Below are 110,440 nucleotides of genomic sequence, written 5' to 3'. Positions count from 1 at the left end.
CCGTCAACACTTGAACAGATCAAGAAAACGGCAAGAAACGCGGACGAATACCGCCCAGCTACACATCACCAAGATGATCAAACAACCCCGGCTGGCGACCCACCTCCCGCTCCCGGGATGCCCCCCCCCCCCCCCCCCCCCCCCCCCACCGCTCCATCAGCGTGCGGCCGCCGCGGCCTTGCGCCGCTTGCGGCGACGCCAAAATGCCACGACCACGGCACCGACCGCCCAGACCACCACGCCGACCGGCACCAAGGCGGCGATCGCGCGGATCACGAAGGCGATGCTGGTGGTGAAGATCGATCCGAACTCACTGAACGCCTTGCCGATTTCACTGCGGCTGCGCTGCCCGGCCGGACCTTCGAAGTGCATCGTCACCAGCTGGGTATCGATCCGCCGGCGCTGCTGCGCAGCCTCCTTGTTGGCCTGCTCCAGCCCCGCCTCGATCTCCGCCATGCGCTGCGAGACCGCCAGCAGATCGGCGACTTTCATGTCGCTGCGCTGCTGATAGGCCTGCAGTTGTGCGTGCTCTTTCTGCAACCGTGTCTGGGTCAGCGCGGTGTCGGCCACCTGCTGGGCCAGATCTTCGGCATGGGTATTGCGTGAGGCCACATCGCCGCCTTCACCGGCCAGCGCGATGATCGGTTCCACGCCTTTGGGGGCGATGCGCACGCGGATCGAACCGGAGCGGCTCTCACCGCCTTCCTCGCCCACCTGCAGCACGGCACAATCCCCGAACCGGTTGTTCTGGCAGGCCTCGGACACGGCCTTGACCCGCTCGCTGATGCGCTTGGCATCGAGCTGGATGCGCAGGTCATGCTCATAGGCCAGGAACGCACCTTCCGGTGAGGCCACGGCCCCGGCGGCCGTATCGGCCGCGTAGTCCTCGCCGCTGCGGCCACAGGCCACCAGGCCCAACAACAGCATCCCTGCCAGCCCGGCGCGGGCCCGTCCTTTCCACTCGGTCACAGTGCAGCTCCATCAAAAGCGGTGATCTTCACGCCGCCCAGGTCCACCCCGGGCAGGCATCGTACGTTGACCGCCACCATGCGCTGGCCGCTGCGCGGGTCGTCGCCCTCGCTGAACGGGGCAATGCCGCAGTCGCGACAATAGTGGTGGTCCAGGTGGTGCTTGTTGAACTGGTAGGTAGCCAGCGCCGCCGGATCGGTGGTGAGGCTCAGCGCTGCGCGCGGGCCGAACCACAACAGGCCACCGCGGCGGCGGCACAGCGAGCAGTTGCAATCGACCACATCGTCGATCGGCGCATCGGTCTCGACCCTGAATGCGATGTTTCCGCAATGACAGCTGCCTTCGTACTGCATGACACCCCTCCTGCTGGAAAGGGGCCCATGGTAATCCAATGGCACGGGGACAAAGGCGGCCATCGGCCCTATGCTCGGGGATTGTCCCCAGTACAGGAACACCGATGCGCCAGCATCTGCTTGCCCTCGCCCTGATCGCCGCCCTTGGTGGCTGCCAGCAGGCCGACTCCCCCACGCCCACCACCGGCACCGAAGCGGCCACCCCGGCCGGTGACGCTGCGGTCGATACGGCCTTCGCCGACCTGTCCAAGCGCGCCCTGGACACCTGGATGCAGCTGTCCCCGATCAGCGCCACCCAGATCGGCGATCACCGATACGACAGCGAGATCGACGACCTGAGCGCGGCCGGCCAGCAGAAAGTGCTGACCGCGTACAAGGCACTGCTGGGCGATCTGGACAAGATCGACGTCAGCAAGCTCTCGCGCGAGAACCAGGTGGACGCGGCGATCCTGCGCAACCAGCTGCAGTCCGAAGTCTGGACCGCGGAAGTGCTGCAGTCGCCCAAGTGGGACCCGCAGATGTACAACGGCATGGCCGGCAGCGCGCTCTACGGCCTGATGGCGCGTGAATTCGCGCCGCTGCCCGACCGCCTGAAGTCGGCGACCGCGCGCATGGAGAAGCTGCCGCAGATCTTCGCCCAGGCCCGCGAGAACCTGGACCCGGCCCGCGTGCCGAAGATCCACGCCGAAACCGTGGCCAAGCAGAACCGCGGCATCCTGAGCATCGTCGATACCTTCATCACCCCGCACATCGGTGAGTTGCCGGCCGAAGACCAGAAGCGCCTGCAGGCTGCGATCGAGGGCCTGAAGAAGGCCGTCGACGAACAGCAGACCTGGCTGGACAAGACCCTGGTGCCGAACGCCAAGGGTGACTTCCGCATCGGTGCGGAGCTGTACGACCAGAAGCTGAAGTTCGCGCTGAACGCCTCGCTCTCGCGCGCCGAGATCGGCGAGCGCGCGCGTGCCGAACTCAAGCGCGTGCGCCAGGACATGTATGGCATCGCGCAGACCGTGCTCAAGGACAAGCCCGGCGCCCCGGCGCTGCCGGCCAACCCGAGCGACGAGCAGCAGCAGGCCGCGATCGAAGCCGCGCTGGAGCTGGCCTATGCCGACAAGCCGGCACGCGACAAGGTCGTTGAAGACGCCAAGGCCGCGCTGGAGCAGTCCACCGAATTCGTGCGCAAGCATGACCTGATGACCCTGCCCGATTCGCCGGTCGACATCATCCTGATGCCGGAATTCCAGCGTGGCGTGGCCGTGGCCTACTGCGATTCGCCGGGCCCGCTCGACAAGAACCTGAAGACCTTCTATGCGGTCTCGCCGATCCCGGACGACTGGACCGACAAGCAGGTCGATTCGTTCCTGCGCGAATACAACAGCCGCATGATCCACCTGCTGAGCATTCACGAAGGCACCCCGGGCCACTACCTGGAAGGCTGGCACTCGGGCAAGTTCCCCTCCACGCTGCGCGCGGTGCTGCGTTCGGGCCTGTTCGCCGAAGGCTGGGCGGTCTACACCGAGCGGATGATGCAGGAGCAGGGTTACCTGGACAACGATCCACTCTTCCACCTGGTGCAGCTGAAGTTCTACCTGCGCACCATCTCCAACGCGATCCTGGATCAGGGCGTGCACGTGGACAACTGGACGCGTGAGCAGGCGATGCACCTGATGACCCACGACGCCTTCCAACAGGAAAGCGAAGCCTCGGGCAAGTGGGTGCGTGCGCAGCTGACCTCCGCGCAGCTGCCGACTTACTTCGTCGGCGCGCAGGAACACTTCGATACCCGCAAGGCCGTGCAGGACAAGCAGGGCGCGAAGTTCAACCTGAAGGCGTACCACGATCAGATGCTGTCCTACGGCGCCCCGCCGGTGCGCTTCGCGCGCCAGCTGATGCTGGATCAGCCGATCGAGTAAGCACTGCCTCGTTCCTCGTCAGACAGGCAAACGGCCCGGGGTGACCCGGGCCGTTCTCTCTTCTGCGTGGCTGCCGACGCGCCTTACGCGTCGGCAGCCACAAAGCCCCCGGTCTGCCGCGCCCACAGCCGCGCATACAATCCGCCGGCCGTGATCAGCTCGGCGTGCGTGCCGGTTTCCACGATGCGGCCCTGATCCATCACTACCAGCCGGTCCATGCGCGCGATGGTGGACAGGCGGTGCGCGATCGCGATCACCGTCTTGCCGGTCATCAATTCATCCAGGTTGTCCTGGATCGCCGCTTCCACTTCCGAATCCAGTGCCGATGTTGCCTCGTCCAGCACCAGGATCGGGGCGTCCTTGAGCAGCACCCGCGCGATCGCGATGCGCTGGCGCTGGCCACCGGACAGCTTCACCCCGCGCTCGCCGACATGCGCGTCGTAACCACGACGCCCTTCCCCATCGACCAGCGTATCGATGAAGGCCGAGGCGCGCGCCTTGGCCACCGCGGCGTGCAGCTGCGCTTCGGTTGCATCCGGACGCCCGTACAGCAGGTTGTCGCGGATCGAGCGGTGCAGCAGCGAGGTGTCCTGGGTGACCACGCCGATCTGCCGGCGCAGGCTTTCCTGGGTGACCCCGGCGATGTCCTGGCCGTCGATGCGGATGTGCCCGCTTTCCAGGTCGTACAGCCGCAGCAGCACATTGACCAGGGTCGACTTGCCGGCACCCGAGGGACCCACCAGACCGATCTTCTCACCGGGCTTCACCTGCAGGTCCAACCCGGCGATCACGCCACCGCGTTTGCCGTAATGGAAATGGATGTGATCGAAATGCACGCTGCCCTGGCTCACGACCAAGGGCACGGCATCGGCACGGTCCTGCACGGTCAGCGGCTGGGAGATGGTGGTGATGCCGTCCTGCACCGTGCCGATATCTTCGAAGATGCCGTTGATCGTCCACATGATCCAGCCGGACATGTTGTGGATGCGGATGACCAGACCGGTGGCCAGCGTGATCGCACCGACGGTGATGTGCCCGCCGTTCCACAGCCACAGCGCCAGGCCGCAGGTGCCCACGATCAGGAAGCCGTTGACGATGGCGATGGTGACTTCCAACCCGGTGGTGACCCGGGTCTGGCCGCGGTGTTTGGTGGCCAGTTCGTCGATCGCCTCGGCCACGTAGGCCTGCTCGCGCCCGCCATGGGCGAACAGCTTCAGCGTGGGCACGTTGGTGTACCCATCCACGATGCGGCCCATCGCTTTGGATCGCGCTTCGGAGGCGATCCACGCACGCTCTTTCGCCCGCGGCACGAAGTACCACATGATCACCGCATAGCCGGCCATCCACAGCCCCAGCGGGATCATCAGCCGCCAGTCCGCCTGCGCGAACAGGTACAGCGCGGTGCCGGTGTAGACGATGATGTACCAGAGCGAATCGACCATCTGCACGGCCGATTCGCGCAGCGAGGTGCCGGTCTGCATGACCCGGTTGGCCATGCTGCCGGCGAAATCGTTCTGGAAGAAGCTCAGGCTCTGCCGCACCACATAGTTGTGCATCAACCAGCGCGAGCGGTTGCTCAGCCCCGGCACGATCGCCTGGTTGACCAGCAGGCTGTGCAGCGAGACCAGCAGCGGCCGCGCGATCAGGGTGATGCCGGCCATCCACATCAATGCATTCGCATGCCGGGCGAAGAAATCGCTGCCGGGCTGCTCGGCGACCATGTCCACGATGCGGCCAAGGAAATCGAACATCGCCACTTCGACCAGCGCCAACAGCAGGCCGGCGATCAGCGTGGCCAGCAGCACCGGCCATACCGGGCGCAGATAGTGGATATAGAACGGCACCACCTTGCGCGGTGGCATGCGCGCATCGATCGGCGGGAAAACCGGAATCAGCGATTCGAACCAGCGGAACATCGCAGTGCACCGAAAACAAAACAGGCCGCGATTATCCCACTGCGGCCTGCTGTTTTACTCTCACCTCCATCACACGCCGGCGACGGGGTTCAGCCCTTGGCCTCCGGCGCGATCGGTGTCAGCAGCAGGTCCTGGAAATCGAAACTGAAATCGGTCAGCGAGGACACCGCCTGCATGCGGACCTCGCGGACCTTGCCGTCCGGATCGAGACTGAAATTCACGAAGGCATCGGCGTTGAGCGAGCGGTCGTCCCAGCGCACCAGGAAGGTATCGTGCTGCCAATGCTCCAGCGTGCCGATCAACTGCGCGGTCTTGCCGAAGCGCAGGCGCAGCTTGCCGCCCTGCTGCTCAACGAATACATCGCCGTACCATGCGTCGCGGTAGCCTCCTGCGTAGCGCGCCAGCGGCAGCGACGGCTTGGACCTCACATCACGTGCGGCCTGGTGCTTGGCCCAGCCCTCGTCCGCCTTTTCCTGCGATTTGGCCACGGCGGCCGCATAGGCGGCGACCCAGTCGGTGGCCGGTGCCTGCAGATAGGCATCCAGCGCTTCCATCGTGATCGCGTTGAAGGCCGCGCCCACTTCCTGGTTGGTCAACACCACGATGCCCAGCTTCTGCGCCGGCACCAGGGTCACGCGCGAGACCATGCCCGGCCAGCCGCCGGTATGCCAGACCAGTTTCTGGCCCCGGTAATCGCTCAGGCTCCAGCCCTCGCCATAGCCGGCGAAGTTCGGCCGTGCCGCCGCCAGCTGCGGCACGCTCGGCTCGGGCACCACCTGCGGCGTGATCATCTGCCACATCGCCTGCTGGGTCTTGGCGGTGAACAGCGGCTGCCCGTTCTCCAGCGTGCCCTGGGCCAGCTGCACGTTCATCCAGCGCGCCATGTCGTGCACGCTGGAATAAATGCCGCCGGCGCCGGCGTTGTTGGACCAGGTCAGCGGCGCGACAGTGCGCAGCTGGCTGAAATCATACTTGGCGTGCCCCACTGCAGCGTTGTCGCCGGGCTGCAGATGATCGGCGTTGTAGCGGGTGCCTTGCATGCCCACCGGGGTGAAGATGTGCTGCTGCAGGAAGTCCGCATAGGTCTGTCCCGACACCTGTTCGATCACCTGCTGGGCGACCGCGTAGAGAATGTTGTCGTAGGCATAGCGATCACGGAAGCCGGCCTTCAACGGCACCTTGCCCAGCCGCTGCACCACCTCTTTGTTGCTGTAGGAGGTGGTCGGCCAGAACAGCAGGTCGCCCGCGCCCAGGCTCAGGCCACTGCGGTGCGACAGCAGGTCGCGGATGCGCATTTCCCCGGTCACGTACGGATCGGACATGCGGAAGCCAGGTAGATGATCGATCACGCGATCGTCCATCTTCAGCTTGCCCTGCTCGGCCAGCAGATTCAGCGAAGTGGCGGTGAACGCCTTGGTATTGGAGGCGATCGCAAACAGCGTATCGGCCTGCACCGGATCCGGCTTGCCCAGCTCGCGCACCCCGTAGCCGCGCTCCATCACTACCTTGCCATCCTTGACCACCGCCACGGCGATGCCGGGGATGTCGAACGCGCTGCGGGCGCGTTCGATGGTGGCGTCCAGCCGCTGCAGTTCGGCCGGCACGGCGGCCGATGCCAAGGGTGCGCATGCCAGCAGCACGGCGCCTCCGATCCAGGATGTGTTCAAGCAGTGTCTCCGGTTGCGTGTGGCGGGGGCGTCGAGGGTGCCGATGCCCCGGTTTCGCACGATGGTAACGCGGCCCGGATCAGGCTCGCCTGTGCCAGAAGGAGGCCCGCCATGACCGCGCCCGCCGAGACCGTCGCCACCCTCATTCCCTGCCTGCGCTACCGCGATGCGCACGCCGCCATTGCCTGGCTGCAGCGCGCGTTCGGCTTCCAGAAACACGCGGTCTACGCCGATGGCGATACCGTTCACCACGCCCAGCTTGTCTACGGCCACGGCATGATCATGCTGGGCTCGGTCGACAACGACAGTGAGTGGAGCCGCTACAGCGTCCACCCGGACGAGGTCGGCGGTCGCCAGACCCAGAGCGCCTGCGTGATCGTCGCCGATCCGGATGCGCATCATGCGCGCGCCGTTGCCGCCGGCGCGCAGATCGTCATGGACATCGCCGACCAGCCCTATGGCGGCCGCGGCTATGCCTGCCGCGATCTGGAAGGCTACCTGTGGTGGTTCGGCAGCTACGACCCATGGGTCGACCACGCGGACGGCGCATGAGCGCTGCGGCCGGCTCCATCCGCACGGGTATCGGTGGCTGGGTATTCCCGGCGTGGCGGGGCGGCACGTTCTATCCGGCTGGATTGCCGCAGCGCGAAGAGCTGGCCCACGCCAGCCAACACTTGGGCTGCATCGAGATCAACAGCACGTTCTACCGTGCGCAGAAGCCAGCCATCTATGCGCAGTGGCGCGCGCAGACCCCCGAGGGCTTCCGCTTCTCGGCCAAGGCACCGCGAACCATCACCCAGACCCATGACCTGACCACCGTCGGCGAACGTGCCGAACGTTTCATCACCGGCATCAGCGCGCTGGAGGACCGGCTGGGTCCATTGATCTGGCAGTTCGGCGACAGCCATCCCGCCGGTGCGGCCGAATTCGATCGGTTCCTGGGCATGCTGCCGCGCAAGGTCGACGGCCACCGCCTGCAGCACGCACTGGAGGTTCGCAACCCCGCGGCATGGACGCCGGCGCTGCTGACCGCTGCCCGTGCGCACGGTGCCGCGCTGGTGTTCAGTGGCTCGGATGAGTACCCCAGTTTCGCCGACCCCACCGCCGACTTCATCTACGCGCGATTGATGCACTCACGCGCGAACCTGCGTGCCGGCTACCCGGCACGGGCGCTGGAACAGTGGTGCCTGCGTGCGATGCGCTGGGCCCGCGGCGAAGACAACCCGGACCTGCCCCACCTCGCTGCCGAGGCGCCCGCAGCGACACCGCGGCAGGTCTACGTGCTGTTCATCGGCGCGGCCAAACAGCGCAATCCCGGCGCGGCGATGGCCCTGCGTGACCAGCTGCTGCAGCTCGGCAACGGGTGAGTCCTCAGCCGCGCCGGCGGCGGGCGGCCAGCGCGCCGTCCAGCCACCACAACAGCGCACCGCTCACCACGAACAATACGGCCACGCCCAGCACGTTGCGCAGGACCAGCGCCGTACCCAGCGCGCTCGGATCCAGAAACGGGTACGGGTACTGACCGCTGAGGCGGCCGACCAGTAGCGCCCAGCCCAGGTAGACCGTCGGGAACGCCAGGGCGGCGAGCAGCCCACGCCGGTGCAGGCCGCCACGCGGTCCGGCCAGCCAGCCGACCAGGTACATCACCGGCACGGCGTAATGCAGGCCGGTATCGGCCCACCACTGTGCGCCCTGCGGGTCCCACAACGGCGCCAGGAGGGTCACGTAGATCAGCCCGGTGATGCCGATGAACAACGCCACCGCCGCGCGCGGTACCGGACCGGCCAGCCCTGTACGGCGGCCGCAGGCCAGCGCCACGCAGACCGTGGCCACCCCGATGTTGCTGAGGATGGTGAAGTAGCCCAGATAGCGCAGCGTCGCGTCCGCCACCGCCAGGCCCGGCGTGCGCAGCAGCAGGGCGTACTGCAGCAGCAGGGACACTACCGCGACCGCGGCGGTCAGACCGGCCCACACGCGCAACGCCGGTGACAGGACGGGGGCAAGCGTATCGATGTGATGGCGTGTCATCAGCGCAGAATGCCACGGCCCTGCAGAGGATCGCGTGGAGGGCATCGCTACGGGCGCGGCTTGCCGCACAATATGCAGATGCCGATGACCGATACCCGCAGAGCCCTGCTGCAAATCCATTTCTGTGTGCTGCTGTGGGGCGTCACTGCCATCCTCGGCAAGCTGATCACCCTGCCCGCCCTGCCGCTGGTGTGGTGGCGCATGCTGCTGGTGGTGGCAATGCTGGCGCTGGTCCCGCGCGTGTGGCGTGGATTGCGCCAGCTGTCGCCGCGCCTGGTCGCCGGCTACTGCGGTGTGGGCGCCCTGGTCGCGCTGCACTGGCTGACCTTCTATGGCGCAGTGAAACTCGCCAATGCCTCGGTGGCCGCCACCTGCATCGCGCTGGCGCCGGTGTTCACCGCCGTGATCGAACCGTGGGTGGCCAAACGCCCGTTCCAGTTCCGCGAACTGGCCTTCGGCATTCTGGTCTTGCCGGGCGTGGCGCTGGTCGTGGGTGGCGTGCCCGATGGCATGCGCCTGGGCGTGCTGATCGGCGCGCTGTCGGCGCTGCTGGTGGCGATCTTCGGCTCACTCAACAAGCGCCTGGTCAGCCACGCCGACCCGCTCACCGTGACCGCGCTGGAACTCGGCGCGGGCACGCTCACCCTGACCCTACTGGCGCCGGTACTGCCCTTCCTGCTGCCCGCCCTGGCCAGCGACCTGTGGGTGATCCCGGACCTGCACGACGGCCTGCTGCTGTTGGCCTTGGCGGGGCTGTGCACCCTCCTGCCGTTCGCGCTGGCGCTGGTGGCGCTGCGCCACATCAGCGCCTACACCTCGCAGCTGGTCACCAACCTGGAGCCGGTCTACGCGATCCTGCTGGCGATGGTGCTGCTCAGCGAGCAGCGCGAACTGACCCCGTTGTTCTATGCGGGTGTGGCGATCATCGTTGGCGCGGTATTCCTGCACCCGCTGCTCAACCGCCGCAGGAAGGTCCAGCATCCGGAACTGATGGCGACCTCCGAAGCGCGCAACATCGCCGATTGAGCGGGCGTACCCGCCAACAGTCGGCGCAGACGTGCGACTCGTTACTCACCGTTGTGGCCAGTGCCAGGGCGGCACATCGAGCAGGCCCTGCCCGGCCACGGCGGTGCGGCTCAGCTGCTTCTCCAGGCGGATCGGATGGCAGGCCGGCGATTCCTGCAGCGCAGCGATCAGCCGGCCGGCATGCGAGACCACCCACAACTGGCTGCGGGCGGAAGCGGCGACGATCAGCCGTGCCAGCGCTGGCAGCAGATCCGGGTGCAGACTGGTTTCCGGTTCGTTGAGCACCATCAGCGGCGGCGGGCGCGGCGTGTGCAGCGCCGCGAGCATCAGCAGATACCGCAGCGTGCCGTCGGAGAGCTCGGCCACCGACAACGGCCGCAGCAGACCAGGCTGATGGAACTTCAGGTGCAGGCGGCCATCATGCGGCTCGATGCTTACCTGTGCACCGGCAAACGCATCGTCGAGCGAGCACGCCAGGGCCTGTGGATCGCCGATCTCCACGATGGTCCGCCAGGCCGCCGCCAGGTCATGGCCATCGTGGCTGAGCACCGGCGTGCGTGTTGCCAGCGGTGCCTGGCGTGCCGGCGCATCCTGATCGGTACGGAAGGAATCGTAGAAGCGCCAGTTGCGGATCGATTCACGCAGGGACAGCACCTCGGGCATGCGCTGCGGATCGGCCACCTGGGTGAACAGGCTGTCGAACACCGACAGGTGCTCGTCGATGACCTCCCACTGCCGGCCCTGCCGGCGCCGCACCAAGGTGTTGCGTCGCTCGACCAGCACGCTGGTGCTGCGCAGGAACGGGCCGGCCCAGAGGCTCTCGCATTTGATCTGCGGATCCAGGTCGAACATCGAGTTGCCCGGCAGCGGCAGGCCGAGGTCGATGGCGTAACCGAAGGTATCGGCCGCGAAGCCCAGACGCAGCGCGATCGAGGACGACCGTATCTGGCCCTGCACCGGCACCTCGCCGCGCAGCATCCGCGCATCGACCTGGCCCGGACCGGCCCAGAGCGCCGAACCCAGCCCGCCTTCCCGTGCCAGCGCCGCGGCGACACCGCCCTGAGCGGTTTCAGCGAGCAGCCGCAGCGCGCGGTAGAGGCTGGACTTGCCGCTGCCATTATCGCCCGTCACCAGGTTCAGGCGCCCCATCGGCACGACCAGATCGTGCAGGGAACGGTAGTTGGCGATGGCCAGGGTCTGCAGCATGGGAATGGCGGGCGGCGGCGGGAAACCAGTCTGCCGCACCCGCGTCGCACCGCCTGCGAAGGTGAGCTCAGTCGGCGCGGATGACCCGATTGCGGCCCTCGCCCTTGGCCCGGTACAGCGCCGCATCGGCGCGGGCCAGGGTCTGCTCGATCGCATCGCCATGGCGGTGCGCGGCCACCCCGATGCTGATCGTCAGCGGCAGGCCCAAGGGCAGATCAGTCACCGCCATGCGCAGGAAATCGCACTGCAGCTCGGCCGTGGCCAGCGGGGTGTCGGGCATCAGCACCACGAACTCCTCGCCGCCATGCCGCGCGGCCAGGCCGTGCCCGGCGAAATGGGCGCGCAGCAGCCGGGCCAGTTCGGACAGCACATGGTCACCGGTGGCATGCCCGTACAGATCGTTGACAGTCTTGAAGTGATCGATGTCCAGCAACGCCACGGCGGTCGCGCGCGGTTGTCCATCGGCATCGCGTACCGCCGCTTCCAGCGCCGCACTCATTGCGCGGCGGTTGGGCAGGCCGGTCAGCGGATCGGTCCGGCTCTGTTCGGCCAGGTCCGCGTTCTGCTGCTCCAGCAGTTCGTTGTATTCGGCCAGCCGCTGTTCGTACCAGGCACGGTCGGTCATGTGCTGCTGGATTTCATGCGCATAGCGACGCAGTTCCATTACCAGCGAAACCTGCCGGGACAGCGCGGTGAGCGCCAGCAGCTGGCTGCTGTCCAGATGCCCCGGGACCGCATCGAACACGCACAGTGTGCCCAGCGGCAAGCCTTCGACACTGAGCAGCGGCGCGCCGGCGTAGAAGCGCACGTGCGGGTCGTCCACCACCACCGGGTTGTCCGAGAAACGTGGATCGCTGCGCGCGTCCTCGACCACCATCACCTGGTCCGGGGTCAGGATGGCGTGGGCACAGAAGGAGATGTCGCGATGGGTCTCACAGGCGTCCAGGTGCTGGCGCGCCTTGAACCACTGGCGGTCCTGGTCGACCAGGGTCACTGCCCCCATCCGGGTGCCACACAGGGCGGTGGCGATCGTCACCAGATCGTCGAACGAGCGTTCCTGGGGGGTATCGAGAATCTGGTAGCGCTGCAGCGCCAACAGGCGCTGCGCTTCATTGTCCGGCTTGGAAGGCTTGATCATCGCGGCGGGCATCGACAGTACCCGCGCAGTCTATCCCGAGCGCGGCGTTACCAGTCCAGCTGCTTGGGCAGCAGGCCCTTCAGCTCGGCGTCGGTCAGGTTGCGCCATTGACCGGGCTTGAGCGCGCCCAGCTTGATGTTGTCGATGCGCACCCGGCGCAGCTGGGTGACGCGGAAACCGAACGCGGCGGCCATCAGGCGGATCTGCCGGTTCAGACCCTGCTGCAGGGTGATCCGGAAGCCGAACTTGGCCAGCTTGCTGGTCCGGCACGGCAGCGTGACTTCGTCGCGGATGCGCACGCCGCGCGCCATGCCCCGCAGGAACTCATCGGTGACCGCCTTGTTCACCGCCACCATGTACTCCTTCTGGTGGCCATTCTCGGCACGCAGGATCTGGTTGACGATGTTGCCGTTGCTGGTCAGCAGGATCAGGCCTTCGGAATCCTTGTCCAGGCGCCCGATCGGGAAAATGCGCTGTTCGTGGCCGACGAACTCCACGATGTTGCCCTTGACCGAGCTTTCGGTGGTGCAGGTGATGCCCACCGGCTTGTTCAGCGCGATATAGACGTGTTTGCGGCCGCCGGCCTTCTTCGCCTCGCGGGCGCGCAGCGGCTGGCCATCGACCAGTACCACGTCCTGCTCGCCAACCACCGCGCCGGTACCGGCGGGATGCCCATTGACGGTGACGCGGCGCTCGCCGATCAGGCGGTCGGCTTCGCGCCGGGAACAGAAGCCGGTATCGGCGATGTGCTTGTTGAGTCGGATTGTCATGCGCCCATTATCGGGCAAAAGCCGCGTCCCGCTGCGGATTTCACACGCGCCGCCGTTTCAGGCCGGCAACGGATCGCCGGCCGTGGTGGTGCGTTCCCCATCATGGATCTGGTTGCGACCGTTGCGTTTGGCGCAGTACATGGCGTGGTCGGCCCGGCGCAGCAGGCCGGCCAGGTCATCACTGCCGGGTTTGAGCACGGCCAGGCCGATGCTGGCTGACACCCGCAGCCCGTGAATGCCCAGGCCCTGCGCGACGGTGGCGACCTGTTGGCGGACGGCCTCCAGCCGGGCGACCGCGGCGGCGTGGCCAGCCCCCGGCAGCAGCACCAGAAACTCCTCCCCGCCCATCCGGATCACGTTGTCCTGGTTGCGTACGGCCCCCCGCAGGGCGCGGGCCACGGCCACCAGCACCTGATCCCCCCGCTCATGCCCGAACTGGTCGTTGATGTCCTTGAACAGATCGATGTCCAGAAAGCCGATCGACAACGGCATCGGCTCACGGCGCGCCTGCTCCAGATACTCGGCGAGCAGGCGCAGGCCTGCGCGACGATTGGGCAGGCCGGTCAGCATGTCGGTGTCGGCCAACTGGCGCATTTCATCGCGCTGACGGCGCAGGCGGCCCAGGCGCAGATTGAGCGCGTAGGCGGCCATCATCAGGAACCAGGTCGTGGACAGCTGCAGCGCTTCGATCCGATACGCCACCAGCCACTGCGCGTTGAACGCGTCGGCCACGATCATGATCCACCACGGTGCCAGCGCCAGCAGGCCCCGCAGTGCATACGCGTCGCGCCGCGACAGTCCCCACAGGCCCGCGCCGAGGCACAGTACGCAGCCGGCCATGAAGAACCACTCGAGCAGCTCGGAGACCACGGCCAGACCGTCCGGCCCCCACAACGGCACGGTCAGCCCCATGGCCATCAGGCCCCACAGCACGGCGTACTGGGCCGGGCGGAAACGCGGCCAGCGACGATCGCCGCCGTTGAGGCGCCACAGGATCGGCAGCAGCAGCGCTTCGCTGCAGGCACTCAGCGCCACCAGCCACCACGAGGCGTGCTCATGCACGGGCAGCCACGGCTCGGGATAGCCGCTCAAGCCCCCCAGCACCGCCTGCCACAGCACGAACACCACGCACGCGCCGACATACACGAGGAACGAGCGGTCGCGGGTGGTGACCCACCCCATCAATGCCGACAGTGCCAGCGCGATCGCCACCGCGATGCAGGCCGCGCGCATCAGCAGCCGTGCCGTGTCGTTCTGCTGCACCGGACTCGGTGCCCCCAACTGGATGGTCGGCACCCAGCGCGGCTTGAGCGGGCGCGTCCAGGAGACCACGATCGGCTCGTGGTTGCCGGCCTCGGGCACCACCACCAGCCCGACCCCGGCACGGAACCGGGAATCGCGCGTGCGGGCGTCGTGCATGCTGCCGCAGATTTCGCGGTCGCCATGACTGATGCGGACCTCGCCGGTGAGCACGCCGAACACATCCACGGCCTGCGGTTTCCCCGACCAGCCCTGCTGCGGAGACGGAATCGACAGGACCTCCTGGTGGCGGGCCAGGACATCCGGCGCACAGGCACGCTGGGGCGTCACCTCATCGGTGGCCCCGCCGAGCAACAGAAAATCCTGCCCCATCGTCGGCGATGCGGCCTGCGCGCTCCATGGCAACAGCCACAGCAGCAGCATCAGCACCACAACCCCGCTTGAAAACCCGCCCCCGTTGCTCACACCTGTGCCCCGCCCGCCCATGGTCGTCAGTGGACACCCCGCCCGCTGCCGTCTTCCACGATTATCGCATCATGGCGTGCCACGCCATGCATCCGATGGCACACCGGCACGGGCCGCCCGCAGGGCTGGCTGGGTCATGCGTTCCAACGGAATCGGCCGCTCGATCGCGTACCCCTGCAGACCTTCCACCCCCATCTGCGCCAGTTGATCGGCCACCACCGCCGATTCCACCCACTCGGCGACCACCAGCATGTGCAGTTCGCGCCCGACTTCAGTGATCGCGCGCACCGCGGCGCGGTTGACCGGATCCAGTTTCATGTCGCGCACGAATACGCCATCGATCTTGAGCATGTCCGCCGGCAACTGACGGAGGTAGCCGAACGAGGACAGCCCCGAACCGAAATCGTCCAGCGCCATCCGGCAGCCGCGGGCCTTCACCGCATCGATGAAGGTGCGCGCCTGGTCGATGTTGCTGACCGCTGCGGTTTCGGTGATCTCAAAGCACAGCTTGCGCGCCAGGCCACGGTTGCGCTCCAGCAGATCGGTGACGAAGGCCAGGAAACTGGGCTCGGCGATCGACTGCGCGGACACGTTGACGTTGCACAGGCCAAGCTGCTGCACGTGCGCAGGGCACACCTGCAGGTGTCTGAACAACAGCGACAGCACGTGCCGATCCAGCGCCATGCCCATGCCGTAGCGCTCGACCGCCCCCATGAATTCCCCCGGCCCCTGCAGTACGCCTTCCGGGCTGCGCATGCGCACCAGCACTTCGTAATGCAGGAAGTCCGGATCGCCGACCCGCTCGATGCGCTGGGCGTACAGCAGCATGCGGTTTTCGGCGATCGCGCTGGAGACAGTGGCCAACCGCTCCGCTTCGCGCCGACGCTCGTCCAGCGCCATGCGGCTTTCGTTGTAGCAATGCACGCGGTTGCGACCGGCCTCCTTGGCCGCGTAGCACGCACTGTCGGCCGCACTCATGAGCCAGTTCACATCCGGCGCTTCCGCGGTGACCTCGACCACGCCGATGCTGCAGCTCACCTTGGGTGCGCCTTCGCCATGCTGGAAGCTCACCTGCCCCAACGTGCGGATTACCCGCTGCAGCACCTGCTTGGCCTCGTCCTGGCTGGCGTTGGCCAGGAACAAAGCAAACTCGTCACCGCCCAGGCGGCCCACCCAGTCGCCATCGCGCACGGCACCCACCAGGTAGTCGGCGAAGCTGCGCAGCAACTGGTCGCCCGCCGCGTGGCCGAGACCATCATTGACCAGCTTGAAGTAATCCAGGTCGATGTAGCACAGCGCGTGAGTACCGCCCTCGGCGCGCACCGTCGTCAGCGCCTGATCGAGCAGCCGCTCGATTTCACGGCGGTTGATCAGACCGGTCAGCGGATCGTGGCTGGCGTGGTGTTCCACCTCCCGCGCCAGCGCATGGTTCTGCGAAACATCCTCGACCAGCGCGAACACCGTCGGCGCCCGTGCCCGGGTGCGCACCACGGTGCCGCTCCAGCGGCCCCACATCAGGCTGCCGTCGGCACGCAGGAAGCGCAGCTCACCGGGGCGCAGCTGCCGCGGCCAGTCGATCCGGCCATGCTCGTCCAGTACCAGCTCGCCTTCCACCAGAACATCGGCCAGCGACAGGCTCAGCAAGGCCTCACGCCGGTGGTCGAGGATGTCGGCCATCGCCTGGTTGGCCTCGACGATCCCGCCTTCCTCGTCCAGTTTGAGCATGCCCACCGTGGCCTGGTAGAACGCCGCCCGGAATCGGCTTTCCTGTTCGGTCAGGTCGTTGCGCACGCGCCGCGCCAGTAGCACGGCGATCAACGTGATCGCCAGCACGGACAACCCGCCCACGATGAAGGTGGTCATCCGTACCATCGCTGCGGTGTGCAACAACGCACCCGAGAATGCGCGGGCCTGGTTCTGCATGCCGACATCCAATGTCTGCACCTGGCGCAGCAGTCCCTGCTGGACGTCGGGCGTCAGGCCGCCGGTGGCATGCCCGGCCTGCACGCGATCGGTGATGGCCACCAACTGCAGCAGATCGTCATCGGTATCGCGCCACAGGCGGACCGCATCGCGGAAATACGGCTGATCGCGCAGGTAGCGGTACGACAGGATCAGGCGGTTGATATCGCCGCGTGCGTTGCCGCCTTCGATGAAGCCCTGGCGCGCCGCGGCGATGTCCGGGTCGGCCTGCTCAAGGGCGCGGCGCGCGGAAAGATCGCCCAACGGCACCCGCAGCGCCTGCCGTGTCGCCGTCAGATCGTGCGACTCGCCGGAGGTGATGTAACGCGAGAGCGCGTGCGTGGCCTGTTGTTGGCCGCGTGACCAGTGACTCTGGCCCATGATCCAGGCCGTGGACGCGGCCTGCAATTCCTGGATCAACGCGGAAATGCCGACGAGGCCAATGGCCATGCCGGTCAACAGTGCGAACCGCAGGGTCAGCCCCCGCGTGGAATACGGTACTGCGGTAACGCCACCATCCTTGCGACTTCCAACCATCGCCGATCCCCCCTGGGGCTGCGTGTGTGGAAACTCATTCCATTCGGACCTTGTCCAAACCGCAGGCTAGAGCCCCGGATGTTGAAACGGTGCGAAACCGGACCCCTTGGCAGGATGCCCTGTCGGAAACGACAACGCCAGCCCGGAGGCTGGCGTTGAGGCAATCACCCGGGGGTGATCAGAAGCTGCGCGGGCCGCGCGGCTTGAAGCCGTCGCGACGCGGCGGGCGGTCGTTGCCGCCCGGGCCGCTGCGCGGGCCACCCGGACCACGCGGCTTGCCCTGGCCGAACTTCGGCTTGAACGGCGGACGCGCCGACGGGGTCAGGTCTTCACCCGGCTCGACCTTGCGCATCTGAAGCTGCTGGCCGGAGACCCACACCTTCTTCAGGTGGGTCAGCAGGTCCTGCGGCATTTCGGCCGGCAGGTCCAGCACCGAGAAGTCGTCATGGATGTCGATGCGGCCGATGAAACGGCTTTCCAGGCCGGCTTCGTTGGCGATGGCGCCGACGATGTTGCCCGGCTTCACGCCGTGGACATGGCCCACTTCGATGCGGAAGGTTTCCATGCCCGGCTCGGCGGCACCGCGCGGGGCGATGTCACGGCGCGGCGCGCGCTCGGCGCCGCCTTCGCTGTTGCCGAAGTCGCCTTCCGGACGCGGCGGACGCGGGCCACGGTCGTCTTCACGGCGCGGACCACGCTCGAAGCGCGGCTCGAAACGGGCCGGGCGCTCGCCACGGTCGTTGCTGCGCTCGTTGCGCTGATGCGGGGCACGCTCTTCACGGGCACCACGGACCGGCGGGGTCAGCAGGAACGGCGAATCGCCCTGCAGCAGCTTGGCCAGCGCGGCGGCGATCTCGATCGCCGGCACGTTCTTCTCGCCTTCCAGGCGCTGCAGCAGGTCGCGGTAGAACTCGGTGCCACCGGCATCGAGCACATCGCTGATGCGGCTCATGAACTTGGTGATGCGGGTGTCGTTGACCGCGTCCACGCTCGGCAGCTGCATCTCTTCGATGGGCTGGCGGGTGGCGCGCTCGATCGCACGCAGCATGCCCTTTTCGCGCGGGGTGGCGAACAGGATCGCATCACCAGTGCGGCCAGCACGGCCGGTACGGCCGATGCGGTGCACATAGCTTTCGGTGTCGTACGGGATGTCGTAGTTCAGCACGTGGCTGATGCGCTCCACGTCCAGACCACGGGCGGCCACGTCGGTGGCGACCAGGATGTCCAGCTTGCCTTCCTTCAGCATGCCGATGGTGCGCTCGCGCTGGGCCTGCTGCATGTCGCCGTTGATGGCGGCGGCGGCCAGGCCGCGCGCCTGCAGCTTCTCGGCCAGCTCTTCAGTGGCAGCCTTGGTACGCGAGAAGATGATCATCGCGTCGAACGGTTCCACTTCCAGGATGCGGGTCAGCGCGTCCAGCTTGTGCATGCCGCTTACCCACCAGTAACGCTGGCGGATGTTGGCCGAGGTCGTCGTCTTGCTGACGATGGTGACTTCGGCCGGGTTCTTCAGGTAGGTCTGCGCGATGCGGCGGATCTGCGACGGCATGGTGGCCGAGAACAGGGCGACCTGACGGGTCTCCGGCAGCTTCTTCAGCACCGCTTCGACGTCGTCGATGAAGCCCATGCGCAGCATTTCATCGGCTTCGTCGAGCACCAGCGTCTTCAGCTCGGACAGGTCCAGGGTGCCGCGCTCGAGGTGATCGATCACGCGGCCCGGGGTGCCGACGATGACGTGCACGCCACGGCGCAGGGCCTGCAGCTGCTGGCCGTAAGGCTGGCCGCCGTAGACCGGCAGCACGCGGAAGCCGGGAATGCCGGAGGAATAGGTCTGGAACGCCTCGGCGACCTGGATGGCCAGTTCGCGGGTCGGCGCCAGCACCAGCACCTGCGGCTTGGTCTGGTTGAAATCGAGGTTGGACAGCACCGGCAGCGCGAAGGCGGCGGTCTTGCCGGTACCGGTCTGGGCCTGGCCCAGCACGTCACGGCCTTCCAGCATGGCCGGAATGGTCGCTGCCTGGATCGGCGACGGGGTTTCGTAACCGACAGTGGCGACGGCCTGCATCACAGCGTCGGACAGGCCAAGATCTGCGAACAGCAGCGGCGCGGGGGATTCTTGGGACATGGGAAACTCCGAAACACCGCCGTTTTGGATGGCAGTGAGATAAAAAAGGGGGATGGTCCGCGCTTTGGGCGCCCTTTCTTATCGCGTGCCCTGGCGCTGCTCGGTCGGAGGAGAATTCACTCACTCAGGGGGCGATGATACCGCATCGTTCCTGAACAACGTATACAGATTGCAGGATGGATGCCGTTGCGCCGCCGGCTGGCGCACAATACGCGCCCTTTCCCGGCCCGGCCCCACGTCCGCGCCTCTTCCCAGGATACCCGCTCCATGCAGACCCTCGAATTTGAACTGGACCGCGACTACGTCGAGCTCAAGCAGCTGCTCAAGCTGGCCGACCTGGTCACCAGCGGCGGCGAGGCCAAGACCGTGATCGGCGACGGCCAGGTCCTGGTCGACGGCGAGGTCGAGCTGCGCAAGGCCTGCAAGATCCGCGCGGGCCAGCAGGTGCAGTTCGCCGATACGGTCATCCACGTGATCGCCGACAGCGACGCGCCCTGACCGTTCCGGCCGGACTCAGCGCAGTGTATCGCGCTGGGTCAGATGGGCGGTGATCAGCTGGCGGAACGGGGCCACCCCGTGTGCCAGCCGCAGCCCGGCCCGGCGCAGCAGCCGCGCCGGCAGACGGTCATCGGTATACAGCGAAGCGATCGCATTGGTCGCCTCATAAAGCGGGCGCGAGGCCAGCCGATGGCCACGCTCGTAAGCGGCCAGCCCTGAGCGCGCGGCGATATCACGCCCCTGCCCGGCCGCCTTGCGCAGAATCCCGGCCAATCGATGCTGGCTCTGCAACCCCAGATTGAAGCCATGCGCGGTGACCGGATGCATGCCGACGGCGGCATCGCCGATCAACGCACAGCGATCGCCTGCGAACGCGTTGGCATACACCCCCACCAGGGGATACGCCACCGGGGTGGCCACCGGCCGCATCGCGCCCAGTCGATGTTCGAAAAAGCCACTGATGCTGCGGCCGAAGTCGGCCTCGTCCTGGGCCATCAAGGCCGCGATCTGACGCGGCGGCAGCGTGATGACGGCCGAGGCCTGGTCGCCATTGAGCGGCAGCAGGGCCATCGTGCGGCCATAGCCGAACCACTCCCAGGCCGTGTGCCGGTGCGGCACCTCGATCTGCATGCGGCAGACCAGCATCGATTTGCCGAAGTCACGCAGCTGCGCGCCGATCCCCAGCAGGCGGCGGGTGGAGGAGAAGCGACTGTCGGCTGCGACCACCAGCCGCGCGGCAAGCTGGCGACCATCGGCCAGGGTCACCACGCTGTGAGCCGGGCCCGGGCTCACCGCCGCGACGCTGGCCTGGTCCAGGATCTCCAGACCGGCCTGACCCTGCACGCTCTGCCAGGCGGCGCGGCGGATCAGATGGTTGGGCACCAGCCAGCCCAGGTCGTCACCGGTACGCTGGTGAGCGGCGAACGTCAGCGCGAACGGCGAGCCGCCGTCCATCACCTTGGCATCGCGCAGCGGGGAAATCTCGGCCGGATCCAGCTGCGCCCACAGGCCCAGCGATTCGAGGATCTGGCGGGAGGCATGGGTCAGCGCGATCTCGCGGCCGTCGAACGCCGCCTCGGCCAGTGCCGCGCGCGGCTGCTGTTCGATCAGGGTGACGCTCAGGCCGGTATCGGCCAGCGCGCGTGCGAAGCACAGCCCGGTCGGGCCGGCACCCACCACCACCACATCCACTGACTGCATGATTCCATCCTGCCGTTGCGTGTCCGCTGCAGCTTAACGCCGCAGCGCCGGCACCGTCCTTGATCTGGATCAGGCGCGCCAGCGCAGGTTCACAGCAACGCCCACAGCAGCATGACGATGCCGAGCAGCGAGACCAGCCACACCAGGCTGCGCACGTAAGGCACGCCGGCCGCGTACAGCGGCAGATAGACCAGCCGCGCCCAGAAGTACAGCTGCACGGCCACGGCGGTCATCCCGTCCTGGCGCTGGGTCAGCACCACCGCCAGCACCGCGGCGGCGAAGAAGGGGAAGGTCTCCATGAAGTTGCTCTGCGCCCGCTGCAGGCGCCCGGCAAGTGGACTCGGCGCCGGCATCGGCTGGTCACGTGCGGACGCATTCCAGCCAAGCCCTCGCTCACGGGTGATCAGCGTGGACGGCGCGAACACATGCACGATGCCCAGCAGCATCGACCACACCAGCATCTGGATCTCGATACTCATCTGTGCAGGCTCCGGCAATCAGGGGGTAGCGGCGCGCACGCTGTAACCGGCCAGACGCCAGATGCGGTCTTCATCGAACCGGAAGGAGACCAGTTCACGTACCGGCTGGGCACTGTTGGCAAAGCGCGTGGGGAAGCTGACGTTGATGTACAGGCCTTCCGGGACGGTCGCCCCGGCGGCGTACTTGACCCGGGTCACCACCGGCTGGCCGCGTGAGGCCAACGCACCGAGGCGCTGGCGATCGGCGGTGAGCTGGCTGACGAAGGCCTGCTCGGTCACCGATTTCTTCGCCACTGCCGAGGCGCCTTTCCAGGCCTCACCCGCGCGGTTGGCGTCGATCAAGTGGGCAATCTGCAGCGCTGCGGCGCTGATCTCCGCGTCCTGTTTCTGCACCTGGGCCTGCTGTGCCGGGCTCAGTGCCGGGCGTGCCGAAGGAGCGGCGGCCGGCGCGGCAGCGGGCGCGGGGCGCGCCGGGGCCGGTGCAGGCGTGGTCGGCGGCGGAGGCGTCTGGGCCAGCGCGGCGAAAGGCAGCAGAGCGGACAACAGCAGCAGCGGAACACGCATCAGGACACCGTTGGCTGGGAGGAACTGCCTGCCAGTCTACGGGATGGACGTGAGTCCTCCGTCAGTTGCGCTCGGCCGCCTCGGCCGGTGCCGGGCGCGCATCGCCCAGCGTCTGCTCCACGGCGTCCGGCTGACCCGGCGCTGTCGTATCCGGCAGCAGCGTGGAGACATCGATCTCCGACAGCGGGCTCTCGTCCGGACAGGTTTCATCCGGGAAGCCGAAGCGCTGCTTCAGTGCCTGGCCACAGCTGTTGACGGCCTCCAGTTCACTGCCTTCGCGCTTGCACTCCTGATCGAAAGCGACCAGGAACGCGTCCTTGCGACGGACGAACGCATCGCCACACTTGCGCATCTGCTTGATCCGCTCCAGGTCGTCCTGCACCGCATTGGTGCCATCCAGCCCGAACTGACGCAGCTCCTCGGCGGTGAGCAGGCGCAGGCTGCGGTTGGGCACGGTCATCATCAGGTCGGCCACGCCCACCGCCACGCCGTTGCGCTGCAGGTAATCCTTGACGTTGTCGTACACCTCATGGAGTTCGCGGTTGAGCTCGGCGCGCGAGGTGGCCTTGGAGCTGATCCGCATCATGCGGTGGATGCCGACCTTGCCCGATACCAACCGGTTGTCGCCGGCAGCCAGCACGAACACGCAGGCGCTGTGGCAGACCGAGCCTTCGCGCACCCAGATGGTCCAGTTGGATTCGCCGATGCGATCCCCCGCCACGATGGCGGCTTCGACCTGGCCACCACTGGAATCCAGATCGAGGATGCGCCGGGAAATACGCTGCGCATCGGCGACCACGGCCAGCCGCGCGACCAGCTCTGAGAAACCGGGATTGATCTTGCCCACGTAGCGCACACGCAGCAGGCCACGTTCGGCACAGGGCTGCAGGGCGGCATCGATACTGGCCCTGTCCAATGCCTCCAGCGCCGCACCATCGCCCGCGTCGCCGGCATAGTCGGTATCGCAGCTGATCCACGCCTTGCCGTTTTCCAGGGCCGCTTCGGGCCAGTTCATATCACCGCGCTTGGGCGCGGGCGGCGGCGGTGGCGGCGCATCGGCGGCGTTGATCGAGACCATGTGGTCGCCATCGGCGGTCTGTGCCCGCACGGCCTTGTCGGCGGCAGTGACATTGCCCGGGTTTTCCAGCTGGCTGCAACCGGCCAGACCCAGGCACAACAACGGCAACCACCGCGACTTGAGCAACATGGACAACCCGGAATCCTTGCGAGGGGGAATGCGCGGCGAAACCAGCGCAGATGCACAGTCTAGTGCGCGACCGGCGCGGCGCGGCAACCTGTCCTGAACCGGGCGACCCTGGGCGGGCATTGGCGTCCGAAAATGGCGAGCCAGGCCCGCTCACCGGGCATAGACTGGCCCCCATGGAGACCGCCCTGCCCCTGGACCACGCCGCCTGCGAAAGCGCCCGCCTTGCCCGCGACGCGCGCTTTGACGGGGTGTTCTTCACTGCCGTGCGCAGTACCGGCATCTACTGCCGACCGGTCTGCCCGGCACCGGCGCCGAAGCCGTCCAACGTGACCTACTACCCCACCGCCGCCGCCGCCGCGGCCGCGGGTTTTCGTCCCTGCCTGCGCTGCCGCCCCGAGTTGGCGCCCGAGGCGCAGGACGCACTCAACAATGAAACGCTGCAGCGCGCGCTCGCCCTGATCCACGATGGCTATCTGCAGGACCAGCCGGTGGCCGATCTGGCCACGTACGTCGGCTTGAGCGCCCGCCAGCTGCAGCGCCTGTTCGTGGCCCGGCTCGGTGCGGCGCCGGCGCAGATCCACGCCACCCGCCGGCTGTTGTTGGCCAAGCAACTGCTCACCGAAACCGCATTGCCGGTCACCGCTGTCGCGATGGCCTCGGGCTACAACAGCCTGCGCCGTTTCAACGCGGCCTTTCTGGACGGCTGCGGCATGCCGCCGACCGCGATCCGCCGCCAGCGTGGCGCGCTGACCGAGGGCGCGCTGACCCTGCGCCTGGGCTACCGGCCACCACTGGATTTCACCGCGATGCTCAGCTTCCTGCGTCGCCGCGCGATTCCCGGCATCGAGCAGATCGACACGAGCAGCTACCAGCGCGTGATCGGGCCGCCCGAGCACCCCTCACTGCTGCGCGTGACCGCCGACCCGAGGCGCCCGGAGCTGCTGCTGCACCTGGGCCAGGTCGATCCGCGTGCAATTCCGGGGATCGTGCGCCGGGTGCGCCGCATCTTCGATCTCGATGCCGACCTGCGCATGGTCCATGCGACGCTGGCGCAGGAACCACTGCTGGCGACGGGTATCGCACAACGCCCCGGGCTGCGCGTACCCGGCGGCTGGGATGGCTTTGAAGTGGCCGTGCGCGCCGTGCTCGGCCAACAGGTCAGCGTGGCGGCCGCCGCCACACTGGCGCGCCGGGTGGTGGATCGCTTCGGCGCCACCCTCGAAGGCATGCCGGCAGGACTGGACCGCCAGTTCCCCTCGCCGGAAGTGCTGGCACAGGCACCGCTGGAAACGATCGGCCTGCCGCGCACCCGTGCCGCCACCGTGCGTGCCATCGCGCAGGCGGTGGTCGATGGCCGGCTCGATTTCCGTGCCGGCCAGTCGCTGGCCGGCTTCGTGGAGCGCTGCGTCACCTTGCCCGGGATCGGCCCGTGGACCGCGCATTACATGGCGCTGCGCGCATTGGCCCTGCCCGACGCCTTTCCGGCCGGCGACCTGGTCCTGCAGCAGGTCCTCGGTGGTGGTACGCGACTGAGCGAACGCGCCACCGAGGCCCGCTCGCAGCCGTGGCGACCGTGGCGTGCCTACGCCGTTCTGCATCTGTGGCATCTGGCCACACCGTCTTCGGGAGTTACCTCATGACCCTGCTCTACGACACCTTCGACAGTCCGATCGGCGCGCTCACCGTGGCCGGTGACAGCCAGGGCATCCACCACATCCTGTTCGAGAACAACCGTTACGACGCGAAGGGGCGCGAGCACTGGCAACGCGACGCCCATGCGTTACGCGGTGCACGCGGGCAGCTGCTGGAGTACCTGCGCGGGGACCGGGTGCGCTTCGATCTTCCGCTCGCGCCACACGGCACGCCGTTCCAGCTGCGGGTGTGGAAGGCGCTGGCCGACATTCCGTTCGGCCAGACCTGGAGCTATGTCGAACTGGCGCGGCATATCGACCATCCGACGGCCAGCCGCGCGGTCGGTGCCGCCAATGGCCGCAATCCGTTGCCGATCGTGCTGCCCTGCCACCGCGTGATCGGCAGCAGTGGTGCGCTCACTGGCTTCGGCGGCGGCCTGGAGACCAAGGCCGCCCTGCTGCAGCTGGAAGCACGGCTCGATTCGCTGTTCGCGTAGTACGTCACGCCTCGTGGATGGCGTGTGCCATCGGTTGTCTTCGACGCGTCACCGCCACGCACTATCATGTCGCGATGATTTCCGTCCGCCTTCCGCTGGCGCTTGCCGCCGCTCTCTCGCTGGCCGCCTGCGCCACCGCACCGCCTTCCCCGCCTGTCACGTCTGCTGAGACCGTCGCCCGGAGCGTCCCGGCGCAGCAGCAGAAGCTGCTGCTGATCTCCATCGACGGCCTGCGGGCGGACATGCTCGACCGTGGCATCACCCCGAACATCCGCCGGCTCGTTGACGAGGGGGTGCGCGCGCAATGGATGACGCCCTCCTATCCCTCGCTGACATTTCCCAACCACTACACGATCGTGACCGGCCTGCGCCCGGACCACCACGGCATCATCCATAACAGCATGCACGAGGACGCTCTGGGCAGATTCCAGTTGCATGTGCGCGAATCGGTGGCCGATTCACGCTGGTGGGGTGGTGAACCGATCTGGGTCGGGGCGGAAAAGGCCGGCGTGCGCACGGCCGTGTGGTCGTGGCCGGGCAGTGAAGCGGCAATCCAGGGCATCCGCCCCAGCCAGATGCATGGCTACGATGAGACGGTGTCCCTGCCTGATCGCGTGGACCAGGTACTGGGCTGGCTGGACCAGCACGGCCCGCAGGCGCCGCGACTGGTGACGCTGTACATGGAGCAGGTGGACAAGGCCGGCCACAATCACGGTCCGGAATCGCAGGACTACGCCGCCGCGGTGGCACTGGCCGACGGTGCCGTCGGTCGTCTGCTGGACGGTCTGCAGGCACGTGGCCTGGCCGAGGCCACCAACGTGATCCTGGTGTCCGATCACGGGATGGCCAGCGTGCCGGAAGGCCAGGTGGTGGCGACCGAAGACATGATCGACCCGGCCATTGCCGAGGACATCTCGGTCGGCCAGTCGATCGGGTTCGCCCCGTTGCCGGGCAAGCAGGCGCAGGCCGAGCAGATCCTGCTGGGCGCGCATGCCCAGTACGACTGCTGGACGCGCCAGACCCTGCCGGCACGCTGGAAGTACGGCAGCAACCCGCGCATTCCGCCGATCGTCTGCCAGATGCACGAAGGCTGGGATGCCCTGACCCGCGAGCGCATCGCCAAACGCGGGCCGGGCGATCGCGGGTCGCACGGGTATGACAATGCGCTGCCGTCGATGCGCGCGGTGTTCGTCGCGCGCGGCCCTGCGTTCAACCACGGGCAGACGCTTCCCGCTATCGACAATGTGGATGTGTATCCGTTGTTGAGCCGTCTGCTGGGGATTCCAGCGGCGCCCAACGATGGCGACGCCGAGCGACTTCTGCCTGCGCTGCGCTGAGCGCGCAGCGGTTTCGGCCGGAACGCGGGCAAAAAAAAACGCGGCGCAAGCGCCGCGTTTTTCATGACCCGCCTGGCTGGATCAGCCGGCCTTGGCCACCGCTTTCTTGGCAACGGCCTTCTTGGCCGGCGCCTTCGTCACGGTCTTCTTGGCAACCGGCGCAGCTGCGCCCACGGCCGCCTTGCTCACGACGTGCGAACGCGAATTGCCGTAGCTGGCATTGAAGCGCTTGCCCTTGGCGGTCTTGCGGTCACCCTTACCCATGTCGTAACTCCTTAGTCTGAATGCTGCGAAATCTGATTACCCCGTACTGACACGGGTTCGGCGGGGCCGCCCTCTCAGGCGCCCCCGCGCACGATCGGAAAGCCTACCATGCGCGCTCTCAATGAGCACAGCTGGCGTCATGGACGTGGCCGTGGTTCAGCCGCAGATTCACCAGATGGGCCACGCCCACCAGCACGCCGCCCAGGGTCATCACCACCGCATGCGGCACCGCCGAGTGGTGCAGCGGGCCGTACAGCAGGCCGGCCCACAAGGCGGTCAGGCCTGGAATGAGGAAGCCCAGCGCGCGCAATGCGCCATGGCGGCGCCAGCCCCAGACCAGGCTGAACAGGCCCAGCAGGGTGACGAAGCTCACCAGCGCCAGCTCCACCCCGTCGCCCATCCAGACCGACAGACCCAGCGACGGTGCAGCGGCCAGCAGCACCGGGAGTACAGCGCAGTGCACGGCGCACAGCAATGAGCCGGTGGCACCGAAACGATCGATCAGATGGCGGAGGCGAGGGAACAAGGGCATGACTTCCAGCAGGGTCGGCGAAGCGTTATGGAATAATATAACATCAATCCTGACGCGCACCCTTGCCTCCCCCTGACTTCCCTTCCCCCGTCCCGTTACGGGATTCGCGCGCCCCACCATTGATATATTGTAACAATTGACCGAAGGCCCTTGCCCTATGCGCTCCAGCTCCCTCCTGCTCAAACCCCACGCCCTGTCCCTGGCACTTGCCGCCGCGATGCTGCCCTCGCTGGCGATCGCCGCTGACACCACCGGCACTCACCGCGACGGCCACCTGACCGAACTGTCCACCGTGAAGGTCACCGCCTCGCCGCTGCAGGGCGATGCCGAATCGCTGGCGCGCCCGGTGGATGTGCTGGCCGGTGAACGGCTGGACGAGCAGAAGGCCGGCACCCTCGGCGACACCGTGGCCAAGCTGCCCGGCGTGCAGAGCACCTTCTTCGGCCCCGGCGTCGGCCGCCCGATCATCCGCGGCCAGGAAGGCCCGCGCGTGGCAGTACTGTCCAACGGCATGGGCAACATGGATGCCTCCACGGTCAGCGCCGACCATGCCACCAGCATCGAGCCGTTCCTGGCCGATCAGATCGAGGTCCTGAAGGGCCCGGCCACCCTGCTGTTCGGCAGCGGCGCGATCGGCGGCGCGGTCAACGTGGTCGACGGTCGCATCGCCCGCGAACTGCCGGACCGTCCGCTCAGCGGCCGCGCCGAACTGCGCGGCAATTCGGTCAACGACGAGCGCAGCGGCATGTTCCGCCTGGACGGTGTCAGCGGCAACGTCGTGCTGCACGTGGACGGCCTGGTCCGCAACGGCGATGACTACCGCATTCCCGGCTACGCGGTGATCGATGGCCTGGAAGATCACAGCGGCCACGACCATGAGGAAGGCGACACCGACGAACCGCGCCGCGGCCGTCTGGACAACAGTTCGATCCGCACCCGCGCCGGCGGCGTCGGCGCCACGTGGCTGGGCGAGGAGGGCTACTTCGGCGTGTCCGCCAGCACCTACCGCACCAACTACGGCATTCCCAACGGCGCGCACGTGCATGCCGACGACGACCATGATCATGACCACGATCACGACCATGGCGACGAGGAAGAGGGCGACGAGCATGACGTCCGCATCGACATGGTGCAGAACCGCTTCGAAGCCAAGGGCGGCATCTACCAGCCGACCTCGTTCCTGAAGAACATCAGTCTGCGTACCGCTTACACCGACTACGAGCACACCGAACTGGAAGCCGGCACGCCGGCCACGCGCTTCACCAACCGTGGCATCGAAGGCCGCCTGGAAGCCGTGCAGGAACAGATCGGTGGCTGGGACGGCGCCTTCGGCCTGCAGTTCGGCAACAGCGACTTCGGCGCCAAGGGCGAGGAAGCGTTCGTGCCGGATACCGCGACGAAGAACATCGGCCTGTTCGTGCTGCAGGAAAAGCAGTTCGGCCCGTTCAAGCTGGAGCTCGGCGGCCGCCATGATCAGGTCAAGCTGGACCCGACCGGTGATTACCGTGCCCGCAAGTTCGACGCCACCAATCTCTCCGCCGCCGGCATCTGGACGCTCAACGACGCCGTCGACCTGCGCTTCGGCATCGACAGCTCCGAGCGCGCCCCGACCAACGAAGAGCTCTACGCCGCGGGCGCGCACATTGCCACCCGCTCGCTGGAAATCGGCGATGCGAACCTGAAGACCGAACGCGGCCAGCGCGTCGAACTGGGCATCCACACCCACAGCGACCGCGTCGACTTCTCCGCCTCCATCTACCAGACCAAGTTCAAGGACTTCATCTACCTGGCCGACACCGGCGTGGTCGAATCGCTGCCGGTCCGCCTGTGGACCCAGCAGGACGCCACCTTCAAGGGGGCTGAAGCCGAAGCGCTGTTCCATCTCTTCGAAGGCAGCGCTGGCGATTGGGACCTGCGCGTGTTCGGTGATTACGTCAACGCCGAACTGGATGGCAGCGGCAGCCGCAGCGTCGACATCGCCGTCCCGCACGGTGATCACAACCACAACTACACCGTGGATCTGGCCAACACCGGCTACCTCCCGCGCATCGCCCCGGGCCGGGTCGGCGCGGACCTGCGCTGGTCCAAGGATGGCTGGCGCGCCTCGGTGGGTGCCGTGCGCTACAGCAGCCAGAAGGACGTCGCCCAGAACGAAGACCCCAGCAACGGCTACACCCTGGTCGATGCCCACTTCGCCTACCGCTGGGACCGGACCGACAGCAACAGCTACGAAGTCTTCCTGGACGGCAGCAACCTGACCAACCGCGAGGTCCGCCCGCACACCTCCCTGCTGCGCGACTACTCCCCGCTGCCGGGCCGCGGCGTGGCATTCGGGATCCGCGCGTACTTCTGATCGATTCACTGGGTGGTTGCTTGACCCGAGGGGGCCGCAAGGCCCCCTTTTTTGTGCTTGACGAACTGCGTGCATATGCACGTATCATCCAGCCACCCACCCCGGCACACGCCCATGGACCCGCTGACCCAGAGCCCCTGCACCTGCTTCCGCCTGCGTCGCGCGGCACGCCGGCTCTCGCAGATCTATGACGCCCACCTCGCCCCCGCCGGGCTCAGCCTCAACGCTTACTCCATCCTGCGTCGCGCCCCCGCACCGCGGCAGCTGGGCGATCTGGCCGAGGCGCTTGGCATGGACCGCACCACGCTCACCCGCAACCTCAAACCGCTGCTCACCGCCGGCTGGCTTGAACAACGCCGCGGTGATGACGCCCGGCAACGCCTGATCGTCATCACCGCTGCCGGCAAAGCCTGCCTGCGCCGCGCGCGCCCCCTGTGGCAACGGGCGCAGAACGAAGTGGAAACCACCTTCGGCCCCACCCCGACCGCCCGGCTCAACGCCCTGCTCGACCAACTCGACCACGCCCTGCCCACCGGAGCCGACGCATGAGCACGTCAACCACTGCCACCCCCGCCCCCGCCCCCGCCATGCACTGGGGCCTGCTGGTCGCGGCCTCCGCCATCCTCATGGTCACCATGGGCGTGCGCCAGACCTCCGGCCTCTACGTCGACCCCATCCACCGCGGCACCGGCGTGAGCATCGTCGAGATCAGCTTCGCGCTGGCCATCGGCCAATTCGTCTGGGGCGCGGTGCAACCCGTGTTCGGTGCCGTCGCCGATCAGCGCGGCGCGTTGCCCGTGCTCATCTTCGGTGCCCTGCTGCTGGCCGCCGGGCTGCTGCTCGCACCGCTGCTGACCAGCCCGCTCGGCATGACGTTCACCCTCGGTCTGCTGATGGCCGCCGGTGCCGGTGCCGGCAGTTTCTCCGTGCTGATCGGCGCGACCGCCCACCGCCTGCCGGCCGAAAAGCGCTCGTTCGCGGCCGGCCTCATCAATGCCGGCGGCTCGCTGGGCCAGTTCGTGTTCGCGCCGCTGGTCCAATGGATCATCGGCACCGCCGGCTGGGCCCGCGCCATGATCACGATGGCCGTCATCACCCTGCTCTCGGTGCCCTTGGCTTGGCCGCTGCGACGTCGTGCGGGCGACCACGCGCCCGCCGCCGGCACCACCGATGACGGCGGCCTGCGTGCACAACTGCGCGTTGCCCTGCGCGATCGCAGCTACTGGTACCTGCATCTGGGCTTCTTCACCTGTGGCCTGCACATCGCCTTCCTGGTCACCCACCTCCCCGGCGAAATCGCGCTTTGCGGCCTCTCGCCCACCGTTGCCTCGTCCTCCATCGCCCTGATCGGCCTGTTCAACGTCGCCGGCAGCCTGATCGTCGGCGCCCTCGGCCAACGCTACCGCATGAAGTACCTGCTGTTCTGGATGTACGCCAGCCGGGCCGTGATGATCGGCGTCTACCTCGTTGCGCCGCCCACCCCGCTCACCTTCTACGTGTTCTCCGCCGCGCTCGGCTTCACCTGGCTGGCGACCGTTCCGCCCACCGCCGGCCTGGTCGGCAAGCTGTTCGGCCCCCGCTACCTCGGCACCCTGTTCGGCCTGACCCTGCTGTCGCACCAGCTGGGCGGTTTCTTCGGTGCCTGGCTCGGCGGCCTGGCGCTGGCCCACACCGGGAACTACCTGTGGATGTGGTACGCCGACATGGGCCTGGCCGTCCTTGCGGCGTTGATCAACCTGCCGATCCGCGAAGCCCGGATGGGCGGCTGTCACGGCGTGCCCGCCCCGCGCTGAGCTCACCTGCCGTCCACATTGCCAAGCGCGCGCCAACCAAGGCGCGCGGTAAGCGACATATCCCCTTCCGCCCCGGACAATTTTGTCCGATGATGGCGCATGCCTACCCAACGTGCCGACGCGGCCGCCCGCCGCGCCCAGATTCTCGACGCTGCCGATGCGGTCTTCGGCCAGCACGGTGTTACCGCCCCGCTGGACCTGGTGGTCGAGCGCGCACAGGTGGGCCGCGCCACGCTGTACCGCAACTTCCCCGACCGCACCGCACTGGTCGAGGCGCTGCTCCAGCGCACCGTCAACCGCATCGCGCGGCAGGTGCAGACCCTGGGTGACCGCGACGACGCACTGTTCGAAGTCCTCGAAGGCATGGCCAACCGCATCGTCCAATCGCCGGCGCTGTCGGACTACTGGCGCGCGGTCGATCCGGATCAGATCCCGATCCGCGCCGCCCGCGAAACGATCTTCGAACTGCTGCGCGAACCGATCGCCCGCGCGATATCCGCCGGCCTGTGCCGCCCCGATCTGGAAACGACGGACATTTCACTCATCTCGGGCATGCTGGGAGCCGCGCTGCGTGGCAAGACGCGTGACGAACGCGCCCGGTTGGCCACGCGCGCCCTGCAATTGCTGCGTGGCGGATTGCGGGGGCCTGCCGACGGGGAGGGATGATGCCGCAGTACCTCAAGCCGGTTCCGGATTGGGAGGAGCACGAAAAACCGACCCTGCCGGGCTCGGCGTCGATGCCGTGGCATCCGCCGCACCGCCGCCTGGCCTATGCGCTGGTCGCCCTGCTGGTCGGCATCACCGGTGGCCTGGGCAATGCGCTGGTCAGCGCCAACCTGCCGTTCCTGCAGGGCCAGCTCGGGCTCACCCCGGCGCAGGGCAGCTGGCTGGTGGCCGCCTATGCCATGGTCAACGTCACCGCCAACCTGCTCGCCTTCAAGTTCCGCCAGCAATACGGCATCCGCCTGTTCGCCGAGATCGGGCTGGGCCTGTATGCCGCGCTGGCGGTGCTGCACCTGTTCGTCGGCACCTTTGAAACGACCGTGCTGATGCGCGCGGCCAGCGGCTTCGCCGGCGCAGCCTGCACCACCCTGGGCACGCTGTACATGCTGCAGTCGCTGCCGCGCAAATACACCGGCAACCTGCTGGTGATCGGCGTGGGCATCTCACAGCTTGCGGTGCCGATCGCGTGGCTGGTCTCGCCCGGGCTGGTGGATACCGGGCAGTGGCACAACCTGTACCTGTTCGAAGCCGGGCTGGCGCTGTGTGCGTTCGCTGCGGTGGTGGTACTCAAGCTGCCGCCGGGTGCGCAGATCAAGGCGTTCGAACCGATGGATTTCCTCACCTTCGCGCTGCTCGCCCCAGCCGTCGGCCTGCTGGTCGTCGTCCTCGCGCAGGGCTACACCCGCTGGTGGCTGGATACGCCGTGGCTGGGCTGGGCACTCGTCGCTTCGATCGCGCTGTCCACCACCGCCTTCATCATCGAGCACTACCGCCGCAACCCGTTGCTGCAGACGCGCTGGCTGGCCAGCCTGCCGGTCATCCACTTCATCATCGGTGCGTTCCTGATCCGCTTCCTGACCACCGAGCAGTCCTATGGCGTGGTCGGCCTGATGCGCACACTGGGGATGGGGCCGGACCAGATGCGGCCGTTGTTCGCAGTGATCCTGGCCGGCGTGATCACCGGCATCGCGGCCAGCTCGCTGACCTTCGGGCCGAAGCGGCTGATTCCGCAGTTGTTGATGGCCATCCTGCTGCTGGGCAGCGCGGCCCTGCTCGACCAGAGCCGTACCAGCCTGGATCGCCCGCACGACTTCTTCGCCAGCCAGTTCCTGGCCTCGGTCGGCGCCGGCATGTTCATGGGGCCGCTGATCATGCTCGGGATCACCCAGGCGTTGAAGCAGGGCGTGGACCACATGATCACCTTCCTGGTCACGCTCTCCATCACCCAGACCTTGGGTGGTCTCGCTGGCTCGGCCGTGCTGGGCACCTATCAACTCCACCGCGAGCAGGTGTACTCCGGCGCGCTGGTGAGCCAGCTGGATCCGGCCGACAGTGTCGTCGCCCAACGCCTTAAACAGCAACAGCAGCTGTACGCCAGGCTGATCACCGATCCGGTCCAGCGCAGCGCCCAGGGCACCGCGCAGCTGGCACAGATCACCCGCCGCGAAGCCAACGTGCGAGCGTTCAACGATGTATTCGCGCTCAGCGGCCGCGTCGCGCTGATCTTCCTTGGCTGGTTGCTGCTGCTGGCGGTCCGCACTGCCGTGCTCAAGCAATGGCGCAAACGCCACGCACCGACACCTCCCCTTTCCGCGCCGACGCCTGACGGCGTCGCACCCCGATGAGCCCGCCCATGTCGACCCAACCCCCGCACGACGACGCCGCCCCGGAAAACGTCAACCCACCGCCGCCGACCGATGCCGCGCCCGCCCCTGCGCCGCCACCGGCCGCTGCACCGTCTGGCGCGCCCAAGTACCTCAAGCCGAGCCTGCGTGCCGTGATCATCATGATCGCGATCGCCCTGATCGGCATCGCGCTGATCCTGCGCGCGTGGTCACTGTGGCCGTTCGAGACGTCCCGGGTGACCACCGACAACGCCTACGTGCGCGGCCAGATCACCGTGCTCGCCCCGCAGGTCAACGGCTATGTCACCGAGGTGCTGGTCAAGGACTTCCAGCACGTCAAACAAGGCGATCCCCTGCTGCGCATCGACGACCGCATCTATCGCGAGAAAGTCGTCCAGGCCGAAGCCGACCTGGACAGCGCCAAGGCCGCACTGGCCAACTCCGACCAATCCCAGGCGCAGAACCGCGCGCAGATACAGGCCGCCCAGGCCAACCTGTCTGCCGGCCAGGCCGAGCTCTCGCGCTCGCGTACCGAACTCAAGCGCTACGAAGAACTCGCCGACCAGCAACTGGTCGCCCTCAACGACCGCGACAAGTTCCGCACCACCACGCAATCGGCGCAGGCCAGCGTGCTGCAGTCGCAGGCCCAGATCCGCATCGCCGAAGAAACCCTGACCTCCACCCAGGTCGCCCGCAAAGGCCTGGAAGCCCGCGTCGAGACCGCCCAGGCGCAGCTGGAACTGGCGAAGATCGACCTCGCCAACACGGTGATCCAGGCGCCGCGCGACGGTCAGGTCAGCGAAGCCTCGGTGCGCCTGGGCCAATACGTCACCGCCGGTTCGCAGCTGCTGTTCCTGGTGCCCGATGCCCTGTGGGTGGTCGCCAACTTCAAGGAGGGCCAGACCTGGAAGATGCGCATCGGGCAACCGGCCACCTTCTCCGTGGATGCCTTCGATGGCCAGAAGCTGCACGGCCACATCGAACAGATCGCCCCGGCGACCGGCTCGGAGTTCAGTGTCCTGCGTCCGGACAACGCCAGTGGCAACTTCACCAAGGTCGTCCAGCGCCTGCCGATCCGCATTTCCATCGATCCCGATCAGCCGCTGGCACCGCGTCTGCGCCCCGGCATGTCGGTGATCGTCAAGGTGAATACCGCTGCGGAAGGGCGCGAATCGGCCGAGGCGAAGCCGTAACGCGCCCGCGCGCAGAACGCCAACGCCTTTCCCCACCCCAGTCCGAAACCGTCGGGAAGCGAGTTGGGCAGCCTGGAACGGGACCGTTGGAGCGGCATGGATGCCGCTCACGAGCCCCCAAGGATGGGTTTACGGCGCGTCCCGCTCCAAGTTGCCCGGCTCGCTTCCGCAGCGGGAAACAGAGTGGCTGCTTTCGCAGCAGAAACGAAAAAGCCGCGCAGATGCGGGGCTTTTCAACATCAACAGCGTACCGACCAACGGTCGGTACCTACCCCGCACAGCGCGCGCACAGGCCATGCACTTCCAGAGTCTGCGCCTGCGGCTGGAACCCCAGCTCCTTCGCCCGCTTCTCCAGCTGGCTGACAATCTCCTTGTCCTCCAGCTCCACCGCGCTGTGGCAGCTGTTGCAGATCAGGAACGGCACCGAATGCTGCGCACTGCTCGGATGGTGGCACGCCACGAAGGCGTTCACCGACTCCAGCTTGTGCACGAAGCCGTTGGCCATCAGGAAATCCAGCGCGCGGTAGACGGTCGGCGGGGCGTCGGCACCGACGCCCTTGCCATTGCGCACCCACTCCAGCAACTCATACGCCTTGACCGGCTTGCCGGCCTCGGCGATCAGGCGCAGCACGTTCGCGCGGATCGGCGTCAGCCGCAGCCCGCGTTCCGAGCACACGCGTTCGACCACCTTCACGAAGTCGGAGGCGTCGTGAACGTGATGGTGCGGAGCGGTACAAGCGGTCTTTGCGGACATGCGCGGTCTCCTGTGGTCAGGCCGTCGGTACTTTAGTGAGTGCGACCTCGATGCGTTTCAAGGCCTCTTCACGCCCGGCCAGGAAGACCGTCTGCGAGATGTCCGGGCTGACCTGGGTGCCGGTGATGGCCACGCGCAGCGGCTGCGCCACCTTGCCCATGCCGATCTCCAGCGCCGTGGCCACGTCATGCAGTGCCGCCGAGACGCTCTCCACCGTCCATTCCCCGGCCGCGCCCAACAGCTCGCGGGCCTTGCCCAGCGCCAGTTCCGCGCCCGGCTTGAAGTGCTTGGCCACCGCAGCTTCGTCGTATTCGGTCAACGGCTGGTACCAGACCACCGCCTTCTCGGCCATTTCCTTCAGCGTCTGCACCCGGTCGCGCAGCGCCACCACCACGTCCGCCGGCGCCGGACCAGCGTTCAGATCCAGGCCCAGCTTGTTCAGCTGGTAGACCAGGTGCGGCGCGATGTCGGCCGGCTGTTCGGTCTTCAGGAAGTGCTGGTTGACCCAACCCAGCTTGGCCATGTCCAGGCGCGCGGCCTTGGAATTGCAGTTGGTCACATCGAACAGATCGATCAGCTCCTGGCGGCTGAACAGCTCCTGGTCGCCATGCGACCAGCCCAGGCGGGCCAGGTAGCTCAGCAGCGCGTCGGGCAGGTAGCCGGCGTCCTTGTACTGCATCACATCGGCGGCACCGGTGCGCTTGGACAGCTTGGCGCCCTGCTCGTCCAGGATCATCGGCATGTGGCCGAACTTCGGCACCGGCGCACCGATGCCCTCGTACAGATTGATCTGGCGCGGGGTGTTGTTGATGTGGTCGTCGCCGCGGATGACCTCGCTGATGCGCATGTCCCAATCGTCCACCACCACCGCGAAGTTGTAGGTGGGGAAACCATCCGGGCGGAAGATCACCATGTCATCGAGTTCGCTGTTGGCAATCTCGATACGGCCCTTGATCAGGTCGTCGAACACGACCGTGCCCTCGAGCGGATTCTTGAAACGGATCACGCGGTTCGGGTCGTCCTTGTACGGCAGGCCCAGGTCACGCGCGGCGCCGTTGTAACGCGGCTTTTCCTGCTTGGCCATGGCCGCCTCGCGCATCGCGTCGAGCTCTTCCCTGGTTTCGTAGGCGTAGTAGGCCTTGCCATCGGCGACCAGCTGCTCGGCCACGTCCAGATAGCGGGCCACGCGCTGGGTCTGGTAGATCGGGCCTTCGTCATAGCCCAGGCCCAGCCACTCCATCGCCTCCAGGATCGCGTCGATCGCGCCCTGGGTGCTGCGCTCGCGGTCCGTATCTTCGATGCGCAGCACGAATTCGCCGCCACGGTGACGGGCCTCCAGCCAGCAGTACAGCGCCGTGCGGGCGCCACCAATGTGCAGGTAGCCGGTGGGACTGGGGGCAAAACGGGTGCGGCAGGTCATGGAGGGCTCAGGGCGGGAAACGGAATCCCGGCAATTTTACCCCGCCCCGGCCGCAAACCGGGCACTCCCTGCGCGGCATGGCGTGGGCGGCCCTTTCCCGGCGGCCCACGCGGCAGCCCTCAGGGCGTCAGCAACGGCTTGCGCGGCAGCTTTTCATCGCGCATCGCCGCGTTGTAGACGAACGAGGCCACGATCGCGGCGGCCTGCTTCAGGTCCTCCGGCTCGGCGTGGTCCCAGGTGTCCAGGTTGCTGTGGTGGACGTTGGTGAAGTAGTCCAGCCGATCCTGGATGAACTGGAACCCGGGCAGGCCGACGCGATCGAACGCGATATGGTCGGTGCTGCCGGTGTTGCGGGTCGCCACGGTGGTGGCGCCCACGTCATGGAACGGGGCCAGCCACGCTTCGAAGATCGGCACCGCGGCCAGGTTCTCCTGCGCGTAGATGCCGCGGAAACGGCCCGAGCCGTTGTCCATGTTGAAGTACGCCGAGAACTTGTCGTAATCGCGCTGGCGCTGCAGGGCGCCGGTGGGTTCACGCATCGAGGCCGGCAACGTGAGCTGGGCCGGGTCGGTCGGCTCGGGGTAGCGCGCGAAATGCTTGGACACGTAGTCCTGCGAGCCGATCAGCCCCTGCTCCTCGCCACTCCACAGCGCCACGCGGATGGTGCGCTTGGGCTTGGCACCCACCGCCTTGAGGATGCGCATGGCCTCCATCATCACCGCCACGCCGGCCGCGTTGTCGGCCGCACCGGTGCCGGTGTGCCAGGAATCCATGTGCGCGCCGAGCATCACGATCTCATCGGCCTTGCCACTGCCGCGGATCTCGGCCAGCGTGTTGTAGCCGGGCTGGTCCTGCGTATCGGTGAAACGGGCCTGGACATTCACGCGCAGCTTGACCGCCTGCTTCTGGTCGACCGCCCGCACCAGCTGGTTGTAGTGCTCGGCCATCATCGCCAGCTCGGGCACGCCGACCGGTTCACCGGCCTTGCGCGAGCCACCGCCACCGACACGGATGATGCCGTTGTCCCAGCCGCTGATGCTGATCGTCGCCAGCACGCCCTGCTCGGCGAAGAAGGCATTGGTGGCGCGGGTCAGTTCCTGCTTCTCCAGGTAGTCCTTGGCCTTCTTGGCACGGTCGGCCTTGGCATCGGCAACGTCCTTGGGCACTGCGAACACCTGCAGCTCGGCCAGGCCGGCGTCATCGTGGCGGTGCGAATCGGACTTGGTGGCCCGTTCGTAATCGCGTGCATCGTTGAGCAGCAGGATCCTGCCAGCGATCTTGCCCTTGTACTGATCCAGATCGGCGAGCTTCTTGATCTCGACCTTGATCACCTCACCCTCGACCGGGCCGTTGGTGCCCGGGGTCCAGGCCTTCGGCAGCGCATACAGCGGCGCCACGCGCGGGCTGAGCAGTTCCACGCTGGCGTTGCTGAACTCCCAGCCGCGACCGAACGCATCGAAGGCCTCGTCATGCACGTTGACCAGGCCCCACTCGTTGAACTTGCTGCGGGTCCAGGTGTTGGCCTCGCCCATCGCGGGCGAATTGGTCAGGCGCGGGCCGATCTGCTCGGTCAGATGGCTGAAGGTCGCCATCACCTGCGACCGGTGGAAGGCTTCCTGGCGGATCCGGCTGACCATGTCCAGGTCCACCGTTTCCTTCGTCTGTGCATCGGCGACGCCGCTCAATACCAATGCCACGCTCAACATGCCCCACTTGAACACGATTACCCCCGCCCTTCGGACAGACCACGAACAATCCCCGAGTCTATCGAGGGTGGCCCGCGCGCCCCCGGGCCAAGAGTCATGGTCATTCCATCCAGCCGTACCAGAGCTGGCCACGGGAAGGCAGTACCAGCAGCCAACGGCTGCGGTCCTCCGAGGCGCTGGCGTAGACCGGAGCATGCACGGGCCAGTCCAGCGGCAACCCGCGGATGCCGATCTCGCGCAGGGCCTGGGCGCCTTCGCGCCACGGCCGATACGCGCCACACCATCGCGGCAGTGGCAGGCGCCCCCGCGCCTGCCGTGCCTGTTCCAGAAAGCGCAGGCCATGCGCCGTGATCGCGTCACACGTGCCCGGCGCCAAGCCGAAGCGAACCAGCCCCGGAACGGCCTGCACGCCCGGTAGCGCGCTCAACGGTGAAGGCCATCCCGACACCTCGCCCTCCAGCAGCGAGTCCACCTCCAGCCGGGCGGGCAACGCCCGGCGCACACGTTCATGAAGACAACGACGCCAGCTCATGGTCGCTCCTTACTTCAGGCTTGCGCCAAGTTCGTACCAGTCCACCCGACGGGTCACCCACATCACCGCGGCCAGCACGCCGAACAGCAGCAGCGAGCCCATCAACAGCGCGTTGTTCTCCGAGATCAGCAGCCCATACAGCGCGCCGTACAGGGCGCTGAGCATCACCGCAAAGCCTAGGCCGCGTTTCCAGCTCTTCAATACGCCGGACAGGTACACGGTCTGGACGCCGATGCACGCCAGTGCCGAGAGCGCATAGGCCTGCCAGAACGCGATGTGCTCGGAGAGGCTGAGCAGCAGCAGGAAGAAGATCGCCAGCGCCAGGCCGACCATCAGGTACTGCAGCGGGTGGATCCGCAGCTGCTTGATCAGCTCGAACAGGATGAAGCCGACGAAGGTGAGCAGGATGAAGAGGATGCCGTACTTGCTGGCGCGGTCGGCCTGGGTATAGACATCGACCGGATTGACCAGCTCCACGCTCACCGCTTCGGCGTCGATGTCCGGGCGGTTGCGCAGCTGGTGCTGGGCACGCGAGGCCAGCGAGGACACCGCCCACTGGGCCTCGAAGCCCTGCGCGTCCACCTTGCGCTCGTTGGGCAGGAAGCTGCCACCGAACAGCGGGTGCGGCCACGGCGAGCGCAGCGCGATGCGGCTGTCATCGCCCACCGGCACCACCGACAGCGACCGGGTGCCATCCAGCACCAGCTCCAGCTCGACCTTGCTGCCCTTGAGCACGCCACCCCGTTCATCCGCCAGACCCGGCAAGCCGACATGCAGGCCCGTGCCGATGCCACTGACGCCGCCGGCATCGGGCAACAGTGTCACGGCGTTGCCATCCACGCGCAGGTTCGGCGAACCGACCAGGCCACGCACATCGGCGATGCCCACCGTCAGGAAGGGCGTGCCATACACGCGGCCTGCTTTCACCGGGTAGTCGTCATCAGCGAACGCGGCGCTGATCGTGGCCTTCCAGCTATAGACCGGCACGCGGAACAGGCCGACGCGGCGCTCGTCCGGCTGCATCACACCGTCCACCGTGAGCGTGGCGGGCATCTGCAGCCACTGGCCCTGCTCGACCTGCTTTTCCTTCTTCTTGGTGCCGGCCGCATCCACCACCTCGACCTCCCGGGTCTCGGTCCACGGCACCACGCGGATCGGGCCGGTCAGGATCTGCGCGCCGGCGCGGCTCTGCGCGACGCGCTGGTAAGCCTCGTCGCGGTAGGCCTCACGCTCGCGGATCACGCCCTTGATCAGGCTCAGCGGAATCAGCAGCAACAGGATCAGCCCGCCGACAATGGCGAACCGCAACAGCATCTTCAGGGATTTCATGGCCCGTCCTCGGTTGGGAGGGGGCCAGCTTCCCGCGCGCCGGTGTGCGGGGTTTGTGCCGAGTTTGAAGTCTGTGTGAAGTGCGGTAGCGATCAGCGCCGCGGCGGTACCGAGGGCAGGCGCGACGGCAGCCACAACACCGCCTGTGCACCGCCGTCATCGCGGTTGCGCAGGCTGACACGGCCGCCGTGCAGGCGGGCCACTTCCTGCACGAACGACAGGCCGAGGCCGGAGCTGCGCTGGCCGGTGCCCGGTCGCGCCAGGGAATAGAAGCGCTCGAACACGCGATCAAGCGCGTAGTCCGGCACGCCACTGCCGCGGTCGGCCACGGTCAGTGCGATGCCCTCACCGTCCGCACCGGCACCGAGCGTGATGGTGCTGCCGGCCGGTGAGAAGGCCACGGCATTCTCCAGCAGATTGTTGAGGGCCTGGCGCAGCAGATAGCCATCGCCCTGCACGCTCTCGGCCTGCGCCTCCACCGCGATCGTGACCCCGGCGGCCTGCGCACGCACCGCCACCGCGTCGGCGGCGGACTGCAGCAACGCCGCCAGTGCAAGCCGCTCGTGCTTCTGCAGCCAGCCGTACTGCTCCACCTCGGCCAGCGCCAACAGCTTGTCGATGGTTTCGGTGAGGCGCTGCGCCTGGCCTTCGATACTGCGGGCGAAATGCGCCCGATCCGCGTCCGGCAACGGCTCCTGCAGCAGTTCGGCCGCGCCGCGGATCGCGGCCAGCGGGCTCTTCATTTCATGGGTCAGCGATTGCACGTACTGCTCGACGTAGGCCTTGCCTTCCAGCTTGCGGCGCATGGTTTCCAGCGCCTGGCCCAGATCGCCGATCTCATCGCGGCGCGGCTTCGGTGGCGGCACCGGCTCACCGGCGCTGACCGCCTTGGCATAGCGGTTGAGCCGATTCACGCCGTGCATCAGCCACGCGGTCATCAGCAGGCCGATCAGCGCTGAAAGGCCGATCAACCACGCACCACGCTTCATGATGGCGCGCTGGCTGGCCGCGATGAACGGATCGATGCTCCGGTTGGGCTGGGCCAGGCTGAGCACACCGATCAAGCGGCGCCCGTCGGCCGGATCGAAGATCGGCGCGGCCACGTGCATCACCGAGTGGGTGTCGTCGCCGGGCGTCTCCGGGCTGGAGCGCGCGCCGTACTCGCCGCGCAGCGTCCGGTAGACATCGTTCCAGCGTGAGTTGTCGCGCCCCACATCGCGGCCGGTCGAGTCGTAGACCACGATGCCCTTGGCATCGGTGATGGTGACCTGGTAATCCAGCGTGCGCTTGGGAAAACGCCACACCATCGCTTTCGGGTCGCGGCGCTTGGCACGCGCCAGATCGGCGACGAAGCGGCCGTCGCGGATCTGCCCGGCCTTGAGATCGGCCGCCGCCATTTCCGCCAGCACGTTGGCTGCATCGACCAACGTGGACTCCATCGCCTGGCGCACGCCGGGCTTCACTTCGTTGACGAAAATGCGCATCACGAAGAACGCGGCGATACCTACGATCAGGAAGAAGCCCAGGAACAGTTTCAGGCCCAGCCGCATGCCTACACCTCCAGTGCGTAGCCCAGGCCACGGTGGGTGCGGATCGGGTCGGTCTCGGCGCCCGCGGCACGCAGCTTGGCGCGCAGGGTTTTGACGTGGGTATCCACGGTGCGGTCGGCGCTGTCAGCGTCGCTGTCCCAGCCGCGGTCCATCAGCTGGGCGCGGCTGAGGATCGCGCCGGGGCGCTGCAGCAGGGCCGCCATCAGTGCGTATTCGTAGCGGGTCAGATCCAGCGGCTGTTCACCGAAGCGGATCCGGCTGCCCTCGCGGTCGATCGAGAAGCGCCCAAGCTGCTGCCAGCCGGTGGTGTCGGCAGGGGCCGCGGACCGGCGCAGGCGCGCGCGCACCCGCGCCACCAGCTCCCGCGGCGAGAACGGCTTTGCCATATAGTCGTCCGCGCCCAGTTCCAGGCCGAGTACGCGGTCGAATTCGTCATTGCGCGCGGTCAGGAAGATCACCGGCACCTCACTGAAGGTCCGCAGGGTGCGGCAGACCTCGAAGCCGCTCATGTCCGGCAGGCCGACATCCAGCACCACCACATCGAAGGCCTGCTGGCGCAGGCGGGCCAGTGCTTCACCGCCGAGCAGGCAATGCTGGGCGCCGTAGCCTTCACTGCGCAGTGCATACAGAACAGTGTCGGCGATGGCGGTTTCGTCCTCGACCACCAGGACGTTGTGCAGGGGGTGGCTCATGCGCGCAGCATAGCCGCTGGGCCCGCCGCCCCGTACACTGCGCCGATGAATTACCGCCACGCCTTCCATGCCGGCAACCATGCCGATGTGCTCAAGCACATCGTGCAGCTTGCCCTGCTCGACACCTTCAAGCGCAAGGACAGCCCGTTCTTCGTGCTGGACACCCACGGCGGCGCAGGCCGCTACCTGCTGGCCAGCGAGGAAAGCCGCAAGACGCTGGAGGCCGAAGACGGCGTGATGCGCCTGATGGCCCAGCCGCAGCTGCCCGCGGTGGTGGAGCGCTACCTCAAGGCGGTCCAGGCCGACAACCCGGTCGGGGCGATGATCAGCTACCCCGGCTCGCCGCTGCTGACCGCCCAGACCCTGCGCGAGCAGGACCGCATGGCCGTCTGCGAAGTGCAGGATGCCGAAGCCACAGCGCTGAAGGCACTGTTCGCCCATGACAGCCGGGTGGCCGTGTATCACGCCGATGGCTATGCCCAGAACAAGAAGCTGCTGCCGCCCAAGGCCAACGGCGTGAAGATCGGCCGTGGGCTGGTCCTGATCGACCCGCCCTACGAGGGGCAGGACGCCGAGTACCAGGCCATCCTGGCCTCGGTGACCGAGATTCTGGGCCGTTGGCCGCAGGCCAGCTTTGCGATCTGGTTCCCGATCAAGCAGCGCCGGACCATCCTGCATTTCCTGCGCAAGGCCTGTGCCCTGCCGGTGAAATCGGTGCTGACCGCCGAGCTGCTGATCCGCCCGGACGACTCCCCGCTGCGGCTCAATGGCAGCGGCATGCTGCTGCTGAACCCGCCGTGGCAGTTCGACCAGGTCCTGGCCCCGGCCATGCCGGCGCTCAAGCAGCACCTGGGCGAGGCCGGCGCCTCGACCCGCCTGCAGTGGCTCAAGCAGGCCGAATGACCCCCTTCAGGCCAGGCCGGGATCCCGGCCTGGCCGACTCCTCCCGGCCGGATCGGCGTGAGTGATCCGTTCACGGAACGCTGCACCCGGGATGCGAGAATCCTGAGACCACCAAGGAATCACCGGTATGGCTACCCGTAACCGCATGCCGCCCTGGCACGAAATTTTCAAGGCACCCAGTGGCCACGAGCTGCTGATCCGCCCCATCCGGCCGGAAGACGGCCCGCCGCTGCATGCCGCCTTCAGCCTGTTCGGGCCGGAGGAGATCCGCGACCGTTTCCTGCAGTCGGTGACCGAGCTGTCGCCGGAAACCACGCAGCGCCTGACCCACCCCAATCCCAAGAGCGAAATCACCCTGGTCGCGGCCGAGTCGCTGCCCGCCGGTGAAGCCGTGGTGGGTGCGGTCGCGCGTGCCTCGATCATCCCCGGCACCCGCGAGGCCGAGTACGCGATCCTGGTCAGCCGCTTCCTGGTCGGCCAGGGCCTGGGCCGGCAGTTGATGCGCAAGCTGGTCAAATGGGCGCGCGGCAAGTACCTGGATCGTCTGTACGGTGATGTTGCCGAAGAGAACGAGCCGATGAAGCAGCTGGCCGCCTCGCTGGGCTTCCAGCCGATCCCGCACCCGAACGGTACGCCGGGCCTGGTGCGCATGGTGCTCGAACTCGACAGCTGATGACGGGCGGCCGGGCACTGCCCGGTCGCTGCCGGATGACGCGGCCGCCACGCTGCGGTCTGCTAAAATCGGCGGTTCATGTCACGCACCTCCTATCCCGTTCCGCCGCTGCCACGTCCTGGACAGCTCCGCGCCTGGTGGCGCGCTCCCGCTTCGGCGACAGCGCTGGCGTGGTACATCGCCCGCGCGGCACAGTCGCACGACGGGCCGTTGCTGGTGGTCGCGCGCGACAACCATGGCGCGAACCAGATCGAAGCGGATCTGCACACCCTGCTGGGCAGTGCCGGCGACGTGCCGATCGTGGCCTTCCCGGATTGGGAAACCCTGCCCTACGACGCCTTCAGCCCGCACCCGGACATCATTTCCCAACGTCTGGCCGCACTGCACGCCCTGCCTGCGCTGAAGCGCGGCATCGTGGTGGTGCCGGTGCAGACGCTGCTGCAGCAGTTGGCCCCGCTCAAGTACGTCATCGGCGGAAGCTTCGACCTCACCGTTGGCCAGCGCCTGGATCTGGACGCGGAAAAGCGCCGTCTGGAATCGGCAGGCTACCGCAACGTGCCGCAGGTGATGGACCCGGGTGATTTCGCCGTGCGTGGCGGCCTGCTCGATGTCTACCCGATGGGGGCCGAGGCGCCGCTGCGGGTGGAACTGCTCGATGAAGACATCGATTCGATCCGCGCGTTCGATCCGGAATCGCAGCGCTCGCTGGACAAGGTCGAGGCGGTGCACATGCTGCCCGGCCGTGAAGTACCGCTGGATGATCTCAGCGTCTCGCGCGTGCTCAACACGCTGCGCGAGCGCTTCGATGTGGATACCCGGCGCAGCGCGCTGTACCAGGATCTCAAGGCCGGTATCGCGCCGGCCGGCATCGAGTATTACCTGCCGCTGTTCTTCGACAAGACCGCGACCCTGCTCGATTACCTGCAGCCCAACGTGCTGCCGGTGCTGGCGCCGAACGTGTTCGATGCTGCGGCCGCCTTCTGGGCGCAGACGCAGAACCGCTACGAGCAGCGCCGCCACGATGTCGAGCGCCCGCTGCTGGCGCCGGAAGAGCTGTATGCCAGCCCCGAGCAACTGCGGGCCACGCTCAACGGCCTGGCCTGCGTCGAAGTCTGGCCGCTGGATCACGACCGCATCGGCGATGCACAGCCGCTGGGCGACCAGCCCCTGCCGCCGCTGCCAGTGGCCGCACGCGATGCCCCGGCTGCCGAGGCACTGAAATCCTTCATCGGTCATTATCCGGGCCGCGTGCTGATCGCCGCCGATTCCGCCGGCCGCCGCGAAGCCCTGCTGGAAGTGCTGCTCGCCGCCGAGCTGAAGCCGCCGGTAGTGGCCGATCTGCCCGGCTTCCTGGCCGACGACAGCGTCCGCTTCGGCATTACCGTGGCGCCGCTGGAAGACGGTTTCGCGCTGGAAAGCCCGCCGATCGCGGTGCTGACCGAACGTCAGCTGTTCCCCGAACGCGCCGGCCAGCAGCGCCGCAGCCGCCGGGCCGGGCGCGAGCCCGAAGCGATCATCCGCGACCTCGGCGAGCTCAGCGAAGGCTCGCCGATCGTGCATGAAGACCACGGTGTCGGCCGCTACCGCGGCCTGATCGTGCTCGATGCCGGCGGCATGCCCGGCGAGTTCCTGGAAATCGAATACGCCAAGGGCGACCGCCTGTATGTGCCGGTCGCCCAGCTGCACCTGATCAGCCGCTATTCCGGTGCCTCGCCGGAAACCGCCCCGCTGCATTCGCTCGGTGGCGAGCAGTGGACCAAGGCCAAGCGCAAGGCGGCCGAAAAGGTCCGCGACGTTGCCGCCGAGCTGCTGGAAATCCAGGCGCGTCGTCGTGCCCGTGCCGGCCTGGCGCTGCATGTGGACCGTGCGATGTACGAGCCGTTCGCGGCCGGGTTCCCGTTCGAGGAAACGCCTGATCAGCTGGCCGCGATCGACGCGACGCTGCGCGATCTGGCCAGCAGCCAGCCGATGGACCGTGTGGTCTGCGGCGACGTCGGCTTCGGCAAGACCGAGGTCGCCGTGCGCGCCGCGTTCGCCGCCGCCAGCGCCGGCAAGCAGGTCGCCGTGCTGGTGCCGACCACCCTGCTGGCCGAACAGCACTACCGCAACTTCCGCGATCGCTTCGCCGATTGGCCGCTCAAGGTGGAGGTGCTGTCGCGCTTCAAATCCACCAAGGAGATCAAGGCCGAACTGGAGAAGGTCGCCGCCGGCACCATCGACGTCATCATCGGTACCCATCGCCTGCTGCAGCCGGACGTGAAGTTCAAGGACCTCGGTCTGGTCGTGGTCGATGAGGAGCAGCGCTTCGGTGTGCGCCAGAAGGAAGCGCTCAAGGCGATGCGCGCCAACGTACATCTGCTGACCCTGACCGCTACGCCGATTCCCCGCACGCTCAACATGGCCATGGCCGGGCTGCGTGATCTGTCGATCATCGCCACGCCGCCGCCGAACCGGCTGGCGGTCAAGACGTTCATCACCGCCTGGGACAACGCGCTGCTGCGCGAAGCCTTCCAGCGCGAACTGGCCCGTGGTGGCCAGCTGTACTTCCTGCACAACGATGTGGAGAGCATCGGCCGCATGCAGCGCGAGCTGGCCGAGCTGGTGCCCGAAGCACGCATCGGCATCGCCCATGGGCAGATGCCCGAGCGCGAGCTGGAGCGGGTGATGCTGGACTTCCAGAAGCAGCGCTTCAACGTGCTGCTGTCGACCACGATCATCGAATCGGGCATCGACATCCCCAACGCCAATACCATCATCATCAACCGCGCCGACCGCTTCGGCCTGGCCCAGCTGCACCAGCTGCGTGGCCGCGTGGGTCGCTCGCACCACCGGGCGTACGCCTACCTGGTGGTGCCGGACAAGCGCGCGATGACGCCTGATGCCGAGAAGCGCCTGGAGGCGATCGCCTCGATGGATGAACTCGGTGCCGGCTTCACCCTGGCCACCCACGATCTGGAAATCCGCGGCGCCGGCGAGCTGCTCGGCGAGGACCAGAGCGGCCAGATGGCCGAGGTCGGCTTCAGCCTCTACACCGAGTTGCTGGAACGTGCGGTGCGCAGCATCCGCCTGGGCAAGCTGCCCGATCTGGACGCCGGCGAAGAGGCACGCGGTGCCGAGGTCGAGCTGCATGTGCCCGCCTTGATCCCCGACGCCTACCTGCCCGACGTGCACACCCGCCTGACCCTGTACAAGCGCATCAGCAGTGCGCGTGACAGTGCTGAGCTGCGCGAACTGCAGGTGGAGATGATCGACCGCTTCGGCCTGTTGCCGGACCCGGCCAAGCACCTGTTCGCGATCGCCGAGCTCAAGCTGCAGGCCAATGTGCTGGGCATCCGCAAGCTGGAGCTGGGCGAGAACGGCGGGCGCATCGTGTTCAACGCCAAGCCGGAGATCGACCCGATGGCGGTCATCCAGCTGATCCAGAAGCAGCCCAAGCTGTACACGATGGATGGGCCGGACAAGCTGCGCATCAAGCACCCCTTGCCGCTGCCGGAAGACCGCTTCAGCGCCGCCAAGGCCTTGTTGCTGACCCTCTCCCCGCGCTGATTTCACGCCTGGCGCCGGTCGCCAGGCGCTATCGTTCGATGGGCAGGCGCCACGTGGCGGCCTGCCCGACCCCGGCACTGACGGCCGGCCATTCCGACCCCACGTGACCGCCCCCATGTTCGACGACGCCCCTTCGCAGGTCTGCTCCATCGATGCGCTGTCGATGTCGTTGCAGATGCGCGACCAGTACACCCGTTTCCACTGCGACCGGGTCGGCCTGCTAGGCGATCAGCTGGGGCGCCTGTGCGATCTGGACGACACGCAGCGCGCGCATCTGGCGCTGGCGGCCCGCTTCCATGACATCGGCAAGATCGGCATTCCGGACAACGTGCTGTTGTATCCCGCGCGCCTGGACGACGCGCAGCGCGCGATCATGCGTACCCACCCCGAGCGCGGTGAGCGCATTTTCGCCACCACCGGGCGCAGCGACGCCGCCGAGGTGGCGCGGCTGATCCGCAGCCATCACGAGGCGTTCGATGGCAGTGGTTATCCGGATGGCCTGAAAGGCAGCGACATTCCACTGGGCGCGCGCGTGCTCACCATCGTCGATGGCTACGATGCCATGACCACCACCCGCCCCTACCGCGGCCCGATGCCGCATGCCAAGGCGATGGGCATCCTTGCCGAGCAGCAGGGTGGCCTGGTGGATCCGGAGGTGTTCGGCCTGTTCACCCGGATGATGGCCTCCACTACGTAGTCTCCGCTGGGGTTTGCCGCGAGCGTGCTGGAAAAGAAAAACCCGGCGTTCGCCGGGTTTTTCGTATCACTCAACCGCGTGCGATCACCAGATCACAACGCGCTTGTCGTCGGCCCGCACCATCGCATCGCCGGCCTTGCACTCGAACGCCTGCGCGTACGCCGGCATGTTCGACGGCGCGCCGTTGGCACGGAAGTTCGCCGGGGCGTGCGGATCGGTGTTCAGACGCACGCGCAGCTCGCCTTCATTGAAGTTGCGGCGCCACACGGTGGCCCAGTTCATGAAGAAGCGCTGGTCCTGCGAATAGCCGTCCACCTCGACGTTGGCCTTCGGGTCTTCCTTCAGCGCCATCTGCAGCGCGTCGTAGGCCACGGTCAGGCCACCGAGGTCGCCGATGTTCTCGCCCAGGGTCAGCTTGCCCTTCACGTTCACGCCCGGCAGCGACTCATAGCCGTCGAACTGCGCGACCAGCTGGTCGGTACGCTGGGTGAAGGCGGCACGGTCGCTGTCGGTCCACCAGTTGTCGAAGTTGCCGTTGGCCGCGAACTGGCTGCCCGAGTCGTCGTAGCCATGCATCATCTCGTGGCCGATGACCGCACCGATGCCACCGTAGTTCAGCGCCGGATCGGCCTTGGCATCGAAGAACGGCGCCTGCAGGATCGCCGCCGGGAACACGATCTCGTTCTTGGTGGCGTTGTAGTAGGCGTTGACGGTCTGCGGGGTCATGCCCCACTCGGTCTTGTCGACCGGCTTGCCGATCTTGTTGAGCATGAAGCGGTAGTTGAACGTGCGCGCGGCCTGCATGTTGCCCAGGTAGCTGTCGCCGTTGGTTTCCAGGCCCGACCAGTCACGCCACTTGTCCGGGTAGCCGATCTTCGGGGTGAAGCTGGCCCACTTCTCCAGTGCCTTCTTGCGGGTGTCTTCGCTCATCCACTCCAGCTTCTCCAGGCGCGCCTTCAGCGCCACCGAGAGGTTCTCCACCAGGTGCTGCATCTGCACCTTGGAGTCGGCCGGGAACACGGCGTCGACATACATCTGGCCCAGGCCTTCACCGATGGCGCCGTTGACCGACTCCAGCACGCGCTTCCAGCGCGGCTGCATTTCCTTCTGGCCACGCAGGGTGGTGCTGTAGAAATCGAAGTTGGCCTTTTCGAAGGCGCTGCTCAGGTACGGCGAGGCGTCATCGATGGTGTGGAAGCGCAGATAGGCCTGCCAGGTAGCGGCCGGCACGTCGGCCAGCATCTTGTCCACTTCGCCGAAGAAGCCCGGCTGGGCCATCGAGAACTTCTGCGCGGCCGGCACCTTCAGGGTGTCGAACAGGGCGGTCCAGCTGAAGTTCGGGGTCAGCTTGTCCGCATCTGCAGCGCTGACCGGGTTGTAACGCTTGGCCGGGTCACGCATTTCGATGCGCGACATCGAGGCCTTGGCCAGACGCGTTTCGAACTCCATCACGGCCTTGGCCTGGGTCTTGGCCTGCTCGGCATCGACGCCGGACAGGGTCAGCACCTGGGCGATGTAGGCAACGTACGCATCGCGGATCTTGGCCTGCGAATCGTCGAAGTAATAGCCCTTCTCGGGCAGGCCGAGGCCGCCCTGACCGACATAGGCGATGACATTGGCCGAATCCTTGTAATCGGCATTGGCGAACAGCGAGAACAGCACGCCCTGGCCCACCGCCTGGCTGTCGCGCAGGTACTGGGTGATGGCGGCGGTGTCGGTCAGCGCGGCGATCTTGTCCAGCTGCGGCTGCAGCGGGGTGATGCCGGCGGCTTCGATCTTGGCCTCGTCCGAGCCGGTCTTCCAGATGTCGCCGATCTTGGCTTCCACCGTGCCGGCCTTGGCCTGGCTGGCGGCGGCCTGCTGGACCAACGCGTGCTGCACTTCCAGCGAGCGCTCGCGCAGGATTTCGAAGCTGCCCCAGGTGGTCTGGTCGTTCGGGACCGGGTTGGCCTTGAGCCACTTGCTGTTCACGAACCCGTTGAGGTCGGTACAGGCGGCGATGGCGGTGTCCAGATCGGCATTGTTGAGCGAGATCAGCGCGGTCTTGATCTGCGACTGATCAAACGCCGGCTTGGCATCGGCGGTGGCGGCAGGCGCGGTATCGGTCTTGCCGCAGGAGGCCAGCGACACGGCGATGGCGGCGGTCAGGCCCAGCGGGACCAGCTTGGAAAACTTCATTCGACTCTCCGGCTACAGATGGATGCATCACCCGGATCACGGGCAATCGGTCAGCGTAGCGCGGGAGGGGCCGGGGCGGACCGGCCAAAGGTCACAGGGCGGGAGCGACGAGAACCCTTGCTCGTAGAGCAGCAGGGGCTCTATGGTGAGAAATCGCGAAAAATGTGAGTTCCAATGAATAAATACAGGCTTGTAGAACAAGAGAATGAGTGGGGATGCGGCGTCGCTTGCGTGGCTTCTCTTCTTGGAATTGAGTACGGCGCAGCCCTCAAACGGCTTGAGCACCATAAGAACGGGAAACTGGACGAGGCGCCGCTTGGACTAGATATTCATGAAATCATCTGGTCCCTTTCAGACCACGATCTCTGGTACATCGCAGATTGGCGCAGGCCTGCGCAGTTCCCAGTAGGATCGATCGTCTGCATCCGAGGCAAAGCGCCCTACCAATATGATCACTATTTGCTGATGACGCCCCAAGGCTGGATGGACCCATGGCACAACACCAGCAAGAACGTCTCCGAAATAAAAGCTGATTATCGGGACGCCTTCCCCATTGGCACAAAATTTATTGTTGCACTGATGCCACAAGAACCCTGAAGTCTCACCGGAACACAGGGAGCGAACGTGTGGGGTAGCGCCCGATTTCAAAGGGCCAACAAAGCGAAAGGCCGGCATTCGCCGGCCTTTCGTTGTTATTTCGCCTTGCCTTGGTTCGCCACGGCCTCAGCGGCCTTGCGTGCCGCTTCCGGGTCGCCCAGGTAGCGGAACGACTGCACCGTCAGGTCGTCGTTGAGTTCGAACAGCAGCGGGATGCCGGTCGGGATGTTGAGCTCCAGGATCGCTTCCTGCGAAACATGGTTGAGGTACTTGTACAGCGCGCGCAGCGAATTGCCGTGTGCGGTGACCAGCACGGTCTTGCCGTCCTTGAGCTGCGGGGCGATCGAATCGAACCAGTACGGCAGCACGCGGTCCAGCGTGGTGGCCAGCGATTCGGTGCCCGGCAGCGCGTTGCGGTCCAGGCCGGCATAGCGGCGGTCGTGGATCGGGTGGCCCGGGTCCTCGATGTCCATCGCCGGCGGCGGGATATCGTAGGAACGGCGCCAGATCTTGACCTGGTCCTCGCCGTGCTTGGCGGCGGTCTCGGCCTTGTCCAGGCCCTGCAGGCCGCCGTAATGGCGCTCGTTCAAGCGCCAGCTTTTGCTGACCGGCAGCCAGTCCTGGTCCAGCTCGGCCAGGGCACCCTGCAGGGTGTGGATGGCGCGCTTGAGCACCGAGGTGTGGGCAACATCGAACTGCAGGCCTTCTTCACGCATCAGGCGGCCGGCGGCGGCGGCCTCGCGGCGGCCTTGTTCGGTCAGCTCCACGTCCACCCAGCCGGTGAAGCGGTTGTCCAGGTTCCACTGGCTCTGGCCGTGGCGCAACAGTACGAGTTTCCGGGTCACTGCAGTATCTCCGACAGATGGCAAGGCAGACCCGCATTGTAGCGGCAACCCTGCCCTGCCCGTCCGCGGTGGGGCCGCCGGTAGACCTCAGGGATGCGGATGCCCGTGATGACCCTGCGCGTCCGGCGCGGCGCGGCGGCTGTCGTTGCTGTGGTGCGCATGGCCGGCATGATCATGGGCGGCGTGGTCGTGCCCGACATGGTCATCGGCATGCCGGTCGCGCGGGCTGCCCACGCTGCAGGGATCGCCGCAGTGATCCGTCTCGATCTGCAGGGTCACATGGTCGATGCCGTACTGCTCGTGCAACCGGGTGCCCAGCTCGCGACGCAGGCGATCGGCATCCACGCCGGTGCCCATCACCACGTGCGCGGTCAGTGCCGGGGTGCTGGAAGCCAGCGCCCATACGTGCAGGTCATGCACGTCCAGCACGCCATCGTGTGCGCACAGAGTGCCGCGTACCGCCGCGACATCCATGCCCTTGGGCACGCCCTCCAGCAGCACGTTGATCGCCTCGCGCATCAATACCCACGTGCGCGGCAGCACCCACAGGCCGATCAGCACGGCCAGGATCGGATCGATCGGCTTCCAGCCTGTCCAGCGGATCAGCAGCGCGCCCACGATCACGGCGACCGAGCCGAGCATGTCCGCCCAGACTTCCAGATACGCACCTTTGACGTTGAGGCTCTCGCCGCTGCCGGCGCGCAGCAGGCGCATCGAGATCAGGTTGATGACCAGCCCGAACACCGCGATCGCCAGCATGCCGGTGGAGGCGATCTCCTGTGGCGCGCGGAAACGCTGCACCGCCTCCCACAGAATGTAGCCGGCCACCAGGAACAGCATGCCGCCATTGATCATCGCACCGAGCGCTTCCAGCCGCGCGTAGCCGTAGGTGCGCTTGGCATCGGGCGGGCGCCGGCTGAGCCGGACCGCGACCAGCGCGATCATCAGCGCGAGCGTGTCGGTGGCCATGTGCGCGGCGTCGGACAACAGCGCCAGGCTGTTGGTCCAGAACGCACCGATGACCTCCACCAGCAGGAAGGTCGTGGTCAGGCCCAGCGCCCACCACAGCGGTTTCTCGTGGCGGATCTCGCTGGGCAGATGGTCGTGGTCGTGACCCATGAAAGCTCTCCTGGACAATGCCGGCAGGGTAAGCAGCGCCTCGCGCGGAGACTATTACACTTGGCGCGGCGTTCAGTGCGCCGTTCACCCGCTGACCAATGGCGCATGTCCGCAGCGGCACGTACGGCGTAGCATCGCGGCACTGCCGTCCGTTACAGGAACACCCTGATGTCGATCCGCCGCGCCTTGACCCGCCCTGCCCTGCTGCTGTTCCAGTCGGCGTTGCTGATGACGCCGTTGTTGGGCACGGCGCGCGAGGTGGCTGCGCCGGCCGAGCAGGTGGATGCGGATGGGCCCTACGTGTTCCGTACCGCCACCGGGCTGGAGGCGGCCTGGGTGTGCAACGACCACGTGATCCGCCGCGAGCTGCCGGCACGCGGCGAGGCTACCGTGGTCGCCCCCGAGTGCGGTTACCCGCACGCGCTGACTGTGCTGCCACCGCGCACGGCGGAGGTCGCGCGGTTCCCGGCCGCGCCGCGGATCGTCGCGTTGTCGGACATCCACGGGCAGTACGGCCTTTTGGTGAAACTGCTGCGCGCCCACCACGTGATCGACAGTGACGACCGCTGGTCGCTGGGCGACGCCACGCTGGTGGTGGCCGGCGATGTCTTCGACCGCGGGCCGCAGGTCACCGAGGCGTTCTGGCTGCTGTACAGCCTGCAGCAGCAGGCTACGGCCGCGGGCGGCGCGGTGCATTTCGTGCTCGGCAATCACGAGACGATGGTGCTCTACAACGATCTGCGCTACGTCAACCCGAAGTACCTCAGGAGCGCGCAGCTGCTCGGCCGTTCCTACCCCGCGCTGTACGGGCCGGACTCGACCCTCGGCCAGTGGCTGCGCACCCGCCCGGTGCTGCTGCGCATCGGGGACACCCTGTTCCTGCATGGTGGCATCGCACCGGAGAATCTGGATCTGGTGCGCGAGATGGATGCCACCAATGCCGGGTATCAGGCCGCGGTCGGGCTGCCCAAGGAGCAGGTCAAGGCCGCGCCGGACACCGCGCGCCTGTTCGACGGCAAGACCAGTCCGATCTGGTACCGCGGCTACTTCGATGGCCGCATGGACACCGCCCAGGTCCAGACCCTGCTCAAGCAGCTGGACCTCGCCCGCATCGTCGTCGGCCACACCTCGATGCCGCATGTCAGCAGCTTCCATGGCGACCGCATCATCGCCATCGACAGCAGCATCAAGAACGGTGAGAACGGCGAGCTGCTGTTCATCGAGAACGGCACGCTCAGCCGTGGCCTGCTCGATGGCTCGCGGGTGCCGCTGGCCGAAGGCCGGATCGGCGAGAGCGACTGACCGGATTCAACGCGGCTTGTAGATGCGCGAGACCATCCAGCCGCCATGGCTGCGGAAGCGGCCACTGTCACCGGTCAATGCGAACCGCAGTGCCACGATCCAGGCGCGCCCGGGCGAGCAGTGCCAGTCGCGCGCCTTGCGGTAGGCCTTGCTGAAGGCACGCAGCGGCCCGCGTGACGCATCAGTGGCCAGCTCGGCCCCCTCGTCAGTGGCAGCGTTGTCTGGCGCGCCAGCGGCGCGGGCATCGGGATGGAGATGGTTTGACATGGCGTCCCTTCGATCAATGAGGCCCGGGATCGGCCTCCTGATCGATAAACCGTGAAAACCGTCACAGAACTATCGTCCCCCGGTGTGGCCCTGCCCGTGAGTGGCCAGGCGCTGCTCCAGCGCATTGATACGGCTCAGAAATTCCGATGAGGGAGCCAGCTCCTGCAGGTGTGGACGGGCCCGGGCAATCTGCGCGCGGGCGCCGGCGGCATCACCGTTGTCGAGCAGTGCCTCGGCCAGCGGCACCCGCCACTTGGCGGTGGCGGTGGAATCGGCGCCATAGAAACCGGTGAAGGTCTCCACCAGCTGCGCCGACAGCGGCACCGCCGCCGGGTCGGCACGGCGCTGGGCCAGCAGCGCCTGCTGCATCTGCATGCGCAGCGCCAGCCAGGGCGGCAGGGTGGGATGGGCCTGGCCGAACGCCGCCAGCGCCCGGCCGGCCTGGGCATGCTGGCCTGCCCGGATCAGCCATTCGATCTCGACCAGCCGCAGCACCAGCAACTGCGGTGAATCGGCGGGCAGATCGCGCCGCCACAGGGTCGCGACCTGCTGCAGCGGCACCTGCGCCTCGGCCGTCCGGTGGGTACGCAGCAGCAGCCGGGCCAGCACCATCTCCACATCGAGGGTATCGGCGTGCTCGGGGCCGAGAAGGCGCCGATAGCGCGTCAGTGCAGCGCGATAGTTCTGCTCGGCCTGAGCGTAGTCGCCGCGCGCTTCCTCCATGAGGCCGTGGGCGTACTGCTTGACCGTATAGGCCCGGCTGTCCACGCCATCAACGGCGGCACTGGTCTGCAGGCTGTTGCGGAAGTGCTGATCGGCGGCCTGATAGCGGCCAAGGTCGAGGTACTGACCCGCCAGCCCGGCCTCGGCCGATGCGGTATAGCTGCTGTTCGCGCCAAACATCTGCCGGGTCAGCGCGAAGCTGCGTTCGGCCAACGCCAGCGCTTCATCGATGCGCCCCTGGTTGAGCAGCGTCGCGGAGAGTGCACGCAGCGCGCGCTGATATTCGGCCCCTTGCACACCGTGCTCGCGCGATGCCTCGGCCAGCGCCTCGCGCAGGATCGCCTCGGCCTTGTCGAGTTCTCCCTGGCTTCGGTAGAGATCGCCGAGGTTGGCCATCGCGGCCATACCGCCACGCTGCAGTGGGGCGCCGTTGCTGCCTCGGCTCAGTGCCAGTGCGGCGCGGAACGCCTGCTCGGCAGGCGCGTGTTCTTCCCGCTGCGCATACGCCAGGCCCTGTGCGTTGAGGGCCTTCATCCTGACTGTCGGCACGTCGTCCTTATCAAGCAACGCCAAGGCGCGCTCGGCACTGATCAGCGCGTCCTTGTCACGGCCGGCGCTGAGCTGCTGGGCCGACACGCTGGCCCAGGCATCGGCGATCTCGTGCGCCGCCGCACCGGTACGCACCAGCCCGGCCACACTGTCGCGCAGCAGGGTCTCGGCATCCTGGGGTTGGCCCAGGTTCTGGTACGCCCGCCCCAGCGCAGCCTGCATGCGTGCGCGCAGCGCGGGCGACACGGTACGGTCATGCTCGATGCGGCGTGCGCCCAGATCGAGCACCTCGCGGGCGGTCATCGGGGTGCCGTTGCGCAGGCCGGGGTCGGCCGCATCGAAGGCGGCCACCAGGACATCGGCAATGCCAGCGGCAGCCAAGGCGTTCTGCTCGGCCTGGCGGCGGGCCTCGCTCAGGCGCAGCACGAACACCACCACCATCGCCGCCACCAGCGCAGCGACCAGGCCGACGCGCCACTGCCGTCGCAGCAGCAGGCGTGCGCGATGCCAACGGCTGGGGCGACGCGCGCGTACCGGGCGATGCGCCAGATACCGTTCCAGGTCTTCAGCCAGCGCCTCGGCAGAGGCATAGCGTTCGACCGGGTCGGCCGCGCGCGCCTTCGCCGCGATAGCGCGCAGGTCGGCCGGCACCGCGCGGCCATGGCCCTGGGCGCGACCGCTGAGCAGGGCGTCCAGCATCACGCCCAGGCTGTAGACATCGCCGGCGATGCTGGCCGGTCGCCCGGCCAGCCGTTCCGGACTGGCGTAGGCCGGCGTGAGGTAGTCCACGGCATCACCGGCGTCACCCAGCAGATGGGCGATGCCGAAATCCAGCAGCACCGGCTGCCCATCGGGCCGCACCAGCACGTTGGCCGGCTTGAGGTCGCAGTGCACCACCGATTGCGAATGCGCAGCCTGCACCGCGCGGCAGATCTGCGAGAACAGCCGCAGGCGCGCCGCCAGCGGCAGGCCGAGAGTGTTGCAGGCCACGTCCAGCGGCTCGCCCTGCACGTACTCCATCACCAGATACGGCTGGCCTCCCTCGGCCACGCCGACGTCGTACAGCCGGGCGATGTGCGGGTGCTGCAGGTCCGCCAGAATCTGGCTTTCACTGGCCAGCCGCGTGGCCAGCACCGGATCGTACGTGCGGCGCATCAGCTTGATGGCGACCTCACGCCGGTACAGCGCGTCGGCGCGCTCGGCCAGGAACACCACCCCCATCCCGCCGACCGCCAGCAACCGGCTCAGTCGCCACGGCCCGAGCCGCTGCCCGACCAAGGCGGACGGGTCGTCCATATCGGCCATGACCGCCGCGAGCGCCTGTTCCATCCGCCCCAGATCCCCGGTCTGCGCGTGCAGCAGTTGCAGCGTCTCGTCGATCGCAGCCGGGTCATCGCACAGGTCGCGCAGCGCCGGGCGCCAGCGCGCCTCGGGCAGATCACAGACCGCATCGAACAGTCCGCGCACCGTCTGCCAGTGGGCAGCGTCGGTCATGCGCGGGTCGCCGGCCCGGCCAGGTGGCGGTTCAACCACGCTTTGGCAAAGCGCAGATCGCGGTCGACCGTGGGCACCGACACGTCCAGCGCCATGGCGATCTCTTCGCGACCCATGCCGCCGAAGTACATCCATTCCACCGTCCGCGCCGCGCGCGGATCCAGCGCGGTCAGTTCCTCCAACGCCCGGTTCAAGGCCAGCACCTCGAAGGCATCGTGGTCGGGGCTGACCTCCAGGTCGGCAGAGGACAGAGTCAGATTGACCACACCACCGCCGCGCTTGGAGGCGGCCATCGCACGGGCATGATCGACCAGCACGCTGCGCATCTTCAGGGCCGCCAAGGACAGGAAGTGCACGCGGTCGCGGTAAGCGACCTCACCGTCGATCATCCGCATCAGCGCTTCGTGCACGAGCACCGTCGGTTGCAGTGCGCCATCCCGGGGATTGCCCAGCCGCGCTACGGCCATGCCGCGCAACTGCGTATAGAGCAACGCAAGCAGTTGATCGCGGGCGGCAATGTCCTGCTGCTCGCTCCAGCGGCGCAACAGGCAGGTGACCTCCTGGCGCTCGGCAACAGGAGGTGTCGCATCAAAAGACATGGAGGACGTTATCCGTGCGTCACAGCAGGCATCGAACACGCAGTATCGGCGACGACTCTCTTGCACGCAATGCGACACATGTCGCACACTTGCGACACCTCGCCACACCGGAATCGCCATGTCCGTGCCACCTACCCCTTCCAATGCCGAACTGGAACTGCTCAAAGCGTTGTGGCGCCAAGGAGCCTGCAGTGCGCGCGAAGTCCATAACGGGGCCGCCGACGCGCTCGACTGGTCCTACTCCTCCACCCGCAAGACGCTTGAGCGCATGGTCGACAAGGGTCTGGTGGAGGAAACCGTCGAGCATGGGTTGAACATGTACCGCGCGAAGGTGGGCAAGGTCGCCACGCTGGCTGCGCTCAGCACCGACTTCGCCCGCCGGGTGCTGGAGATCGATGGCGCGTTGCCGGCACAGGCGTTCGCCGACAGCCGCCTGCTCAGCGAGCAGGAGCTGCAGCAGTTGGATGCGCTGCTGCGCGCTCCCGCCAAGGACGACCCGGAATGAGCCTGCCGACCCTGGGGTTCTGGGTGGTGCACGCCGCTGGCGCCCTGGCCGGTGGCGGGTTGGCCTGGGCAGCCGGCCAGCGCCTGCATCGGTGGTTGGGCCTCTCCCACGCCGCGTATGGCTACTGGATGGGGTTGTGGCTGTTGGCGGTGATGCCGGTACTGCTGTCCGCGGCAGTAGCGCTGTGGGCGCCCGCCCCGCTGGTGGCGTTGCCAGCGGCCTTGATCATGCCGCTGCCGGTCGCGCTGGACCTGGGCGATGCCGGTGCGGCAGGCGTTGCAGACGTTGCCGCCGCGTGGGCACCTCCGTCCGCCGCCACGTGGCTGGCTGTGCTCTATGCCATCGGTGCCGGTGTCGCACTGCTGCGCGTGCTGGTCGGCACGCGGCGCACCGGCCAGCTGTGCCGTGCGACCACGCCGATCACAACGGCGGCGTGGCCGGGTCCACGCAGCCGTGCTGCAGCACGGCGTCTGCTGGCGGCGGGCATCACGTGCCGGGGCAGTGTGCTGCCGGTGAGCCCGTTCGCGGTGCGCTGGCCACAGCCCTTGATCGTGCTCCCTGCCTCGGCATTGGATCAACTGGACGACCGTGCGCTGTGCCTGATCCTCGGCCATGAAGCGGCCCATCTTGCGCGCCGCGATCCGCAGCGCGCCGGACTGATGGCGGTGTTCAATGCGCTGCTGTGGTTCAACCCGTTCCTGCTTCGGATCAGCGCACGCGTGCAGTTGGCGACCGAGCTGCGCTGTGACGCACATGCGCTCGCCGAAGATGTACACGGTGGGCGCGACTTCGCCGCGGCGTATGTCCGCACGCTGCGGCTGACCGCAGCGACCCACACGCCATCCACTGCACTGACCCACCGCGACCTGGCCGGACATGAAGTCCGCATCCGCCACATGTTGCACGGCGACGGCGCACGACCGCTGTCGGGACCACGCCGCGTCCTGCTGCTGGGCAGTGCGCTGCTGACCGGCGGCCTGCTGCTGGTGATGCAGGCCAGTACCGCACGTCCGCTGCGGGAGGCTGCTGTCGGTGCCGACCCGATCCGCGTTGCAACGACGGTTACCGCACTGCCGCTGCCGCCGGTACGCGACACCCCTGCCGGGGTCCGGTTCCAGGCCCCGTTGGCCGCACCCCGCATCACCAGCCCGTTCGGCGATACCGGCAGCATCCGGCAACGTGCGCACCGCGGCACCGATTTCGGTGCTCGCCCCGGCACGCCGGTACTGGCCCCTGCGGATGGTCGCATTGTCGCTGCCACGACCGCCTACCCGGACGGTCCCCAGTACGGCACCGTCGTGGTGATCGACCATGGCCAAGGCTGGCAGACGTTGTATGCGCACCTGCAGGGCGTGGACGTGGCGGTTGGCCAGCAGGTGCACGCCGGCGAGCAGATCGCACGGGTCGGCAGCACCGGACGCGTGACCGGCCCGCATCTGCATCTGGAGATGCTGCGCGATGGTGAGCGCGTCGATCCGCAGGCATACCTGCCATGACCCGCTAAGCCGCTCCCCGAACCACCGCTGCATTTCGTTTTCCTGGCCACAGGAGGGGCGCGTATTGCCCGGCGAAATGCGAACTCTGCCCTTCTGCACGGATCGCCCATGACTCCTTCGTTCCGCATCGTCCTGGCCCTGGCCCCGCTATGCACCGCGTTCTCGAGCGCTGCGCAGTCACTGCCTGCGCCAGCGGCCCCGCCAACCACCGCGCTGGACACCGTGCAGGTGCAGGCGCAGGGCTACGACATCCGCCGCGATGACACCGCCACCCGGATCGTGGTCGGCAGCGAAACACTGCGCCAGTACGGCGACCTCGGCCTGGTCGATGCGCTCAAGCGCCTGCCTGGCATCACCGTCGGCACCGGCGCCCCCGGCCGCACCGGCGCGCTGTCGCTGCGCGGGTTGGGCGCGGGCTACACGCAGATCCTGCTCAATGGCCAGAAGGCGCCCACCGGCTTCGATCTGGATTCACTCACCCCGGAGATGGTCGAGCGGGTGGAGATTCTTCGTGCGCCGACGGCCGACCAGCGTGGCGAGGCGATCGCCGGTTCGATCAACATCGTGCTGGCCGCTGGGGCACGCAAGGATACTGAGCAGCTATCGTTGGCCTGGGGCAACAGCCAGGGACGGAATACGCCGTCGATCAGCTGGCAGCGCAACCGGCGCGCCGGCCATCGCAGCAGCGCGATCACGGCGACCGCATCGCGCCGCGCGTTCCTCGTTGAAGAAACCGGCACCGAACGTGCGTGGGACCCACAGGGGACACCGACGGTGTCGCGCGACACCGCCCTGCGTGCCAGCGGAACGCGCGATGTGCTGTCGCTGGCCCCCAGCCTGGAAACCACGCTGGAGAACGGCGACACCCTTGCATTGCAGGCGGTGGTCGATGCCAGCCGCTTCGACCGCGTCACCGACATCGACTGGATGACCTCGCTTGGTGCCCCGCTGCGCACGACCCGGTACCAGCAACGCACGCGCATCGACGTCGCACAGGCCAACGGCAGCGCAACGTGGACACGTGCGTTCGAGCTGGGCGGCACGTTCACCACCAAGCTGCGCCTGGGCGGCAACCGTGAGCGCTATACCTACCGCGAGCAGGGCTACGCACTGGAGGGGCAACAGAACCTGCAGGACCATACCGATGCGCGACTGACCGTGCGCGACCTCAACAGCACCGGCAAGTACACCCTGCCAGCCAGCGGACGACATGCACTGCAGTTGGGTTGGGAAGGCAGCGAGGACCGTCGTGATGAGTCACGGATGCAGCGCCTGCTGCCGGTCGGCGATGAAGCGGCGTGGTTCAGTGATCTGGCCTTCGACGCCCGCATCCGGCGGCTGGCACTGTACGCGCAGGACGACATCACCCTCAGCGAGCGCTGGTCGGTCTATGCCGGGGCGCGCTGGGAGCAGATCACGACGCGCAGTGAGGGCAGCGGGTTCAGCGGCATCCACCGACGTGAGCAGGTGCTTTGGCCGGTGCTGCAGTCGCTCTGGAAACTCCCGGGCACCCCAGGCGACCAGCTGCGCATCGCGATGACCCGCACCTACCGCTCACCCACGCTGGCCTCGCTGATCCCGCGTCCGTACACCTCCACCAACAACCGCCCACTCAATCCCGACGAGCGCGGCAACCCGGCGCTGCGCCCGGAGTTGGCGACCGGGATGGACCTGTCCTATGAGACCTACGGCAAGGACGGCACGCAGCTCAGCCTGGGGGGCTATGTCCGCCGTATCACCCATGTGATCCGTACCGAAACCCACCTGCAGGACGGGCGCTGGGTGGCCTCACCGGTGAACGGCGGCACGGCGATGACCTGGGGCGTGGAGATGGATACTGCGTTGCGCCTGCCGCATCTGATCGCCGGCGCACCGGATGTAGCGCTCCGCTTCAATGCGACCGCCAACGATTCGCGCGTGGAGGATGTGCCCGGCCCCGACAACCGCCTCGATGAGCAGGTGCGCTTCAGCAGCACGCTCGGGGCGGACCGTCAGATCCGCTCGGGGTGGACCGTGGGCGGCAGTTACACCTACCGTACCGGCGGCACGGTACAGATCAGCCCGGGCCAATTCGAGATCGCCAGCTATGGGCGTGAGCTGGACTTCTACTCGCTGTGGACGCTGGGCACACGCGGCAAACTTCGGTTGAGCCTCAGCAATGCGCTGCACCGGGCATTGCATACCGGGCAATCGCGGGTCAGCGACGACGGCACCGAGCAGCTGCGACGCCAGCGCAAGGCGTCACCGCTGTGGCGCCTGCAACTGGAGCTGCCGCTCTGATCAACCCGGCTGGCGGCTGGCCTCGCTCATCGCCGGCAGCGCGCGCACACGGCCCGGCCTGCTCGGGAAGGCATGGCGCACGATCCGCCACATCACCTGGCCGAACTGGCGCGGCAGCGACCCGGTGTTGTAGTGCTGGCCGTAGCGCGCGCAGATCTCCTTCACCTCGACCGCGATCGCCGCGTAGCGGTTGGCCGGAATGTCCGGGTAGAAGTGGTGCTCGATCTGGTGGCTGAGGTTGCCCGACATGACGTTCATCAGCTTGCCACCGGTCAGGTTGGACGAACCGCGCAGCTGGCGCAGATACCAGTGGCCGCGACTCTCATCGCGCACGCATTCCTTCGGGAACGTCTCGGCCTCGGCGGTGAAGTGACCACAGAAGATGATCACGTAGGTCCACACGTTGCGGATCAGATTGGCGACCACATTGCCCAGCAGCACCGGCAGGAAGAACGGACCGGCCAGTGCCGGGAACAGCAGGTAGTCCTTGAACATCTGCTTGCCCATCTTGCGGCCGACCGGACGGAACTGCTTGCCCAGCTGCTTGAGCGTCATCTTGCCGGCAAACACACGGCCCAGGCGCAGGTCCTGGATCGCGATGCCCCATTCGAACAGCAGCGCGAACACCACCGCGACGACCGGCTGCATCAGGTAGAACGGGCGCCAGCGCTGCTCGGGGAAAATGCGCAGCAGCCCATAACCGATATCGTCGTCCAGCCCGCGCACGTTGGTGTAGGTGTGGTGGCGGAAGTTGTGGGTCTTGCGCCAGGCGTCGGCGGTGCCGACGATATCCCACTCGTAGGTGCTGCCCTGCAACTGCGGATCGCCCATCCAGTCGTACTGGCCATGGATGACGTTGTGCGCCAGCTCCATGTTTTCCAGGATCTTGGACAGCGCCAGCATCACCACACCGGCAATCCACGCCGGGATCAGCACGCTGTGCACGAAGGCACCGAGGAACAGCAGCGCGCGGCCGGCCACGCCGGTCCAGCGCACCGCGGCAACGACGCGACGGATGTAGCGCGCATCGCGCGCACCGAGCGTGGCCAGCTGGCGCGCGCGCAGTGCATCGAGTTCATCGCCGAAGGCCTGCAGTTCGGCCGGGGACAGCGCGCGGTTGTGCACGGAAGACATGGTCACAGCTCCAGGATCAGGTCGGTGCTGGCGCTGTTCACGCACAGCTTTACTTGCGTGGCCGGTTCGGCCGCGTGTTCGCCGGTCAAGGTATGGCGGGTGACGCCGGATACCTTGCCGCAGACACAGGTATTGCAGATGCCCATGCGGCAGCCACTGGCCGGGCGCAGCCCTTCGGCCTCCAGCGCCTGCAGCAGCGAGGTGCCGCGCGGCAGCGAGAGCGTGCGGCCACTGCGACGCAGTTCGACCTGCACCGTGCCCGTTTCCACCTCCGGCAGAACCGGTGGGGTGAAGGCCTCGGACTGCAGCGACGCAACCTGGCCCTGCAGCCGCGCCTGCGCTGCATCGACGAAGCCACCCGGGCCGCACACCAGGGTGCAGGCGGTGCTCAGATCACCCAGTGCCTCGAAGGCGAAGGCATCCACGCGCGACGCCGGGGCAGCGGGATCGCGGGTCAGCGCGATATGCAGGTCGAACGACGGATGGCGTTCTGCCATCGCGGCGAGCTCCTCGGCGAAGCAGAGTTCTTCGCGGCGGCGTGCCCAGTACACCAGATCCACCTTGCCCTGCATGCCGGCGCCATCGAGCTGGCGCAGCAGTGCGCGCATCGGGGTGATGCCGCTGCCGGCAGCCAGCAGCAGCAGGCGCTCAGCGGAGGCTGCGGGCAGGGTCATCTCACCGAACGCCTGGCCGAGCTCGAACACCTCACCCGTTACCGCGGCATGGGCCAGATGCTGGCTGACCGCACCGCCGGCGATCGCCTTGACGGTGATCGCCAAGCGTCCGTCGGCCAGCACGGTCGGGCTGTAACTGCGCGACAGGCGGCGGCCATCGACTTCTACACCGAGGGTGACGTGCTGGCCCGGCAGCAGACCGCGGAAATGACGGTTGGGCTTGAGGACCAGCGTCACGGCATCGGCGCTTTCGGCGGTGCGCGACGCCAGGCGGGCCAACGGGCGACGCAGCGTCCACAGCGGATGCAGGCGGGTGCCCCAGAAGTCGAACAGCTCCTCGGAGACCCAGCGGCGGGGGCTGGCGGCGTGACGGCGGGCGGCAATGCGCGGGACGGTGCTCATGCTGCGCACTATACGGCCGAGCATACGACTGTGTATACAGTTGTATATTGCTGGGACGGGCTATGATTCAGGGACTTGACTCCCCTGCCCCCGATGACCTCCCCAGACCTGCCCCTGCCTGCTTCCGACGACGCCCATCCCGCGCGCAAAGCCTCCATCTCGCGTGAGGATCTGCTGGCCGCGGCATTGGCCCTCATCGGGCCGCACCGCAGCGTCTCCACGCTGAGCCTGCGCGAGGTCGCGCGTGAAGCCGGGATCGCCCCGAACTCGTTCTACCGCCAGTTCCGCGACATGGACGAACTCACCGTGGCGCTGATCGACCTGGCCGGTCGCTCGCTGCGCACGATCATCGGCGAGGCCCGCCAGCGCGCGGCCTCCTCGGACCGCAGCGTGATCCGGCTGTCGGTGGAGACCTTCATGGAGCAGCTGCGTGCCGATGACCGCCTGCTGCATGTGCTGCTGCGTGAAGGCACGGCCGGCTCGGATGCGTTCAAGCACGCGGTTGATCGCGAACTGAATTACTTCGAAGACGAACTGCGGGTCGACCTGATCCGCCTGGCGGCCGCCGACGGCGCGCGCCTGCACGAGCCGGCACTGGCCTCCAAGGCCATCACCCGGCTGGTCTTTGCCATGGGCGCCACCGCGGTGGACCTGCCGCCGGAAAAAGACCCCGAACTGATCGATCAGCTGACACAGATGCTGCGGATGATCATCACCGGGGCGCGCACCCTGGCCGGCAGTCCTCCGCTGCGCTGACGCCGCGCAGTAGACCAGCGTCCCCGTTTACGGGGTGCCGGAGCGCGGGCCACGCCCTTCGCGGTGCGACGCTGCGCCGCACCAATTTCAATTGACACCGGGTGTCAGGCGCTAATAAAGTGTGAAACTCCTCACAAACGTAACTCCGTCACTGTCTGCCGGCTGCGTCTCGGGAATTGGGGTCTTGAGCGCATCCAGGCGTACCGGGGACACCCGCCTGCAGGCCGTGCGCCTGTCGTGCCGCGTGTCGCAGTGACGGGTCAGGCCCCAGGGAAGGCAGGCGTTGATGGATACCGTAGTAGCACCTCGTTCGCGGCGCGGCATGCGCGGCTTCACGCTGCTTGAGCTGATGGTGGTGGTGGCGATCATCGCCATCCTGGCCGCGATCGCCCTGCCTGCGTACTCCCGCTATGTGATTCGCTCGAAGATCCGGCTGGCGCAGAGCGACCTGCTGGCCCTCTCGGCCAACGCCGAGAACTTCCGCCAGCGCACCCTCAGCTATCCCGGCAGCGCGGAGGTTGCCCAGCGCGGCTGGACGCCGGCCGCCAGTGCAGCCGATTTCAGCTTCGACTACACGGCCAAGACGGGAGGCTACACCCTGACCGCCACGGCCGGCTCAACCTTGGGCAAAGCGAGCGGGTGCGTGCTCAGCCTGGACGATGCCAACTCCCGCAGCGTCGGCAGCGAATGCGCCGCTGTCGGCATCAGCAGCTGGTAACCGCGGTGCGTCCCTCCCGCGCGCGCGGCGTGACCCTGATCGAACTGATGATCGGGCTGTTCATCATGGCGATGCTGCTGATGGCGGCGATGCCGTTTGGCGCCCATTGGGTCAGCAGCAACCGACAGATGGAAGCACGCAGCCTGCTGTGGGAGGGCGTTTCGCAGGCCCGCGCGATGGCGTTGCGCAATCCATCGGCCCGCCGCGCCACCGAACCGGCCGCGATGCTCCGGCTGCGCGCCGGCACGCTGGAAGTGATGGTGACCGGCGCGGATGCCCCGTCATGGTCTGCGCCGGTCCGGACCGGTGTGCACTTCAAACTCACCGATCTGCAGGGCTTTGCGGATGCCGATGCATTGACCGGCAGTGGCAACCCGGACTTCGACTGCGTCACCTTCGATGCGCGTGGCGTACGCCTGCCCGGCGCCGAAGGCTGCACCGATAGCGACGTCGCACTGGGCCGCATCGCGGTCGGCCTCTCCAGCCAGGATCCGCTCTATGTCGACATGCTCTAAGCCGCCCCGCGGCCCTCGCTTCCAGCGCGGCGACATGCTGCTTGAGGCCCTGGTGGCGGTGCTGATCACCTCGTTGATCGCCGCGGGCCTGGCCCACGTCCAGTCACGGCTGATGGCCAACCAACGCGCGACCAAGGTCGAACGCCTGGTGGTCGGTCAACTGCGTGAGCAGTTGCACAGTGGCGGCACCGGTCTGTGCGGCAGCGGGACGATAGCGCTCGCACTGTCCAGTGATATCACCCGCCAGGCCCAGGTGGAATGCGGCACCGCGCCGCAGATCAACGTGACGTTGGCCGGCACCGTGATGCCGGTGGAAGCCCCCCGCGAAGTGGGGCTGAGCGTGCGCGCCGCCGATCTGGAGCTGGAGGGCGACGAGGCCGGCGAGCACGCCGCCGATCTGCTGGTGTCCAGTCGCCAATGAACGGACACATGACACGGCGCCGCCAACGCGGCCAAAGCCTGATCAGCATGATGGTCGGCCTGGTGATCTCGCTGCTGACCATCGCGGCGATGCTGGTGCTCTACAAGAACATGATCGAAGCGTCGGGCAATGCCTCGCGTTCGGCGCTGCGCGATGGCCAGGTCGCCTCGGCGCTGCTGGCCGCGCAGATCGAACTGCAGGAAGCCGGCTTCGGCATTCCCGCCGAGGACACCTTGGCCAGTCGCCTGACGATCAGCGCTGAAGGCAAGCAGATCGCGTGGCGCTTCAAGCACGAGCTGAACCAGGCCGATCAATGCGCCGGGCTGCGGCTGGTGGATACGGCGGCCGACGGCGCACCTGCGCGCGGCTTTTACCGGCTGCCGCCGAAACTCTGCAGCAGTGCAACGGCCGCGACCTGGACCGATGCAGAGTGGCAACCCGTCGCCGCCGAAGCCGCCTTCTTCGAGCCAAGCCAAAAAGATGGCAGTGCATTTGCCAGCGATGAACGCGAAATCGGCGCGTTGACACTGCGCGGTGCCAGCGGCGGTGACGGCTATCAATTTGTCGCCGTACCCGATGCCTGCCTGCCGTTCAAACAGCAGGACACCATCGAGCGCACCGGCCAGCGCGTGATCCTGCGTCAGGCCAGCGACGACGTGCTGTTCTCCGTGTGCCTGCCCAACCTCACTGTGCCCCCCGCCGCATGACCAGGATGTCCGCGATGAATCATCTCTCCCGGCGCACACGCGCCCGCAGGAGCTGTACGCCTGGCCCTGCACGCCAGAAGGGCATGGCCACGTTGTGGATCGTCCTGATGGTCGGCCTCGCCGTCTCGGTGACGGTGGCCGCATCGATCTACTCACTGCGTGGCAACCAGCAGCGCCAGATCACCACCCACTCGGTCACCTCGGCACAGGCCGCCGCCTGGCGCGGCGTGGAAGTCGTGCGCCGCTATCTGCTGGCCGTGGATCCGGCGACGATGGCTGGTTGGGCCAGCGGCAGCGGTGGGCTCGCGATGCCGGCCACCATCAGTGGCATGGCAACCATCGGCATTCCCGACGGCAATGCGCAGATCACCGCGCTCAGTGGCGCCAGCGGCAACTATCAGATCGCCGCCACGATCACCGCACTGGCCGGCAGCGGCTCCACCACCACCAGCGCCACGGTCGAAGTGCTGTATGACGTGACCCCGGGTGGGAGCAGCACGCCCAGCTCGCCGGTCTGCGCGACCATCCCCGCCGCACCGATGGTGTTCAACGGCGACCTCAACATCACCGGTGGCTCGCTCGGTGTGACCAATCCGGCGGGCTTTGAGAACATCGCCGTCGCTGGCAACATCAACTTGACCAACGCCAGCCAGGCAACGTTCTCCGGGTGCGCCAAGGGCAATGTGAGCCTCAGCGGCGGCGGCATTCTCAGCGGCGGACATGTCTACGCAGGCGGCACGATCCAGATCAATCAGATGGCCAACCCCAGCGATACGACGCTGTGGGGGCGCAACGTCACGGTGGGCAGCGGCGTCAGCGGCGGCAACTACACGGCCATCAGGGCCGGCGCCTACACGGCCAATGTCTATGACGGGACCACACTGATCGGCACCACCGAGATCGGCGGCAAGCTGATCGGATCGACCGTGACGGGCGTGCTGCCCTGGTCGGCCGGGGTGATCGTACCGACCAATGTCGGACGCGTCGTCGTGACGCTTTCAAGCGGCGACACCTATCTGCTCGATCTGACGTCCGTTACCACAGACGCGGCTACCGGTCTTGTTTCCGGTGCCTCGGGTGCCGAACACCTGAGTGGCAGCAGTACGTCCGCCCTCACCGATCAACTTACCTTCCGCGCGTCCAGCATCGTTGGCGGCGCCGTGAGCGTCGCAACGATCACGGTCAATCAGATGTGGGGCCATCAGGTCTCCATCACCGGCTGGGATGGCAACTACACGTCATTGCTGGCCAACGGTGACCTCGACGTGGTGTCCGGCACCATCGGCAACCTGGTCGGCGGTCGCGATGTGATCGCGACCAGCGCAGAGCTTTATCACAACTTCCCGAAGCTGGGCACCGGCAACATCGCCGGCGTGCTCCGGTACAGCCAATCGCGTCAGATCGTACCGGACACCGCCATGGCCATGCCCGGCCTGCGCACGCAGCAGACCGGCACGACGCCCGGCCTGCCGGGCATCCCCTTCTGCGACACGCGCGTGGATGCGATCGATGTCAGCACCTACCGCGACGGTGCCAACTACATCTTCGAATGGCTGGAAGGCGCTCCGCATCTGACCATCCGCAATGTGCGCAACCGGGCCGGCCAGTCGATGGACGGCGTCTACAATCTGGCCACCCAGGACGTCCGCCGGCTGCCCGCCAACGGTGCGCAGTTCCTGACCTGCAACTGGAACCAGGCCGAGAACGGCGCCGCGCACTGCTTCCGCGACAAGACCGCGACCAGTGCGTGGAGTGTTACCGGGTTGACCCACCTGCCGCGCGGCGTGTTCTGGTTCGACAACGCGCTCACCATCAATGGGACCCAGTTGCGCGATGCCGACGGCAATCGTGACCTGCTCACCACGCTGATCGCCAAGGGCTACATCACGCTGACAGAGTCCGGCCACGACAAATTGATCGCGCCGAATTTCTCTACGCCGGCGCTCGTCTGCGACGGCGACTACTACCCGGGCAACCTGTGCGACAAGACCGGGGCTGCATCGCAGTTCACCGAATGGACCGATGCCGCCGGCGTATCCCATCGCGGCCTGCCGATCGGGAATGTCGCGTTGGTGACGGAAAGCGGCGCGCAGTTGTCCGGGTGGCAGATCCACGGCAACGTCATCCTCGGCTCCACCTTGGCGACCGCCGCGCAGACCACCGTGATCCACGGCAGCCTGACGGTGGGCACCAACAACCCCGGCAGCGCCACCACGGTGCAGCAGGGGGGCGCCCAGGTGATCGTGCCGCAGGACCGCGACAATCACTACAACCCTGGCATCTGTGAAGCGCCGGCGGTCACGCCCGGCGGCCCGGCAGCGGCGACGGTGCGCTGGAGCCGGTATCGCTGACGTAGATGCCCGTTCATGGAAAAAGCGACCCGAAGGTCGCTTTCTTGTAACGCTCCGGCAGATCGCCGCGCCTTTATGACCGGGCATCGCTATCAGCGATACTGACGCTCGCAACGACGCTCGACCACGCGATCGCCGTTCTTGGACTGCTGATTGCCCTGGATCTGACGGCCTGCGGCACCACCGGCCACGGCACCGGCAACCGTCGCCAGCTTCTTGCCGTTGCCGCCACCCACCTGATTGCCTAGCAGACCACCCACGACCGCGCCGGTGGCGGTGCCGGTGATGCGGTTGGGATCCTTGGAATTACGCTGGACCTCGACGTTGCGGCACACCACCTTGCTGCCGTCGTTGAAGCGGCGCCCTTCGTCCTTCGGGCCATAGGTCTGGGCTCCGGCGACGGCCGATACGGCGAGCAGACTGCCCAGGCACAACACGCGGATGCTCGTCTTCATGATCGATCCCTGTTTGTGGAACATGGGCCGAGTGTCTGCCTGCCTGCGGCAAGCCCGGGTGAATTTGCGTCCACGCCGCGTCAACGCCGTCGGCGGTGTTCAGGCCGCAGCCATCCAACCGCCAGCGCTTACAGCCGCTCGCGGATCGTCTGCCGCAACGCCTCCAGATCCTTGGCGAACGCATCGATACCGCTCGCCAGCTTCTCCGTCGCCATCGGATCAGCCGCCAGATCGGCCGCAAACCGCGCCCCATCGATCGGCGTCACCTGCACAGGCCCGGCCGCACCGGCCACCAGCCTGCGCGGCAGCGCACCGTGATCGGCGTCCAGCTTTTCCAGCAGATCCGGCGAAATCGTCAGGCGATCGCAGCCCGCCAGCGCCTCGATCTGCGCCGTCGAACGGAACGACGCGCCCATCACCACCGTCGGCGAACCGCGGCGCTTGAACTCGGCATACACGCCGCGCACGAACACCACACCCGGGTCTTCATCGATGGTCGCCGGCGCCTGCCCGTTGGCCACGTACCAATCCAGGATGCGGCCCACGAACGGCGAAATCAGGAATGCGCCGGCCTCGCTGCACGCCAAGGCCTGGGTCGGATTGAAGATCAGCGTCAGGTTGCAGTCGATCCCCTCGGCCTGCAGCTGACGCGCCGCTTCCACGCCTTCCCAGGTCGCCGCGATCTTGATCAGCACCTTGCTGCGCGGCACACCGGCCGCCTCGTACATCGCGATGAACTGGCGCGCCTTGGCCACCGTCGCCGCCGTATCGTGGGCCTGGTCCGCATCGACCTCGGTCGAGACACGGCCCGGCACCAGCGTACTGAGCAGCGTGCCCACGCCCACGGTCAGCCGATCGGCCACCGCGTGCACGATGGTCTCGCGCTCACCCGCCTGCTCACGACCCCAGGCCAGCGCGTTCTCGATCAGATCGGCGTACACCGGCAGATCCAGCGCCTTCTTCACCAGGGTGGGATTGGTCGTGCAGTCGACCGGCTTCAATCGCTTGATCGCCTCGACATCGCCGGTATCGGCGACCACCACGGATAGATCACGCAGCTGGGCGAGTTTGGACAGCGAAGACATGGAGAGGTCCTTGGCATCAATCATCAGAGGAAGCGTCAAGCAGCGCGCTGATCGCCGCCGTGTCCTGGTCGAACACCGGCGCGGCGAACGGCTCCGGGCCGGGTGTGCGGCCGAACACGATCGGCCGGGTGATGCCGCGGTAGCTGCCCAGCAGCGGGTGCGGCAGCGACGTGACCATCTGCTCGGCCTGCACCTGTGGATGGTCGAACATGTCCTCAACCTGGCGCGCCGCCGCGCACGGCACCTCTTCGCCGAACAACGCCTCCCACGCCAGCGCACTGCGCGTGGCCAGCGCGGCGTGCAACTGCGGCAGCAGTATCTCGGCCTCCGCAGCCCGCTTGCGCACGGTGTCGTACCGCGCGTCGGCCGCCAGTTCCGGCAGCCCGATCCGCTCGCACAATGCCTGCCAGAAGCGCGGGGTATTGGCCGAGACGTACAGGTATCCGTCCGCGGTGGGATGGATGCCGGTGACACCGCCCGAGCGCATATCGCGGCCCACTGCCGCCGGCTCGCCCTCGGCCCAGACCATCCGCGCCGACTGCATCGTCAGCGCACTGCGCAGCAGCGACACGCCCACGAACTGGCCTTCGCCGCTGCGTTCGCGCTCGTAAAGCGCCGATGACACACCGGCCGCCACCAGCGCGGCAGCGTAGTAATCGACCACCGAACCGTACAGGATCTCCGGGGCGCCGCCCGTCTTGCCCTGCATCGTGCACATACCGGTCATGGTCTGCAGCACCTGGTCGTACCCTGCCTTCTCCTTCAACGGCCCCTGCTCGCCATAGCCGGTGACCGAGCAATACACCAGGCGCGGGTTGAGCTTGTGCAGGCTCTCGAAATCGATGCCCAGGCGTACCGGCACGCTCGGCCGGAAGTTGTGCACCAGCACGTCCGCCTCGCGCACCAGGCGCATCAGCACCGCACGCTGGTCAGGCTGCTTCAGATCCAGCACCACGCCGCGCTTGGAGCGGTTCACACCGAGGAATGCCCGGCTCTCGGCCTCCAGCGTGGAGGGATAGCGCCGCAGGTTGTCGCCGACCGGTGGCTCCACCTTGATCACCTCCGCGCCCTGGTCAGCCAGCAGTGTGCAGCCGTAAGGACCGGCAATGTAGGCGCTCAGGTCCAGCACACGAATGCCGCTCAACGGTCCGGTGGCACCTTCCCGCTGGGCGATGGCGAATGGAGAACTGGGGTTGCTTCCGGTCATGGTCAATACACTCGATACCTTGATGGAAGTTTCCTCCTGGCCAACGGGAAGAAACAGATCGTGTGGGTATGTTCTGGGTGGACAAAAAACACGCTGCGGCGTCGGCGGCGCCAGGGCCGCTGACGACCGCCGAGACGTCAACCCGAAGGCGCCAGCGACAGCCAGCTCAATCGCCAGCTGCCGTGATCGCGCCCACCACATCGGTAGTAGGGCTCGAAGGTCAGCGGGCCGCGGCACTCCAGCTGCACGGTGATCGGTGCGCCCTCGCCCGTGTCTTCGCCCACCTGCAGCCATTGCGAGGGGGGCCGGTCCGGCAAGCGCACCGTCTCATCGGTTTTGTACCCGTCGATCAGGCCGGTGGCATACACCAGCGGCCCGTAGCTCAGCCCCACGTACTCCCAGCGCAGGACCTCCTGCGCCACCGGCGAGCCATCCGGCGCGCGCGATTCCTGCACGTTGATGTTGGCGGCCCGGTGCAGGCGAGGCTGCATCGGCAGCTGCACGCAGATCGTGTCGCCGGACTGCCAGGTCCGCTGCAGGTGCACGAACCCGTCCGCGCCCGCCTCGGCCGCCTCGGGCTGCCCATTGACCTCGATCCGTGCACCCATTGCCCAGCCCGGTATGCGCACGCCGATACTGAACTCGGCGACGCATTCGGGCAGCACGGTGATCGTCACCGTACCGTCGAAGGGGAATCGGGTCGCCTGCAGCAGGGTCACCGCACCGGCCTGAGCGTGCAGCAGCGTGGCCTCGCCCGGCCCGTACAGGTTGACCCGCAGCCCACCATCGGCGGCGATGCCATAGGCCACCTGTGGCAGCTCTTCCACGGCCATCGCGCCGCTGGATTTGCAGCAGCGCCAGTAGGTGGTGTGCACGCGCCGGCCGTTGGGATAGGTGTAGTAGCACCAGTCCTCACCATTGGTCGCCATCGCCGCCAGCAGGTCGTTGTAGGCGGTGCGCTCCAGTTCGTCGGCATAGCGCGCGTGGCCGGTGATGGCCAGCAGCTCACGGTTGAGCTGCATCCACGCCAGTACCGAGCAGGTTTCCACATAGGCCTGCGGGAAGAAGGTGCGCGGCGCGTTGAATACCTCGCGCGACCGGTGCGCCACCCCACCCCACGGCCCGCCGCCCAGCGTGAGGTGCTGCTCGCGGATGTTGTGCCAGAGATGATCGAGCGCCTGGCGATGGTCGTCATGCCCGGTGGCCTTGTACAACTTGGCCAGCCCGACCAGGTTCCAGCTGAGCTGATACGCCTTGCCGGTCGCGATGAAGGCTGCATCCTCGCCGGCCAGTGCCTTGTCCAGCAGCGCCAACCTCGGGTTGGCGTTGGCCTGCGCCAGGATGCACTCGGCCAGCGCCAGATAGCGCGGCTCGCCGGTGACCAGATAAAGATCGGCGGCTGGATCCAGCAGTACCGTGGCGGACATGCCGTGGTGGTTGCCCAGCGTGGTGATGTCGATGCCCGATTGCAGTGCCTGCCAGCACAGGTCGGCGATCCGGCACGCGGCCTGCAGGTAGGCCGCGTTGCCAAGCGCGCGCCACGTTTCCAGGAACCCAAGGATCAGATAGCTGTGCGTCCAGATGTCCCAGGTGCGCAGCGCCGGCTCGCCGTTCCAGCTCTCCGGCTTGGGCGGCTGCGGCACGCTGAAGCGGCGCTCAGGCGCATAGTTGCCCAGGTAGCCGTCATCGTCCTGCTGGCTGATCAACCAGTCGGCGACGCGGCGCAACGAGGTCTCGAGCTGCGGCTGCCCGCCCTGCGCCACCGCGCGCGCCGTGGCCGAGAGCCACTTGCCTGCGTGCTCGCCATACCAGTCGCCCTCGTGGTTCTGGTGCTTGTGCGCCTGGCTGAAGATGCTGATCGGCGCGCTGTGCTCATCCACCACGAAGGTGCTCAGGCGCCCACGGCGGTTGGCTGCCAGGGCATCGCCCAGCACACCCTGCAAGGTGACCTGCTGCGGCGGGACCAGCGTCATGCCGCGGGCGGCGGGATGCAGACGGTTCATGCCGCATCCACCACGCAACGGAAGCCGACCGTACCGGCGCGATCCTTGGATGGCCCCATCAGCAGGTACTTGCCGTGCTGATCCAAGCGGTAGGCCTGCGGGAAGTACCAGTGCGAAGTCTGCGGCTGATAGCTGCTGCCGCCACGCAGTACGGCCGCGCGGGTGTGCGCATCGCTGAATTCATCGGTCCACTGCCACACATTGCCGACCAGATCCTCCACGCCGAACGGGCTGGCTCCCTGCGGATGCGCATCCACATCCGCCGGCGGGGTGAGGCGACGGCCACGATTGACCCGCGGCACGCATGTGGCATCCCACGCGTTGCCCCACGGGTACAGGCGCTCATCGGTGCCCTGCGCGGCGTACTGCCATTCCCACGCATGCGGCAGCCGCTTGCCGGCCCACGCCGCGTACGCGCGCGCGTCCTCGATGGAGACCCAGGTGACGGGCTTGTTGTCCCAGCCCGCACGCGGCGCGCCGTCCTTCCAGTCCGCCAGGAAGTTGTGGTCATCGGCCGGCCGGTAGCCGCTGGCATCGAGGAAGCGCTTGAACGCGGCGTTGGTGACCGGGTGGCGATCGATGTGGAACGCAGGCAGCGCCATGCGCCGGCGATGGTGGCGACGCGCGCAGTCTTCCCACGGGTACTGCACATCCAGGCCGGCCCAGGTGAAGCCTTCGATCTCGATACCGCCCACCTGGAACAGGAACTCGCCGGCCGGGATCGTGACCATGCCAGCGGGCGCCTCGGCCTGCGGGGGCGTGCTCGCCATCGCCAGCAGCTCCTGCGGAGCGGCCTTCCACGCGGCGGAGTAGCTGTTGAGGGGCTGCTGTGTGCGCTCGGCGGTCGCGGCCAGGAAATCGTCCAGACCCTCGACTGCGGTATCGGCAGCCACACTCAGGATCGCGCCGAAGCCGCGCGCTTCCATCGGCAGCTCGATGTACGCCGCGCCGTCAATGATCCGCGGCGTCAACACGCGCCCATGCCACGCATCGTAGTAACGCATGCCTTGCGCATGCGCCAGCGCGATCTGCTCGCCGTCCACGGCGTACTCGTTGCGGTTGATCAACGTGTCCAGCGCTACCCCCTCGCCCGGGAACCGGCTGGCGAAGATGCCGCCCTGCAGGCAGACCTGGTACGGCTCCCAGTCCATCGAGACCACCAGCTGCGGGAACTGCCGGTACAGCGTGGCGATCCGGCGCAGCGCTTCACCGTCGCGCGGGGTGAACTGGTTCCAGACGCCCCAGATGTTCTCCCAGGCGTTGTAGCCGATGCCGTTGAAGAAGCAGTACTGCAGGTCGTGATTACGGTTTCGACCCCAGCGGTTCTCGTAGTTGACCATATGGCGGGGCTCCAGCCACTTCCACTTGGACACCGGCGGCACCGGGCCATCGGGCGCCTTTTTGCCCCAGCTCTGCACGTTCCAGATCAACTGCTCTTCGGAACTGATGGTGGATTCGGGCTGCACCACCACTGGATTGCCGCGTGCATCGCAGGCATCGAAGAACGCCCGCGGCACACCGTTGAAGGTGTCACCGTTGATACCATCGGCACCGACCGCCTTGACGATCTCGGCCAGCCCATCCCAGTGCGTCACGCCCGGGTCGCGGGTGCCGTGGTCCCACGGCTTGGCCGGCAGGAACACTTTGACGCCACGCTTCTGGAACGCCTGCACCGCAGTCTTCAATCCCGCCAGGCCGCCGGGCATGTCATGCGCCAGATCGAACTGGTTGCGGTCATCAATGCCGATGTTGGGGTAGACGTACCAGATCAACACCGAATCCAGCCCGCCGAACCGTGCGGTCAGATCGTCCAGATACCGATCAACGGTGTACTGCCCGGTGGCCGCGTCGAAGAAGTAGCGGTCTTCGACCATCATCTGCGCATGTACGAAGTTGCGCTGCGCCCACTGCAGCTCTGGACGACGGTAGTTCACATCCGTGTAGCCGATCCGGACCAGGTGCTCGCGGCGCCAGTCCTTGAGTTCTTCCAGCCAATCACCCGCGCTGGCATTGGCATCGATCATCCAGTTGCCGATATCGGCGAAGGGCCACGCCGGCGCCTTGCCGGGCGTCGGCAGGTAACGCCCGGTGGTCACGTGCGAGAACTTGTACTCGGTGCGGATCGCCTCACGCCCGTAGTCGGCTGCATCGGTGTCGTAGTCGGGGCTCTGATACGGCGTGGTCATGGGCAAGACATCCAGCAGCAAACGGAAAGGAGGTACATCACTGCACGCACCCGGCCGCCAGCGCGGCATGGGCGGCGGCATCGGGAACGCGCGTGGGATCGGCCAGCAGCGCCTGCACCTCGGCGCGGGTGGGAATGCTCGCCTGTGCGCCCAGGCGGGTGCAGGTCAGCGCGGAGGCTGCGGTGGCGGCCAGCAACGCCTCGGCCATCGGTTGATGGTCCGCCAGCGCAGCGATCAGGGCGCCACAGAAGGTATCGCCAGCCGCGGTGGTGTCCAAGGGGTCGATACGGAAGCCCGGCTGCAGCAGCACCTCGCCGTTCACCCGGGCCAGGCAGCCACGCGCACCCAGGGTCACGATCACGCAGGGCACCGGCACGCGCGCCAGTCCCGTGGCCAGGTCCGGGGGATGGCCGGCCACCACGTCCAGCTCACCTTCGTTGACGATCAGCACATCCAGCAGCGCGAGCAGCGCATCGGACAGGACTTGTGCCGGCGCCGCGTTGAGCGCGACCTTGAGCCCGGCCGCACGGGCGCGGCGGGCATAGGCGGTGATGGTGGGCACGGGCGTTTCCAGCTGCAGCAGCAGCCAGCCCACGCCCTCCAGCGCCGGCAGGTGCTCCTCGCGAAGCCCCAGGTTGGCACCGGGCGCGACCGTGATCGCGTTCTCGGCGGTGTCGGCCAGGCAGATGAAGGCGGTGCCGGTGGGCAGCGCAGGATCGCGCACGGTCGACAGGGCCACACCGGCGTCGAGCAGGGACGCCTCGATCGGTGCGGCGAAATCATCCTCGCCCACAGCCAGCAGCATCCGTGTCGGCACACCGCCGGCCCGCGCGCAGGCCACGGCCTGGTTGGCGCCTTTGCCACCGGGGAACGTGCTGAAGCCACGGCCCAGCACCGTCTCACCGGGCCCCGGCACATGCGTGGCGCGCACCACGAAATCGAGATTGGCCGAGCCGGCGACAAGGACGGTGGAACGTGCCGCACTACTCATGGGTCTATCGCCTCATCAACGCGGTTGTAGAACGTCGTACTGATGCGCGGCAGATCGTCATTGCCGCCGGGCAGATGCTGCAGCATCAGAATCGCGACCAGGCGGCGTGCCGGGTCGATCGTGTAATAGGTCGAGGCCGCGCCCGACCAGCCGAACGCGCCCACCGAAGCGGTGCGTCCTTTCAGGGCCGGATCCAGCAACACCGAACCGCCCAGGCCGAAGCCCTCGGCATCGCTGAACTCGGTCACCGGCCGGGGCAAGGCGGTGTGCACCAGCTGGTTCTGCATCATCAGGGCCACCGTGGACGGTCGAAGCAACTGCACCTCGCCGCAGCGGCCACCGTCCAGCAGCATCTGCGCGAACCGGCCATAGTCGCCGGCCGTGGAATACAGACCACCGGCACCGCTTGGATAGGGCCGAAGCGCGTTGCCGGGCACCCGCGCATGCACCTCATCGGCGAGCACCAGATCACCGTGCTCGCCCATGGTGGTCAGCGCCACCACGCGTGCGCGATCACGCACCGGCACCACGAACCCGGTGTCGCGCATGTCCAGCGGGCGGAAGATGCGCTGTTGCAGGAACTGCTCGAACGGCAGGCCACCCACCACTTCCACCAGTCGCGAGAGGACCTCGATGGAGGTGCTGTCGTAACGGAAGCGTGTGCCCGGCTCGGTCGCCAGTGGCACGCGGGCCAAGCGCGTGGTGTAGGTGGCCAGGCTGTCCGCGGCCTGCACCTGCTGGTATTCCAGCAATGCGGTTACCGCCTCGAATCCCTCGCCACCCGCTGCGAAACCGGCGGTATGGGTGAGCAGATGTCGTACGGTCAGCGTCTGCCTCGCCGGCCGCAGCTGTGGCGCCGCGGCGGTGCCCCCGGTGAAGACCTGCAGGCGTGAGAACTCAGGGAGATGGCGCGCCACCGGATCATCCAGATCCAGCCGACCCTCTTCCACCAGCATCAAGGCGGCCACCGAGGCCACCGTTTTGGTCATCGAGTAGATGCGGAAAATGCTGTCACGCTGCATGGGCGTGGCATGCGCCAGATCCTGCCAACCGTAGGCGGCGTCATGCACGATGCGGCCGTCGTGAATCACCAGCGCGACCGCGCCGGTGTAGCCCTGGCGGCCGGTGGATTCGCGGAGGAGAGCATCGACCGCCGGCAGCCGTGGCGGTGAGGCGGGACGTTCCGGCAACGACGCCGCAGCCGGTCCCACCGCCAGCATCAGCCACGCGAGGACGGCCAGGCGTGCCCGGGGTCGGCAATGACGGGCGTGGGCCGGTCCGTGCGATGGCCAGTACATCCGCTCTCCTGCTGTCAGTGGCGGTAACGTCATGACAGGGTAAGGCAAGAAAAACGGACCGGCGCTGCAGTGCGTCGCAGCGCCGGTCCGCGGTGACGGTCAGAACGTGAAGGTGTGGGTCAGCGACACCATGCGGCCACGGCCGGAGAAGAAGTTCTGCCAGCCCGGCAACTGCGACCAGGTCAGCACGTACTGCTTGTCCAGCAGGTTCTCGATGCCCAGCGACAGCTTGCCGTAGGTCCCGGTGTCGTAGTTCATGCTGAGATCCCACAACGCGTAACCGTAGGTATCCTCGTCATTGCGGTACACCGCGCCGTTGGACGGATTGACGAAGGTCTCGCGCAGGTCGCGGCTGAAGGTACGGCTCACGCCCAGCGTCGCATTGAAACGATCATTCGGTGTCCAGGTCAGCGAGGCATTGACCTTGTCCGGGGAGATGTCGAGGATGCCCATCTCCTTGTTCAGGCCTGAGCCGTCGTAGTACTGGGTCTGGCCGCGGATCCGCGAGTACAGCAGCGTCGCCTTCCACTGGTCGTTGAAGGTCCAGGCGCTGTTCATCTCAATGCCTTCGATCCGGGTCGGCGCACGGGTGAGGATGAAGTCCTCGGTCACCTTGTCCACCGTCAGCGAAGACCCGAACTCGGAGGTCGAGCGGTAGCCCGAGATGCCGACCTGTGCCTGCTCGCCGCGCCAGTTGAAGCCCACTTCCTTGTTCTTGGTGATCAGCGGCTGCAGATCGGCGATGCATGCCACTGCCTTGCACGGACTGTTGGCCTGGATATTGCGCAGCGGGATGCCCACGTTGGCAATACCGAAGCCTTCCGAGTACGAGGCGAACACCGACCACGCATCGGTGATGCGCCAGATCGCACCGAAGTTGGGCAGGTTGGCCTTGTAGTCGAGCTTGCCGCCCTGCACCGGGGTGAAGTCGCGGTAGGCGGTGGTGGTGTAACCGTCGATTTCCAGCTCACCGTCTTCGCGGCGGATGCCGGCATCCAGCGTCACCGGGCCGATGTCCCAGCTCAGCTGCGCGTACGGCGCCAGGCTGGTGTACTTCATCGGCGGCACCCAGACCCGGTCGGTCAACGCCAGGCGCTGTTCGGCCGTGTCTTCCACCAGGTCCAGGCCGGTGCGCAGGCGCAGACCCTCCACCGCGAACAGGTCGCCGTAGGCATAAGCCACACGCAACCCCTTCTTCTCGGAGTTGATCTCCGACTGGTCCCAGATGCGGTCGGCTTCCGGCGGCGCCGGCTTGACCAGCTGGCGGTCGGCGCCGTTCTCCGGCACATAGCGCATCGCCTGCTTTGCCCAGTACAGGTCCACGCTCAGGTCACCGCCGAAGAAGTCAGCATGGGTGTACTTGGCAGCGAACTGTTCGAAATCGTTGAACTCGGCCAGCGAGCCGGCGATGGACCCCTTTTCGGCGGTGTTGGTGCTCGGAATCGGGCACTCCACGGCGTCGTAGCGGCAGCCTTCGACCGGAATGTAGTTGTGCTTCCCACCAATATGGAAATTGCTGTAGCTGGCCTGGATGCGCTGCATCTGGCCCTCGCCAAAGTTGTAGCCGCCCTTCAGAAAGAGGTTCTTGCTGTAGGAGTCGGACAGCGAGCCGGAGGTGTTCAACCCCACCCGGCGACCGTCGCCGTCGTAGGCGATGCCGCGGTCGATGTAGGCGCCGCTGATCAGGAAGTCCGCGGCGTCGCCCTTGAAGGTGTGGGTGATGCCGATCTTGGACTGCCCGCTGTCATCCTTGAACTGGGTGCCGTAGCGCGTGCTGACCGTGGTCTGGTGGCCCTCCACTTCAGGATTCTTGGAGAGATAGTTGATGACGCCACCGGCACCACCGATGCCCTCGGCGGCCGACGGGCCGTTGATGACCTCGATACGGCCGATCACGCCCATGTCGGTGAACGTGCCATTTCGGCTGCCTTCGCGCAGCGGGGAGCCCTGCGGCACGCCGTCGAACAGGCGCAGCGCGACACGGCCGCGCAGGGTCTCGCCACTGTTGCTCATTGCCTGGGAGGATTCGGAGTAGCCCGGCACCATGCGTGCCAGCACGGCCGTGGCGTCTTCGGTCAGGTTGAGGGTGCGCTGCACCTGTTCCTGGTTCACGACGGTCACTGCACCGGGAACCTTCTCGATCGAGATCGGGGTCCGGCTGCCGGTCACGATCACCTGGTCCAGATCGGTGGGCGTCGTGCTCTGCGCCATGGCAGGGCTGATGACACAGGCGAACAGTGCAGTGCTGATGGCCGCGGAAAGTGGCTTGATCATTCGTTTCTCCCCCCCAAAAAAGGAAATGCGGGACAGCCGGCCGGGGAGCCGTCGCCACCGATGACGCGCGTGGGCTTTCGCCCTTCCGCCGGTCGATGCGGTTCCCTTGCGGGTTTCCACGTCCTGTCCGGCAACGAGGCGAGAGCCTAGGCGCGGCGTCATGGCGATAGAACTGCGCTCAGGTATGTTCAAAGCCTAGGATTTGTTTCGCTTCGCACGGCGCACCGCGCGAAAACCCGTGGTATCAGCGTTGCGGCTCGGTCAATGCGACGCGCGCTTCCTCCAGCAACACGTTCACCAGGCGGATGCGCACTGACGAACGCGACCAGACCACGCCAATCCGGCGCGGTTCGCTGCACTGCGGCAAGGGAATGCGCACCACATTCAGGCCCTCCGGCCATGGCTTGGCCCAATCCGGCACCAGTGACACGCCAAGCCTGCGGTCGACCATGACCGCGATGGCATTGAGTGCATTGAGCTCGAACCGCTCGCGCGGCACGATCCCGGCCTGTCGCAGATAGTCATCGGCGAGACGACCGCCCCATTCGTGGCGGTCGTAGCGGATCAACGGCTGCTCGCGCAGCAGCTCGTGCGGGTCACGGCCCGCCAGATGGGCCGGCGCCAGCACCACCAGCGGTTCTTCGCGCAGCTGCTGCCACTTGCAGGTCTTGGGCAACGCGAACGGCGCCTGAAGCACCATCGCCGCATCCAGATCGCCGGCCTCCACCGCGCGGTACAGATCGGCCGAGTAACCCGGTTTGATGAAGACGTTGATCTGCGGGAAGGTCGCCACCATCCGCGACAGGATGTCCGGCAGCAGGCCGGCCAGTGCGGTCGGGCACGCGCCCAGCCGCAGCTCGCCGGCCAGGTCGTTCTCATTGGCCACGCTGCGCAGATCGGCGACCTGGCGCAGCAGGTCGCGCGCCCGCTGCAGGATGCGCGCGCCGTCCTCGGTAACGCTGACGGTGCGCCCGGCACGGGCGATCAGCGGCGCGCCGAGTTCACGTTCCAGCGTGCGGATCTGCTGGGCGACCGCAGCCGGGGTGATATGCAGCGAGCGGGCCGCGGCAGCCATCGAGCCGCGGTCCACCACCGTTACGAACGTACTCAGGAACTGGGTTTCCACGGATCACCTCTCAGCGCGTGAGCACGCTACACGAGCGACTGGCGCAATGCGATTGGACCAATGGCCCGCGCGCCGGCGCCTCAACGGTGCTGGTCATGGGGCTGCCGCTTCGGCCGGGGTATCACTGTAGATGGTCAGCCCCTTGAGCGAGCGGGTCGGCGCCGGGAAGAACAGGCTGGCCACGTAGCCGATCACGATGCACAGCAGGATCGAGATCGCCAGATAGAAGTACGGGTGCACCAGGTTCATGCTCCAGCAGATCAGCGTGATCAGGATCGAGCCGGCCACACCGATCGCCACGCCCGGTGCGTTGGCCCGGCGGGTGAACATGCCCAGCGTGTAGGCACCGGCAAAACCACCGCCGAGCAGGCCGGCCAGTTCGATGGAGACATCGAACAGCGAATGGATGTCATAGCGGCTCATCACCAGCGCGATGCCGATGCCGATCAGGCCCACGCCCACGCCGGACCATTCGGCCACGCGCACGGCGGTTTTTTCGTTCGGGTCCTTGACCAGCTTCTGGTAGAAATCCACCGAGACCAGGGTCGAGATCGAGTTGATGATGCTCGACAGGGTCGACATCGCCGCAGCGAAGATGCCGGCGATGATCAGTCCGGTGACACCGGCCGGCAGCTCGGCGGCGATGAACAGCGGGAAGGTCGCATCGATCGGCAGCAGCGGATTCAGGCGCTCGGGGTTGTTGCGGTAGTACATCCACAGGGCCGTACCGATGCCGTAGAACACGAAGCCACCCGGAATCATGATGACCGCGAAGGTCCAGATCGAGCGTCCGGCTTCCTTGTCCGAACGCGTGGACAGCGCACGCTGCATCAGCACCTGGTCCTTCGGGAAGGTCAGCACCACATCGAACACCACCAGGAAGATGAAGCCCCACACGGTGGCCTTGGTCAGGTCGAAGCTGAAATCGAACAGCTTGGTCTTGTCTTCCGCGCCGACTGCGTTGAGCAGCTGGGGCAGATCGCCACCGGTCTGCATGAAGATGAACCCGATGGCGAACAGCGCGCCGCCGAACATTACGATCACCTGCACCACGTCGGTCCAGATCACCGCCTTGGAGCCGCCCACGGTGGAGTAGATGATGGTGAACACGCCCATCAGCATGATCGACCAGACCACATCCACGCCGGTGATGGTGGAGATCGCCAGCGCCGGCAGGAACAGGATCACGCTCATGCGGCTGCCGATCTGCATCACGATGCACAGCGCACTGGACAGCATCCGGATCGCCGGATGGAAGCGCGTCTCCAGATAGGAGAACACGCTCATCAGATCCAGCCGACGCAGCAGCGGCACGATCCAGACCGCCACGAACATCAACCCCATCACCGCGATCAGGTTGTTGGTCATGTACTGCCAGTTGGTATCGAACGCTTTGGCCGGGATGGCGATGAAGCTGATCGAACTGGTGTTGGTGGCGTAAAGGCTGATGCCGGCCGCCCAGAACGGAATCGAGCGCCCACCGACGAAGAAGTCCGCCGTGGAGGCGTTCTGGTCCTTGAGATAGAAGTAGAAGCCCATCCCAAGCATGGCCAGCAGATAGACGCCGATCACCGTCCAATCCAGCCAGCGCAGCAGGTGCTTGCCGCCCTGCAGTTCGGCGTACTGGAGCTGGCTGCCGGTGGCGCCCGCCGTGGCCCAGGCCAGTCCGTTGCCCCACGCCGTGACGGCCTGCGGTGCTGCGGCAATCGGCGTGTCCAGTGTCGTCCATGCGTCGGTGATGGTGTGGAAGGTGCGCGCCTGGGTCACGCCGCTGCCGTCGTTCACCAGCATCAGCAGATGTGCCTGGCCCAGCGCGCGCATCGAGCCGGCGATGATCGTGCCGTCCGGCGACGCGACCTGCTGCCAGCTGGCGTCGGCGTTGCGGCGCCACAGCTGATCGGGTTGGCCAGCCACAGCGGTGGCCAGGTAGAGCGCGCCCTTCTGCGCCTGCAATGCGTGCGGCACACCGGAAGCCGGCACCTGCTCAAGATGCTGCCAGGCGGCCGCCGCCCCGCGTCGATACAACTGGGTGACGCCGCCAGCGTCGGTGCCGATCAGGAACAGTGCATCGTTGAACGCCGCTCCCTGGGCGTTGCTCAAGGGCTGCGGCAGCGGCACGGGAGTATCGAGAACCAGCGCACCGGCGCGCAACGTCAGCGCCTGCAGCGCATCGATCCTCACGTCCGGCCCGTCCAGCAGGTAGGTACGCCCGGCGATGCTGGCGCTGCCCTTCACCACCCTGCCCGGCGTCGCCGCCGGCACCTTAAGCGGCTCCCACGCGGTGTTGTCCGCACTGAGTGCCCAGCCATGGCCTTCGCTGAGCGCAACGATGCGCCCGTCCACGTGGAGGAGCCCGGCCGCCGATACGGGTGCCGGCAGTGCGGGCAGGCTGCCCGAGCTGACCGTAGTCAGGCTTTCGGCGGCGACCGCGCCACTGCCGGTGAGCAGCACTGCGGCAGCAAGCAGGCGCGCCGAGCGTGCACACCGCCGGACCAAGGACGAGAAGAAGGCGAACGGGACAGGCTTGAGCATGGAATCACCCGGAAAGAGCGCGGCGTGGCCGATGCAGGCCGTCGCGCAGGAATGAGAAAGGGGTCGATGCATCCGGTTGCCGCCGTCAGGCGACCGGAGGAGAGGCCGCGGCCAGGAGGGCCTCGGCACGGCGCAGATACGGCAGGTCGATCATCCGGCCTTCGAACAGGAACGCGCCGTGGCCGTTGCCGGCGGCGCTCGCCGAAGCAGCGACGATCCGGCGGGCCTCCTCAAGCATCGCCGGCGGCACGCTGAAGGTGGCATTGGCCAGCCCCACCTGGCGCGGGTGGATGCAGCTTTTGCCAATGAAGCCCAGCTGCTGGGCGATCCGTGCCTCGGCCAGGAAGCCCTCGGTATCGGTCACGTCCGGGAAGGCGCCATCGCAGGCGAACACGTTGGCTTCGGCCGCGGCGAGGCGCACCGCGAACAGCGTGGCATGCACGTTGCTGAGCTCACGGTGGATGCCATTGGGCGCGAACAGGTCGCCCAACCCGAGCTGCAGGCCGGCCACGCGCGGATGCGCCGTGGCCAGCTCCGCGGCCCTGCGCAGCGCCTTGGGCGTTTCGATGTTGATCAATAGGCCGATCGGGCGCTCCACGCCATTGGCCTGCTCGGCCCGCTCCAGCCGGGCGATCGCGGCCAGCAACTGGGCGACCGATTCGATCTTGGGCAGATTGAGCAGGCTCACGCCGGGCAGTGCCACGGCCGCCAGATCGGCATCGAACTGCGCGCTGCTGGTGCCGTTGGTACGCACGATCAACCGCTTGCCGCTGGCCCGGGTGGCCGCGCGTAGCAGGACGTCGGCGACGTGGGCACGCGCCTGGGCCTTGCCGGCCTCGGGAACCGAGTCTTCCAGATCGAACGAGAGTGCATCGGCCTGGCTGGCCATGGCTTTGTCGAACAGTTCCGGGCGTGCCCCGGGGACGAACAGCTTGCTACGCATGGTTTTCCCTCATCAACCCGCGCAGTCTGCAGAATTAAAAGCCCGTAAAAAGTGCGGCCCCGGACATTCATTGGATAGTTTTTGTATCGATCGGGGGAGTGCCGATGGTGACGGCCGGGCCAGCGAACAGCACCGCCCGGCATCGCGGGCCGGCCCATCCTGCCATCGGCATTGCCGCCCCGCGCCCCTGCCCTTCCCGGTGCGTTTGACCCGCGGCCGGGGAATTTCCGATGGCTCGGCTTAAACTGGGCGCCTTGATGACGGCCGGCCTGCCTGCCGCGCACGGCCCGGATCGACCGCCCGTATTCGTAAGGACGTTTCTTGCAAACCACTGATTCCAAACTGAAAGCCAAAGACAGCAAGGGGACCGCCGAGCACACCCCCCTCATGAAGCAGTTCTTCGCCGCCAAGTCCGATTACCCGGACCTGCTGCTGTTCTTCCGCATGGGCGACTTCTACGAGCTGTTCTACGACGACGCCCGCAAGGCGGCGCGGCTGCTGGACATCACCCTCACCCAGCGCGGCAGCTCGGGCGGCGCGCCGATTCCGATGGCCGGTGTGCCGGTGCATGCCTACGAAGGCTATCTGGCGCGTCTGGTCGCCCTGGGCGAGTCCGTGGCGATCTGCGAACAGATCGGCGACCCGGCACTGGCCAAGGGCCTGGTCGAGCGCAAGGTGGTGCGCATCGTCACCCCCGGCACCGTGACCGACGAGGCGCTGCTGGACGAGCGCCGCGACACCCTGCTGATGGCCCTCTCGCGGGGGAAGAACGGCTATGGGCTGGCCTGGGCCGATCTGGCCGGTGGCCGCTTCCTGGTCAACGAAGTCGATTCGGACGATGCGCTGGAAGCCGAGCTCGCGCGCCTGGAGCCGGCCGAGCTGCTGGTGCCCGATGAAGAAAATTGGCCCGCCTTCCTGCAATACCGCAATGGCATCCGTCGCCGCGCGCCGTGGCTGTTCGATGCCGACAGCGGTCGCCGCCAGCTGCTGAGTTTCTTCAAACTGCACGATCTGACCGGTTTCGGCATCGACGACAAGCCGCGCGCCACCGCCGCCGCCGGCGCCCTGCTCGGCTATGTCGAAGAAACCCAGAAGCAACGCCTGCCGCACCTCACCGCGATCGCCACGGAAACCGCGAGCGAAGCCATCGCCATGAACGCGGCCACGCGCCGCCATCTGGAGCTGGATACGCGGGTCGATGGCGATACCCGCAACACCCTGCTTGGCGTGCTCGACACCACAGTGACGCCGATGGGCGGTCGCCTGCTGCGGCGCTGGCTGCACCGCCCGCTGCGCCTGCGCGAGGTGCTGGTGCATCGCCACGATGCGGTTGCCACGCTGATCGATCGCGGTGCCGAGGGCGACGTGCGTGATGCCTTCCGTGCGCTGGGCGATCTGGAACGCATCCTCACCCGCGTCGCGCTGCGCTCGGCGCGCCCGCGCGATTTCTCCACGCTGCGCGATGGCCTGGGCCTGCTGCCCGAGGTGCGCGCGGTGCTCGCCCCGCTGGATTCGCCGCGGCTGATCGCGCTGCACGATGCACTGGGCTCGCATGACGAGTGCGCGCACCTGCTCGCCAGCGCCATCGCCCCGACCCCGCCGCTGAAGCTCAGCGATGGCGGTGTCATCGCTGAAGGCTACGACGCCGAGCTGGACGAACTGCGTCGCCTGTCCACGCATGCGGACCAGTTCCTGATCGATCTGGAACAGCGCGAGCGCATCAGCAGCGGCATCGCCACGCTGAAGGTCGGCTACAACCGCGTGCACGGTTACTACATCGAGATCAGCAAGGGGCAGTCCGAGAAGGCACCGGTGCATTACACGCGCCGCCAGACGCTGACCAATGCCGAGCGCTACATCACCGAAGAACTGAAGTCCTTCGAAGACAAGGTGCTGTCCGCACGCGAACGTTCGCTGACCCGCGAGAAGTTCCTGTACGAGCAACTGCTGGACATCCTCGCCAGCGGGCTGGAGCCGCTCAAGCAGTGTGCCGCCGCGCTGAGCGAGCTGGACGTGCTGGCCGGCTTCGCCGAACGCGCGCAGGCGCTGGACTGGGCGCGTCCGGAACTGGAGACCGCGCCGTGTCTGAAGATCGAGCGTGGGCGTCACCCGGTGGTCGAAGCGGTACGCGAGCAGCCGTTCGAACCGAACGATCTGGACCTGCATCCGGACCGCCGCATGCTGGTCATCACTGGCCCCAACATGGGCGGCAAATCCACCTACATGCGCCAGAACGCACTGATCGTGCTGCTGGCCCATATCGGCAGCTTCGTGCCCGCCAGCCGCGCGGTGATCGGCCCGATCGACCGCATCCTGACCCGCATCGGCGCCGGCGACGATCTGGCCCGCGGGCAGTCGACCTTCATGGTCGAAATGGCCGAAACCAGCTACATCCTGCACCACGCCAGCGCACAGTCGCTGGTGCTGATGGACGAGATCGGCCGCGGCACGTCCACCTATGATGGCCTGGCGCTTGCCGATGCGGTCGCACGCCATCTGGCCTATCAGAACCGCTGCTACACGCTGTTCGCCACGCACTATTTCGAGTTGACCGCACTGGCCGACGAACAGCACGAAGGCGGTGCCAGCGGCATCGCCAACGTGCATCTGGATGCGGTGGAACATGGCGACGCATTGGTGTTCATGCACGCCGTGAAGGATGGCCCGGCCAACCGCAGCTTCGGCCTGCAGGTGGCCGCGTTGGCCGGCCTGCCCAAGTCGACCGTGGCCCAGGCGCGTCGTCGCCTGGCCGAGCTGGAACAGCGCAGCCACGACACGCAGTCGGCGGTGGTCGCCGCGCAGGCGCTGGATGCACCCCAGCAGTTCGGCCTGTTCAACGCGCCCAACACCGCCGCGCAGGACGCGCTGGCCGCGATCGATCCGGACGAGCTGACCCCGAAGCAGGCGCTGGAAGCGCTGTACCGGTTGAAGACGCTGCTCTGACGATCCGTAGTGCCGGCCGCTGGCCGGCTCCCCGCAGAGCCGGTAGCACCCGACCGTTGGTCGGGTGTCCGCGTGGGCCCGCGTGAATTCTTCGCATTCCCGTAGTGAACGCAGCGCTATGCTCTGGCGGTTCCCATCCCTGCCCTGGAGTCCGCCGTGAATACCGAATCACTTGCCGCGTCCCTCTTCCAGCAACTGCAGCAGGGCCAAGGCCTGCAGCAGGTGTCCCAGCAGCTGGGCATCGACCCCAACCAGGCCAGCACCGCAGTGGGCGCTGCCCTGCCCCTGCTGCTCGGCGCGATGGGCCGCAACGCGCAGGAACCCCAAGGCGCACAGGCACTGCTGGGCGCCTTGCAGCGTGACCATGCGCCGGCCAATGCCGGGGGCGGCTTCGATCTGGGCGGGCTGCTCGGCAGCGTGCTGGGCGGCGGGGGCGGCAATGCGACCAATGGCGCCGGCATTCTCGGCCATGTCTTCGGCGGCAACACCGACCGCGCCACCCAGGGCCTGAGCCAAGCCACCGGGCTGGACAGCAGCAAGACCAGCCAACTGCTCGCCATCCTCGCCCCCATCGTCATGTCCTATCTCGCCCAGCGCTTCGCCAGCGGCGGCAACGCCAGCCCGGGTCAGCTCAGCCAAGCCCTCGGCCAGGAAGCACAGAGTCCCAACAGCGGTGGCCTGCTGACCTCCGTGCTGGACCAGGACGGCGATGGGCAGCTGGGCGTTGGCGATCTGCTCAAGCTCGGCGGCGGCCTGTTCGGCAAGCGCTGAGGGCACGCGCTCGAAATAGCCTACGCCTATCGCATTAGTTGATTCATTCGAATGTACCGAATGAACAGCAATGGCTAACGTGTAGGCACGCCTTCACATCGCGGTACCCCACGGCCCGATGTGCAGGCAACCTTTCCGACGTCGCCATCGCCTCCGCCACGCCGATGGTGGCCACGTTCGCCAGTACACAGGTAGATACCCATGAAAAGCGAAGCCAAGTGCCCGTTCAACCACGCCCTCGTCGGCGATGCCACCACCAACCGCGACTGGTGGCCCAAGCAGCTGCGGGTGGACCTGCTCAACCAGCACTCGACCCGGTCGCATCCGCTGGATGAGGCATTCGATTACGCCGAGGCCTTCAAGGGCCTGGATTACGCCGCACTCAAGGCCGACCTCAAGGCCTTGATGACCGATTCGCAGGACTGGTGGCCGGCCGACTTCGGCCACTACGGTGGCTTGTTCGTGCGCATGGCCTGGCACAGCGCCGGCACCTACCGCATCGGCGATGGCCGTGGCGGCGCCGGCCGCGGCCAGCAGCGCTTCGCCCCGCTCAACAGCTGGCCGGACAACGTCAGCCTGGACAAGGCACGCCGCCTGCTGTGGCCGATCAAGCAGAAGTACGGCCAGGCGATCTCCTGGGCTGACCTGCTGGTGCTCACCGGCAACGTCGCGCTTGAATCCATGGGCTTCAAGACACTCGGCTTCGCCGGCGGCCGCCCGGATACCTGGGAACCCGACCAGGATGTGTACTGGGGCCGCGAAACCACCTGGCTCGGCGGTGATGTGCGCTATGCGCATGGCTCCGAAGGCGTGCAGGAAGACCACGGCGTGCTGGTCTCCGACGATGACGCGGACGGTGACATCCACTCGCGCGATCTGGAGAACCCGCTGGCCGCGGTGCAGATGGGCCTGATCTACGTCAATCCGGAAGGCCCGGATGGCAATCCCGATCCGCTCAAGGCGGCCTTCGACATCCGCGATACGTTCGGCCGCATGGCGATGGACGATGAGGAAACCGTCGCGCTGATCGCCGGTGGCCACAGCTTCGGCAAGACCCACGGCGCCGGCCCGGCCGACAACGTCGATGTGGAACCGGAAGCGGCTGGCCTGGAAAGCCAGGGCCTGGGCTGGGCCAACAAGTACGGCACCGGCAAGGGCGGCGACACCATCACCAGCGGCCTGGAAGTGACCTGGACGCGCACCCCGGCGCAGTGGAGCCATGACTTCTTCGAGATCCTGTTCGGCCACGAGTGGGAGCTGACCAAGAGCCCGGCCGGTGCGCACCAGTGGGTGGCCAAGGACAGCGAGGCGATCATTCCCGACGCGCACGATCCCTCGAAGAAGCACCGCCCGACCATGCTCACCACCGATCTGTCGCTGCGTGTGGACCCGGCCTACGAAAAGATCTCGCGCCGCTTCCTGGCCGATCCGCAGGCCTTCGCCGATGCCTTTGCCCGTGCGTGGTTCAAGCTGACCCATCGCGACATGGGCCCGCGTGCACGCTACCTCGGCCCGGAAATTCCCGCCGAAGAATTCGTCTGGCAGGACCCGGTGCCGGCGGCCCCGCAGACCCCGCTCAGCGCGCAGGACATCGCCGCGCTGAAGCAGCAGATCGGCGCGGCCGGGCTGAGCGCGGGCGAGCTGGTTTCCACCGCGTGGGCATCGGCCTCGACCTTCCGCGGCTCGGACAAGCGCGGCGGCGCCAACGGTGCGCGTGTGCGCCTGGCCCCGCAGAAGGACTGGGCCGTCAACCAGCCGCAGCAGCTGGGCAAGGTGCTGGCCGCGCTGGAGAAGATCCAGGCCGGCTTCACCGGCGACGGCGGTGCGCAGGTCTCGCTGGCCGATCTGATCGTGCTGGCCGGCAACGTCGGCGTCGAGCAGGCGGCCAGGGCCGGTGGTCATGAGGTCAGCGTGCCGTTCAACCCGGGCCGCACCGATGCCAGCCAGGAGCAGACCGATGTCGAATCGTTCGCCGTGCTGGAACCGTATGCCGATGGCTTCCGCAATTACGTCAAGGGCCGCTACAGCGTGCCGGCCGAGGCGCTGCTGATCGATCGTGCGCAGCTGCTTACGCTGACCGCACCGGAGATGACCGCCCTGGTCGGCGGCCTGCGGGTGATCGGCACCAACGTCGGCGGCAGCAAGGACGGCGTGTTCACTGATCGCGTCGGCACATTGAGCAACGACTTCTTCGTCAACCTGCTCGACATGGGGACGCAGTGGGTCGCCAGTGGCGAGGGCTACAGCGGCCGCGACCGCAGTACCGGCGCGCAGCGCTGGAGCGGCAGCCGCGTGGATCTGGTGTTCGGCTCGAACTCGGTGCTGCGCGCCCTGGCCGAGGTCTACGCCAGCGCGGACGGTGAGAAGAAGTTCGTTCGCGACTTCGTCGCTGCCTGGGCGCGGGTGATGGAGCTGGACCGTTACGACCTGCGTTGATTCAACACCGTAGGCACAGACAAAGACCGGGCCGCATGGTCCGGTTTTTTCATGCGTGCAGTATGCAGATCACAGCGCGTCCAGATCCCCCAGCGCGCGGATCAACCGACGCGCACGCTTGTCCGGCTTATGCTCCGGCGGCTGGTAACCGTTCTTTGCGGCGGCACGCTGCAGGCGCAGTTCCGCGCGGCGTGCAAGCGAGGCCTCGCTCTCGGCATACAACTGCTGCGCCACCGGAGCCGGGCCGCGCATCTCGCTGAGCCCACGCACCTCGATATCGAACACTTCATCGCCACGGCTGATCTGCAGCGCTTCGCCCACGCGCACCGCGCGCGAGGATTTCGGGCGTTGCCCGGCCACATCCACCTTGCCGGTTTCCACCGCCTGTTTGGCCAGGCTGCGGGTTCGATAGAACCGTGCGGCCCACAGCCACACATCCAGCCGCACGGCGGCCACCGGTATTGCGTCAGTCATGCTTTCTACCCAGCTCGACGGCGTTGGCCGGTTGTCGGTTCAGGGGTTGCGGGGCGTCCGGTGTACCGCGGCACCCGGTGCCACCGATCAGTGCCGGCACCCCGGCATCCAGATCGCGACGCTGGCTGCCGACCTGGCATTCCGGTCGGTCCATCGGCCGCACCTGCGCATCGCCCAGGCGGTCGTCCATACTCGAACATGCGGTCAGCGCGGCGCCAATCAAGAGGGCCAGCGCGGCGGGGATGAACCGGTCAGCCGGGAGGGCTGGATGCCGGCCAGCGGCCGTCACGACCGACGGAGCGGCTGACGTGCGGTGAGACGCGAACGTGCGCATCGCGATATCCCCTTGATGGGCTTGGTGCTAGTGTGCCGCTCTCTGAGCTTGATCTCCAGCGCACATGGCCAAAGCGCCGCTTGACCTGACCACGGGCCCGATCGGGCGCAATCTGTTCCTGTTCGCCCTGCCGATCCTGGCGGGCAACATCGCCCAGTCGATGAACGGCTCGGTGAATGCGATCTGGGTCGGCCGCTTCCTCGGCGAGGCGGCGCTGACCGCCACCGCGAACGCCAACAACATCATGTTCTTCCTGATCGGCTCGGTGTTCGGGATCGGCATGGCTGCCTCGATCCTGATCGGCCAGTCGATGGGCGCGCGTGACCTACCCCAGGCCCGGCGCGTGATGGGCACCAGCGCGACCTTCTTCATCGGCCTGTCGGTGGTGATCGCGATCGCCGGCTGGTGGTTATCGCATCCGTTGCTGGCGGCGATGGGGACACCGGCCGAATCGCTGCCGCTGGCCGAGGCCTACCTGCGCATCATCTTCCTGGCGATGCCGACGCTGTATGCCTTCGCCTTCCTCAGTTCGGCACTGCGCGGCGTCGGTGACTCACGCACGCCGTTCCGTTTCCTGCTGCTCTCGGTGGTGCTGGATATCGGCTTCAACCCGCTGTTGATCTTCGGCATCGGCCCGTTCCCGCAGCTGGGCATCGCCGGCGCGGCCTGGGCCACGTTGATCGCGCAGACGCTCTCGCTGCTCGGCCTGCTCTGGTACATGCGCAACAAGCGCCATGTGCTGTGGCTGGGGCGCAAGGACATGGCGCTGTTCAAGATCGATGGCGAGATCCTGCGCGCCTTGGTGGTCAAAGGCGTGCCGATGGGCCTGCAGATGGTGCTGATCTCGCTGTCGATGATCCTGATGATGACCATGGTCAACAGCTACGGCACCGATACCGCCGCCGCATATGGCGCCTCGCTGCAGCTGTGGACGTACGTGCAGATGCCGGCGATGGCGATCGGTGCGGCGTGCTCGACCATGGCCGCGCAGAACGTTGGCGCGCAGCGCTGGGATCGCGTGCGCGGCACCGCCCGCAGCGGCGTGCTCTACAACTTCCTGCTGACTGGCGTGCTGATCCTGCCGCTGATCCTGCTCGACCGTTACACGCTCGCCTTGTTCCTGCCCCAGGGCAGCCAGGCACTGGAAGTGGCGCGCCATCTCAACCACATCGCGGTGTGGTCGTTCCTGTTCTTCGGGGTGAACTTCGTGATCTCCGGCGTGGTGCGTTCGACCGGCGCGGTGATTCCGCCGCTGCTGATCCTGGCCGCCTCGCTGTGGGGCATCCGCGTGCCGTTCGCCGAACTGCTGCAGGACCGCTGGGGCGCCGATGCGGTGTGGTGGAGTTTCCCGGTCAGTTCGTTCTGCGCGATGCTGATGTCGCTGGCGTATTACCGCTGGGGCGGTTGGCGCAAGGCGCGGATGCTGCCCAGCCACCACGAGGAACTGGCGGCACCTGCCGAGGTCCCGGCCTCGCCGCCGTCGCCGGTGGCGGACCCGAACCCGACCACGCCGCTGCAGCCAGCCCCGGCGGGCAACGCACGGCCGGATTAAGCCGCGCGCCCCTGCAGCAGGGTCTTCCAGGCAGGCAGTCTGTAGCGGCGGCGCTGGTACTGCATCAGCAGCGCCATCAGCAGGCCGAACAACAGGCCGGCCATGACCGCACTGCCAACGGTGATGGCGAGCGGAAACGGGCCCAGTTCGAAGAGCAGCCACATCAGCGCCTGCCACAAGACACTCCACAGCAGGCCAAACAGCCCGCCCATCAATAGAAGGTTGGTACTGAAGCTGGCGAGCAGCGGTGGCGGCACGCGCAGCCCCATGCGCCACAACAACCGATGCAGCGGCGGTGCGCGCATGCCGGCAGGCACATTGGCGTCGGCCATGGCCTGCAGCGCGTGACGAACATCAGCGGGATAACGGTCCATGTGCTTCTCCATCACGAGGCCATAAACGCAAACGGCCACCCGAAGGTGGCCGTTTGAGGCGACAACCGAAGTTGTCGGCCGGGAATTACTGGGCAGCCTTGGCAGCCAGGCGCGCGGCCTTGGCCTGCGCAGCAGCAGCCAGATCTTCCTTGATGCGGGCAGCCTTGCCTTCCAGACCACGCAGGTAGTACAGCTTGCCGGCGCGGACCTTACCACGACGCTTCACTTCGACCGAGTCGATGATGGCGCTGTGGGTCTGGAAGACGCGCTCGACGCCGTAGCCGTGCGAGATCTTGCGGACGGTGAACGCGGAGTTCAGGCCGGCGTTCTTGGTGCCGATGACGACGCCTTCGTAAGCCTGCACGCGCTCACGGTTGCCTTCCTTCACCTTCACGTTGACGACGACGGTGTCACCCTGGCTGAACTTCGGCAGCTCGCGGGTGATCTGGGCGGATTCGAAGTCCGAGAGGATGGATTTGTTCAGCTTGCTCATGGGTGCACCGATAATGTTCGGGTGATCGTGTCGTTCGACAACGTGGGCTCATGCAGTCACCGGACTGTGCTGCACGTTTTTTGTAGGGGTTCCTGCCAACGAGCCCCAAAAGGCCGATGGCAATCCCGAATTGTAAACAAGATCCCGCCCCCGCGCTAGGGGGTTGGATCCTTGGCAACGGCCTGCCGTGCCTGCTCCAGCAGGACGCGGTCGGCCTTGGACAACTGGCCTTCGTCGAGCAGATCCGGCCGCCGCAGCGCCGTGCGCAGCAACGATTGCTGCCGGCGCCAGCGGGCGATGGCGGCATGGTTGCCCGAGCGCAGTACGTCCGGGACAGTGCCCCATTCATGCTGGGCCGGATGGCTGTAATGCGGGCAGTCCAGCAGCCCCTGCGGGCCTTCGAAACTGTCCTGGGCAGCCGATTCGGCATCGCCGAGGGCCCCCTCCTGCAGACGGGTCACCGCATCGACGATCACCGCCGCGCCCAGCTCACCGCCGGACAGGACGTAATCGCCGAGGGAGATTTCCTCGGTAACCTCGGCCTCGAGGAAACGCTCGTCGATGCCCTCATAGCGGCCGCAGAGCAGGATCATGCGCGGCAGTGCCGCCAGTTCCCGCACCTTGGCCTGGGTCAGCGGCGTGCCCTGCGGGCTGAGGTAGATCACCGGTGCGGGCGCCGGATCGGCGGCTTTCGCGGCCGCCAGACAGGCCCGCAGCGGCTCGATCAGCATGACCATGCCCGGGCCACCCCCGAATGGACGGTCGTCCACCCGGCGGTAGTTGCCTTCGGCATAGTCACGCGGATTCCAGCCGTGCAGTTCCAGCAGACCGCGCTCGGCAGCACGGCCGACCACGCCCAGCGCGGCCGACTGCGCCATGAACTCGGGGAACAACGTGACGACGTCGATACGCATCCGGCTTAGAACTCCGGATCCCAATCGACCACGATCAGGTTGGCCTCGAAATCCACCGAGACGACGAATTCGGGCTGCACGAACGGAATCATCCGCTCACGATCCCCCTGCACCACGAGCACGTCGTTGGAGCCGGTCGAGAACAGGTGTGACGCCCGCCCAAGTTCGACACCCTCGACGGTACGCACCTGCAAGCCCTCCAGATCGACCCAGTAATACTCATCGGGTTTCGGGGGCGGCAGTGCGCTGCGCGCGACATAGACTTCGGTCCCGTACATCGCCTCGACCACATCGCGGTCGGTGATGTCGGGAAACACGGCGACCAGATGCTTGCCGGACTGACGTCCGCGTGCACCGGTGAGCGTGCTCTCCTGGCCGGCGGGGGTCCGCAGGATCCAGGGCTGATAGTGGAAAATGGCGGTACGCGGCTCGGTCCAGGACTCGAGCTTGATCTCGCCTCGCACACCAAAAGCGCCGACAATCCTGCCCAGCAGGATGCGGCGCTCGGTATCTTTCATCTGTATAGACCGATGGGCCGCGGCAGGCGCGGCCCTTCAGGATCAGGCCGCGGAGGCCTGGGCCTTGGTCGCTTCCTTGTACAGGTTGCGAACCTTGTCGGTCATCTGGGCGCCGTTGGCGACCCACTTGTCGACCAGCGGCAGGTCCAGCACGATGCGGGACTCGGCACCCTGGGCAACCGGGTTGTAGTAACCGACGCGCTCGATGTTGCGGCCATCACGGGCGCTGCGCGAATCGGTCACGATGATGTGGTAGAAGGGACGCTTCTTGGCGCCGCCGCGGGTCAGTCGAATCTTGACCATGGTGTTGTTTCCTCAATTGCCCAGTCGCCAGGATGGCGCGGTAAGCCGGCGATTATAGCGGCGGCCTCCGGCCATTCCAAGCCTGTGAAGGCCGGGAAAGCTGAACAGGGCCTGCCGATCAGGCGGTTCAGGCCACCAACGGCTGCCAGGGCGCCGCCGCGAGCACCTGCCGGGCCTTGGCGCACAGCGCCGCCGAGTTCGCCAGCAGGCCCCCATCGATCGCCCCGATCGGCCAGATGCCGGCTGCGTTGCAGGCAATGGCGGCGTCGAATCCGGGCAGGTCCGCCAGCGTGACCGGCCGCACCTGCTGATCGCTGCCCCACCCTGCCCGCAGCAGGCGCTCCTGGGTACCGCGCAGCGCGGGCGCCTGCGGCCAGATCAACGTGTCACCCGAGGCGAAGGCGATGTTCCAGGTGGTGCCTTCGCTGACCAGGCCGTCGTCGCCGACGAACAGCGCGTCATCCACGCCTGCCAGCAAGGCCTCGCGGCGATGCTGGAACAGCGCGAACGTGCCCACATGCTTCACGTGCGGCAGTTCGCGCTGGTAGCGCACCGTCCGCAGCCGCCGCGCTATCGCCGGCAGATCGACCGGTGGTGCGACGGCGACCAGTACATCGACGGCGACGGGCTGCAGCGGCCGCCGGAAATCGAACTGGCGCGAAAACACGGTCACCCGCAGCGAGGCATCGACCGCGCCTTCGGCCTGCAACGCGTCGTGCATCCTGGCCCGTACCTGCAGCGGATCCAGTGCGGTGCCGAATAGTTCGAGCGTGCCCTCCTGCAGACGCTGCAGATGCAGATCCAGCCCCTGCACCGCGCCATTGCGCACCTGCAGCGAGGTGAAATGACCGTAGTTGGTCAGCGCACCGGCAAGATCATCGGCGCTGGCGGGATGACCATTGCAGTACAGCGTCATCCGAGCAACGCCTTCGCATCGGCCCACATCTGCTGCAGCACCTCTGATGCCGGCCGCGCGGGAGCCATCCACGCGGACTGCCCCGCCCAGGCCTGCATTGCATCGAGATTGTTCTCCCGGCCCGCCTGCGCGCGCATCGGCGCGGTCAGCCCGCGCTGCACCGGATACGGCCGCGGTGGCGGTGCGCCAGCAGACGCCGCGGCGCGCACATACGCGGTGGCCAGGCCACGGCCGAGGCGACCACTGAAGGCGCGCGTCGGCCAGGTATCTTCCGGCTCGGCACTGGCCAACGCCTGCGACCATGCCGGATTCAAATGGCACTCCGGGGTGCGCAGGAACGCAGTGCCCACCTGCACCGCACTCGCACCGAGCGTCAGGGCGGCCGCGATGCCGCGCCCATCGGCGATGCCGCCGGCCGCAATGACCGGGATATCCAGGTGATCGGCCAGCCGCGGCAGCAGCGCGAACAATCCAACCAGTTGGCGCTCGGCCGCGTCCGGATCGAACGCACCACGATGGCCGCCCGCCTCGAAGCCCTGCGCGACCACTGCATCGGCGCCGGCCACCTGCGCGGCACGCGCTTCGGCCAAGGTCGTGGCACAGGCGATCCAGGCAATGCCTACGTCTTTCAGGCGCTGTACCTGTGATGCGGAGAACACGCCCATGATGGTGGAGGCCACGGCAGGCCGTGCCTCGATCAAGGCATCGAACTGCGCGTCGAAATCAGCCGGACCGGCATCGGCGGCGGTGGCCGGAACCTCCGGGCCCCACCGGGCCAGAAAGCGGCGCGTCGCGGCTTCGGCGTCGGCCTCGCGCGACGGCAGCGGATCGGGTATCCAGACATTCACCTGCGCCGGCCCTGCGGACTGCGCACGGAAATCGGTCATCCACGCCACGATGTCCTGCGGCTGGGACAGCACCGCGCCCATCGCGCCCATGCTGCCGGCATTGGCCAGCGCGGCCGACAGCGGCACGGGGCAAGCGCCGGCCATCGGCGCGAGCAGGATCGGGGCCTGCAATGCAAAACGCCGACAGAAGCTGTCGGCGCGTTCGAGAAGCGGGGAAACACTCACGCTCGGCGCACCTGTGAAAGGAGACGGTGCCAGCATACGCCGCACCGCCCCTGGCCGGAATGCGCCTGCGCAGGACTCAGCGGAACGGCATGCCGCCGCGGCCACCCATGGCGCCCATCATCCCCTTCATGCTGCGCATCATGCCCTTCATGCCGCCGCCGGCCATCTTGCTCATCATCTTTTCCATCTGCTGGAACTGCTTCATGAGCTTGTTGACGTCGGCCGGGGTCAGGCCGGAACCGCGCGCGATACGGGCGCGGCGCGAGCCGTTGAGCAGGCCCGGGTTGCGGCGCTCTTTCTTGGTCATCGAGTTGATGATCGCGATCATGCGCGGCACTTCCTTGCCCTGGCTGACCTGCTGCTTGAGGTGCTCGGGAATCTGGCCCAGGCCCGGCAGCTTGTCCATCAGGCCGCCGATGCCGCCCATGTTCTGCATCTGTTCCAGCTGGTCACGCATGTCGTTCAGATCGAACTTCTTGCCCTTGGCGACCTTCTCGGCCAGCTTCTGCGCCTTGTCCTTGTCGACCTGCTGCTCGACCTGCTCCACCAGCGACAGCACGTCGCCCATGTCCAGGATGCGGCTGGCGATACGGTCCGGATGGAAGACATCCAGGCCGTCCGGCTTTTCGCTCACACCGACGAACTTGATCGGCTTGCCGGTGATGTAGCGCACGCTCAGCGCGGCACCGCCGCGGGCGTCACCGTCGGTCTTGGTCAGCACCACACCGGTCAGCGGCAGCGCATCGCCGAAGGCCTTGGCGGTATTGGCGGCATCCTGGCCGGTCATGGCATCGACCACGAACAGCGTTTCGGCCGGGTTGACCGCGGCGTGCAGCGCCTTGATCTCGGCCATCATCGCTTCGTCGATGGCCAGGCGACCGGCGGTATCGACGATCAGCACATCCACGAACGACTTGCGCGCGTCATCGATCGCGGCACGGACGATGGCCTCCGGCTTCTGGTCGGCGGTGGACGGGAAGAACAGCACCCCGACCTGGTCGGCCAGGGTCTTGAGCTGCTCGATCGCGGCCGGACGGTAGACGTCGGCCGAGACCACCATCACCTTCTTCTTGCGCTTTTCCTTGAGGTGCTTGGCCAGCTTGCCCACCGTGGTGGTCTTGCCCGCACCCTGCAGGCCGGCCATCAGGATGATCGCCGGCGCCGGCACATTGAGGTTCAGGTCCGAGGCAGCCGAGCCCATGACCGCAGTCAGCTCGTCGCGCACGACCTTGATCAGCGCCTGGCCCGGGGTCAGCGACTTGAGCACTTCCTGGCCGACCGCACGCACCTTGATGCGTTCGACCAGCGCCTGCACCACGGGCAGCGCGACGTCGGCCTCGAGCAGCGCGATGCGGACTTCGCGGGTGGCCTCGCGGATGTTTTCCTCGGTCAGGCGACCGCGGCCACGCAGCCGCTCGATGGTGCCGGAGAGGCGCTGGGTCAGGGACTCGAACATGGAAGCGACCTGTTCAGAACAAAAGACAATGAGACCGCCAGTATAACGGTTCCGCCCCGGCTCCCGGACCGGCCCCGGCGGCGGCGCTGCGGGCATCGCCAGCACCCCGGGGGTATGCGAAACTGACACGATGACAATCGTTCTCATCGCGACCCTGCTGTACCTGACCGCGACCGGCCTGCTGGTGCGCGCGGTCGTCCGCGATGATGCGGTGACCTCCCCGGCCTGGCTGTGGCCGGCGCTGCCGGCCATGCTGCTGCACGGCGGTTATCACGTGCTGGTGGCGATGCGGACCAGCGGCGGGCCGGACATGCACTTCTTCGCCGCGCTGTCGCTGGTCGGTCTGGGCATGGCGTGGCTGACCTCGCTGGTGGCCGCGCGCGGGCGCATGGCGGCGCTTGGGGTGCTGGTGTTCCCGATGGCGGCAGCAGTGTTGTGGATCTACCACGGCTACGGCCACGAGCCGAGCAAACCACTGGGCTGGCAGCTGGCCACGCACGCGTGGATGGCGCTGCTGGCCTACGCCACCCTGAGCGTGGCCGCGTTGCTGGCGATCATGCTGTGGCTGCAGGAACGCGCCCTGCGCCGCCGTGATTTCCGCCCGTGGCTGCGTGCGCTGCCCCCGCTGGCGGACCTGGAAGCCCTGCTGTTCCGCGTGATCACAGTAGGCTTTGCGCTGCTCACGCTGACCTTGGTCACCGGCGTGCTGTTCGTCGATGACCTGCTGGCCCAGAAGCTGGTGCACAAGACCGTGCTCAGCATCCTGTCCTGGATTGTCTTCGGCACGCTGCTGATCGGCCGCCGCCGCTATGGCTGGCGCGGTGCGAAGGCGGTGCACTGGACCCTGACCGCGATGGCGTTGCTGCTGCTGGCGTTCTTCGGCAGCCAGTTCGTGATCGAACTGGTGTTCGGTCGCACGCGATAGCAGCGTGCCGACCAACGGTCGGCACCCACCCGCTATCCGCTGATCACAACCCGTACCGTTCGATCGCGTCCAGATGCGGCTGCCGGTCCTGGTCGCAGGCCTCGGCCAGGCGCAGCCAGCAGTGTGGGTGCGCCCACTCCGCCGTCGCCTGCTGCAGGAAGCGATGCAGTGCCAGCGGCGCGTGATCCTGCGGCTGGGCGACCGTGAACAGCAGCCCCGGCAGCGTCTCGTCTTCGGCATCCGGATCGGTCACGGTGTAGTCCGCACGGCTGTGCGACCACACTTTCCAGCCCTGCGCCTCGGCCGCCTCCACCAGCGCGTCCCATGCCGCCTCGCCCGGATGCGCGCCGTCGACCAGCCAGCTGCGTGCGAATCCACCCCGCTCCAGCACGTGCACCTGCGCATAGGTCGGAATGAAGTGCTCGCGCTCGGCTTCATCTTCTGGTGCGGGGTGCACCAGGCCGGCGTCGAACACCACCCAGTCACCCACCTGCTGCGCGCGGTTGGCCGGTGCGTTCTCGACGATGCGCGCGGTCACCGGCCCGCTGCGGCGGGCGTAGTACTCCACCGGCTCGCCGCCGTCTTCGCTGCGGATGATCACCCAGCCCCAGGGCTCTTCGACCACGCCCTGCTGGCTGGACAATTCCATGCCGATCGCGGCCGCCGAGCGGCGCACTGCATCCCAGTCGCGCGCCGCGCTGGCGGCACTCATGTGGTCCCAGTGCGCGGCATTCGGCTCCTCCAGCGTCTCCACCAGCTGCGCGTAGCAGGCCTGCGCATCGCTGAAACGGCCGGTCTCCATGTACATGCTGGCAAGCGTCCGGCGTGCGCCGTTCGAGCCTGGGGACAACGCCAACAACGCCTGCGCGGCCTGTTCCAGCGCCGGCCAGTCGGACGTGCGCCGTGCACGCTGTACTTCGCACCAGTGCGCGAACACCGGCACGCTGTCGCGATAGGTCGCGGCCAGCCTGCGCAAGCCATCATCATCGCCCTGCTCGGCCAGCCAACGCATCAGGGTGTAGGCCGCCGCGCCATCTTCCTGCGCGTGGCCGCGCACGAAGTCCCACAGCAGCGCCATGGCTTCGGTGGTTGCGCCGCAGGCGTGCAGCGCCGAGGCAGCGACCTCGGCCAGCGCGCCGTCGTCGGGCTGCTCGGCGTGCGCCTGCAGCAGCCACTGCGCTTCACGCTCGGGATCGCGCGACTGGTGCTGTTCGCCCTGCGCCTGCAGCCATGCCAGCAGTTCGTCGGCAGGCACCGGCAGCGGTGCCATCTCCGGCAGTGCCTCGATCCGTGCGGCCAAGCCGGCCACCAGCGCGGCAGCGCCACGATCCTGCCGCAGCTGCGCCAGATGGGTCCGGGCCAGACCGAGCTGGCGCTGCGCCACCCAGCGCGCGCCACGCTGCAGGGCCAGTTCCAGGCTCAATGCAGCGATCTCGATCACCAGGCGATGCGCGCCGACCGCGGCGAAGTGCTCGATGATGGTGTTGAAGCGCGTGCCCAGATCCCAGGTATTGCGCGCGCCATCCCGGCTGCACAGTGTCGAGGCAGTATTGGCCCACAACCGCCAGTGGTTCGGCGTCAGCTCGCTCCATGGCACCAGCTGCTGCAGTGCGTCTTCATCACGCCCCAGCTGGGCCAGCGCCCAGGCCTTGGACAGCCGGCGCGGCACCGTGCAGTTGGCCGGCTCGTAGTCGCCTGCAGCAGCCACTTCGGCCTCGCGCTGCTCGATCAGTGCCAGCGCCTCCTCCGCACGGCCACTGGCCAGCAGGATCTTGATCTGCATTTCCGGGAAGCTGTCGAACACCTCCTTGCCACGCGCCTGGATCGCCGCCGACTGCACCTGCAGGTACTCCAGCGCGTCCTGGCCGCGGCCGTCGTCCAGCAGCGCGTCCGCCTTCTCGCAGCTCAGGCACTGGAAGCAGGCCCAGCTTGGGTCGATACGGCCCAGCGTCTCGTCGCAGACCTCGATGCGCTCAGGTACCCAACCCGGACCATCGATGTTGCCGTAGCAGGCGGCAAGATCCTGGGTGACGCAGATCGACTGCGGGCAATCCAGGGTATCGGCACGGTGTGCGCGTTCGAACAGCGCCACCGACTCGCCCAGTGCGCTTTCACCTTCCATGCGGTTGCCGACGCGGTTGCGCAGCGCCCAATGGCCGACATAGACGTCGACCCAGGGGTTGTCCAGCGCCTTGCCCAGCGCGCGCGCTTCGGGCAGCAGTGCATCGACGCGGTCGACCTGCAGTTCACTGACGTCATCGGCAAGGCGGGTCAGCAGGTGGGCGTTCTGTGCCTGCCCGGCCTGGCGCAGGTCTTCCTGCAGTTTTTCAACCCAGTTCCAGATATCCATGGGGGGAAATGCTCCTGTCTAGCGAAGGCTGGATGAGAGGGGGCGGTGCTCAGCGCAGCATCTGCTGCAGGGCACCGGCAATATCGGTAAATGCACCATTGAGATCGGGGCCCGGCGTTGCCGCACTCCGCTGCAACGGCCGGCCCTGTGCGGACACGATGATCTTCAGCGAGCGCAGCAGGCGTGCGGCCGAGGCGGCCTGCGGGTGGCCATCGCGCTGGGCCTGCAGCAATGCCTGCACCGCTGGATTGTCCAGGTTGAGGTAGAGCCGTGACGGCGCACGCGCCTCGATTCGCGCGGTGAACTGGCGCGCCAGGCGCAAGGCGGCCATCGAGACGCGCTTGTCGTTCTCGTCGTCTTCCAGGCGCTGCTTCAGCTCGGCTTCGCGGTCGGGCACCACCACCACCGGCAGCGCCTCGGGGCTGAAGCGCGCCGGCAGCAGCTGTTCGCCATCGCCCAGGTGTTCACGCAGCCAGGCCAGCTGCGCATCGTCAAGGCTGTCGTCAGTGCGGAACAGTGCGCGATTGCCCTGCTCGGTACCGAGCTCAACCAGGCGCAGGCCCTTGGCCTGGGCCCAGCGGCGCAGGAATGGCACCACTGCATAGCGATGGCCATGCGCGACCGGCACGCCCATCGCACGGAACAACATTTCCTCGAAGCCGCCACCGTTGTCGAGGATCACATGCACCGCGCCACGCGCCGGCAACGCGCTGGCCGGCAGGTCGCCCTGCGAGGTCGGCACGCGCACGTGTTCCAGCAGCAGGTCGAACAGGCGCTCATCGCACAGGGCTGCGCCCAGCAGGGCTTCATTGTGCCGGCTGAGCACACGCCGCCAGGCTTCGGGCTGCTGGCGTGCGACGTCGGCCAGGCCATCGATCAGCGCTTCCAGCAGGGCGTGCTGCACGGCGCGATAGTGATCATCGCGCTGCAGATCCTCGCGGCTGGCCGTCGGGGTCAGCTTCGACGATTCGATCACCCCGCCGATGAAGCCGGCCCACGGCGGCAAAAGGTCGCGTGCATCGTCGTCCAGCAGCATGCCGCGCACGAACACCGACAGGTTGCGGTTGTCGCTGGTGCCGTAGGTGGCACCGTCCTGCACCCAGAGCATCCCGACGGCGTCGCTGCTGCCATCGGACTGCAGCGGCATCGTCACGATGGGCTCGAAATCGTGTTCGAAACGGGCAGCGAACTGCAGCGCCTGGCGGCGTGCCTGCACGGGATGCAGCGCGACGTCACCCTGCCCGCGCCACGGCGGCGGTTCAGGGTTGATGGCCTCGGCGGCAGCGCCGATGAAGATCGGTTCGGACAGCAGCGCGCAGTAGCGGCCAAGCACCTCGTGCAGGCGCGCTTCGTTGGCCAGCGGCAGGAAGTCCGGATGCAGCTCCAGCTCGACCTCCGTGCCGATCGCCCGTGCCGGCACGTCGCTGACGGTGTACTGCTCGGCGTTGCTGGACACGTACAGGTGGCCCAGCTCCGGCGCTTGATAGGAGGTGGTGCGCACGCTGACACGGCGCGCCAGCACGAAGGCCGACAGGAAGCCCAGGCCGAACATGCCGATCAGGCCGTCATTGTCCTCGCCCTCCTGGCGCAGGCCCCGGGTGTAACCGACGCCGACCGTGGCCAGGTAATCGTGGATTTCCTGCCGGGTCAGGCCGGCACCGGTGTCGGTGATGCGCAGCACGCCGGCGGCGGCATCGACCTGCACGTCGATGCGCGATGCGCACTCGATGCCGGGCTGCTCGATACGGCGGCGGATGATCGAATCATGCGCGTTCTGCACCAGTTCGCGCAGCGCCACCATCGGGGTGGAATACAGGTGCTTGCCCAGCACCGTCATCAGTCCATTGAGATCGACCCCGGCGCGGCGGATTTCGGCAGCGGGGGTGCTGAACATCGGGTCCTGCATGTAATCGATTACTCCTTGCCACGGAAAAGCGCCGGAAGGCGCCTTCGTCGAGCCCGGAAAACTAGCACAGGCTGGCTGACCGCAGACCCATTCGTCATGGGTGGAGCCGAGCATGGGCTCGGCTCTACAGAGCCGCGACAACCGAGCCTCGGCCCGGCCCCGGTCACAGCGCGTCGATCGCCTCCGACAACCGCTCCACCGCGATCACCTCCATGCCCTTCACGCTGCCCGTCTTCGGTGCATTCGCCTTTGGCACGATCGCGCGCTTGAAGCCATGCGTCGCTGCTTCGCGCAGGCGGTCTTCACCGTTGGGCACGGGGCGGATCTCGCCGGACAGGCCCACCTCGCCGAAGGCGATGGTCTTCTCGGCCAGCGGCCGGTCCTGCAGCGAGGACAGCACCGCCAGCAGCACCGGCAGATCGGCGGCGGTCTCCTGCACGCGGATGCCGCCCACCACGTTGACGAACACGTCCTGATCGCCCACCAGCACGCCGCCATGCCGGTGCAGCACCGCCAGCAGCATCGCCAGGCGGTTCTGCTCGAGCCCCACCGCCACCCGGCGCGGGTTGGACAGCGGCGAGGCGTCCACCAGTGCCTGCACTTCCACCAGCAGCGGGCGCGTCCCCTCGCGGGTGACCATCACGCAGCTGCCGGGCTGCTGGGTGCTGCCGCCGGAGAGGAAGATCGCCGAGGGATTGGAGACCTCTTTCAGGCCCTTCTCGCCCATGGCGAACACGCCCAGCTCGTTGACCGCGCCGAAGCGGTTCTTGAACGCCCGCAGCAGGCGGAATCGGCTGCCGCTCTCACCTTCGAAGTACAGCACCGCGTCGACCATGTGCTCGAGCACGCGCGGGCCGGCAATGCCGCCCTCCTTGGTGACGTGGCCGACCAGGAACACGGCGGTGCCGGTTTCCTTGGCAAAGCGCACCAGCCGTGCGGCGCTCTCACGCACCTGGCTGACCGAGCCCGGGGCAGCGGTCAGCGATTCGGTCCACAGCGTCTGCACCGAATCGGCCACGATCAGCCGCGGCTTGGCCACGCTGGCATGCTGCAGGATCGCCTCGACCTGGGTTTCGGCCAGTGCGTTGACGTTGTCCAGCGGCAGATCCAGGCGAACGGCACGGCCAGCCACCTGCGAGAGCGATTCCTCACCGGTGATGTACAGCACCGGCAGGCTGGCGGCCATCTTCGCTACGGCCTGCAGCAGCAGGGTGGACTTGCCGATGCCGGGATCGCCACCGACCAGCACCACCGCACCTTCGACCAGACCACCGCCGAGCACGCGGTCGAACTCGCCGATGCCGGTGCTCACCCGCAGGTGCTCGGTCTGCTGTACGTCCTTGAGCGCCATGATCTTCGGCGCATCCACCTTGCCGGCCCAGCCGGAACGGCGCGACGCCGGCGACGACTTGGCAGGCGTCGCGCTTTCCAGCGTGATTTCGCTGAGCGTGTTCCAGACCCCGCACTCGGTGCACTGGCCCTGCCACTTGCTGTATTCGGCGCCACATTCACTGCAGACGTAAGCGGTGAGTCGCTTGGCCATGTCAACTTCCGCTTCAGAATCGATGCGGCAGGATAGCCGAGCCGCGTCGCAGCAACCGAGACGCCGTGCGCCCCAGCCCCCTCAAGAATCCGGTCACAGTGCCGATACTCCGGCGGGCCACCGCCTTTCCTTCAACTTTCCAGGCTTCTCCATGACCGGCACCTACAGCCAGAGTCTTGTCGTGTTCTCGCTGCTGGTTGCCATCCTCGCCTCCTACACCGCGCTGGACATGGCCGGCCGGCTGGCCAGTACCCAAGGGCGGGTCGCCCGCTGGTGGCTGGCCGGCGGCGCCACCGCGATGGGCCTGGGGGTCTGGTCCATGCACTTCATCGGCATGCTGGCCTTCCATCTGCCGATCCCGGTCGGCTATGACCTGGCGATCACCCTGTACTCGCTGGCGGTCTCGGTCGGTGCCTCGGCCTATGCACTGTGGCTGGTCTCGCGCGCGGAGCTGCCCTGGTCGCGCCTGTGCGCCGGCGCGGTACTGATGGGGCTGGGCATCGCCACCATGCATTACCTGGGCATGAGCGCCCTGCAGATGCAGCCGGGCATCGACTACAACCCGGCCTGGTTCGCCGCCTCCATCCTGATCGCCATCGGCGCGGCCGGCGCAGCACTGTGGATTGCCTTCCGGCTGCGCCTGGAGCAGCGGCGGCCCTTCCTGCTGCGCGGGCTGGCCTCGCTGGTGATGGGCCTGGCGATCGTCGGCATGCACTACACCGGCATGGCCGCGGCCAACTTCCCCGAGGGCGCGGTCTGCGGTGCGGCGTTCGGCGAAGGCATCGATGCCAAATGGCTGGCCGTGCTGGTGATCGTCACCACCCTGGGCACCCTCGGCATCGCACTGATTTCCTCGGTGTTCGATCGGCAGATGCGCACCCGCACCGGCCTGCTGGCCGACTCGCTGGCGCAGGCCAATGAAAAGCTGCTGCAGGCGGCCCTGCACGACCCACTGACCCAGCTGCCCAACCGCATGCTGCTGCAGGACCGCATCGAGCAGGCCATCGAGAAAGCACGCCGTCGACAGTTCAGCTTCGCGGTGATGTTCTGCGACCTGGATGGCTTCAAGACGATCAACGACGCCTACGGCCATCAGCTCGGCGACAAGCTGCTGATCCAGGTTAGTGAACGCGTGTCGGCGCTGCTGCGCGCGCAGGACACCTTCGCCCGGCTGGGCGGGGATGAGTTCGTCATCGTGTTCCAGATCGACGACCCCGAAGACGCCGCCGTTGTCGCCGAACGGATCATCGCCTGCGTGGCCGAGCCGTTCGAGATCGATGCACTGGAACTGCAGGTCAGCGCCAGCCTGGGCATCGCGCTGTACCCGGCCGATGCCACCACCGAGCGCGACCTGATGGCCCACGCCGACGCCGCGATGTACCACACCAAGGATTCGGGCCGGAACGGCTATACGTTCTTCACCCAGTCGCTCAACGTGAGCGCGAACCGCCAGCTTAAACTGCTTCAGGAACTGCGCAAAGCGGTCAGCCGCAATGAGCTGGTGCTGCACTACCAGCCCAAGTTCCAGGCCAATGGTGAATCACTGATCGGCGCCGAAGCGCTGGTGCGCTGGCAGCATCCCGAGCTGGGGCTGCTCTCGCCCGACGCCTTCATCCCCATCGCCGAGCGCAGCGGGCTGATCCTGGCTCTGGGCGAGTGGGTGCTCGACCACGCCTGCCACCAGCTGCGCCAGTGGCACGACGCCGGCCATCCCGACTGGACCATGGCGGTGAATCTGTCACCGTTGCAGTTCGGTTCCAGCACGCTGCTCGATACGGTGCGCCGCACCCTGGATCGCCATGGCCTGGACCCGAAACGACTCACCCTGGAAGTGACCGAAACCACGGCAATGAAGGACGTCGATGCCAGCCTGCTGATCCTGCACGGGCTGACTGCGATGGGCGTGAACATCTCCATCGACGATTTCGGCACGGGTTACTCCAGCCTGCTCTACCTCAAGCGCATGCCGGCTACGGAGCTGAAGATCGACCGTGCCTTCGTGCGTGATCTGGAAGACAACGCCGAAGATGCCGCCATCGTCTCGTCGATCATCGCGCTGGGCCGTTCGCTGCAGCTGCAGATCGTCGCCGAAGGCGTGGAGACGGCCGGCCAACGCCAGTACCTGAGCGACATGGGCTGCGATCAGCTGCAGGGGTATCACCTGGGCCGGCCGGTGAATGCGGCGGAGTTCATGCGGTTGGCGAAGGCGGCCTAACGCGCGGCTCGGCGCCTCGGTTCCGGTAGCCGAGCCCCGCCGCGGCTTCTCATACGGATGCGAGGGCGAACTGACCCGTCCTGCCATAGGTTGACACCTGTGGCGGATGTAGAGGCCGCCGTCAGGCGGCCAAGGACGCCCGATGCACTGCATCGGGCGTCTGCATTTTAAGGGACAGATGT

Annotated in this window: 91 protein-coding genes; 35 read left to right on the top strand and 56 right to left on the bottom strand. The window is 67.2% G+C overall.

The window, feature by feature from the left end; genetic code table 11:
• Positions 1-156 precede the first annotated feature (156 nt).
• Both ABE463_RS16045 and ABE463_RS16040 read right to left on the bottom strand, forming a co-directional pair.
• Positions 157-927, bottom strand: a complete 771-nt coding sequence (locus ABE463_RS16045) for a DUF4349 domain-containing protein (protein WP_346468839.1) — start codon at positions 925-927, stop codon at positions 157-159.
• A gap of 38 nt (positions 928-965) precedes the next feature.
• Positions 966-1,322 carry a GFA family protein gene (locus ABE463_RS16040; RefSeq protein WP_346468836.1) on the bottom strand — a complete coding sequence of 119 codons (357 nt, stop codon included), beginning with the start codon at positions 1,320-1,322 and terminating at the stop codon, positions 966-968.
• A 104-nt stretch (positions 1,323-1,426) separates the two neighbouring features.
• On the opposite strand from ABE463_RS16040, the gene ABE463_RS16035 reads away from it, so the two are divergent.
• Positions 1,427-3,235 carry a DUF885 domain-containing protein gene (locus tag ABE463_RS16035; protein WP_346468835.1) on the top strand — a complete coding sequence of 603 codons (1,809 nt, stop codon included), beginning with the start codon at positions 1,427-1,429 and terminating at the stop codon, positions 3,233-3,235.
• Positions 3,236-3,318: 83 nt separating this feature from the next.
• Here ABE463_RS16035 and smrA read toward each other — a convergent pair whose 3' ends face one another.
• Positions 3,319-5,151, bottom strand: a complete 1,833-nt coding sequence (gene smrA, locus ABE463_RS16030) for a multidrug efflux ABC transporter SmrA (protein WP_346468834.1) — start codon at positions 5,149-5,151, stop codon at positions 3,319-3,321.
• Positions 5,152-5,240: 89 nt separating this feature from the next.
• Positions 5,241-6,818, bottom strand: coding sequence for a serine hydrolase (locus ABE463_RS16025; protein WP_346468833.1), 1,578 nt, complete (start codon positions 6,816-6,818; stop codon positions 5,241-5,243).
• 111 nt (positions 6,819-6,929) lie between these two features.
• On the opposite strand from ABE463_RS16025, the gene ABE463_RS16020 reads away from it, so the two are divergent.
• Positions 6,930-7,370, top strand: a complete 441-nt coding sequence (locus ABE463_RS16020; protein WP_346468832.1) for a VOC family protein — start codon at positions 6,930-6,932, stop codon at positions 7,368-7,370.
• Positions 7,367-8,185 (top strand): DUF72 domain-containing protein, encoded by an 819-nt coding sequence (locus ABE463_RS16015; protein ID WP_346468831.1) that lies wholly within the window; start codon positions 7,367-7,369, stop codon positions 8,183-8,185. The genes ABE463_RS16020 and ABE463_RS16015 overlap by 4 nt, the downstream gene beginning before the upstream one ends.
• A gap of 4 nt (positions 8,186-8,189) precedes the next feature.
• Here ABE463_RS16015 and ABE463_RS16010 read toward each other — a convergent pair whose 3' ends face one another.
• Entirely contained in the window at positions 8,190-8,846 is a 657-nt protein-coding gene (locus ABE463_RS16010) for a Pr6Pr family membrane protein (RefSeq protein ID WP_346468830.1), read from the bottom strand.
• 78 nt (positions 8,847-8,924) lie between these two features.
• Here ABE463_RS16010 and ABE463_RS16005 point away from each other — a divergent pair, with 78 nt between their 5' ends.
• Entirely contained in the window at positions 8,925-9,872 is a 948-nt protein-coding gene (locus ABE463_RS16005; protein WP_123729696.1) for a DMT family transporter, read from the top strand.
• 45 nt (positions 9,873-9,917) lie between these two features.
• Here the strand turns inward: ABE463_RS16005 and ABE463_RS16000 are convergent, their stop codons facing one another.
• The 6 genes from ABE463_RS16000 to ABE463_RS15975 form a co-directional block, all read right to left on the bottom strand.
• Positions 9,918-11,078: an AAA family ATPase gene (locus tag ABE463_RS16000; RefSeq protein ID WP_346468829.1), complete on the bottom strand. Its 1,161-nt coding sequence runs from the start codon at positions 11,076-11,078 to the stop codon at positions 9,918-9,920.
• Positions 11,079-11,145: 67 nt separating this feature from the next.
• Positions 11,146-12,216: a sensor domain-containing diguanylate cyclase gene (locus ABE463_RS15995; RefSeq protein ID WP_346468828.1), complete on the bottom strand. Its 1,071-nt coding sequence runs from the start codon at positions 12,214-12,216 to the stop codon at positions 11,146-11,148.
• Positions 12,217-12,263: 47 nt separating this feature from the next.
• Positions 12,264-12,986 (bottom strand): pseudouridine synthase, encoded by a 723-nt coding sequence (locus tag ABE463_RS15990; protein WP_123728735.1) that lies wholly within the window; start codon positions 12,984-12,986, stop codon positions 12,264-12,266.
• Between the two features lie 57 nt (positions 12,987-13,043).
• The gene (locus ABE463_RS15985; RefSeq protein ID WP_346468827.1) at positions 13,044-14,669 is read right to left on the bottom strand and encodes a diguanylate cyclase; all 1,626 of its coding nucleotides are present in this window, start codon (positions 14,667-14,669) and stop codon (positions 13,044-13,046) included.
• Between the two features lie 111 nt (positions 14,670-14,780).
• Entirely contained in the window at positions 14,781-17,210 is a 2,430-nt protein-coding gene (locus ABE463_RS15980) for an EAL domain-containing protein (RefSeq protein WP_346468826.1), read from the bottom strand.
• 178 nt (positions 17,211-17,388) lie between these two features.
• On the bottom strand, positions 17,389-19,332 hold the full coding sequence (locus ABE463_RS15975) for a DEAD/DEAH box helicase (protein ID WP_346468825.1): 1,944 nt from the start codon (positions 19,330-19,332) through the stop codon (positions 17,389-17,391).
• A 267-nt stretch (positions 19,333-19,599) separates the two neighbouring features.
• On the opposite strand from ABE463_RS15975, the gene ABE463_RS15970 reads away from it, so the two are divergent.
• Entirely contained in the window at positions 19,600-19,830 is a 231-nt protein-coding gene (locus tag ABE463_RS15970; RefSeq protein WP_019184435.1) for an RNA-binding S4 domain-containing protein, read from the top strand.
• 15 nt (positions 19,831-19,845) lie between these two features.
• On the opposite strand, the gene ubiM is transcribed toward ABE463_RS15970, so the two are convergent.
• The 4 genes from ubiM to ABE463_RS15950 form a co-directional block, all read right to left on the bottom strand.
• The gene (ubiM, locus tag ABE463_RS15965) at positions 19,846-21,030 is read right to left on the bottom strand and encodes a 5-demethoxyubiquinol-8 5-hydroxylase UbiM (RefSeq protein WP_346468824.1); all 1,185 of its coding nucleotides are present in this window, start codon (positions 21,028-21,030) and stop codon (positions 19,846-19,848) included.
• 89 nt (positions 21,031-21,119) lie between these two features.
• Positions 21,120-21,509 carry an MAPEG family protein gene (locus ABE463_RS15960; RefSeq protein WP_259260116.1) on the bottom strand — a complete coding sequence of 130 codons (390 nt, stop codon included), beginning with the start codon at positions 21,507-21,509 and terminating at the stop codon, positions 21,120-21,122.
• Positions 21,510-21,527: 18 nt separating this feature from the next.
• Complete coding sequence (locus tag ABE463_RS15955) at positions 21,528-22,073, bottom strand: DUF4019 domain-containing protein (RefSeq protein WP_346468823.1); 546 nt, start codon at positions 22,071-22,073, stop codon at positions 21,528-21,530.
• A gap of 61 nt (positions 22,074-22,134) precedes the next feature.
• Positions 22,135-23,277 carry a hypothetical protein gene (locus tag ABE463_RS15950; protein WP_346468838.1) on the bottom strand — a complete coding sequence of 381 codons (1,143 nt, stop codon included), beginning with the start codon at positions 23,275-23,277 and terminating at the stop codon, positions 22,135-22,137.
• Between the two features lie 176 nt (positions 23,278-23,453).
• On the opposite strand from ABE463_RS15950, the gene ABE463_RS15945 reads away from it, so the two are divergent.
• From ABE463_RS15945 to ABE463_RS15935, 3 genes are all read left to right on the top strand, one after another.
• Positions 23,454-24,920, top strand: a complete 1,467-nt coding sequence (locus ABE463_RS15945; protein WP_346468822.1) for an AlkA N-terminal domain-containing protein — start codon at positions 23,454-23,456, stop codon at positions 24,918-24,920.
• On the top strand, positions 24,917-25,408 hold the full coding sequence (locus tag ABE463_RS15940; RefSeq protein WP_259260113.1) for a methylated-DNA--[protein]-cysteine S-methyltransferase: 492 nt from the start codon (positions 24,917-24,919) through the stop codon (positions 25,406-25,408). Before ABE463_RS15945 ends, ABE463_RS15940 begins: the two co-directional genes overlap by 4 nt.
• 74 nt (positions 25,409-25,482) lie before the next feature.
• On the top strand, positions 25,483-26,745 hold the full coding sequence (locus ABE463_RS15935; RefSeq protein ID WP_346468821.1) for an ectonucleotide pyrophosphatase/phosphodiesterase: 1,263 nt from the start codon (positions 25,483-25,485) through the stop codon (positions 26,743-26,745).
• 81 nt (positions 26,746-26,826) lie between these two features.
• On the opposite strand, the gene ABE463_RS15930 is transcribed toward ABE463_RS15935, so the two are convergent.
• Both ABE463_RS15930 and ABE463_RS15925 read right to left on the bottom strand, forming a co-directional pair.
• A complete protein-coding gene (locus ABE463_RS15930; RefSeq protein ID WP_019184443.1) occupies positions 26,827-27,009 on the bottom strand; it encodes a 30S ribosomal protein THX in 183 nt (60 codons plus the stop codon).
• Positions 27,010-27,127: 118 nt separating this feature from the next.
• On the bottom strand, positions 27,128-27,541 hold the full coding sequence (locus ABE463_RS15925) for a MerC domain-containing protein (RefSeq protein WP_265309351.1): 414 nt from the start codon (positions 27,539-27,541) through the stop codon (positions 27,128-27,130).
• A 157-nt stretch (positions 27,542-27,698) separates the two neighbouring features.
• On the opposite strand from ABE463_RS15925, the gene ABE463_RS15920 reads away from it, so the two are divergent.
• The 6 genes from ABE463_RS15920 (at position 27,699) to ABE463_RS15895 (ending at position 35,228) form a co-directional block, all read left to right on the top strand.
• The gene (locus tag ABE463_RS15920; RefSeq protein ID WP_346468820.1) at positions 27,699-29,894 is read left to right on the top strand and encodes a TonB-dependent receptor; all 2,196 of its coding nucleotides are present in this window, start codon (positions 27,699-27,701) and stop codon (positions 29,892-29,894) included.
• A gap of 114 nt (positions 29,895-30,008) precedes the next feature.
• The gene (locus tag ABE463_RS15915) at positions 30,009-30,443 is read left to right on the top strand and encodes a MarR family winged helix-turn-helix transcriptional regulator (RefSeq protein ID WP_259260110.1); all 435 of its coding nucleotides are present in this window, start codon (positions 30,009-30,011) and stop codon (positions 30,441-30,443) included.
• Complete coding sequence (locus ABE463_RS15910) at positions 30,440-31,687, top strand: MFS transporter (RefSeq protein ID WP_346468819.1); 1,248 nt, start codon at positions 30,440-30,442, stop codon at positions 31,685-31,687. Before ABE463_RS15915 ends, ABE463_RS15910 begins: the two co-directional genes overlap by 4 nt.
• 99 nt (positions 31,688-31,786) lie before the next feature.
• Positions 31,787-32,353: a TetR/AcrR family transcriptional regulator gene (locus tag ABE463_RS15905; protein ID WP_259260108.1), complete on the top strand. Its 567-nt coding sequence runs from the start codon at positions 31,787-31,789 to the stop codon at positions 32,351-32,353.
• Positions 32,350-34,035: an MFS transporter gene (locus tag ABE463_RS15900; RefSeq protein WP_346468818.1), complete on the top strand. Its 1,686-nt coding sequence runs from the start codon at positions 32,350-32,352 to the stop codon at positions 34,033-34,035. Before ABE463_RS15905 ends, ABE463_RS15900 begins: the two co-directional genes overlap by 4 nt.
• 8 nt (positions 34,036-34,043) lie before the next feature.
• Positions 34,044-35,228, top strand: a complete 1,185-nt coding sequence (locus ABE463_RS15895; protein WP_346468817.1) for an HlyD family secretion protein — start codon at positions 34,044-34,046, stop codon at positions 35,226-35,228.
• Between the two features lie 268 nt (positions 35,229-35,496).
• Here ABE463_RS15895 and ABE463_RS15890 read toward each other — a convergent pair whose 3' ends face one another.
• From ABE463_RS15890 to creB, 7 genes are all read right to left on the bottom strand, one after another.
• On the bottom strand, positions 35,497-35,982 hold the full coding sequence (locus ABE463_RS15890; protein ID WP_019184450.1) for a Fur family transcriptional regulator: 486 nt from the start codon (positions 35,980-35,982) through the stop codon (positions 35,497-35,499).
• 16 nt (positions 35,983-35,998) lie between these two features.
• Positions 35,999-37,402: a glutamate--tRNA ligase gene (gene gltX / locus ABE463_RS15885; protein ID WP_346468816.1), complete on the bottom strand. Its 1,404-nt coding sequence runs from the start codon at positions 37,400-37,402 to the stop codon at positions 35,999-36,001.
• A gap of 119 nt (positions 37,403-37,521) precedes the next feature.
• The gene (locus ABE463_RS15880) at positions 37,522-39,108 is read right to left on the bottom strand and encodes a M20/M25/M40 family metallo-hydrolase (RefSeq protein WP_346468837.1); all 1,587 of its coding nucleotides are present in this window, start codon (positions 39,106-39,108) and stop codon (positions 37,522-37,524) included.
• Positions 39,109-39,208: 100 nt separating this feature from the next.
• Positions 39,209-39,640: a hypothetical protein gene (locus ABE463_RS15875; protein ID WP_346468815.1), complete on the bottom strand. Its 432-nt coding sequence runs from the start codon at positions 39,638-39,640 to the stop codon at positions 39,209-39,211.
• A 9-nt stretch (positions 39,641-39,649) separates the two neighbouring features.
• Positions 39,650-40,969 carry a cell envelope integrity protein CreD gene (gene creD / locus ABE463_RS15870; protein ID WP_346468814.1) on the bottom strand — a complete coding sequence of 440 codons (1,320 nt, stop codon included), beginning with the start codon at positions 40,967-40,969 and terminating at the stop codon, positions 39,650-39,652.
• Between the two features lie 92 nt (positions 40,970-41,061).
• Positions 41,062-42,519 (bottom strand): two-component system sensor histidine kinase CreC, encoded by a 1,458-nt coding sequence (gene creC, locus ABE463_RS15865; protein WP_346468813.1) that lies wholly within the window; start codon positions 42,517-42,519, stop codon positions 41,062-41,064.
• A 2-nt stretch (positions 42,520-42,521) separates the two neighbouring features.
• Positions 42,522-43,211: a two-component system response regulator CreB gene (gene creB, locus ABE463_RS15860; RefSeq protein ID WP_346468812.1), complete on the bottom strand. Its 690-nt coding sequence runs from the start codon at positions 43,209-43,211 to the stop codon at positions 42,522-42,524.
• A 45-nt stretch (positions 43,212-43,256) separates the two neighbouring features.
• Between creB and rlmJ the strand changes: the two genes are divergently transcribed.
• From rlmJ to ABE463_RS15840, 4 genes are all read left to right on the top strand, one after another.
• Positions 43,257-44,114 (top strand): 23S rRNA (adenine(2030)-N(6))-methyltransferase RlmJ, encoded by an 858-nt coding sequence (gene rlmJ / locus ABE463_RS15855; RefSeq protein ID WP_282263631.1) that lies wholly within the window; start codon positions 43,257-43,259, stop codon positions 44,112-44,114.
• Positions 44,115-44,241: 127 nt separating this feature from the next.
• Positions 44,242-44,787, top strand: coding sequence for a GNAT family N-acetyltransferase (locus ABE463_RS15850; RefSeq protein WP_019184458.1), 546 nt, complete (start codon positions 44,242-44,244; stop codon positions 44,785-44,787).
• A 78-nt stretch (positions 44,788-44,865) separates the two neighbouring features.
• Positions 44,866-48,333, top strand: a complete 3,468-nt coding sequence (gene mfd, locus ABE463_RS15845) for a transcription-repair coupling factor (protein ID WP_346468811.1) — start codon at positions 44,866-44,868, stop codon at positions 48,331-48,333.
• A gap of 115 nt (positions 48,334-48,448) precedes the next feature.
• A complete protein-coding gene (locus tag ABE463_RS15840; RefSeq protein ID WP_346468810.1) occupies positions 48,449-49,030 on the top strand; it encodes an HD domain-containing phosphohydrolase in 582 nt (193 codons plus the stop codon).
• Positions 49,031-49,114: 84 nt separating this feature from the next.
• Here ABE463_RS15840 and ABE463_RS15835 read toward each other — a convergent pair whose 3' ends face one another.
• Positions 49,115-51,208, bottom strand: coding sequence for a M13 family metallopeptidase (locus tag ABE463_RS15835; RefSeq protein ID WP_346468809.1), 2,094 nt, complete (start codon positions 51,206-51,208; stop codon positions 49,115-49,117).
• Between the two features lie 174 nt (positions 51,209-51,382).
• Between ABE463_RS15835 and ABE463_RS15830 the strand changes: the two genes are divergently transcribed.
• Positions 51,383-51,805 (top strand): hypothetical protein, encoded by a 423-nt coding sequence (locus tag ABE463_RS15830; protein WP_346468808.1) that lies wholly within the window; start codon positions 51,383-51,385, stop codon positions 51,803-51,805.
• 95 nt (positions 51,806-51,900) lie between these two features.
• Here ABE463_RS15830 and gpmA read toward each other — a convergent pair whose 3' ends face one another.
• Together gpmA and ABE463_RS15820 are read right to left on the bottom strand one after the other, a co-directional pair.
• Complete coding sequence (gpmA, locus tag ABE463_RS15825; protein WP_259260097.1) at positions 51,901-52,650, bottom strand: 2,3-diphosphoglycerate-dependent phosphoglycerate mutase; 750 nt, start codon at positions 52,648-52,650, stop codon at positions 51,901-51,903.
• Positions 52,651-52,737: 87 nt separating this feature from the next.
• Positions 52,738-53,769 carry a cation diffusion facilitator family transporter gene (locus ABE463_RS15820; RefSeq protein ID WP_346468807.1) on the bottom strand — a complete coding sequence of 344 codons (1,032 nt, stop codon included), beginning with the start codon at positions 53,767-53,769 and terminating at the stop codon, positions 52,738-52,740.
• Positions 53,770-53,937: 168 nt separating this feature from the next.
• Between ABE463_RS15820 and ABE463_RS15815 the strand changes: the two genes are divergently transcribed.
• Positions 53,938-55,071: a metallophosphoesterase gene (locus ABE463_RS15815; protein WP_346468806.1), complete on the top strand. Its 1,134-nt coding sequence runs from the start codon at positions 53,938-53,940 to the stop codon at positions 55,069-55,071.
• Positions 55,072-55,077: 6 nt separating this feature from the next.
• Here ABE463_RS15815 and ABE463_RS15810 read toward each other — a convergent pair whose 3' ends face one another.
• The 3 genes from ABE463_RS15810 to ABE463_RS15800 all read right to left on the bottom strand — a co-directional run bounded on the left by ABE463_RS15810 (position 55,078) and on the right by ABE463_RS15800 (position 58,703).
• The gene (locus tag ABE463_RS15810; RefSeq protein ID WP_346468805.1) at positions 55,078-55,338 is read right to left on the bottom strand and encodes a hypothetical protein; all 261 of its coding nucleotides are present in this window, start codon (positions 55,336-55,338) and stop codon (positions 55,078-55,080) included.
• A 69-nt stretch (positions 55,339-55,407) separates the two neighbouring features.
• Positions 55,408-58,104, bottom strand: coding sequence for a tetratricopeptide repeat protein (locus ABE463_RS15805; protein ID WP_346468804.1), 2,697 nt, complete (start codon positions 58,102-58,104; stop codon positions 55,408-55,410).
• Positions 58,101-58,703 carry an ECF-type sigma factor gene (locus ABE463_RS15800; protein ID WP_346468803.1) on the bottom strand — a complete coding sequence of 201 codons (603 nt, stop codon included), beginning with the start codon at positions 58,701-58,703 and terminating at the stop codon, positions 58,101-58,103. Before ABE463_RS15800 ends, ABE463_RS15805 begins: the two co-directional genes overlap by 4 nt.
• A 118-nt stretch (positions 58,704-58,821) precedes the next feature.
• Here ABE463_RS15800 and ABE463_RS15795 point away from each other — a divergent pair, with 118 nt between their 5' ends.
• The 3 genes from ABE463_RS15795 (at position 58,822) to ABE463_RS15785 (ending at position 62,984) form a co-directional block, all read left to right on the top strand.
• Entirely contained in the window at positions 58,822-59,208 is a 387-nt protein-coding gene (locus ABE463_RS15795) for a BlaI/MecI/CopY family transcriptional regulator (RefSeq protein WP_123728703.1), read from the top strand.
• Complete coding sequence (locus tag ABE463_RS15790) at positions 59,205-60,704, top strand: M23/M56 family metallopeptidase (protein WP_123728702.1); 1,500 nt, start codon at positions 59,205-59,207, stop codon at positions 60,702-60,704. Before ABE463_RS15795 ends, ABE463_RS15790 begins: the two co-directional genes overlap by 4 nt.
• A gap of 108 nt (positions 60,705-60,812) precedes the next feature.
• The gene (locus ABE463_RS15785; protein ID WP_346468802.1) at positions 60,813-62,984 is read left to right on the top strand and encodes a TonB-dependent receptor; all 2,172 of its coding nucleotides are present in this window, start codon (positions 60,813-60,815) and stop codon (positions 62,982-62,984) included.
• On the opposite strand, the gene ABE463_RS15780 is transcribed toward ABE463_RS15785, so the two are convergent.
• Entirely contained in the window at positions 62,985-64,118 is a 1,134-nt protein-coding gene (locus ABE463_RS15780; RefSeq protein WP_346468801.1) for an acyl-CoA desaturase, read from the bottom strand.
• A 2-nt stretch (positions 64,119-64,120) separates the two neighbouring features.
• Positions 64,121-65,194 (bottom strand): ferredoxin reductase, encoded by a 1,074-nt coding sequence (locus tag ABE463_RS15775; protein ID WP_346468800.1) that lies wholly within the window; start codon positions 65,192-65,194, stop codon positions 64,121-64,123.
• A gap of 93 nt (positions 65,195-65,287) precedes the next feature.
• Here ABE463_RS15775 and fabR point away from each other — a divergent pair, with 93 nt between their 5' ends.
• From fabR to ABE463_RS15745, 6 genes are all read left to right on the top strand, one after another.
• The gene (gene fabR / locus ABE463_RS15770) at positions 65,288-65,950 is read left to right on the top strand and encodes an HTH-type transcriptional repressor FabR (RefSeq protein ID WP_123729694.1); all 663 of its coding nucleotides are present in this window, start codon (positions 65,288-65,290) and stop codon (positions 65,948-65,950) included.
• Positions 65,951-66,236: 286 nt separating this feature from the next.
• Complete coding sequence (locus ABE463_RS15765) at positions 66,237-66,668, top strand: type IV pilin protein (RefSeq protein WP_310443686.1); 432 nt, start codon at positions 66,237-66,239, stop codon at positions 66,666-66,668.
• A gap of 5 nt (positions 66,669-66,673) precedes the next feature.
• Positions 66,674-67,183, top strand: coding sequence for a prepilin-type N-terminal cleavage/methylation domain-containing protein (locus ABE463_RS15760; RefSeq protein WP_346468799.1), 510 nt, complete (start codon positions 66,674-66,676; stop codon positions 67,181-67,183).
• Positions 67,167-67,604: a hypothetical protein gene (locus ABE463_RS15755; protein ID WP_346468798.1), complete on the top strand. Its 438-nt coding sequence runs from the start codon at positions 67,167-67,169 to the stop codon at positions 67,602-67,604. Before ABE463_RS15760 ends, ABE463_RS15755 begins: the two co-directional genes overlap by 17 nt.
• An 8-nt stretch (positions 67,605-67,612) precedes the next feature.
• Positions 67,613-68,311: a prepilin-type N-terminal cleavage/methylation domain-containing protein gene (locus tag ABE463_RS15750; protein ID WP_346468797.1), complete on the top strand. Its 699-nt coding sequence runs from the start codon at positions 67,613-67,615 to the stop codon at positions 68,309-68,311.
• A 14-nt stretch (positions 68,312-68,325) separates the two neighbouring features.
• Positions 68,326-70,662 carry a hypothetical protein gene (locus ABE463_RS15745; RefSeq protein ID WP_346468796.1) on the top strand — a complete coding sequence of 779 codons (2,337 nt, stop codon included), beginning with the start codon at positions 68,326-68,328 and terminating at the stop codon, positions 70,660-70,662.
• Between the two features lie 92 nt (positions 70,663-70,754).
• Here the strand turns inward: ABE463_RS15745 and ABE463_RS15740 are convergent, their stop codons facing one another.
• The 11 genes from ABE463_RS15740 to ABE463_RS15690 form a co-directional block, all read right to left on the bottom strand.
• Positions 70,755-71,117 carry a glycine zipper 2TM domain-containing protein gene (locus ABE463_RS15740; RefSeq protein ID WP_346468795.1) on the bottom strand — a complete coding sequence of 121 codons (363 nt, stop codon included), beginning with the start codon at positions 71,115-71,117 and terminating at the stop codon, positions 70,755-70,757.
• A 128-nt stretch (positions 71,118-71,245) separates the two neighbouring features.
• Complete coding sequence (locus ABE463_RS15735) at positions 71,246-72,202, bottom strand: transaldolase (RefSeq protein ID WP_346468794.1); 957 nt, start codon at positions 72,200-72,202, stop codon at positions 71,246-71,248.
• 16 nt (positions 72,203-72,218) lie between these two features.
• A complete protein-coding gene (locus ABE463_RS15730) occupies positions 72,219-73,409 on the bottom strand; it encodes a CoA transferase (protein WP_346468793.1) in 1,191 nt (396 codons plus the stop codon).
• 137 nt (positions 73,410-73,546) lie between these two features.
• Positions 73,547-75,412: a beta-L-arabinofuranosidase domain-containing protein gene (locus ABE463_RS15725; protein WP_346468792.1), complete on the bottom strand. Its 1,866-nt coding sequence runs from the start codon at positions 75,410-75,412 to the stop codon at positions 73,547-73,549.
• On the bottom strand, positions 75,409-77,598 hold the full coding sequence (locus ABE463_RS15720) for a formylglycine-generating enzyme family protein (protein WP_346468791.1): 2,190 nt from the start codon (positions 77,596-77,598) through the stop codon (positions 75,409-75,411). The genes ABE463_RS15725 and ABE463_RS15720 overlap by 4 nt, the downstream gene beginning before the upstream one ends.
• Before the next feature lie 37 nt (positions 77,599-77,635).
• Entirely contained in the window at positions 77,636-78,589 is a 954-nt protein-coding gene (locus ABE463_RS15715) for a ribokinase (RefSeq protein WP_346468790.1), read from the bottom strand.
• The gene (locus ABE463_RS15710) at positions 78,586-79,887 is read right to left on the bottom strand and encodes a serine hydrolase domain-containing protein (protein ID WP_346468789.1); all 1,302 of its coding nucleotides are present in this window, start codon (positions 79,885-79,887) and stop codon (positions 78,586-78,588) included. Before ABE463_RS15710 ends, ABE463_RS15715 begins: the two co-directional genes overlap by 4 nt.
• A gap of 99 nt (positions 79,888-79,986) precedes the next feature.
• Entirely contained in the window at positions 79,987-82,161 is a 2,175-nt protein-coding gene (locus tag ABE463_RS15705; protein ID WP_346468788.1) for a TonB-dependent receptor, read from the bottom strand.
• Positions 82,162-82,405: 244 nt separating this feature from the next.
• Positions 82,406-83,287, bottom strand: coding sequence for a LysR family transcriptional regulator (locus ABE463_RS15700; RefSeq protein WP_346468786.1), 882 nt, complete (start codon positions 83,285-83,287; stop codon positions 82,406-82,408).
• 93 nt (positions 83,288-83,380) lie between these two features.
• The gene (locus tag ABE463_RS15695; RefSeq protein WP_346468785.1) at positions 83,381-85,819 is read right to left on the bottom strand and encodes a sodium:solute symporter; all 2,439 of its coding nucleotides are present in this window, start codon (positions 85,817-85,819) and stop codon (positions 83,381-83,383) included.
• An 85-nt stretch (positions 85,820-85,904) separates the two neighbouring features.
• A complete protein-coding gene (locus ABE463_RS15690) occupies positions 85,905-86,762 on the bottom strand; it encodes a CoA ester lyase (protein WP_346468784.1) in 858 nt (285 codons plus the stop codon).
• Between the two features lie 321 nt (positions 86,763-87,083).
• Here ABE463_RS15690 and mutS point away from each other — a divergent pair, with 321 nt between their 5' ends.
• The 3 genes from mutS to katG all read left to right on the top strand — a co-directional run bounded on the left by mutS (position 87,084) and on the right by katG (position 92,912).
• Positions 87,084-89,705, top strand: coding sequence for a DNA mismatch repair protein MutS (mutS, locus tag ABE463_RS15685; protein ID WP_346468783.1), 2,622 nt, complete (start codon positions 87,084-87,086; stop codon positions 89,703-89,705).
• 156 nt (positions 89,706-89,861) lie between these two features.
• Positions 89,862-90,476: a DUF937 domain-containing protein gene (locus ABE463_RS15680; protein WP_346468782.1), complete on the top strand. Its 615-nt coding sequence runs from the start codon at positions 89,862-89,864 to the stop codon at positions 90,474-90,476.
• 201 nt (positions 90,477-90,677) lie between these two features.
• Positions 90,678-92,912, top strand: coding sequence for a catalase/peroxidase HPI (gene katG / locus ABE463_RS15675; RefSeq protein ID WP_346468781.1), 2,235 nt, complete (start codon positions 90,678-90,680; stop codon positions 92,910-92,912).
• A 69-nt stretch (positions 92,913-92,981) separates the two neighbouring features.
• Here the strand turns inward: katG and ABE463_RS15670 are convergent, their stop codons facing one another.
• Both ABE463_RS15670 and ABE463_RS15665 read right to left on the bottom strand, forming a co-directional pair.
• Positions 92,982-93,386, bottom strand: a complete 405-nt coding sequence (locus ABE463_RS15670) for a S4 domain-containing protein (protein ID WP_346468780.1) — start codon at positions 93,384-93,386, stop codon at positions 92,982-92,984.
• The gene (locus ABE463_RS15665; protein WP_259261394.1) at positions 93,379-93,576 is read right to left on the bottom strand and encodes a hypothetical protein; all 198 of its coding nucleotides are present in this window, start codon (positions 93,574-93,576) and stop codon (positions 93,379-93,381) included. The genes ABE463_RS15670 and ABE463_RS15665 overlap by 8 nt, the downstream gene beginning before the upstream one ends.
• 208 nt (positions 93,577-93,784) lie before the next feature.
• Between ABE463_RS15665 and ABE463_RS15660 the strand changes: the two genes are divergently transcribed.
• Positions 93,785-95,272, top strand: a complete 1,488-nt coding sequence (locus ABE463_RS15660) for an MATE family efflux transporter (protein ID WP_346468779.1) — start codon at positions 93,785-93,787, stop codon at positions 95,270-95,272.
• On the opposite strand, the gene ABE463_RS15655 is transcribed toward ABE463_RS15660, so the two are convergent.
• The 8 genes from ABE463_RS15655 to ffh all read right to left on the bottom strand — a co-directional run bounded on the left by ABE463_RS15655 (position 95,269) and on the right by ffh (position 101,319).
• On the bottom strand, positions 95,269-95,646 hold the full coding sequence (locus ABE463_RS15655; RefSeq protein ID WP_346468778.1) for a DUF6404 family protein: 378 nt from the start codon (positions 95,644-95,646) through the stop codon (positions 95,269-95,271). The two genes, ABE463_RS15660 and ABE463_RS15655, sit on opposite strands and share 4 nt — an antisense overlap.
• A gap of 85 nt (positions 95,647-95,731) precedes the next feature.
• Positions 95,732-96,139 (bottom strand): 50S ribosomal protein L19, encoded by a 408-nt coding sequence (gene rplS, locus ABE463_RS15650; protein WP_019184486.1) that lies wholly within the window; start codon positions 96,137-96,139, stop codon positions 95,732-95,734.
• A gap of 155 nt (positions 96,140-96,294) precedes the next feature.
• Positions 96,295-97,053, bottom strand: a complete 759-nt coding sequence (trmD, locus tag ABE463_RS15645; protein WP_259261391.1) for a tRNA (guanosine(37)-N1)-methyltransferase TrmD — start codon at positions 97,051-97,053, stop codon at positions 96,295-96,297.
• Between the two features lie 5 nt (positions 97,054-97,058).
• Positions 97,059-97,571 carry a ribosome maturation factor RimM gene (rimM, locus tag ABE463_RS15640; protein WP_121043481.1) on the bottom strand — a complete coding sequence of 171 codons (513 nt, stop codon included), beginning with the start codon at positions 97,569-97,571 and terminating at the stop codon, positions 97,059-97,061.
• A gap of 42 nt (positions 97,572-97,613) precedes the next feature.
• The gene (rpsP, locus tag ABE463_RS15635) at positions 97,614-97,874 is read right to left on the bottom strand and encodes a 30S ribosomal protein S16 (RefSeq protein ID WP_017356068.1); all 261 of its coding nucleotides are present in this window, start codon (positions 97,872-97,874) and stop codon (positions 97,614-97,616) included.
• A gap of 127 nt (positions 97,875-98,001) precedes the next feature.
• Positions 98,002-98,790, bottom strand: a complete 789-nt coding sequence (locus ABE463_RS15630; RefSeq protein WP_346468777.1) for an aminotransferase class IV family protein — start codon at positions 98,788-98,790, stop codon at positions 98,002-98,004.
• Positions 98,787-99,863 (bottom strand): nitronate monooxygenase, encoded by a 1,077-nt coding sequence (locus tag ABE463_RS15625; RefSeq protein WP_346468776.1) that lies wholly within the window; start codon positions 99,861-99,863, stop codon positions 98,787-98,789. The genes ABE463_RS15630 and ABE463_RS15625 overlap by 4 nt, the downstream gene beginning before the upstream one ends.
• Before the next feature lie 76 nt (positions 99,864-99,939).
• Complete coding sequence (ffh, locus tag ABE463_RS15620; protein WP_019184491.1) at positions 99,940-101,319, bottom strand: signal recognition particle protein; 1,380 nt, start codon at positions 101,317-101,319, stop codon at positions 99,940-99,942.
• A gap of 130 nt (positions 101,320-101,449) precedes the next feature.
• Between ffh and ccsA the strand changes: the two genes are divergently transcribed.
• Positions 101,450-102,244, top strand: coding sequence for a cytochrome c biogenesis protein CcsA (ccsA, locus tag ABE463_RS15615; protein WP_346468775.1), 795 nt, complete (start codon positions 101,450-101,452; stop codon positions 102,242-102,244).
• 43 nt (positions 102,245-102,287) lie between these two features.
• On the opposite strand, the gene ABE463_RS15610 is transcribed toward ccsA, so the two are convergent.
• The 3 genes from ABE463_RS15610 to radA all read right to left on the bottom strand — a co-directional run bounded on the left by ABE463_RS15610 (position 102,288) and on the right by radA (position 108,043).
• Entirely contained in the window at positions 102,288-104,594 is a 2,307-nt protein-coding gene (locus tag ABE463_RS15610) for a hypothetical protein (protein ID WP_346468774.1), read from the bottom strand.
• 49 nt (positions 104,595-104,643) lie between these two features.
• On the bottom strand, positions 104,644-106,500 hold the full coding sequence (locus tag ABE463_RS15605; RefSeq protein ID WP_346468773.1) for an ATP-binding protein: 1,857 nt from the start codon (positions 106,498-106,500) through the stop codon (positions 104,644-104,646).
• Between the two features lie 163 nt (positions 106,501-106,663).
• On the bottom strand, positions 106,664-108,043 hold the full coding sequence (gene radA, locus ABE463_RS15600; protein WP_088432155.1) for a DNA repair protein RadA: 1,380 nt from the start codon (positions 108,041-108,043) through the stop codon (positions 106,664-106,666).
• Between the two features lie 151 nt (positions 108,044-108,194).
• Here radA and ABE463_RS15595 point away from each other — a divergent pair, with 151 nt between their 5' ends.
• The gene (locus tag ABE463_RS15595) at positions 108,195-110,258 is read left to right on the top strand and encodes an EAL domain-containing protein (RefSeq protein WP_346468772.1); all 2,064 of its coding nucleotides are present in this window, start codon (positions 108,195-108,197) and stop codon (positions 110,256-110,258) included.
• Positions 110,259-110,440 lie beyond the last annotated feature (182 nt).

The organism is Stenotrophomonas sp. TWI819 (assembly GCF_039673075.1).
Classification (GTDB): Bacteria; Pseudomonadota; Gammaproteobacteria; order Xanthomonadales; family Xanthomonadaceae; genus Stenotrophomonas; species Stenotrophomonas rhizophila_B.
Note: the sequence above shows the minus strand (reverse complement) of the source record. Positions and strands in the feature narration are given on the sequence as shown.

What these genes read in the sequence shown, in the direction of transcription:
- ABE463_RS15800 (WP_346468803.1), bottom strand. Translation starts at nt 58,703, where the DNA reads ATGTCTTTTGATGCGACACCTCCTGTTGCCGAGCGCCAGGAGGTCACC.
- fabR (WP_123729694.1), top strand. Translation starts at nt 65,288, where the DNA reads ATGACCTCCCCAGACCTGCCCCTGCCTGCTTCCGACGACGCCCATCCC.
- creB (WP_346468812.1), bottom strand. Translation starts at nt 43,211, where the DNA reads ATGAGCCACCCCCTGCACAACGTCCTGGTGGTCGAGGACGAAACCGCC.
- ABE463_RS15755 (WP_346468798.1), top strand. Translation starts at nt 67,167, where the DNA reads ATGTCGACATGCTCTAAGCCGCCCCGCGGCCCTCGCTTCCAGCGCGGC.
- ABE463_RS16010 (WP_346468830.1), bottom strand. Translation starts at nt 8,846, where the DNA reads ATGACACGCCATCACATCGATACGCTTGCCCCCGTCCTGTCACCGGCG.
- ccsA (WP_346468775.1), top strand. Translation starts at nt 101,450, where the DNA reads ATGACAATCGTTCTCATCGCGACCCTGCTGTACCTGACCGCGACCGGC.
- ABE463_RS15660 (WP_346468779.1), top strand. Translation starts at nt 93,785, where the DNA reads ATGGCCAAAGCGCCGCTTGACCTGACCACGGGCCCGATCGGGCGCAAT.
- ffh (WP_019184491.1), bottom strand. Translation starts at nt 101,319, where the DNA reads ATGTTCGAGTCCCTGACCCAGCGCCTCTCCGGCACCATCGAGCGGCTG.
- ABE463_RS15630 (WP_346468777.1), bottom strand. Translation starts at nt 98,790, where the DNA reads ATGACGCTGTACTGCAATGGTCATCCCGCCAGCGCCGATGATCTTGCC.
- ABE463_RS15905 (WP_259260108.1), top strand. Translation starts at nt 31,787, where the DNA reads ATGCCTACCCAACGTGCCGACGCGGCCGCCCGCCGCGCCCAGATTCTC.
- ubiM (WP_346468824.1), bottom strand. Translation starts at nt 21,030, where the DNA reads ATGCAGTCAGTGGATGTGGTGGTGGTGGGTGCCGGCCCGACCGGGCTG.
- ABE463_RS15915 (WP_259260110.1), top strand. Translation starts at nt 30,009, where the DNA reads ATGGACCCGCTGACCCAGAGCCCCTGCACCTGCTTCCGCCTGCGTCGC.
- ABE463_RS15835 (WP_346468809.1), bottom strand. Translation starts at nt 51,208, where the DNA reads ATGAAGTTTTCCAAGCTGGTCCCGCTGGGCCTGACCGCCGCCATCGCC.
- mfd (WP_346468811.1), top strand. Translation starts at nt 44,866, where the DNA reads ATGTCACGCACCTCCTATCCCGTTCCGCCGCTGCCACGTCCTGGACAG.
- ABE463_RS15820 (WP_346468807.1), bottom strand. Translation starts at nt 53,769, where the DNA reads ATGGGTCACGACCACGACCATCTGCCCAGCGAGATCCGCCACGAGAAA.
- ABE463_RS15830 (WP_346468808.1), top strand. Translation starts at nt 51,383, where the DNA reads ATGAATAAATACAGGCTTGTAGAACAAGAGAATGAGTGGGGATGCGGC.
- ABE463_RS15595 (WP_346468772.1), top strand. Translation starts at nt 108,195, where the DNA reads ATGACCGGCACCTACAGCCAGAGTCTTGTCGTGTTCTCGCTGCTGGTT.
- ABE463_RS15985 (WP_346468827.1), bottom strand. Translation starts at nt 14,669, where the DNA reads ATGCTGCTGCTGTGGCTGTTGCCATGGAGCGCGCAGGCCGCATCGCCG.
- ABE463_RS15815 (WP_346468806.1), top strand. Translation starts at nt 53,938, where the DNA reads ATGTCGATCCGCCGCGCCTTGACCCGCCCTGCCCTGCTGCTGTTCCAG.
- ABE463_RS15920 (WP_346468820.1), top strand. Translation starts at nt 27,699, where the DNA reads ATGCGCTCCAGCTCCCTCCTGCTCAAACCCCACGCCCTGTCCCTGGCA.
- ABE463_RS15970 (WP_019184435.1), top strand. Translation starts at nt 19,600, where the DNA reads ATGCAGACCCTCGAATTTGAACTGGACCGCGACTACGTCGAGCTCAAG.
- ABE463_RS15880 (WP_346468837.1), bottom strand. Translation starts at nt 39,108, where the DNA reads ATGTTGAGCGTGGCATTGGTATTGAGCGGCGTCGCCGATGCACAGACG.
- ABE463_RS16045 (WP_346468839.1), bottom strand. Translation starts at nt 927, where the DNA reads ATGCTGTTGTTGGGCCTGGTGGCCTGTGGCCGCAGCGGCGAGGACTAC.
- ABE463_RS15665 (WP_259261394.1), bottom strand. Translation starts at nt 93,576, where the DNA reads ATGGACGACCGCCTGGGCGATGCGCAGGTGCGGCCGATGGACCGACCG.
- radA (WP_088432155.1), bottom strand. Translation starts at nt 108,043, where the DNA reads ATGGCCAAGCGACTCACCGCTTACGTCTGCAGTGAATGTGGCGCCGAA.
- ABE463_RS15780 (WP_346468801.1), bottom strand. Translation starts at nt 64,118, where the DNA reads ATGTCTTCCGTGCACAACCGCGCGCTGTCCCCGGCCGAACTGCAGGCC.
- rlmJ (WP_282263631.1), top strand. Translation starts at nt 43,257, where the DNA reads ATGAATTACCGCCACGCCTTCCATGCCGGCAACCATGCCGATGTGCTC.
- ABE463_RS16035 (WP_346468835.1), top strand. Translation starts at nt 1,427, where the DNA reads ATGCGCCAGCATCTGCTTGCCCTCGCCCTGATCGCCGCCCTTGGTGGC.
- creD (WP_346468814.1), bottom strand. Translation starts at nt 40,969, where the DNA reads ATGAAATCCCTGAAGATGCTGTTGCGGTTCGCCATTGTCGGCGGGCTG.
- ABE463_RS15790 (WP_123728702.1), top strand. Translation starts at nt 59,205, where the DNA reads ATGAGCCTGCCGACCCTGGGGTTCTGGGTGGTGCACGCCGCTGGCGCC.
- ABE463_RS15765 (WP_310443686.1), top strand. Translation starts at nt 66,237, where the DNA reads ATGGATACCGTAGTAGCACCTCGTTCGCGGCGCGGCATGCGCGGCTTC.
- ABE463_RS15940 (WP_259260113.1), top strand. Translation starts at nt 24,917, where the DNA reads ATGACCCTGCTCTACGACACCTTCGACAGTCCGATCGGCGCGCTCACC.
- ABE463_RS16020 (WP_346468832.1), top strand. Translation starts at nt 6,930, where the DNA reads ATGACCGCGCCCGCCGAGACCGTCGCCACCCTCATTCCCTGCCTGCGC.
- smrA (WP_346468834.1), bottom strand. Translation starts at nt 5,151, where the DNA reads ATGTTCCGCTGGTTCGAATCGCTGATTCCGGTTTTCCCGCCGATCGAT.
- ABE463_RS15890 (WP_019184450.1), bottom strand. Translation starts at nt 35,982, where the DNA reads ATGTCCGCAAAGACCGCTTGTACCGCTCCGCACCATCACGTTCACGAC.
- ABE463_RS15935 (WP_346468821.1), top strand. Translation starts at nt 25,483, where the DNA reads ATGATTTCCGTCCGCCTTCCGCTGGCGCTTGCCGCCGCTCTCTCGCTG.
- ABE463_RS15795 (WP_123728703.1), top strand. Translation starts at nt 58,822, where the DNA reads ATGTCCGTGCCACCTACCCCTTCCAATGCCGAACTGGAACTGCTCAAA.
- ABE463_RS15655 (WP_346468778.1), bottom strand. Translation starts at nt 95,646, where the DNA reads ATGGACCGTTATCCCGCTGATGTTCGTCACGCGCTGCAGGCCATGGCC.
- trmD (WP_259261391.1), bottom strand. Translation starts at nt 97,053, where the DNA reads ATGCGTATCGACGTCGTCACGTTGTTCCCCGAGTTCATGGCGCAGTCG.
- ABE463_RS15945 (WP_346468822.1), top strand. Translation starts at nt 23,454, where the DNA reads ATGGAGACCGCCCTGCCCCTGGACCACGCCGCCTGCGAAAGCGCCCGC.
- ABE463_RS15740 (WP_346468795.1), bottom strand. Translation starts at nt 71,117, where the DNA reads ATGAAGACGAGCATCCGCGTGTTGTGCCTGGGCAGTCTGCTCGCCGTA.
- ABE463_RS15810 (WP_346468805.1), bottom strand. Translation starts at nt 55,338, where the DNA reads ATGTCAAACCATCTCCATCCCGATGCCCGCGCCGCTGGCGCGCCAGAC.
- ABE463_RS16005 (WP_123729696.1), top strand. Translation starts at nt 8,925, where the DNA reads ATGCCGATGACCGATACCCGCAGAGCCCTGCTGCAAATCCATTTCTGT.
- ABE463_RS15710 (WP_346468789.1), bottom strand. Translation starts at nt 79,887, where the DNA reads ATGTACTGGCCATCGCACGGACCGGCCCACGCCCGTCATTGCCGACCC.
- ABE463_RS15720 (WP_346468791.1), bottom strand. Translation starts at nt 77,598, where the DNA reads ATGACCACGCCGTATCAGAGCCCCGACTACGACACCGATGCAGCCGAC.
- ABE463_RS15840 (WP_346468810.1), top strand. Translation starts at nt 48,449, where the DNA reads ATGTTCGACGACGCCCCTTCGCAGGTCTGCTCCATCGATGCGCTGTCG.
- ABE463_RS15735 (WP_346468794.1), bottom strand. Translation starts at nt 72,202, where the DNA reads ATGTCTTCGCTGTCCAAACTCGCCCAGCTGCGTGATCTATCCGTGGTG.
- ABE463_RS15775 (WP_346468800.1), bottom strand. Translation starts at nt 65,194, where the DNA reads ATGAGCACCGTCCCGCGCATTGCCGCCCGCCGTCACGCCGCCAGCCCC.
- ABE463_RS15990 (WP_123728735.1), bottom strand. Translation starts at nt 12,986, where the DNA reads ATGACAATCCGACTCAACAAGCACATCGCCGATACCGGCTTCTGTTCC.
- rpsP (WP_017356068.1), bottom strand. Translation starts at nt 97,874, where the DNA reads ATGGTCAAGATTCGACTGACCCGCGGCGGCGCCAAGAAGCGTCCCTTC.
- rimM (WP_121043481.1), bottom strand. Translation starts at nt 97,571, where the DNA reads ATGAAAGATACCGAGCGCCGCATCCTGCTGGGCAGGATTGTCGGCGCT.
- ABE463_RS15715 (WP_346468790.1), bottom strand. Translation starts at nt 78,589, where the DNA reads ATGAGTAGTGCGGCACGTTCCACCGTCCTTGTCGCCGGCTCGGCCAAT.
- ABE463_RS15875 (WP_346468815.1), bottom strand. Translation starts at nt 39,640, where the DNA reads ATGAGCTGGCGTCGTTGTCTTCATGAACGTGTGCGCCGGGCGTTGCCC.
- ABE463_RS15610 (WP_346468774.1), bottom strand. Translation starts at nt 104,594, where the DNA reads ATGGATATCTGGAACTGGGTTGAAAAACTGCAGGAAGACCTGCGCCAG.
- ABE463_RS15930 (WP_019184443.1), bottom strand. Translation starts at nt 27,009, where the DNA reads ATGGGTAAGGGTGACCGCAAGACCGCCAAGGGCAAGCGCTTCAATGCC.
- creC (WP_346468813.1), bottom strand. Translation starts at nt 42,519, where the DNA reads ATGCGGCTGGGCCTGAAACTGTTCCTGGGCTTCTTCCTGATCGTAGGT.
- ABE463_RS15705 (WP_346468788.1), bottom strand. Translation starts at nt 82,161, where the DNA reads ATGATCAAGCCACTTTCCGCGGCCATCAGCACTGCACTGTTCGCCTGT.
- ABE463_RS15925 (WP_265309351.1), bottom strand. Translation starts at nt 27,541, where the DNA reads ATGCCCTTGTTCCCTCGCCTCCGCCATCTGATCGATCGTTTCGGTGCC.
- ABE463_RS15980 (WP_346468826.1), bottom strand. Translation starts at nt 17,210, where the DNA reads ATGGTTGGAAGTCGCAAGGATGGTGGCGTTACCGCAGTACCGTATTCC.
- ABE463_RS15975 (WP_346468825.1), bottom strand. Translation starts at nt 19,332, where the DNA reads ATGTCCCAAGAATCCCCCGCGCCGCTGCTGTTCGCAGATCTTGGCCTG.
- rplS (WP_019184486.1), bottom strand. Translation starts at nt 96,139, where the DNA reads ATGAGCAAGCTGAACAAATCCATCCTCTCGGACTTCGAATCCGCCCAG.
- ABE463_RS15605 (WP_346468773.1), bottom strand. Translation starts at nt 106,500, where the DNA reads ATGCAGGACCCGATGTTCAGCACCCCCGCTGCCGAAATCCGCCGCGCC.
- katG (WP_346468781.1), top strand. Translation starts at nt 90,678, where the DNA reads ATGAAAAGCGAAGCCAAGTGCCCGTTCAACCACGCCCTCGTCGGCGAT.
- ABE463_RS15850 (WP_019184458.1), top strand. Translation starts at nt 44,242, where the DNA reads ATGGCTACCCGTAACCGCATGCCGCCCTGGCACGAAATTTTCAAGGCA.
- ABE463_RS15955 (WP_346468823.1), bottom strand. Translation starts at nt 22,073, where the DNA reads ATGCGTGTTCCGCTGCTGCTGTTGTCCGCTCTGCTGCCTTTCGCCGCG.
- ABE463_RS15750 (WP_346468797.1), top strand. Translation starts at nt 67,613, where the DNA reads ATGACACGGCGCCGCCAACGCGGCCAAAGCCTGATCAGCATGATGGTC.
- ABE463_RS16000 (WP_346468829.1), bottom strand. Translation starts at nt 11,078, where the DNA reads ATGCTGCAGACCCTGGCCATCGCCAACTACCGTTCCCTGCACGATCTG.
- gltX (WP_346468816.1), bottom strand. Translation starts at nt 37,402, where the DNA reads ATGACCTGCCGCACCCGTTTTGCCCCCAGTCCCACCGGCTACCTGCAC.
- ABE463_RS15805 (WP_346468804.1), bottom strand. Translation starts at nt 58,104, where the DNA reads ATGACCGACGCTGCCCACTGGCAGACGGTGCGCGGACTGTTCGATGCG.
- ABE463_RS15995 (WP_346468828.1), bottom strand. Translation starts at nt 12,216, where the DNA reads ATGATCAAGCCTTCCAAGCCGGACAATGAAGCGCAGCGCCTGTTGGCG.
- ABE463_RS15670 (WP_346468780.1), bottom strand. Translation starts at nt 93,386, where the DNA reads ATGACTGACGCAATACCGGTGGCCGCCGTGCGGCTGGATGTGTGGCTG.
- ABE463_RS15785 (WP_346468802.1), top strand. Translation starts at nt 60,813, where the DNA reads ATGACTCCTTCGTTCCGCATCGTCCTGGCCCTGGCCCCGCTATGCACC.
- ABE463_RS15745 (WP_346468796.1), top strand. Translation starts at nt 68,326, where the DNA reads ATGAATCATCTCTCCCGGCGCACACGCGCCCGCAGGAGCTGTACGCCT.
- ABE463_RS15690 (WP_346468784.1), bottom strand. Translation starts at nt 86,762, where the DNA reads ATGCGTAGCAAGCTGTTCGTCCCCGGGGCACGCCCGGAACTGTTCGAC.
- ABE463_RS15960 (WP_259260116.1), bottom strand. Translation starts at nt 21,509, where the DNA reads ATGAGTATCGAGATCCAGATGCTGGTGTGGTCGATGCTGCTGGGCATC.
- ABE463_RS15695 (WP_346468785.1), bottom strand. Translation starts at nt 85,819, where the DNA reads ATGCTCAAGCCTGTCCCGTTCGCCTTCTTCTCGTCCTTGGTCCGGCGG.
- ABE463_RS16040 (WP_346468836.1), bottom strand. Translation starts at nt 1,322, where the DNA reads ATGCAGTACGAAGGCAGCTGTCATTGCGGAAACATCGCATTCAGGGTC.
- ABE463_RS15725 (WP_346468792.1), bottom strand. Translation starts at nt 75,412, where the DNA reads ATGAACCGTCTGCATCCCGCCGCCCGCGGCATGACGCTGGTCCCGCCG.
- ABE463_RS15730 (WP_346468793.1), bottom strand. Translation starts at nt 73,409, where the DNA reads ATGACCGGAAGCAACCCCAGTTCTCCATTCGCCATCGCCCAGCGGGAA.
- ABE463_RS15895 (WP_346468817.1), top strand. Translation starts at nt 34,044, where the DNA reads ATGTCGACCCAACCCCCGCACGACGACGCCGCCCCGGAAAACGTCAAC.
- ABE463_RS15910 (WP_346468819.1), top strand. Translation starts at nt 30,440, where the DNA reads ATGAGCACGTCAACCACTGCCACCCCCGCCCCCGCCCCCGCCATGCAC.
- ABE463_RS15900 (WP_346468818.1), top strand. Translation starts at nt 32,350, where the DNA reads ATGATGCCGCAGTACCTCAAGCCGGTTCCGGATTGGGAGGAGCACGAA.
- ABE463_RS16015 (WP_346468831.1), top strand. Translation starts at nt 7,367, where the DNA reads ATGAGCGCTGCGGCCGGCTCCATCCGCACGGGTATCGGTGGCTGGGTA.